We start from the raw sequence: 115,343 nt of genomic DNA, 5'->3' as shown, positions 1-115,343 counted from the left end.
ATGACTTTTCCAGTCTAAATTTGAAATCTTATTTTCATGAAAGAATAAATAATGTTTTTGATCCACGATTATGCTTTTTTCATCGTGAGATACTGCAAAAGGCAAAACACCATGAATACTGTCATATTTTACCAAATGCGACATCGTTTTATTATCTGCAATATCATTGATTGCAACAACTTCAATTTCAGGATGGTTTATAAGTAATCGAAATAAATTTCTGCCGATTCTTCCAAAACCATTTATAGCAATTCTAGTTTTCAAATTTTATTCTGTGATTTGTTTAATCGGTCAAAACAAATTAGGTATTAACCCGATAAACTTTTTACAATATATGTTTTTGTGCTTTATAAGAGGATCGAACAAGAGGACCGCTCTCTACATGGCGGAACCCTAGTTCAAGTCCAAATTTTTCATATCGGGCAAATTGCTCGGGAGTAATAAACTCTTTTACCGGTAAATGTTTTTTGCTTGGCTGTAAATATTGGCCAATAGTTACGACATCAACATTTGCATTGCGTAAATCAGTCATGGTTTGAAAAACTTCTTCTTCAGTTTCACCAAGCCCTAACATAATTCCTGATTTTGTTCTGTTGATTCCCTTTTCTTTTAAGTAGCGTAATACTTCTAAACTACGGTCATATTTGGCCTGAATACGTACTTCGCGGGTTAAACGCCTAACAGTTTCCATGTTGTGAGAAACCACCTCAGGATTTGCTTCTACAATTCGGTCCAGATTTCTTTCAATTCCCTGAAAATCCGGAATTAAAGTTTCAAGGGTTGTGTTTGGGTTCATACGGCGAATTGCTTTTACGGTTTCAATCCAGATAATAGAACCGCCATCTTTTAAATCATCCCTGTCCACACTTGTGATTACAGCATGTTTAATGTTCATTATTTTGATAGAGCGTGCCACTTTTTCCGGTTCATCCCAGTCTACTGTTTCAGGTCTTCCTGTTTTTACACCACAAAAACCGCAAGAACGTGTACAAACATTTCCTAAAATCATAAAAGTTGCTGTTCCTTCGCCCCAGCATTCTCCCATGTTAGGACAGCTTCCTGAAGTACAGATCGTATTTAAGCTATATTTATCTACCAAACCACGAAGTTCAGTGTATTTTTGACCAATCGGAAGTTTTACTTTTAACCATTTAGGTTTTCCGGCAGGTATATTTTCGGCAACAGTTTCCATACATTAAAATTGAAAGTACAAATATACGCAAAGTTGTATAAGTAAGTGATGTGACTAATTGTTATGTCATCGATTTTATTGGTTAATTACCGGTAATTTGTTAATTTTATGGGATATATTAAAGTTTAATTTTAATAAAGTAATGTATTTGTGATTGTTTAACGGTTAAAAGAAATAAATATAAACCATTTTATATTTTTAGTTCTAAGTATATTTGCTCTGTAATTAAATTAAAAAAGATGAAAAATAAATTTATAATTTTAGGAATTCTATTCGCTTCTTTGAGCTTTACAAAAGTACAGGCGCAGATTAATTTTGGTGAAAAAGCAATAGGGGCAGTTCAAAAAGGAGTGGCTAGTTTTAGTCTGACAAATGCAGATGCGGCTAAATTATCTAAAGAGGCCGTAGATAAATTAGATGCTGAAAATGAAGTTGCGGGACCAAATGATCCGTACACGCTAAGATTGAACAGACTTTTTGGAAAACATACTTCTGGTGAAGGTTATACTTTAAACTATAAGGTATATAAACTGAAAGAAGTAAATGCATTTGCAACAGCAGACGGCAGTGTACGTGTATATTCCGGACTAATGGATATTATGGATGATAATGAACTGCTGGCTGTAATTGGTCATGAAATTGGTCACGTTGCTAATAATGATTCAAGAGACGCTATGCGTGCAGCTTATCAGAAAGAAGCTTTAATTGATGGAGTTTCTTCGCAGTCTGCAACAATTTCAAGTATTACGGATAGTCAGCTGGGGAAAATTGGAAGTGCGATGATTGATAGCAAACATAGTCGTAAACAAGAAGCTGAAGCGGATTTGTTTGCTTATGATTTTATGAAAAAAAATGGTTATAATGTTAATGCTGAAGAGTCTGCATTCAGGATTTTGGCAAAAATGAGTGAAGGCAATGAAGCGTCATTTTTAGAAAAAATGATGAGCTCGCATCCGGACTCAAAACAGAGAGCAGAAGATGCTAAAAAAAGAGCTGAAAAAGATGGAGTATATAAAGCCTATGTACAGCAAAAAATAGACAATACTGCACCAGTTAAAAAAACAACTACTACAAAAAAGACAACCACAAAGAAGACAACTACTAAAAAGAAATAATTGTTTTTTGATTAAAAATAAAAACCCGACAGTTTAAAATTTGTCGGGTTTTTTTATTTGGAGATTAGCCTAAAACATGATGTGCCAATACTTTTTGAACATCATATACATTTACCGATTTATTGAATTGCTTCACAATACTCGGCTGTTGTTCACTTGAAACCCAGATTTTTAATTCGGCGTCAAGGTCAAAAGTTCCGGCAGTTTCTACACTAAATCGTGTAATGCTTTTATATGCAATTGATTTATATTCTGTTTTGCTGCCTGTGATTCCCTGTACGTCAACTAAAATTAATCTTTTGTTTGTAAAGATAAAAGTGTCACGGATTAATTTGAATCCTATTTCAAATTGCTCATTATCAGTCAAAAGCTGTCCGTATTTTTTAATTAAATCTTCCTGGCTTACAGAACTTGCGTTACCAAGGATAGCTGAAAATATTCCCATTTTTTAGTTTTTAATGTTATACAACTAATATGTTTTTTTAACAGTTGTAAAAGTAATTAAATATAAAAATGTTTTTTACAATTAAGAAATTAAGTTTAATTGTATTCCATTTGTTATGATAAAAATTTGCACAAAAAAAGCAGAATCTAAATTCTGCTTTTTATTGGTTGTTATTCCATTTCTGTTTTTATCGTGATCGGAAGATTATATGCTGTTCGCACCGGTTTTCCTTCCAATATTCCCGGAGTCCATTTTGTTTTTAATGATTTTAGAACACGTATAGCTTCTTTTCCTAAACCGTAGCCTGGATCGTTTTTAACTGTGATATCAGTCATTGAACCGTCTTTTTCGATAACAAAAGAAACATATACTCTCAATGTTCTTTCAGCGTCCAGTTCAGGTTTGTTGAAGTTGTTTCCAACGTAAGTGTAGAACTTAGCCATTCCGCCCGGGAATTCCGGCATTTTGTCTAAAATGGCTGTACTTACAACTGAATTTCCTGTGTCTCCTGTTGCTGGTTGAGTTCCTGTTCCTGCTCCATTTCCGCCTCCGGAGCCTGGCATCGCATTAACGGCTGTCCCTGTTCCGATAGAAGTATTATCTACTACTGTAGCATTGTCTTTGTTTGGCGCAATGTCTTGTACGGCATCCTTAGTAGCAGTGACAACAGGATTTACTAACTGACTAGCTTGTGTTACTTGTGTGACAGCTTGCTGTTGCTGTGCTGGCGGAGCAACTGCTTCTTCTGTTTTAGGTTGTATTATCTGATCTAGATCTACTGTCCTAATTACTTCATCTATGGGAGGAAGATTTTCAATTACAGTAGATGATGTTGTGAATTTACCAGCCAACATAGACAAACTTCCTAATGTAGCGATCAATAATAACGCCGTAAAAAGTGCAGTAACAGTTGTTTTGGTATTCTCCTGACGTAATTGGTACGCGCCGTACTCTTTGTTTTTGTTCTCGAAAACAAGATCAGTCCATTTGGTTTCGTAAAGGCTTAATTTAGACATAGTAATTAGATTTAAAAGGTTAAGTAACATTAAATCATAAGCATGACAGGTTTTTAGTTTGACTAATAACGAAAACAAAGAACGTTTGGTATGTGGAATGTGAGTTTTTTTAAGAATAAAACTGTTGATATCTTATTCTTTTATTAAAGATAATGAATTATCTGTTACGTTCGATAATTTCTGCCAATAATTTTTTAGCCCGAAGTAATTTTACTTTTACATTGCTTAAAGGCTCATTTATTTTGAGTGCAATCTCCTGATATGTCATTTCCTGAAAATATCGTAACTGAATGACTTCCTGATAATGGGGTTTTAATTCTTTGATGCATAAAAGCAGACGGGATAAATTTTGCTCCTTAATTAATGCATCCTCGGCAGATGGGGTAGGGTCGGCAATGTTGTATGCCTGCTGATCTTCGTTGTCAGTGATTTCTATAAAAAGACTGGATTTCTTTTTGCGAAGTAAATCAATGTAAACATTTTTTGCAATACTGATTAACCAGGTGTTGAATTGAAATTCGGGATTATAACTTGCGATTTTGTCGAAAGCTTTTGAAAAAGTTTCAATAGTAATATCTTCGGCAACAGTTTCATTTTCTGTACGTTTGAGCATAAAACCGTACACTTCATTCCAATAAAAATCTAATAAAAAAGTAAAGGCGATCTGATCGCCTTCTTTTGCTTTTTCTATTTTAGAATTTATTTCCAATTTACTGGTTTTGAAAAAAGATTAGTTATAAAGATATTGATTTGCGTGAATATAAGCACAATTTCAACAATAGGAAACCAAACTTTTAAGTCATTTTCTTTTAATTTTCCGGCTGAAAACCCAATTACAATCCAGGCGATCGTGTATCGGGTTGCCAATAATGCCAATACAGCAATCCATTGGAATTGGAAAGCCAATAAAATAATAACTAATAAAAAGAACAATAATTGTGAACTGTAAAAAAGACCTAATTGCATTTTGTCAAAAAACTTATAATAATTTGCTGTAGCGACATGTCTTCTTTTTTGGGTAAACCATTCTTTATAGGTTTCTTTTGCTTTAGAATAAGTGAAACTTTCAGGACTATATGCAATGGTAGTGTTTGCTTTGTTTGCTGCCTGGTTTACAAATAAATCATCATCACCGGAACGAATCTGGATGTGATCTATAAATCCATTTACATTAAAAAACTCTTCTTTTTTATAAGCTAAATTTCTTCCTACGCCCATGTATGGAAGTCCTGCTTTCGCCCATGAAAAATATTGCATTGCCGTAAGAACTGTTTCAAAACGAATAATTTTATTCAATAAAGAGCGTTCTTTTTTTTCATAACCTCCATATCCTAAAACGATTGTTTTGTTCATTGTAAATTGCGAACTCATAGCAGTAATCCAATCTTTTGAATTTGGATAGCAATCAGCGTCTGTAAACAATAAGTAGTCTTTTGTTGAGGCTTTGATACCTAATGTTAAAGCATATTTTTTATTTCCCCAAAATGCTTCGTTATTTTTTACTTTTACTAATCGGATGTTTGAATATTTTTCTTCAAATTCTTCAAAAACTTCTAGCGTCTCGTCACTTGAAGCATCATCAATTAAAACAATTTCAAAATCAGGATAATTCTGTTCTGCTAAAAGCGGAATGTATTTTTTTACATTTTCTTCTTCGTTTTTTGCACAGACAATTACAGAAACCGGAAGTTTTTTGGGCGTAATGGTTTGAGGTTTACCGAAAGCGAACTTTCCAAAGATCCCTAAGTAGTAAAAAATTTGTATGAATACAACAGCAATAAAGAAGTAAAGTAAAAATATAAGCATATGATTTTATGGTCTTTTAATTTCTGAATCTTGCGAGTGCAAATGTACTTATGAATTCCTAATTTTCAATGGTAAAACCGATTTACTTTCGGCATTTTGACATTTCTTTTGCAACTGCAATAGACTGAGCGTTTTTAGTTTTCTCTAATTCTGAAATGATGTTTTTATAATTAAGATCATCGCGGTTCTGAGAAAGTTTTTTGGCAGCCTGAATTTCTTCAATTTCTATTTCAAATCCAAAGATTCCTTTGGCTTCACGCATTGTTTTGGCAGATAAATCTTCAACCCGAACCGGATTTTCCGAATTCACTTCGTATTTATCAACCAGCTTTTTCAATTGTTCTACAGCAGTTTCATAATCTACAATCTTAATTTTTCCATAAACATGAACGGCTATATAATTCCATGTTGGTACATTTTCATGATCGTACCAAGAGGAAGAAATGTAAGAATGTGGACCGGTAAATACCGCCAAAACCTGATCATTTTCTGCAAAGCCTTCTGCCTGCGGATTCAGTTTTGAAATGTGCCCCTGCAAGATTTCTTTCCCTTCAGAATTCAATTCCAATTCTATCGGAATATGAGTTGCACATAACTTTCCTTTAGTCTGATTGATCAGGATTCCAAAACTGTTTTCTTTTAAAAAAGCCCTGATTTCTTCCTGATTTTCATTTTTGTAGATCTGTGGTGTGTACATTTTATAACTAGCTTTTACTACTATTTTTTCTAAAATTAAATAAATTTTGATAAGCACTTACATATAAAATGACGGAACCAATAAAAGTGAATATAATTGCTTCAATAAAAAATTGTATTGCAAGATCATCAGATAAAGTTACTGTGAAAGGATGGAACACATCGGATAGAATTCCTCTTCTGAAAAATTTAAGTCTTAGAACGATATATAGACACAATGCGATTATAATATTATTCAGTGCCGAAAGTTTGTTTTTCCAATTTATATAAGAAATCAGACAGATTCCTAGTAACATGCCTAGAAATATCCACACATAAATGCTTGACCAAAAATCAAAAATATCTGTTTCAGCAGGAAATAAAGGGTCATGACCTCGTGTTTGTGAGCTTTTAAAGTGTTTTCTGATATAAATGATTTTTTCTGCTGCGGTATAAAATCTAAGCTGCAGAAGACCGTTGATTAAAAATATTATTCCTATGAATTGGATAAGAATAATTTTGAAATTTAGTTTTTTCATTTATAAGACTGAAAATAATTGAGATAGCCGTATTAGATAATATTTACTTCTGCCTCAATATGAATGCCGAAAGTTTCAAAAACCGTTTTTTGAACTTCTTTTGAGACGGACAGAATTTCCTGCCCTGTTGCATTGCCGTAATTTACTAAAACCAAAGCCTGATTTTTGTGCACTCCGGCTTCTCCAAAACGTTTTCCTTTTAAACCAGCTTGTTCAATTAGCCATCCAGCAGGAACTTTTACTTCAGTTTCTGAAACTTCATAATATTTCATTTCCGGAAATTTCTGTTGAATTTTTTCAAAATCGGACTTCAGTAAAATCGGATTTTTAAAGAAGCTGCCACTGTTTCCAAGCTCTTTCGGATCTGGTAATTTACTTTTTCTGATGGCAATTACAGCATTACTAACGTCTTTTAATGTAGGTTCTGTAATGTTATTTTTTGACAATTCAGTTAAAATATCCCCATATGAAGTATTGATTTTATGATTACGCTTCGTTAATTTAAAAATAACTGAAGTAATAATATATTGGTCTTTTACTTCATTTTTGAAGATGCTTTCGCGGTAGCCAAAATTACATTCGGCATTATTGAAAGTTTTTATTTCCTGAGTAGTGATATTCATGGCTTCGCAGGAAACAAAAGTATTTTTGATTTCGGCTCCGTACGCACCAATATTCTGAACAGGAGTGGTGCCTACATTTCCGGGAATCAGTGACATGTTTTCTAATCCTCCAAAATTATTGTCAATTGTATAAAGTACGAAATCATGCCAAACTTCGCCGGCCTGACTTTCAACCCAGACAAAATCATCATCTTCTTTAATTACTTTTTTACCTTTTAAATCGATATGGATAACCAGAGCATCAATATCTTTGGTTAAAAGCATATTGCTTCCGCCTCCTAAAATGATTTTTTTTCGTTTTTGTTTGCTGATAAAACCCTTTTCAATTCCTCAACAGAATGAACGGCAACAAATTGTCTGGCTTTGGCTTCAATGCCAAAAGTATTGTAGTTTTTTAAAGAAAAATTGGATTGGATTTCCATATGTAAAAGGCTTTTTAATCTGAATTCAAAAGTATGAATTATAAGTTTTGATTTAACTGCAACGACACAAAGTTTGTGCAAAGTTCACAAAGCCTTGTATTCATAGCGTAAACCCTTGCGAACTTTGTGGTTAACTATTTTGCAGGTTTAGTATGTCATGATATTTCTCCGCAATAACCTTCATATTAATATCATAACTCGCATTCTCTTCCACAAACTTTCTATTTCGAATAGTCGCCTGATTTCTCGATTCAGCATTTTCAAAAGACCAAATTAATTCTTCAGTCAGCATTTCAATATTATCAATTTCAATGAGCTGTCCATTTTCACGATGTGTGATCCAGCTTTGATTTCCGGGAATATCTGAAACTATGGGATAACAATTACAAGCCATTGCTTCAAATAAAGATGCCGAGACACCTTCGGTAATAGGCATGCTGATGTAAATATTAGATTGCTGCAACAGTTTTGGAAGTTCTGTGTTTGGGATTCTTCCTGTAAAAATCACTTTGTTTTCGATTTTTAAATCTTTCGCTAAATCTTTTAAAAATTGCAGTCTTGTTCCGTCGCCCACAATAGTCAAAGAAAAATCAATTCCTTTCTGGTTCAAAATTCCAAAAGCTTTTAAAATCGAATCATGTCGATATTCCGGTTGAAGCGAACGCGTTACAATCGCTTCAATTTTGTTCGAATTATTGGTTAAAGGAGTAAAAAGTGATAAATCAATTCCTTTAGGAAGAATTAAAACTTTGTTCATGTCAACGCCGGTTGTTTTCATGTGAACTGCCATCACTGGACCCCAGGCGTGAATTAAATTCGCTTTTTTGAAAGCATATTTCTGAATGAATTTTTTATAAGGATACAATTTAGATTCTTCAGGCCATAAATCGGTTCGTCCTTGTTGTGCAATTGCAATGGTTTTAGAGCCTGATAATGCAGCAAGAAAACCATAACTGGTTGTTCTTTCTGCAATAACCATGTCCGGTTTTTCTTTCCTGATTATTTTTCGAATTGAAACAGGAGATAAGAAATATTCTAGAATACGTTTGAATCTGGAACTGTTTGGTGTCTGAAGTTCCCAGGTAATGATTTCAAAATCACCAAATTCTTTCAGGCCTTTCATCCATGTGATGGCATCAGCGCGATATGATTCACCAAGAAAAAGTATTTTTCTTTTCATTTATAAAAGTTTTTCCGCCACTCCCGATAGCTATCGGGATCACGAATTTATATTGAGTAATATTATTTATATTGATTCGTGTATTTGTGGCGATTTATCTTTTTATTCCTCAGTTTCTAATGCACGATTGATAAATTCGTTTAGAGGCTTCAAAGCGATTAGTTTTTTACTCATTTTTGAAACGAAATCTTTCTGGGTTACTTCAGAGATATCGTATTTTTGAGTTGCCGTAAAACTTTTCAGTTTTAGAAATTCAATTGCCGGATGATCTTTTTCATAACCTCGAGGCATGCTTTTCAGAGAGTTGTTTTCATTTATGTCTAAACTCCCGAACTCTTTTTTGAAGTTTTTATCATTTAGGATTTCCTGTAAATCATCATAGAAAAAGGCAATTTCTTTGCGGACTTTTTTCAAATCTTCTGCTTCAGGTGAATAAAATCCGCCAGCGATAAAACTCGCTCCTTTTTCGATATGGACATAATATCCGGAACGATTGGCGCCTTTTGCGCCAGCTGACATCCAAACGCCTAAATGGGCTTTATAAGGCGATTTGTCTTTAGAAAATCGAATATCGCGATTGATTCTGAAAGTACAGTTTTTAACTTCTAATAATTCTAATGAAGGATCAAGAGGTTTCATTGCATCCAGAAAATCACTTACCAGTTGATGATAGTCTTTTTTGAATATTTCATAACGCTTTTTGTTATCCTGAAACCAGTCTCTGTTATTGTTCTTTTTTAAATCGTCTAAAAATTGCAATGATTCTTTTGTGAGCATAATCTAATTTTTTTTATTGCAGTTGTTTTTTAACTTCTGAATTCTTTATAAAATTACAAATTAAATATCTTATAACTCTGATGTGTAGATTTTACAATTGTTTCGGTTCTTTCCGGATGTGTATCCGAAATAAAAAGCTGCCCAAAAGTTTCGCTGTTTACCATTTCGATAATTTTAGAAACACGGGTTTCATCAAGTTTGTCAAAAATATCGTCAAAAAGTAAAATAGGTTTTACACCGCTTTGTTTCTTCAAAAATTCAAATTGAGCCAGTTTTAAGGCAATCAAAAATGATTTCTGCTGACCTTGTGAACCGAATTTTTTTATGGGATGCGAATCAATTTCAAAAGACAAATCATCTTTATGAATTCCGACAGTTGTATAATGTAAGGCACGATCTTTATTGATGTTTTCTTGTAAAAGTGTCAATAAGTTTTTTTCGGATAAATGACTTTCGTAAACTAATTGTACTGATTCTTCAGAACCTGTAATGACTTGATGGTGTACATTAAATATAGGTACAAATTGTTCCAGAAAATCTTTTCGTTTTTCAAAAATCGATTTTCCGTATTCATTTAATTGCTCATTATATATAGATAAGGTATCATTGTCAAAAGTATGGTTCAGCGCAAAATATTTTAAAAGAGCATTTCGCTGTACAATTACTTTCTGATACTGAATAAGCTGATGCAGATACGTGGAGTCTAATTGTGAAATCACGCTATCCATAAATTTACGGCGCGTTTCGCTTCCTTCCACAATTAAATCACGGTCTGCTGGCGAAATAATGACTAACGGAATAAATCCGATATGATCTGAAAATTTATCATAAGCTTTTCCATTTCTTTTTAAAACCTTTTTTTGTCCTTTTTTTAAACTGCAGACAATTTGCTCCTTTCTGTCATTCTTTTCTAATTCGGCGTCAATTACAAAAAACTCTTCTCCGTGTTTTATGTTTTGAACGGCAAGGGGATTGAAATAGCTTTTTCCGTAAGCCAGATGGTAAATGGCATCAAGCACATTGGTCTTGCCAATTCCGTTTTTGCCGACAAAACAATTGATTTTACGGTCAAAATCGAAACTGATTTCGGAGAAATTTTTGTAATTGAATAAGGAAATCTTGTTTAAATGCATTTTTTAGGCACCTTAATAGGTAAAATATGATGTTTAGAAATAGCAAATATTTAAGGGTGCAAATTATCGAAAATTATCGATATATTAGGCTTTTAGTGTGTTTTGGAATGAATTATTTTAGTGTCAATATGAAAGTAATTATCATTATCGAAAATATTTTTTTTAAAATAGTGATAAAATTGTTTTTTTTTACTTCAGTTTCAATAAAAATTTTATTTTTGCCGTTCACTAAATTAATTTTAAATGGCTACTTACAATAAAAGAGGATATAAAGCACCAAAGGAAAAGGAAGTTAAAGAAGTAACTGAAGAAACACAGGTAGTAATTGATGAAAAAGACAGTACAACTGCTGGTGTTTTTTCAAAATTAGATGAAACTGCTTCAAGAACTGAGGATTGGGTTGCTAAAAATCAAAAAATCATTATTGGTTTAGTTGCTGGTATTGCTGTATTAACTATTGGCTATTTGGCTTACCAAAAATTTATTGAAGCTCCTAAACAGGATGAAGCTGCTAACGAAATGTTTGTTGCACAGCAAAATTTCCAAAAAGCTACTGATGGTGTAGCAAGCGATTCATTATACAAATTGGCTTTGAATGGTTCTGAAGGTAAATTCGGATTTGTCAAAATTGCTGATGAATATTCAGGAACTGATGCAGGGAACTTAGCTAATTATTATGCTGGTATGGCTTATTTGAACACTGGTAAATTTGACGAGGCGATCAAATATTTAGGAGAGTTTAAATCAGATGACATGATTTTAAGCGCTTTGGCTAAAGGTGCAATTGGAGATGCTTATTCTCAAAAAAACAATCAAAAAGAAGCTCTTGATTATTATGTAAAAGCTGCTGAGTCTAATAAAAATGATTTCACAACACCTCGTTTTTTATTAAAAGCAGGTAAAACCGCTATAGCTTTAGGACAAAAAGAAGATGCTCTGAAATACCTTACAGATATTAAAGAGAACTTTGACGGAACTCCGGAAGCAGCTTCAGTTGATGCCTTGATTGGATTAGCGCAATAATTATACTTTTGAGTTCAGATTTTATATTTTAGATTCGTATTTTAGCAATCGTAAATTTAAATTCTAATATACTACAAATGGCTACCGAAAATAAAAATTTATCAGAATACGATAAAAACACAATCCCAAATGCGAAAGATTTTCGATTTGGGATTGTTGTTTCTGAGTGGAATGACACTATAACCGAAGGACTTTATAATGGTGCTTTTGAAGCACTAATTGACTGCGATGTTCCTGCACAGCAAATTATCCGCTGGAATGTTCCGGGAAGTTTTGAATTGATTTATGGTGCAAAAAAAATGTTGCAGACACAAAATGTAGATGCAGTTATTGTAATTGGTTGTGTGATTCAGGGACAGACAAAACATTTTGATTTTGTTTGTGAAGGTGTAACACAAGGAATTAAAGATCTGAATGTTCAGACGGATATCCCTGTAATATTTTGCGTCCTGACAGATAATACAATGCAACAGTCAATTGACAGAAGCGGAGGGATTCACGGGAACAAGGGGACAGAAGCCGCTATTGCTGCCATAAAAATGGCTTACATTCGTCAGCAGGCTTCTATTTCGCATCCTTTTAGTCAGCCATTGCTCTCTTCAGGGGCGATTCAGATTGAAGAGACTCCCAGAAAAATTGAGAACGAATAAAAACACATTTTTTTACTATTATAAACCTATACTGTGTAAAATAGTATAGGTTTTTTGTTTTTTTTATGACTTATGAAATTCTAAAAGCCAATAGAAATTCATTAAATTTGTACACCTTGGTTTAGATTTTATATCAAAAATCTTAAATCGTTAATCTACAATCTAAAATTTTCAATGTCGAGTATTATTCAATTACTTCCTGATCATGTTGCCAATCAAATTGCTGCCGGAGAGGTAGTACAAAGACCTGCTTCGGTTGTAAAAGAGCTTTTAGAAAATGCAGTTGATGCTAATGCGACTGATATTAAATTGATTATAAAAGATGCTGGAAAATCACTAGTTCAGGTGATTGATAATGGCAAAGGAATGAGTGTTACTGACGCGCGTTTGTGTTTTGAACGTCATGCGACCTCAAAAATTCGTCAGGCCGAAGATTTGTTTTCGTTGTGTACTAAAGGTTTCCGTGGAGAAGCTTTAGCTTCGATTGCGGCGATTGCTCATATGGAAATGAAAACCAGACAGGATCAGGAGGAATTAGGAACGCATATTGTTATTGAAGGAAGTAAATTTATTTCGCAGGAAGTAGCAGTTTTACCAAAAGGAACTTCTTTTGCGGTTAAAAATTTATTTTTTAATATTCCTGCCAGACGTAATTTTCTCAAATCGGATACGGTTGAATTTCGTCATGTTATGGATGAATTTCAACGTGTTGCTTTGGCGCATCCAAATATTCATTTTACTTTTTATCACAACGGAAGCGAGATGTATAATTTGCCGGCTTCAGGTTATCGCCAGCGTATAGTGGGTATAATGTCAGGAAAAACGAATGAAAAATTGGTTCCTGTTAATGAAGATACTGAAATTATAAACATTCAGGGGTTTGTATGTAAACCGGAATTTGCCAAGAAAAGCAGGGGCGAGCAGTTCTTTTTTGTAAACGATCGTTTTATAAAGAGTGGTTATTTGCATCATGCAGTTATGGCTGCTTACGAAGGGCTTTTAAAAGATGGCTCACAGCCAAGTTATTTCTTATACCTGCAAGTTCCGCCGAATACAATCGATATTAATATTCATCCAACAAAGACAGAGATAAAGTTTGATGATGAACAGGCTTTGTATGCTATTCTAAGGGCTTCGATTAAACATAGTTTAGGTCAGTTTAATGTAGCGCCGGTTCTTGATTTTGATCGGGATTCGAATTTGGATACACCTTATCACTATAAAGATTTAGAAGCCGAAACACCCACGATTCAGGTTGATGGAAATTTTAATCCTTTTACGGATGACAAAACAAATCAGCATTATTCAAAAGCCGGTTTGGGGTCGGGTTATAGTTCCGGATCATCATCTTCAGGGACCTTGCATTCAGGTTCATCTTATTCAGGTTATTCTAAAAGAGTTGAACCAACAGCAAGCTGGGAAAGTTTGTATGTTGGGCTGGATTTAGATAATGCAGAAAGCATTGAAAGTTCACCATTTACATTCGAAAATGAGGAAGTTACTTCTTCACTCTTTAATGATGATGAAGTAGAGCAGGCAAGCCAAAAAACATATCAGATACATAAAAAATATATCGTTTCGCCGATAAAATCAGGAATGGTAATTGTGGATCAGCAGCGGGCTCATCAGCGTATTTTATATGAACAATTTTTGCTGAACATGACGGTAAATCAGGCTTCAAGTCAGCAATTGTTGTTTCCATTGAATTTGTTTTATTCATCAGATGAAATGGCATTGATAGAAGAGCTTAAACCTTCATTAGAAACAACAGGCTTTGTTTTCGAAGAAACACAATCTGATCATGTTGTGATTTCAGGAATTCCTGTTAATATTACCGAAAGCGAAGTTTCTCTTGTAATCGAAGAATTATTAAGTGATTTACAAGACGGAATTCCAGCCAGCAGTTACAGTCAAAATGATACAATAGCCAAATCAATGGCCAAAAGTTTAGCGGTTAAAACCGGGTCTTATTTAACCGAAAAAGAGCAGGATAATTTAGTAAATGGATTATTTGCCTGTAAAGATCCTAATATTTCACCTTTTCAAAAACCTACTTTCATTACCATGCGTGTGGAAGATATAGATAAAAAGTTTGCCTTATGATGAATATGACTCCAGTTGTAAAACAATTGCTTATTATTAATATTATTTTTTTTATTGGTTCACAACTTGTACCCATTTCCTATGAGTACCTGGCTATGTTTTTTCCTGAAAATCCAGGTTTTCAGGTTTGGCAGCCTATTACACATATGTTTATGCATGGTGGAATCATGCATATTGCTTTCAATATGTTTGCAATGGTTTCCTTTGGTTCAGCTTTGGAGCATTTTTGGGGAGGCAAGAAATTTTTGTTTTTTTATATTTCATGTGGATTAGGATCGGCTTTGTTGCATACAGCTGTAAACTATTATTTTTTTCAGGATACTATTAATGTATTGACCAGTCATGGTTTTCAAAAGGAAGATATTTTAAAACTTTTAGGAGAAGGAAAAATAGATACAAGATGGCAGGATTTGGTTTCGGTAACACAATTTGATGGCTTTACAAATGCTTACATCGGGACAATTGTTGGGGCCTCAGGTGCTATTTATGGTTTGTTGACTGCTTTTGCTTTTATGTTTCCTAATGCAGAGCTTGCTTTAATGTTTGTACCAATACCAATCAAGGCAAAATATTTTGTTCCGGGAATTTTAGCTGTCGATTTATTCTTAGGTTTTAAAGGAGGGTCATTGTTTGGAAGCGGAGGCACAGGTATAGCCCATTTTGCTCATATAGGAGGCGCAATAACTGGTTTTTTAATGATGTTATACTGGAAAAAAATCAGTTTAATAACAATCGTTGGAATTAATTTTTAACTTTAATAATTAATAAAACGAAAAAGAAGCTTTTATGAATATTCTGGATGATTTAAAATTACAATATAAGATAGGAGGAGTTTCACTACGTTTGATCTATTGGAATATTGCTTGTTTTCTGATTTCATTAGTGTTTTTTTATCAATATTCAGGTGGCGGATTTGCATATCCAGACTGGTTGGCACTTTCTTCAGATCCAAATGTTTTTCTATTTAAGCCCTGGACATTTTTAACGTATGCATTTTTCCATTCTTCATTTTTGCATTTATTGTTTAATATGATGGTTTTGAATTTTGCAAGCCAGTTATTTTTGACCTTTTTTACTCAAAAACAATATCTGGGATTGTATATTTTAGGTGCTGTGTTTGCAGGAATTACCTTCGCATTAAGTTATTATTTTTTAAATATTTCGGCACCAATAGTCGGAGCTTCTGCTGCAATTATGGCAATTTTGGTTGCGGCAACAACATATCAGCCATTGATGGATGTTCGTTTATTGTTGATTGGAAATGTAAAATTATGGCATATCACAGGCGTAATCCTGATTTTAGATTTGATGCAATTAAGGTTGGATAATACAGGAGGACATATCTCACATTTGGCTGGTGCCTTCTTCGGATTTGCTTATATTAAATTACTCCAGAATGGTACAGATTTAAGTATCATCATTTCTAAAATATTAGATTTTTTTGCTAATCTTTTTAGAAAATCCCCTTCAACCCCATTTAAAAAAGTGCATAAAAATTATCAAAAACCTATAGAAAAAGCGACATCAAGGATTGTTACAAAAGACAAAACGCAACAGCAAATTGATGAAATTTTAGACAAAATCAGTCAGTCCGGTTATGATTGTCTTACTAAAGAAGAAAAAGAGTTTCTATTTAAAGCTGGAAAATAATCTTTAGCAAAATAATATGAAAAACCTTTCCTGGTTTAATAAAATAATGTTTTTTTTAAATATAGTACTGACTGTTCTTACATTTAGCATCTATATTTTGCCTTTTTTAGCACCTAAAAGTTTTCCGCTTTTATCGGTGCTCACATTGTTTATGCCGGCCTTTTTTGTTGCAAACGGGTTATTCTTTATTTATTGGGGAATTCAGTTTAAAAAACGTCTTATTTTGTCCGGATTGGTATTGTTGACAGGTATTACATTTATTAGTAAATTTTATAAAATATCAGGTAAAGAATATGTGAATGACGAAAAGGACTTCTCTGTAATGAGTTATAATGTTCGTCTCTTTAATGTTTTTAAATGGCTCGAACGTGATGATATTCCTGATAATATAAAAGTATTTATAGATGAGAAAGATCCTGATATTTTGTGTATTCAGGAGTATTCCAATTCTGCGCATCTGGATCTAAAAGTATATCCGCACCGTTATATTTTTATTGATGGGAAGAAAATCAAAACAGGACAGGCTATTTTTTCGAAGTTTCCTATTATAAATGAAGGCAATATTATTTTTCCGAATTCGGATAATAATGTAGTTTATGCTGATATAAAACGAGGTAAGGACATAATCAGGATTTACAATATGCACTTACAGTCTATTAAAATTTCGCCTGATGTAAATGAAATTTCGGATGATATTGATAATGTTAATCAAAAAAAATCACAGCGAATACTGGCCAGAATAAGTAAAGGATTTAGACAGCAGCAAGAGCAGGCGGAGATTTTTAAAGAAAATATCAAACAATGTAAATACCCGATTATTATTTGTGGGGACATGAATAACAGCCCTTTTTCTTATGTCTATCGAAATATAAAAGGAAAACTAAAAGACACTTTTGAAGAAGCAGGCGAAGGTTTTGGCGCTACTTATAAATTTAAATATTATCCTGCCAGAATCGACTATATTTTTACTGATCCTAAAATGAAGGTAAAACAGTTTGAAAGTTTTTCTGATTTTGAAAATTCAGATCATTATCCCATCATGGCAAGGCTTTCAATAGAATGATTTTTAACCAAAGGCGAAAGTGAAAGTTAATAGTGATATGAAAAGAAAACTAATAATTCACAACTTACAACCATAGTTAATTTTATATAATTTTCTGTGTTTTTAAATAATCCATTGCGAATTTTCCTTCATTGAAAAGTAAGTCCAAAACGCTTAAATTGTTTATAAAACCATGTTTGTCATCGAAAACCTGAGGATATTTTTCAAATGAATTCTGATCTTTTTTTCCATTAGCCAGATATCTGAAATCAGCAACATTTTCTGCGTCATGAAAATATTCAGTCGTTTTTCCAAATTCTAATTTCATTCGTAAACATTTGGTAACTGTTTCCAGGACTTCCATGTTTAAATCCATTAAAAAAGTATGTTTTTTTTCGAATACATGAAGAATGTCGTCTTCGAAAAATTCAAAAAAAGGAGAGCTTCTGTAAGCTGCTTCCAAAGATTTAAAATGCTGTTTTTGCCAGTCGAATTCATTTTCAATCAAAACATCTTTTGTTTTTTGATGTGCTGATTTAGAGTGTTTAATAGGGATGTTTAATAACTGAATTCCATTTGGACTATAGATATAGGTACGGTTTCTGTTAGTCTGTTTCTGAAAATTATCTTCCATTTCAAAAATGATATTTTCAGATTGAACCATAACTGCGAAATGGCTAATTGACGGAAAATAGGTGGGAAGTAATAAGGAATTCATGTTTTTGTTTTTTGTTTAAAAGTTTCAGGTTTCAGGTTTCAAGTTTTATACGAACCTGAAACTTGAAACCTGAAACTAAAATAACTATTTTTATTTATGCTTTATTTTCTTTTCTTTTTTTCCAAAAATATTCTCCAATAAAAAATACTGCTAATGCTATAAGGAAATATTTAAAATAGGATTGCGGCTGACCTTCGCCATCAACTGTTGTAAAAACCCTGTCCCAACGTACTTTATTAATGCCTTTTCCGTTGGTATCCCAGCTCATCCAGATGAAAACCGGTTTTCCTACAATGTGGTTTTCAGGAACATATCCCCAGTAGCGGCTGTCTTCAGAGTTATGACGGTTGTCACCCATCATCCAATAATAGTTTTGTTTGAAAGTATATGTGTTTGCCTGTTTGCCGTTTATTAAAAATTTTGAACCCTGCAACTCTAAAGTATTGCCTTCGTAAGTAGTGATGATGTCTTTGTAAAATGGCAATGATTCATTTGTTAAAGCAACTGTTTTTCCTGCTTCGGGAATATATATCGGACCAAAATTATCCTGATTCCATTTGTTGATATGAGGGAATATAGAATTATCATTTCCTTTAGAAATTTGCCTTTTTACATTCGTAATTCCGGGAGTGTTTTTTAAACGTTGAACACTTTCTTCTGTTAAAGCTGCAAAATATAAAGTATCTCTTTTTGCTTCATCCTTAAATCCCATAACGTCAACAAGATTGACCTTAAGTTCTTTTAAAAGAGATTCAAAATCAATAGGTGTCTTTCCGTCTAACGCTACAGCATACGAATATTGTGGTTTTGCCCTTTCAGGAAGGATTAGTTTTTTATTATTAATATAAACGAATCCATCCTTTATTGATAAGCTGTCGCCCGGAATTCCTACACAGCGTTTTACATAATTTGATTTTTTGTCAATTGGTTTTATAACACCCGGTTTTCCTTTTGGCTCAAAGAAGTAATGTACTGTATCGACCGGCCAGTTAAAAACGACAATGTCATTTCGCTTTATTTTTTCTAAAGCCGGAAGCCTAAAATAAGGTAATTGTGGCCAGCTTAAGTAAGATTTCTTTTTTGTTAAAGGAATAGAGTCGTGAACCATTGGTAACGCTACAGTGGTCATTGGAACACGAGGGCCGTAGTTTACCTTGCTCACAAATAGGAAATCACCAATTAATAATGATTTCTCTAATGAGGATGTTGGGATTGTAAACGGCTGTACAACATAAGTATGTACCAAAGTTGCTACAATTATAGCGAAAAGCAGAGAGCTAACGGTGTCGGCAGCTCTGTTCTCAGGGGTTAATTTCCTATCTGAATTGTACTCTAATTTTTGGGTATAATTGACATAATAAATATAAAACCCTAGAGTAAAAATGCCTAAAAAGGTATCTAATGTTGATTTTTTTCCAAATGTTCTCAAAGTTTCTACCCAAACTACAGGGAACATAATCAGATTGATTATGGGTATGAAAAGCAGGATTGTCCACCAGGTTGGGCGTCCGATAATTTTCATTAAAACAATTGAATTATAAACGGGAATTGCTGCTTCCCAAGACTTACGACCCGCAGCCTGATATAACTTCCAGGTACCCAGAAAATGGATTATTTGTACTGCTAAGAAAAAAACAAACCAAAGATAAAGTGTCATAGTTTTATGTTTTAGTTCTGAAATTTCAGAATATTATTTTTTGGATTTTATTTAGATTCCAGATTTAAAACGTCTTTCATCGTGTAGATGCCTTTTTTGCCAGCAAGCCATTCAGCGGCAATAACAGCTCCAAGGGCAAAGCCTTCACGATTATGGGCAGTATGTTTTAATTCGATGCTGTCAACGATAGAATCGTAAGTTACAGTATGCGTCCCTGGAACATCACCAATTCTTTTAGCTTCAATATGAATTTCATTTGACTTAGGATCTTCCATCGTCCAATTTGCATAAGCACTGTTTTCAATGACACCTTTTGCTAATGAAATAGCTGTTCCGCTTGGTGCATCTAACTTTTGAGTATGGTGGATTTCTTCCATTGATACTTTGTAAGAATCAAACTGACTCATGATTTTAGCCAGATATTCATTCAAACCGAAAAAAATATTAACGCCTAAACTAAAGTTTGAACTAGAGATGAAGCCGCCTTGTTTTTCGTTGCAAAGAGCTTCCACTTCATCATAATGATCTAACCAGCCTGTTGTTCCTGAAACTACCGGGACATTGGCATGAAAACAACTTGAAATATTAGCTACAGCGGCTGTGGGAACACTGAAATCTATGGCAACATCTGCTGTTGAAAGGCCGTCATATGTATTGAATTCATCTTTTTTCAGTACAATTTCATGCCCTCTTTCCAGAGCAATTCTTTCGATTACCTGACCCATTTTTCCGTATCCTAAAAGTGCAATTTTCATTTTCTTATATGTTTTTTTATTTAAATAGATAGTGAAAAAACTATTTAAAAGTTGTAATTAAAAGTTAGTCCTACATTTGGTTTAAAAGTTACATCTGTAGGGTAGATTTCCGGACGCACAGATAATCTTTCATTCACATTAAATTGTATCAGAGAAGCATCAACATTAGCATCAATGATATTTAAAGCATAAAAACCAACGACAAACAATGATGATAAATCGCGATTACGCTGATAAAACTTTTGGGCTGCAATAAGACGGGAGTCATCAAGCCTCGCAAATTTTTCGTTTGGTTCATAACCCTCCAGTCTTCTTTTGTATTCATTTCTTGCTTCTCGATATTTTTTTTGATTATCAAGATAAAAATACATACTTGTACCAATTGCGCCATATACCAAAGGGATTTTCCAGTATTTTTTATTGTATGCCTGTCCTAAGCCGGGTAAAATTGCTGAGTAAAAGGCAGCTTTTGCTGGTCTCAGTGGGTCTATTTCTTCTAATTTAGAAGTGTCTTTAGCGACTAAAACCGTTTCTTGTTTTACCTGAGCAAAAAAAGAGACGGTTCCTGAGAGAAAGAACAATAGGCTTATGGGGACAATTTTATTCACTATCCGTTTATTAATTTTATAATTCTGTTAAAGTCGGCTTCTGAGTTAAACGGGATTGTAATTTTTCCTTTTCCGTTTCCGGCAACTTTTATATCAACTTTTGAACCAAAATAGTCATTGAATGTGTTTTTTTGCGTTTCTTTAACTACAAATGAAGAAGCTGCTTTTGGTTTTCCTTCTGCTTTGGGCTGCAGGCTTTCGTGATAATTTTTAACTAAAGTCTCAGTTTCACGTACTGATAGGTTTTGGCTCACTATTTTTTGGTAAATATCGGTCTGGATGTCCAGATCTTCAATATTGATAATAGCTCTTCCATGCCCCATACTGATAAAGCCATCGCGGATACCTGTCTGAATGATTGGGTCTAATTTTAGAAGACGTAAATAATTGGCAATCGTAGAACGTTTTTTACCAACACGTTCACTCATTTGTTCCTGAGTTAACTGGATTTCATCCATCAGCCGTTGGTACGAAAGTGCAATTTCAATAGGGTCTAGATCATGACGCTGAATATTTTCAACCAAAGCCATTACCAATGATTCATTATCATTAGCAATACGGATGTAAGCAGGAATATGTGTTAAACCTATCAAAGTCGAAGCACGCAAACGACGCTCCCCCGAAATTAACTGGTATTTATTAAATTCTAATTTTCGAACAGTAATAGGTTGAATTACACCAAGTTCTTTGATAGAAGTGGCTAATTCACGTAAAGATTCCTCATTGAAATTACTTCTGGGCTGAAACGGATTTATTTCGATAGCACTTATTTCAAGCTCAATGATGTTTCCAACAACTTTGTCAGCATTTTTGTCTTCTACTGATGTAATGTCATTTTCCGGATCTTTTAATAATGCTGATAATCCTCTTCCTAAGGCTTGTTTTTTAATTGCTTTTGTCATAAAAACTATTTGCTGTTTTTCTTTATAATTTCCTGAGCTAAATTAATGTAATTTACTGCTCCTTTGCTTGTTGCGTCATAATTAATGATGCTTTCTCCAAAACTTGGGGCTTCACTTAATTTTACATTTCGCTGAATAACGGTTTCAAAAACCATATCGTTAAAGTGCTTTTGAACCTCTTCAACAACCTGATTTGACAAACGTAATCTTGAGTCATACATGGTTAGCAATAATCCTTCAATATCCAGGTCAGGATTATGTATTTTCTGAATACTTTTAATAGTGTTCAATAGCTTTCCTAATCCTTCAAGTGCAAAATATTCACACTGAATCGGAATAACTACAGAATCAGCAGCTGTTAAAGCATTTAAAGTTAATAATCCTAAAGAAGGTGCACAGTCGATTATAATAAAATCATACTCTTTCTTAGCTTCTTCTAATGCTTTTTTAAGCATGTATTCACGGTTTTCTTTATCAACCAGCTCAATTTCGATCGCAACAAGATCAATGTGAGCAGGTATCACGTCAACATTTGGAGCTGTACATTTTAGAATAGCTTCTTTTGGTGTTACAGTGTGTTCAAGAATCTGGTAAGTTCCGGTTTCAACTGTTTCCACATCAATTCCAAGACCAGATGTGGCATTGGCTTGAGGATCAGCATCGATCAATAACACTTTTTTCTCTAAAACACCTAATGAGGCAGCAAGATTTACTGATGTAGTAGTTTTTCCAACGCCTCCTTTTTGATTAGCAATAGCAATGATTTTGCCCATTTATTTTCTGAATTTTGAACCGTAAAAATACAATTATTTATGGTTTTTGAAAATCTATTTTGTTAACATTTGTGAAACCTTGCTTAGCCTTTGTTTGATGGGTGTTTGAAACGTTTTAAGCTAAATTCCCTAACTTGCTTTGCTTTACTATAAATTGTTGTTTAGTAAAAAATGTTCTGATTTCCGATTTAGCCGATTAATATTAAGGTGACTTTTGTGAATTTTAATTTAATTTTTTCTTATTTCTAAAATTGTTTTGGATAAGCCAAAAATAGTTATATATTTGCACCCGCTTACGGGGTGTAGCGTAGCCCGGTTATCGCGCCTGCTTTGGGAGCAGGAGGCCGCAGGTTCGAATCCTGCCACCCCGACACTAAACTCATAGTGTTATAAAAATCCCCCTTGAATCGTATGATTTAAGGGGATTTTTTTTGTAAAAACAGATTGATATTAATTGCAATCATCTTCACTAAGTTTAGAATTTAAAGTTATGTATTATAATCTCAATACATAACTTTAAATTCTAAAAATTGGATCCATTTACGGCTTAAGTTAATGTGCATTCTTAAAAGTTGACAGTTTTTCAGATGGAGATTGCAAAATTGTCAGTATTTTAAATTTTATACTGAGAACTATTTTTTATAAATATTTTAAAATATCTGAATAAAAATTTTGAAAAATCGCATCAGATTTTATAATAATTTGCTATAAATAAAATTGGCTTAGATAGTAAAAACTGAAAAAATGTCATTTTTTTTGATTGGCATAATTTTGGTTTTTAGACCTGATGCACTGCTACTCAGTGTATGTTCAAAAAAATATTGTTAAACAATTTTAAAGTAAAATGTTATGAATCTTATCAAGAGAAACGGAAGCCTTAATGGTTTGCCACGTACGTTTTTTGATGACGTTTTTGGCCGTGAGCTTTTCAATTGGGAAAGCAACAATTTTTCAACTACAAGCACTACGCTGCCATCAGTAAACATCAAAGAAACTTCAGAAAATTATGAAGTAGAAGTCGCTGCCCCTGGTCTGGACAAAAATGACTTCAAAGTAACACTTGACGGTAACCTGCTGACAATTTCATCAGAAAAACAAAATCAGCGTACTAGTGAACAGGAGAATTTTACACGCAGGGAATTCAGTTACCAGTCATTCCAGAGAAGTTTTGAACTTCCTAAAAACGTGGTAGACGAGGACAAAATCAGTGCCCGTTATGAAAATGGACTTCTCCATTTATCTATTCCAAAAAAAGAAGAAGCTAAGCAAAAACCTCCAAGAATGATCGAAATTGCTTAATTTCGTTTTTTTACCCTTGTGCAAAGCTGCCCTTTTTTAGGGTGGCTTTTATTGTTTTTTTATAAATCATCTTATACTATGTCCTCACAATTATTCTCAGGAATAGCTGTGCTTTCCTGTGTGGTTTTATTTCTGATTCTCTTACTGCGGCGTTTTAAACAGCCATACTTTATTGCTTATATAGTATCTGGGGTACTTCTAGGTCCTAATGTTTTAAATATAATTCACGCTCCTGAAGTAGTGGCAGATCTGGGAGAAATAGGAATTGTACTTTTGATGTTTTCCATAGGTGCTGATATAGATTTACGCCACTTTAGCCAAAATTTTTATAAACCCTTTCTTATTGCGTTTGTTCAGATTGTATTGAGTTTTATATGTATATATTTAATAGGAGGGAAGGCTGGATGGGCATTGAATACAATAGTGTTACAGTCGTTTGTAATAAGTCTTAGCAGTTCTGCAATAGTTTTTCAATATTTGGAAAGAACCGGAGAAATTAAAAGTCAGTTGGGGATTATAACCTGTGGAGTACTTTTAGTACAAGATGTACTGGTTATTCCTATGATTTTATCCCTGAATTTTATCTCGGGCACTAACATAACTATTTTCGAGCTTGTAAAAGTATGTATAGGTGGAGTATTAATACTACTTTTACTGAGAGCTGCAATTACGAAAAAGCTTTTTCAGATTCCTATGCGGAGAGAAATAATTGCCGATCATGATCTGCAAGTTTTTATTGGTTTTTGCATCTGTTTTGGAATGGCCTGGTTTAGTTCATGGTTTGGGCTTTCTCCAGCATTTGGGGCATTTGCAGGCGGAATTATAATTGGTCAGGATAAAGCAACACGATGGCTTGGAAAAGCATTAATTCCTTTTAGGGTTTTCTTTATGGCTTTCTTTTTTCTTGCCATTGGACTGCAGCTTGATATCAACTTTGTCAGTAATAATGCAGGTATAATTATCATGATTGCAATCAGTGTATTAGTGATTAACAGTTTTATTAATACCATACTTTTTAAGGTTACCGGAAATAATTTGCGAGACAGTCTTTATGGAGGAGGGCTTCTGTCACAAATTGGTGAATTCAGCTTTGTACTGGTAACTCTCGCTGCTTCCCTTGGACTTGTTGATAGCTATATCCATCAAATTACGCTTTCTGTGATAACTTTCACGATGCTGTTTTCAAGTATATGGCTGACAATTATACAGAGGCTAATCTACAAATTGCCTGTTATATCAGAGGAAAATCATTGAAAATTTAAAAAAGTTAGTTGCTTTTCAGGATAATTCTGTAATCTTGTCTCAGTTAATTTTCTTCTTAATTTGTCAAATGTGTTTTATATAACAGATTTACAGCTCTCTATTTTAGAATAATAAAAACTGATTAATCGTATTATTTTTTCCAACAATAAAAACTTATTTTTGCAACATAATTATTAACACAACCATAATATTATGTCAGATACAATCGAAAAAATTAAATGCCTTATTATTGGTTCTGGTCCGGCAGGCTACACTGCTGCTATTTATGCTGCCAGAGCAAATATGAACCCGGTTTTATATCAAGGAATGCAGCCAGGAGGTCAGTTGACAACGACAAATGAAGTTGAAAATTTTCCGGGTTATGTTGATGGGGTTACAGGACCGGAAATGATGATCCAGTTACAGGAACAGGCAAAACGTTTTGGGGCGGATATACGTGACGGATGGGCTACAAAGGTTGATTTTTCAGGAGATATTCATAAAGTTTGGATTAACGATAAGATAGAATTGCACTGTGAAACCGTAATTATTTCAACAGGTGCTTCAGCTAAATACCTTGGATTGCCATCAGAACAGCATTATCTGAATATGGGTGGGGGAGTTTCTGCCTGTGCGGTTTGTGATGGGTTCTTCTACCGTAATCAGGAAGTAGTAATTGTTGGAGCAGGAGATTCTGCCTGTGAAGAAGCACATTACTTATCAAAACTTTGTAAAAAAGTGACGATGCTGGTACGAAGCGAAAAATTCAGAGCTTCTAAAATTATGGAAGAACGCGTTCGTAAAACTGAAAATATTGAGATTTTAATGAATCATGACACAGTAGAAGTTTTAGGTGACGGAAATGTAGTACATGCGATTAAAGCTTTGAACAAAACTACCGCTGAAGTTATTGAAATTCCTGCTACAGGATTTTTCGTAGCTATTGGTCACAAACCAAATACAGATATATTTAAAGATTATATCACACTTGACGAAACTGGTTACATTATCAATGTTCCGGGAACATCTAAAACAAATGTTGAGGGTGTTTTCGTAGCAGGTGATGCTGCAGACCATGTATATCGTCAGGCGATTACTGCTGCGGGGACTGGATGTATGGCAGCACTTGATGCAGAAAGATATTTAGCAGCTAAAGAATAATTTAAAGAGTTTCTTCAGGTTTTCTATTTTTGAAATCATAAAGCTTATCTATAAAAAATCTTCGTCTAAATTTTAGACGAAGATTTTTTGTATTTATCTTATTTCCAATTTTCTTAATTTATCCGGCATTATTTCCCCGGTTGCAATTAAAATATCATGATGATTGATAGCAATTAACCATTTGTACTTCTTTGATACAATATAAAGTTCATCAAACCAACTTTTATCAATAATGGTTTGTATTGTTTTTATTTTACCTTCATAAAACCAAAACTTATCAGTTTCATTAATTGTTTCATTAACAATATATCAAACCTTTTCTTTTTCTTCAACTAATTTGTCTAAGTAAGTTTCGGGTCTATCAATAAAATTTGAAGTTGAAAATGTATCAAGTTTAAAGTTATTCCAAAGCCAGGGAGTTTTGTTAGGTGTATAAAGACAAAATGCTTCTATAATATTATTTTCAATTTGTTTCCAGTCTTCATTTACAGATAATGGACGAAAATCCTCTTTAGGAATTTTATTTTGAATAATTACTGCAGTTATTTCTGCTCTTAAATCAGGCCAGTTTTTGCGGAGTAAATTTCTTTCTTTCCTCATCTTTAAAATGAACGACTTATGAAATAAATCTAACTACTTAAGTTTCTTAATCAATTTGGCTTCTTCACTAAAACGAGTAAGTTCTATTTTTGGTTTTCCTAAAAGCGAAACCTCGGCTTTGTCTCCAATGGCAAGTGAAATCGAAATTTCTGCCATTAAAATTCCTGTTGCATTATTTTCAGCAGTAAAACTGGCTTCTTTTATATTAAACTTTGTTCCGGTAAAAACGGAATTGTTATCTATACGAACACTTCCTTTTTCAGCGACACCTTCAATTGCAGCGTTTGCTTTCTGGTATAAATCGCATTTGAATTTAATTGCAGAAACTAAAGATTTTATAGAGGAGATTTTGCTTAATTGTAAAGATCCTTCATCTGCTTTTAAATTTATTTCCGATTTAGATTTATCATCAGCAACTAAACTGAATTTCTTAGCATTGACATTCAGAAATAATTTAGAATAATCAAAACTGTTAAATGTAATATCATCTAACTGAAGTTCCTGAATAGCATAAACTATAGCGTCATTTTTAGTAATAACTTTTGATAATGATTTTGTATACGTAATGCGGACTGACAATTTTTTAAAAATCGTAGACTCTTTTGAAGTGTACAAACGAAGTGTTTTTTCTCTTAAATCCATTCCGATAATGTCGTGTAAATTATCATCGGCTTCGATTTTTATTTCGTTTTTTTCGCCTCTTTCAAGATACACTTCAATATTATCATCTACTTCAAGAGCATCAAAATCACCAACTTCTTTTATGGATGTGGTAACAATTTTAGAACCTTTTATTTTTTCCCTCTTTTGGGCAAAAGTTAAAGTTGTAACTAATAGTAGTAAGAACAAGACTGTATTTTTTTTCATTAATTCTAAATTTTGATTTTGACAAATATAAAAAAATCATCCACTTTTGATGAATGATTTCTTTTATATTTAACACTTAAATAGTGTTTATCCCTGACTGATACTTCCTCCTGAATTTTCTGATTTTTCTATTGTTTTAGGAGATGAATCATAATTAATGCTTGCTCCGCTTGATGCATCTGCTTTTAATCGTAAAATAGGATGCACACTTATGCTGGCTCCGCTTGACGCTTCTGCTTCAACTTCGTTAGCCAATAATTTCTCTGCATTAATGCTGGAGCCACTAGAAGCTGATGTTTTAATTTTTAATGCTTTTCCTTGTACATTTATGGTACTGCCACTTCCGGATTCAAAAGAGATATTGTCAGATTCAATATTAACATCTATTGTAGAAGCACTTGATGCATCCAGATGTATATTTTCTCCCTGAAGTACATTTTTGCTTTGTACCGATGAGGCGCTCGAAGCTTCGATTTTGTCAATAACCGGCATTTTTACAGTAACTTTTTTGGTTACATTGTTAAACGAACTGAATTTGCATGAAATGATCAAAGTTCCGTTTTCAACTTTTGTTGTAATTTCTTTTTGGATATTATCGTCTGCTTCAACGATAATTTCTGTAGAATCAGATTGTTCAATTACCAAATCTATGGCATTGCTGACAGATACATTTTTAAAATCACCCTGAACAATTCTTTTTTCGGTAGTAACATTTCCGCTGCCTTCAATTGAGTTTATATTAAAATTACATGAGGCAAACAATAATGCAGTGATAGTTGCAATAATGAATTTCGTAATATGAATGATTATTTTTATCATGGTTTTTTAGTTAATTTTGATAATAACTCCGTTTTTATCAGTGGTTAATTTTCCTTTGCCTTTTTTTGCATTTAAAACTTCTTGCCCGTTAATTTTAATTGAAACTTCTTTTACAGTATCATTTGCTATAGTATCTTCTTCAAAATCATTGTCTTCATCCTCATCAGCTGGACAGTTCAGGCATTTTATTTTAGAACCTTCTACTTTATAGTTGTAGTTACCGCTAAAGTGTAAGTTGAAAAAATCATTTTCAGAGTCATCATAATCCTGTATCGAAGCATCCGGTTTAAATAATTGACCTTCTGGTAAATACAAATATACGTCAACTTCCTGACCTCTGAATTTATTTTTAACGTCTGTAAGAAAATAATTATCCAAAATTAAATAATTTCCTTTAATATCAATGTTATAATTGATTTTTTCTGCTCTTTTTTTAGCACTTGCAAACGAGTTTCCTCTGGCGCTTTTTCTATTTGTAAATAAGGAGCAGCCTGGTCGGTATGCAATACGTGCAAACGAACATCATTTGAGTAAATTAAAGCATTATTGGCAGAATCCTGTACAAACTCAAACTCTTTATGATGATCTAAGTCTTTCGCATAGTAATCATTATATCTAAACTTTACATATAGTGTATCATTAGGAGCAATGTTGATTACTTTTTTCTCTACTGTTTTATTATCGTATGATATTTCAGTAGCCTGTTTGATTCCGATACTGATTGCAATGGCAACGGCAATAATCCAAATAGCTAACAGGGTATATTTTGCAATATTTCCGATAGTTTTTGTATTTGGTGACAATAATTTGAAACCCAAAAGCGTCAAAAAGAAAAACGGAATTCCAACGGCAAAGAACATTAATAAACCGAATGACCAGATTGGATAATCAGTAAAATTTCCGGCTTCAATAAAGTTTTCCCAAGGAAAATCCAGAAAGACATTTGTCCCTAAAGTGAAGACACCTATTAGTAATAATATTAAAACAGTAACTCCGGACATAATAAGAATAACCCCTAAAAATTTTGCGAAGATTTTAAAAACTGTCATAACAAAGTCTCCAAATGAACTACTTATTCTCTCAGCTCCAGACTTTACCTGATTTCCCATTTTGTCATAATCTGCATTTTTGAATTTCTCAGACAATGAGTCAATCTCTTCGCGAACTTTCTTTTCGATGTTAGAAATTGTTACCGGCTCTCCTGTCATTTCCAATTTTTCTGATGTTGTAACCGCCTCAGGAGTTACAACCCATAATACGAAATAAGCTAAAATTCCGGTTCCGAAACCTGCAAAAACAAATATTAAGAACACGATTTTAATCCATACAGCATCAACTCCAAAATAATGTCCTAACCCGGTAGCAACACCACCAATCATACCTTTTTCTTTATCGCGGTATAGTTTTTTGTGTTTTCTGTTATCATAATTAAAAGACTGATTAGCATTTTCTTCGTCTTCAAGTCTATAATCTTCAGGCTGTCCCATTACCGCAATCACCTCGTCAACATCTTTTAAGCCAACAACATGTTTTTCGCTTTTTTGTTTTTCTGTCAAAAGTTCAGAAACACGCATTTCAATGTCCTTAATAATTTCATCTTGTCCGGATGAGTTGTTCAATGATCTTTTTATAGCGTCAAAATAGCGTGTCAATTTTAAATATGCATCTTCATCGATGTGAAAAAACATACCGCCTAAGTTAATATTTACTGTTTTGTTCATGACTTATTGATTTTGATTGGTGATTAGTTTTACGGCATCTGATAATTCTGTCCAGGTTCCGCTTAATTCATTTAAAAATGTTTGTCCTATTTCGGTTAAACCATAATATTTTCTTGGTGGCCCAGAGGTCGATTCTTCCCAGCGATAATTCAGTAAACCGTCGTTTTTTAGTCTGGTAAGTAAAGGGTAAACAGTTCCCTCAACAACTAATAATTTTGCGTTTTTTAAAGTGTCTAATATTTCAGATGTATATGCGTCTTTTTCTTTTAATACTGATAAGATGCAAAACTCAAGAACACCTTTGCGCATCTGTGCTTTTGTGTTTTCAATGTTCATAATTTCATTTCATTTTTTTTTGATTGAACAATTCGTTTTTTGATTGATGATGATTTGATTGATTGATGATTTGATTGATTGATGATTTGATTGATGATTGATTTTTTCAGGAGCTGCTTCCTGCCATCCGCTTTATCTTTTACTGGCTAAAGGAGCCAGTAAAAGGATGCCGCTTCTGTCAGGGCTAGCGCACTTGGGATTCTATAACTTTTAATGGTTAGCAGATTATTTTATAAAAGGAATCGTTAGCGGATATTTGTATAATTCTCCGTTCGAAGCTTTTATCGAAGCATAAATCACTAAAAAGAATTCAACAAATTTTAAAACCCCAAAAAGTAAAACGGCTGTTGCACCAATACTTAAAAGACCAATATTTCCTTCAAAATTAAAATTTCTAATAACAAAATCTTCATCGTTAATAATTGCTTCGATTGGAAGATTTTGTAAAACCACAGTCACAAAAATCGGGATTGCAATAAGTGCTAAAATCAAAGTGTAAAGCAATAAGCTTAACTGAAAGTTCAAAGCCTGTTTTCCGTGGTGATCTGTAAATTCAGATTTATCTTTATAGCTTGTCCAGATGATAAGTGGAAAAATATAATTCCCAAACGGAATAATGTACTGACTTAAAGTACTCAAATGAGTAAATGCTGCTGTGTTCTTTTCTGGTGTTTTTTCCATGATGAGTGGTGTTGATGTTTCCATGATTAAAAGTATATAGTAATTTCTTATGCAAATATATATCTAAAAGACAGTATCTTGTTTTGCATAGTACCATATATTAACAAAATTTTAACAAAATTATAATTTGAATTTTAAGTTTTATTGACTTAAATTCTTTTTTAGATGCTGATTTTGTTGGGGATATTTGGAATTCAAAACAATTTATTGTGCATGCATAGTTTTTTTGTATTTTTACATGAAAAACATCTCATGGCAGTTTCAGTTTCTAAGTTCAATAAATTTGTGTTGTTTAAATTACCTTCGGCTTACTTTTGCGGGGTACGTGTTAAAGCTATTAATCAAAACAGCTGTACGGTAACGGTAAAACACAGGTGGATCAATCAAAATCCTTTTAACTCTATGTATTTTGCAGTTCAGGCAATGGCAGCAGAATTAACAACCGGAGCTTTGGTAATCTCACAAATTCAGGAAAGCGGAAGGAAAATTTCAATGCTAGTTGCCAACAATAAAGGAAACTTCACCAAAAAAGCCACTGGCAGAATTACATTTGTCTGCAACGACGGGCATTTAATTGCAGATGCTATCAGGAAAACCATCGAAACAGGAGAAGGGCAGACGTTCTGGATGAAATCCATAGGGACAAATGAAGAAGGTGTTCAGGTTTCTGAAATGGATTTTGAGTGGAGCGTTCGTTTGAAATGATTTTATAAATAAACCTAAATAAAAAAAGACCTTAATTGAGGTCTTTTTTGTTGAAATAGATTCTATTATTTTTTTACACAACAGGATTTTTTTTCTGTTGCAGTCTTTTTACAGCAAGATTCTTTTTTTGCTTTTTCTTTTGCTGGTTTGGTTTCCTGTGCCTGAAGACTAATGGTAAACAAGGCGATCGCTAATACGGTAAATAGTTTTTTCATTTTTTTTATAGTTTTAATTGTTTTGTTGCTATCGATATCCGGTCAAATATAATAAGATTTAGTTGGATGATTCTCAAGATTTAGTTAAATTATAGCAGCGAAATAAGCATTGCCAAACTCATCAAAATCATCAAACCATCTTCTATAATCGTTACAGTACTCATAGGTAAATTAAAAACAGCTCCCAAACAGGCACACTGAATCCTCTTTTTATTCAAAACCGATTGTAAAACACCAATAATACTAACACTCATAACAATAAATGTAACTGTATTTGTAAATATCGGGCTAAAATTCACCAGATAAGCAATTCCTAATCCAAGTTCTAACAAAGCATAAACGTATCCCCAGACCGGAATTCTTTTTGCCAGAACATCATACATGGCATAACTTTCTGCAAAGCCTTTTAGGTTCAGCAATTTAAAAAATGAGAAGACAATAAAGAAACCTGCCATAAAGTGCTGCATAGCCTGCATCAAATCAAAATGATGATTTGTGAACTGAATCAAAACTGTAACCAAACTGATATAAAAGAAAATCAATAAAATGGGTTTATAGGTTTGAAACCAGGTTCTTGTATCTTCAGTAATTTCGTGATGATTAATTTCTGCAATTTGATATTTACTATCTAAAGCTTTTTGGAGATTAGTTATTGGAACATGTTTTGCCATGGATAGAATTGCGGTTCCGTTATCTTTTGAAACTATCGCATTTGTAATGTTATCTTCGGCTTCTAATGCTTTCTTGACTTTTTCTTCGCAGCTGCTGCAAGTCATTCCGGTAATTTGATAGGTATGTGTCATAATATTTGTTTTAGAATTAAAAAAACAAATTTCCGAACTAAAAAACATGTATGATTGTAAAATTTTGGGAATGATTTGCAAGATTTACAAATTCTCGATCTGAATACGTTTCCTGTCTTTCAGCTGTTTAAAATAGGTAGGGGTAAAGCCGGTAACTTTCTTAAACTGATTGCTTAAATGCGCCACATTACTATAATTTAAAGTATCAGCTATTTCACTTAAAGAAAGTTCATTGTAAATAATTAGTTCTTTTACCTTTTCTATTTTTTGACTGATGAAATATTTCTCAATTGTGGTGTTTTCAACTTCAGAGAAAAGATTACTCAGTGAATTATAATCCTGATTAAGGTTTTCTGCCAGATAATCTGATAAGTTTGTTTTTAGTTCGCTGTTATTATGGTGAACCAAATCAATAATCAGTGTTTTGATTTTCTCGATTATTTTACTTTTTTTATCATCAATTAAATCAAAGCCTAAAGTGTGTAAATGATTTAAAAGCTCTTTTTTTGATTTTCGGTAATCGTATTCTGAAGCTCAACTTCACCAAGTTCAACTGAAACAGTTTGAAGTCCGAGTTTTTCAAATTCAGCTTTTACAACCATTTTGCATCTGCCGCAAACCATGTTTTTGATATATAATTTCATGTTTCTCGTTTGAATAAGATTGAAGTTTTTATAATCTGTTGTTAAGAAAAGTCATTTAAACTGATTTTAATTTACGCATATCTTGAATATACAGTTTTATATCACAAATTTACAATTTGTTTTACGTTATATGGTGGTAATTTTGCGATGTAAAATCTTTTCCTGATCTATAATATATCAAAATGAAAAAAAGTCTTATTGCACTCTCTTTAGGAGGTTTAACTATTGGAATTACAGAATTTGTGATAATGGGATTACTTCCTGACATTGCTTCAGATATGAGGGTTTCAATACCAGTTGCCGGGTACTTAATTTCGGCTTACGCACTTGGAGTTGTTATTGGTGCGCCTTTATTAGTCATCTTAGGTCGCAATTTTCCTCCCAAAAAAATGCTTTTAATTCTAGCTTTAATGTTAACGGTTTTTAATGCGCTTTCAATTATTGCACCCAATTATAACTTTTTATTTGCTTCCAGATTTCTTTCCGGATTGCCACATGGTGCTTTTTTTGGGGTTGGGGCGGTAGTCGCGAGCCGTTTGGCGGATAAAGGGAAAGAAGCTCAGGCTATTTCGATTATGTTTGCAGGACTAACACTCGCTAATTTAATTGGTGTGCCAATAGGTACTTATATAGGTCATCATTTTATATGGCGGTATACCTTTGTATTAATTGCCATAACAGGACTGCTGACTTTTTTGTTTATTTCTCTGTGGATGCCTGCTTTAGAAAAAAATGGAGATGTGAATATGAAGACTCAATTGAAGTTTTTAAAAAAACAGAAGCATGGTTAATTATTGGAATCACAGCAATTGGTTTTGGAGGCTTGTTTGCATGGATAAGTTATATTGCTCCTTTATTAATTAATGTTTCCGGGTTTTCACCTGAAGATGTGTCTTATATATTAATTTTGGCAGGCTTAGGGATGGTTGTTGGAAATTTTGCTGGAGGTAAATTAGCTGATAAATATTCGCCAGCACCAACTGTAATGGCTTTGTTGTGTCTAATGGTCGCTGATTTATTTATGGTTTACTTTTTCTCTTATAATCAATATCTGTCATTAATTTTTACTTTTTTAACAGGAGCCATTTCTTTTTCAGTTATAGCGCCAATTCAGATGTTAATGATTCAGATGGCTAAAGATGCTGAAATGATAGCTTCATCAGCACTTCAGGCAAGTTTTAACATTGGAAATGCTTTAGGAGCTTTTGTAGGTGGTCTGCCTTTAGCAGCTGGTTACAATTACACATCACCAAATCTTGTGGGTATTGGCATGGCATTTACAGGAATGATTATAACTTTTGCTTTAATAAAAAGGATAAAAAGGAGTGAGTTTTCATGAGATTTTAAAAAAAATTTAATCATTCAGTAAATATTAAATAATATTCAACAAGTTGTCAGAAAACTATTTATAATACTATTTTTAACTTAAATTGCTAAAAATTCACACAAATTGAAATCGATTGAATTTTGTTTAATAAATCCTTCTATTAGAAAATAATAAAACCTTCTTTAATGGTTTTTTGTTTTTAAAATTATGAATTTCATATTTTAAAACAGATAATTTTTCTATAAATAATTATTTTTAAGATTTTTTTAGGAAATATAATTTTTAATAGAAAAAAAATTTTTATGTTTGTGCAATCGATTACATGTTAATTTATTTATAATAAAAAAATAATGAATTTCTTTATTTTCAATAGTTTTAGAAGGATTAAAAAAATAGTATTATAAATAAATATGCTTCTAAATTTTTTGGTGATAAATGTAATTCATACACGATGAATGAACTTAATAAACAATTAATATTAAACTTAACTAAACAGTAAACTATGAATTTTAAAAAGTTATTTAATAAAAGAGCAAATTGCTATCTGGCATTTGCTTTATTATTGTGTTTACTTACCACTAACAAGGCAAGTGCACAGGACTTAACAGTTGAAGGTGTTGTAAAAGATGCATCAGGTTTAACGTTACCGGGTGTAAATGTATCAGAAAAAGGTGCGAAAAATGGAGTTTCAACAGATTTTGATGGTAAATACAAAATTAAATTATCGAATTCAAAAGCAGTTCTTGAATTTTCATTTATAGGCTTTACAACTCAGGCAGTTGCTGTGGCCGGTAAAAAAACGATTAATATTGTTTTAGCGGAAGAAGCAAATTCACTAAATGAAGTTGTTGTAGTCGGATATAGCTCTGTTAAGAAAACGGATTTAACTGGGGCTGTTGCTAGTATTTCAGGTAATGACTTGAAAAAAGTGCCGGTAGCAAACGTTGCAGAAGCTTTAACAGGTAGAATTGCGGGTGTACAGGTAGTATCATCAGAAGGTTCTCCTGATGCGGATATACAAATTAGAGTTCGTGGGGGAGGCTCTCTTACGCAGAGTAATCAGCCATTAATTATAGTTGACGGATTTCCTGTAAATAGTATGAATGATATTGCATCATCAAATATTGAATCGATGACGGTTTTAAAAGATGCTTCTTCTACTGCAATTTATGGGTCTCGTGGTGCAAATGGGGTAATTTTAATAACGACCAAAAGTGGTAAAGACGGGAAAATTGCTGTCAATTTCAATTCGTTTTATGGTTTGAAAACAATGGCTAATGAAATTGATGTTTTATCTCCGGATGATTATACCAAATGGCAATATGAATTTGCTTTGTTAGATCAAAGTGATAAAACGATTTTGACTAATCCTACTTCATATACAAAATATTTTGGTAACTGGCAGGATCAGGATATGTACAAAAATCTAAAAGGGAATGACTGGCAAAAACAGATTTTTGGGCGTAGAGGCGAGGTACAAAATTATGATTTAAGCGTTAGAGGAGGAAGTGATAAGATAAATTATAACTTTAATTATACTCGCTTTGATGAAAAAGCAATTATGATTGGTTCTAATTACAGAAGAAATAACTTGTCTTTAGCATTAAAAAGTAAAGTAAATGATAAGATAGATCTTTCTTTTACTATGCGTTATTCTGATACTCAGATTGATGGAGGTGGGGTAAATGAGCAAAATGAAAAATCTTCAACAGATTCTCGTTTGCGTACAATTGTTGGTTATTCACCAATTTCCGTATCTGGTCTGACTTCGTCTACCGATGATACAAATGAAGGCGATGTATTGGTAAATCCATTTACATCTGTTTATGATAATGATCGTACACAATTACGTAAAAACTACAACATGTTAGGAGGTTTTGGATGGGAACTGGTAGATAATTTGAAATTGAAAGTTGACTTAGGTTTGGATAATTTTAATAATCAGGATTATCGTTTCTATGGTACAAGTACTTATTATGTAAAAAACGCTCCATCCGCTACATTACAGGGTATGCCGGCTTTAATTATGATCGATACTAAAGATAAACGTTTTAGAAATGCCAATACATTAACTTACGATTTCAAAAAAATATTAGGAGAGGATCATCACTTGACTGCTCTTTTAGGACAAGAGAGTATTACGTATACATCTAATGCAGTTACAAGTACTATTCATGGTCTTCCTGTATTTTTCGATTTTAATAAGGCAAAAACTTTAACATCATTGGGCGTGCCTCAATCTGTAAATAATTATTATAGTCCAGATGATAAATTATTATCATTTTTTGGAAGTGCAAATTATGATTATAAAGGACGTTATTTATTAACTGCTACATTTCGTGCAGATGGTTCAAGTAAATTTATGCCACAAAACCGTTGGGGGTATTTTCCTGCAGCAGCAGCAGCATGGAAAATCTCAGAAGAGAGTTTCCTGAAAGATGTTTCCTGGATGGATCTTCTTAAAGTGAGAGCAAGTTATGGTGAAGCAGGTAATAATAATATTCCTGTTGGGCAGCAAGTGCAAACCTATGAGAGTTCAGGTACTACAGGAGCAACATGGATTAATGGGGTAACAAGTATAACTTCGACTTCAAAAATAATGGCAAATCCTGATTTGAAATGGGAAACTACTATTACACAAAACCTTGGATTGGATTTTGGTTTTTTCAAAAACCGCTTAAATGGTAATGTAGATGTTTACAGAAATATTACAAGTGATTTGTTAATCAATTTTTTAACTCCGGGTACAGGGTATGATTCTCAATACCGTAACATGGGAGAGACTAAGAATGAAGGTGTTGAAGCTACATTAAATGTTGTTGCTGTCGAAAGAGCTAAATATGGATTGAGTTTTTCATTCAATATGGGAATTAATAAAAACACTATTAATTCATTGGGTTTAATGAATAGTGGATTTACACAAAATTCAGGCTGGACTTCGCAAATAACAAGTGATTATTTGTTAGAGAAAGGTGGCTCATTAGGTGCTATGTACGGATATAAAAGTGATGGCAGATATGAAGTTTCGGACTTTGATTATATTGGAGGGAAATATGTCTTAAAAGCTGGAATAGCTAATGGTGGTAAGCTTGTTGGAACTGGTGACACTGTTAAGCCAGGGGATATGAAATTGAAAGATCTTACAGGGGATGGTCTTGTGACTGCAGAAGACCGAACAGTTATTGGAAATGTTAATCCTAAAAGTACAGGTGGTTTTGTTATCAATGGTAATGCTTATGGATTTGATTTAATGGCAGCTTTTAACTGGAGTATAGGTAATGAAGTATATAATGCTGATAAAATTGAATATAGTTCATCAGTACAGGGTTCAACAGGACAATATAAAAACTTAAGTACTGTTATGTCTGATGGTAACAGATGGACAAATTTAGATCCTGTTTCAGGTCAATTGGTAACCGATCCAGATGCTTTAACAGCTTTGAATGCTAATACAACAATGTGGTCACCTTATATGACTAGGGTTTTATTTACTGACTGGGCTGTTGAAGACGCATCTTTTTTAAGATTGAATACATTAACTTTAGGATACACAACTCCTGAATCTTTAATATCTAAAATTGGAGTTTCTAAATTGAGATTTTATTTGACTGCAAGTAATGTTTTTGTGTGGACAAAATACTCAGGCTCTGATCCGGAAGTTTCGACAAAAAGAAAAAACCCAATGACACCTGGGGTTGATTCTAGCCCTTATCCAAGAAGCAGACAAATGGTTTTTGGGCTGAATCTTAATTTCTAATTTTAAAATAGTACAAAATGAAATATAAAATAATAATAATAGCAGGATTGATTGTTTCGGGACTATTCAGCTCTTGTGACCAATTTGAAGATGATTATTTAGATGCAGAGGCGCCATCAACAACAGATGAAGCTTTGCTTTTTTCTAATGCAGGACTTGCTAAGGGAGCAATCGATGGAATAAAAGTACCATTTGGTGAAACTAATTCATACAGAGGACGTTTTTTACCCTATTACGGATTAAATACGGATGTCGAATGGCATAATACTTCACAAACTGCTGGGGATAAAGCTGATTTGTGTGTTTATGATGCTAAACCGAATAATTCAGAGATGAATACGACTAATAATGCCTATGCAATGATGTATCAGGGTATAGAACGTGCCAATATTTGTATCAGAGGTTTGCGTAAATACGGAAATCCTTTGCCAGGTACAGATCTTGGACAATTGTTAGGAGAGGCTTTAACCTTAAGAGCTATTTACTATGCTGATTTAGTAAAAACATGGGGAGATGTTCCTTACCGTTTTGATCCTATTACTCCGGAAACTTTGTATTTAGCTAAAGTAAATAGAGATGAAATTTATAAACAATTAATTGCAGATTTGGGTGAGGCATCAACATTGGTGGCATGGCCTAATGAAACAGCTTATACAAGTACTGTAGAACATGTAAATAAAGCTTTTGTAAAGGCATTTAGAGCCCGTTTAGCAATGGCAGCCAGTGGTTATCAGCAATATCCTGGTAATTTTGGTGGTGTTAGAAGAAGTACAGATCCGGATCTTTCAGTTGATAAGATGTATACATTGGCATTAAAAGAATGTCGTGAGGTTATTGCAAATGGTTCAGCAAAATTGGAGACAACTTTTGAAGGATTATGGAAAAAATACAATCAGGAAGTAGTTACTGCTGGTGGTGAATCTCTTTGGGAAATTCCTTTTTCTGACGGTAGAGGTAGAATGTTGTTTACTTTTGCTGTTCGCCATACTTCTGCTAGTGACCAATTTCAGGCTAACGGAGCTAATCGTGGAGGTGTTGCTGGTCCATTGCCTTTCGTATTTTATGATTATGATCAGGCTGATACACGTAGAGATGTAACTTGTGTTCCTTATAAATATGGAGCAGCAGTAAATAATATTGCTAAACAAGAGTTAAACACTCTGGACACCTGGTATTTTGGAAAATATCGTTATGAGTGGATGACACGTCGAGTTACTTCTACCAATGATGATGGTGTTAATAAAATATACATGCGTTATGCTGAAGTGCTTTTAATTGCTGCTGAAACTGCTAATGAATTGGAAGGTCCTACTGCTGCTGCCCCATACTTAAAAGAAATTAGAAGAAGAGCATTTCCAGCATCAACACACGCTGTTAAAGTAGACGCTTATGTAAATGCATTGACAGACAAACAATCAATGTTTAATGCTATTGTTGATGAACATAAGTATGAGTTTACCGGAGAAATGGAACGTAAACAAGCTTTGATCCGTTGGAATTTACTTAAAGTTAAACTGGATGAAGCTAAAGCAAAAATGGCCGATTTAAAAGCACGTACTGGAAGTTATGCAGATGTACCAAATACTTTGTATTATAAATATGCGGCTGATAATGTCTCATTAATTATCTATGGCTTGAATCGTGGTGAAAATACAAATCCGGGAGCTGATTACACATCTGCAACTTGGACTAAATTAGAAGATACTAAAATTGCTTCTCTTTATAAAGCAGGAGTTGATCCGGATCTTAGACAGTTTTGGCCAATTTGGCAAGTATTTATCGAGACTAGTAATAATATGTTGGAGAACGATTACGGATATTAATAGCTAATTAGAAAAAATATATAATTATGAAAAGAAAACATATAATTAAAAGTCTGGTTGCTGTTTTTTTGATGACGGTGATTGCAGTGGGTTGTGATAGCTACAACGACGCTGTGTTAGACGGTGTTGGGAATACAAGGGTATTTTCACCAGTAGGTGTAACTGCAAAAGTTAGAAACCAAACATCTGTTGAGTTGAATTGGACTGCAAATGCACAAGCTGATCATTATGTAATAGAATTTAGTGCAGATGATCCAAACTTTACAACTATTTTTAAAACAGTTGAAGTTACTTCTGCTCAATTACCAGTTACTGTAGCTTTAGAAGGTGAAACGCTTTATTCGATTAGGGTTAAAGCTGTTAGTGAAGGAAATTTGGAGGAATCTAAATGGACTGTTACTACTGCAAATACTTTATCAGAACAACTTTTCTTACCTGTTCAGGATACAGATATAGCTGCTAAAACTGCTATTTTAAGATGGGTAGCTAATAGTAATGTAACAAAGATTGTTCTTACTCCTGGAGATGTTACTCATACTATTACTGCTGAAGAAAAAGTAGCTGGTATTGCAACAATTACAGGATTGACCCCTGAAATTTCTTATCAGGCTAATTTATTTAATGGAACAAAAAAACGTGGTGCTACAACATTTACGACAGGAATTGATGTAGGAGATGGTATTTTGGTTAAAAATACGGATGATTTGATTCAGGTTGTTGAAAACGCAGCTTCTGGTGCAAAATTGTTTTTAGAGGAAGGAAATTATAAAAGTATTGCTGCTGATGGAGTTACACAAAGTACTGAACTTGTTTTAAAAAAATCAATTACTATTTCTGGAATATCAGGCCATCCAAGACCAGTTTTACATTATAAAATTACTGCAAATGCAGGAGTTAGCAATGTGTCTTTATTGAATTTAGAATTAGATGGTACAGGTTTAGCTACTGCAAGTACGCTTAATCTTGCAAGTACTACTGCTAATTATGGAGATATTTTGTTTAGTAATTGTAAAATCTATAATTATGATAAGTCATTAATTACGAGTCCTACTGCAACTTATACGCCTATTTCTAAAATAAATTCAATAACGATTGATAATTGTATTGTTACTAAAGTAAATACAACTGCAAGCGCTGACTTTATAGATTTTAGATTTACTCATGTTCAAGCTTTAACTCTTAAAAACAGTACTTTTGATACTTGTTCAGCAGGTCGTGATTTTATTAGGATTGATAAGGCAGGTTTAACAGGTACAGGTTTGACTACTACAGTACTTATAAGTAGTTGCACATTAAATAATGTTTCTGATATAACAACTGGTAGTTTTAGAAAAATTTTATTTGTTCGTTTTGCTAGTCAAGCTGTAAAGGTTGAAAATACTTTAATAACATCAACTTCTGCAGTATATACAAATTCAACAGATACAAGTGCACCGACATTTGTAAATAATAATTATTTTGTAACACCAAATTTAAACATTGTAGGTTCAAGTAATAGGCCAGATAGTTCTGGAACTACTTTAGACCCTGGATATACAAACGCTGCCACTGGTGATTTTACAATCAGTAATCAAACTTTAAAAGATAACAATGTAGGTGACCCACGTTGGATTAAATAACTAAGTTAATCTATTAATTAATAAAGAGACATGCTGAAATTTTATATTGATGCATGTCTTTTTTAGTAAATAGAAACCTTTTTAATGAGATTAATTTTAATAAATTGATATGAAAACAATTTTTAGGCTTCTGGTATTTTTCGCTTTGATTTCGTGTCAAAAGGATGATGATGCTAAAGAGGTTTCAATTCCTACAGCTAATTATGAGGTTTCAACAGTGGCTGAATTAAATACAGCGCTAGGCAAGGTTAAGGCAGGTGAAACGATCGTTTTAAATGGAGGGAATTATGCAATGACTTCAAAAATTACGATAACAACTTCAGGTACTTCAGACAAAATAATTACGCTTAAAGCGAAAGACGGTGCAGCAAGGCCAAAATTCGATTTTTCGGCTATGGCTGAAAGTTCTTCTAACCAGGGAATTGTTTTAAAAGCTGATTATTGGCACATTAAAGGAATTGATATTTATAATGCCGGCGATAACGGAATGCAGATCACAGGAAGTAATAATATAATTGAATTCATGACTTTCTCAGAATGTTCAGATTCAGGATTACAATTAGATAATGGTGCAGCAAACAATACAATCCTGAATTGCGACTCTTATTTCAATGCTGATGCGACTCTTGAAAATGCCGATGGTTTTGCATGTAAATTAAATGCCGGAACAGCGAATAAATTTATAGGATGTCGTGCATGGCAAAATCTGGATGATGGATGGGATGGTTATCTAAGAGGAACAGATAATATTTCTACAACTTACCAAAATTGCTGGGCGGTTAAAAATGGTTATCTGAAAGATGGAAGTAAAGGAGCCGGAGACGGAAACGGTTTCAAAACGGGAGGAAGTGATGATAAGTTGTTAAAACATAACGCTAAGTACACAAATTGTATAGCTGCAGGAAATGTCGCTGATGGTTTTGATCATAACAGTAACAGGGGAGAAGTTACGATTTATAACTGTTCTGCTTATGATAATGGTAGAAATTATTCTTTTAGCAACACTAATCCTTTAGCAAAACTGATTATTAAAAATAGTAATGTTTTAGGTGCTTACGGAACTACACTTGCAACTGCTACAGATATAACCAATAACAGCTGGCAAAACGGAATAACTGTTACGGCTGATGATTTTATAAGTATTGATTATGCTCAATTACTAGGAGCGAGAAAAGCAGATGGCAGTTTGCCGGATGTTACTTTCTTTCATTTAAAATCAGATAGTGATATGATTAACAAAGGAGTGAATGTTGGACTGCCTTTTAATGGAGCTTTGCCTGATTTAGGGGCTTTTGAATTCTAAATATTATACAACATGTAATTATTAAACCATTTTATAAACTAAACCTTAACTATTAACAAATTAAACTATGAAGAAAAACTATCTCTTTTTTTTGGTATTGATTCTGTTTGGTTCCATTGTACGGGGACAAATTACGAATGCAGTTACCTATGATTTTACCGACGGTACCATCATTGCCGCTAAGCAAAGCGCCGATGGTAAATTGACTTTAGGAGGTGCCTATACCTTTCATGGCACTAGCTATGGATTGGACTTAAAATTGAACCAGGAAATTAATATTTCTGTTTCGGGAAGTTGTACTATACGATTCCTTGGATCCAAATATTCAGGTCTAAAACTTACCGGTACTTCTTCTACAGCTGTAAATCTTGGAACGATGGACACTCAGGTAGTCAATGATAAAGTGGACACTTATGAATTTGTTTACTCAGGGCTTGCCGCTGTTTTAAACTTTAAGGCCATAGCGGGTACAGGTAATGATATTTACCTTCCTAAGATTGAAGTGATACCGGCTCAGCTCGGTAAAAACTTCACTTCGGCTGAAAAAAACATAACTTATTCATTTGATTTAAGAGATCAGAGTATTATTTCAGCGACCTATCCGGGAAATACTTATGAATTAGGATTGTTTAAGATAGATGCAGGTGCGTCTAATGCTTATGCCTACCACGGTACGCAACATGGAATTTATTTCAAAAATGGAAACAAAATTACCCTTAAGGTTGCAGGGAATAGTTACATTAGAGTAGCAACTGATCAGTATTCAGGTGGTACTATAAAAGCTACAAGTGCTACTGGTTCTTTTGATGTAACCACAGTTAATAATAATACTGGAACAACTTTTAGTAATGGAGCCCCAACTTATGTTAATATCTTATACGTAGGAACTGCCGGAACTGTTACACTTGAAAGTGTAGGAGGAACCAATTATTTACCTTACATTGAGGTATCTCCGGTACCTTATCCTGTTTCATTAAGTTCTTATGTACAAAAAACAGGTACTGTTGTTATAAACGGAACGACTATTAATCTTCAATCCGGAATTGATGCTGCATCTAATGCTACGGTTGGTGTTAGTGCTGGTACTGTAATCAGTGCTACTAGTGATAAAGCTTCAGTGCGAATTAATTTGAATGGAAGCGCGTTGTCTACTTTTACACCTGCTGTAACAGGAGATATTGCTTCAGTAAGTGTTAACGGCGATGTAATGACAGTTACTTATGCCAATAGCGCAACTGATCCAAAAACATATTCAATTACGATTAAAGACAATAGTATTGTTCCTGCACCGGAATTTGGAAAAACGTACACTTATAATTTTGCAAACGGCTCTGAAATGCCGCAGACAGCTTATACTTCATTGCGTTACAATACTTTTGTTACCAATGACGGTATGGTTACTATAAAAAGTAATACCACTACTGATGCTGTAAAATTTGGTTATCACGATGCTGCACACGGCGGTGTTTTTTATGCCGGAAATTCATTTGATGTAGCGGTAGCAGGTAATGCAACTATTACTGTTATAGCATGTACGTACGGATCTCCAGATGCCCTTTTAGAATTTAGAGATGCATCAAATAATCTTTTGGGAACTATCAGAGCACAAAATAATGGATTAGCAGATGCTCAGCCATACAGCTTTTCCTATACTGGTGCTAAAGGGATTATTACAGCAAAATTAACAAGCGCTGCAAACCCTACTGCCGAAATCTATATTCATGGAATGAGCGTTGAAAATGCTGCAGAAGTAATAGCTTCAAATGGTAAAACTGATGTTTGGGATTTTGGTGCTACACAGCTTGATGGTACTTTGTACAATAATAAACTGACTCAGTCAGCTATTAACAGCTGGTATTCATCTTCAGTTGTTGCCGGTAGTAATGGAAATGTATTGCCATCTTTTTCAGCTGGAGTATTAAGCTGGGTTGGAGGGTCAAATGACAGGTTAAGAACGCTTAATACAAATCTTACCCGTTACGATGAGAGTGCTGCAGGTACTGTAGATTATCAGGGAAGACTATATGTGAATGGAACAGCAGCTGTAGGAAGGTATTTAAGTCTGACATTAAGTGTTGATGATGAGGTTACAGTTGTAGCCAAAGTAGATGGGAATGATGGTGGAGTTCTAAATTTTGAATATGTTGGCAACCCGACAGAACAAACAGATAAAGTGGCACTATCGACTACTATAACAGAATTCAAATTTGTAGCTAAAAAAGCAGGGACTTATCATATTTTTGATACAAAAGATAAACCAAGCTACTATAGAATCTACAGAAAAGATGCTGATTATGTTAACCTGAACGGGACTATAGATGTAACTCAGGCTAATGGAATTCCAAACGGTTATAATGTCCAGTTTACAAATGCTGCTGGTAAAGTTTTTCCGGCAACCATTATTTCTGGTTCTTACACTGCAAAATTACCTGCAGGATATACCTATAATATAAGTTTATCAGGAGCTAATGGATATGTAATTAATAATGGAAGTTCGCTACAGGTATTGAAAACTACTACAAATCATGACGTAGTAATTGAAAAAGTACAATTGTATACAGTTAGTGGTACTATTACAGGTCTGGGAACTAAAATTTCTAACGTAGCATTAAAATATACAGCTCCTGCTGCAGCTAATAAGATTTATGTTCCTGTTCCGGTTATTAATACTACGGATGGTTCATATACAGTAAATTTAGAGCCAAATACAGCATATACAATTTCTGCTGAAAATATCAACGATTACGAATTACTCGCTAATACAATTACAATTACAGGTAACACTAATGCAAATGTTGCATTTACATTGAAACCGGCATATCCGATTACAATTAATACAACAGGTTTAAATGCTACCCAAATCAGTAGTTTGAAGTTAACTTTCACTAATTTAAATGAAAGTGGATACGTATATAACTTCAATTCTGTTTCGGGAATAACATTGCGTAATGGAACTTATAGTATTTCATCCAGCGGATTGGACAGCACTGTAAAGATGGCGTTGACCTCTAATCTGAATGTGGCTAATGCAGCGACTTCTAAAACACTGGATTTTGTGTCTACAGCTTCATCAGGAAGTATATCTTATGCACCTGTTTTGGCTGTTGGTTCGGATAAGCCATACAAAACTATTAATGCTGCACTCGCAGATGTTGCAAGAATGACACGTACAGCTACAGATCGTGTTACGGTTATGATTGACCCAGGTAATTACGAAGAGATGCTGGTAATTAATCAGGCAAATGTGACGCTTAAAAATGCGGCTTCTACTCCAAACATTAAGCTATTAAACAAAGGAGTTGATATCGATGCTGGCGCTGTTAGAATTACTTCTTACTATGGGCATGGTTATAATTATTATAGTATGTCATCTGACCAGAAATGGCATGCAGATGTTTTAAAAGTGAACAAAGAAAACGGTTATTTATCGTATGAAAATAAAGGTTCAGGAACAACAAACGGATCTTACTGGAATGCTACTGTAGTTGTTACGGCAAATGGTTTCGAAGCGAATGACATTATTTTTGAAAACTCATTTAACCAATACATTTCTAAAAAAGAATCTGAAGACGTTGTTGTAATGTGGTCTACAGGAAGTAAAGGTGCAAGACCTACGGATATTGGAAACACTGACGTTCAGAAAAGAAGCTTTGTAGAAAGAGCCGCAGCTATTGCAATTGCGAACAATATTGATAAAGTTGTCCTGAATAAATGTAGGGTAGTAGGCCGTCAGGATTCTTTCTATGGAGGAACAGGAACAAGGCTTGTGGCTTACAAAGGGGTGATGATGGGAGCTGTTGATTATATTTTTGGAGGAATGACTGCGGTTTTCTATAAAACTGATTTGTCTATGAATACAAGCGACACTGCAGGCGATCAGGCTTACATAACTGCCCCACAGCAAACAGGTGGCAGAGGCTACTTAATGTACCAGTGTAAAGTGACAACTGCTATTCCGGGTACAGAAACGGCTTCAGCATATCGTTCAAAACCAGGTTATTTTGGTCGTCCATGGCAAGCTACAACAAGTGAGGTCGTTTTTTACAACACGACTATTGAAACGTCTAATTTCCCAGGAAGTGAAAACCAGTCATTAATAGTACCTGCAGGGTGGAATGATAGTTTAGGTGGTCAGTCAGCTAAGATGTATGAATATGGTACAACTGAAAATTCGGGTGTAAATAATGCATCAGGACGTGTAGCGTGGTCAACTAAACTGGCTGCAGCTACATTAACAGATGGAACGGCTATTACAACTCTAAATTTCACAAAAGGAAGCGATGGATGGGATCCACTGCCACAATTAATTTCTAATGATAATTTAGGTGTAAAAGATAATACGCCAACTTCTGCAGTGAATGTTCTTGCTTATAAAAACAGAATTGCCATTTCAAATGTTACATCAGAAACGGCAGTAGCAATTTATACCATTACTGGGGCTAAAGTAAAAACATTCAAAACAGCTCAGGATATTGATTTTGAATTTCAAACCGGAGCCTGGATTGTAGTAATTAAAGCTGAAGATGGTCAAAAAGTTGTAAAAGTGATTACCAACTAAAAATAGTTTTAAATTTAATTTTAAAAAGCGGGTCTTTTGGTTTTCCAAAGACCCGCTTTTCTTATGATTATAGTTTTTTGAGGTAAGTGAAATTAATTTAAATCAGGAATGGATAAATTTTAAATGTTTTTTTAAAATAATAAAAAAAAATCTTAACTTAGATAATCGATTACACTGATTATTAAACTTATAAAATTAAATTATGAAAAGAAAATTACTTTATGTAACTACTGTTTTACTTTTTTCAGTAGGATTTATTAATGCTCAAACTACAGTTTGGAATTTTAGTGACAATACTGTTAGTGTTAATGGTTCCGTTACAATTGCAAGTCCAGCGTTTCCTGCTGCAGGGGTTCTTACAAGTGCTTCGGGTAGTACTGCAGGAACTTCACCAAATACAATAAAAGTTGGTGGTTTGAATTTATATGGAAATACTTCTGTTAATTCTTCAGCTTTTGCTGCTATATCAGATAATAGCCAAACTTTTTCTGATGGATTTGTTGGCGCTAATAGAGCAAGTACTGGAGGTTCAAGTGCGGCAGCAGCTAATACTTTCTTGCCTACTGTTCGTTATTTTAGTTTCAATGCAAGTGGTCCATGTACGGTTAAAGCTTGGATAAAACATACAACAGGGATACCTAGTAATGGATCAGCGCCTACTACACGTACTCTTTATGTATCAAATGGAACAGCTCTATATGGAAGCGGTTCAGTTACTAATGACGTAACTGCTAATTTATCTAATGTAGTTACCGTTAATATTACAAATTCTGGTTTGGTTTATATTTATGGGGATAGTTCTTTTGCAGTTTATAAGATTGAAGTTTCCGGAGCAACACTTTCAACTAATAATTTTCAAACAGATTCTAAAGTAACTATATTTGGTGCAGATGGTAAAATCAATGTCGCAAATGTAAATGCAGCTACTAAAGTTAGTGCGTATAGCGTAACAGGCGCATTGGTTAAATCTACTCAAACTAGTGAAGATATAACTTTATCTGTTAATAGTGGTGTTTATATTGTAAAAGCAGAATCTACAGAAGGAATAAAAACAGCAAAAGTATTGGTGAACTAATTTAGTTTAAAAATAGCAAAAGGGAATATTCATTAAATGGGTATTCCCTTTTTTTATGAAATGAATTATGTTTTTATTTTAAATCGTAATTTTAGAAAAAAAACTAATGAGTAACGATAAAAAAATTAAAGCCGTAGCCTTTGGAGAAATTCTCTGGGATGTTTTTGAAAACGAAAAAAAGATTGGAGGAGCTCCACTAAATGTGGCCATGCGAATGAAAAGCCTGGGTTGTGAAGTCTCCATGATTAGCGGTGTAGGAAATGATGAAGATGGACGTGCAATTCTTCATGAAGTGGAAAAGTTAGATATTGATACTAATACAATTTCACAATCAGAAACTTATCCTACAGGTCTGGTAAAGGTGACATTAGATAAAAATGGCTCTGCAACCTACGATATTCATTATCCATCTGCCTGGGATAAAATTGAAATGAACGATTATGCTCAAAAATTAGTAAGCAATGCAGATGTTCTAATTTACGGAAGTTTGGTCTGCAGGGATGAAGTATCTGGAAAATCCTTAGAATCATTATTACAAAATCAAGTTTACAAAGTATTTGATGTCAATTTAAGAAAGCCTCATTATTCATATGAAATTTTGGAGAAATTGATGCTGGCGGCTAGTTTCGTCAAATTCAATGATGATGAAATTCTTGAAATTTCGGCTGCATTGCAATCTCCTTTTACCTCGCTCGAAGAGAATATTCATTTCATAGCAGCTAAGACCAATACGCCTTCTATTTGCGTAACAAAAGGCAAACACGGAGCAGTATTGTTATGGGAAGGGGCATTGTATGAAAATACAGGTTACGCTGTCAAGGTAGTGGATACGGTAGGAGCAGGCGATTCGTTTTTAGCTTCATTAATTACCTGTTTACTTACAGGAAATACACCTCAAAAAGCGATTGACTTTGCTTGCGCAGTCGGTGCTTTGGTAGCAGCATCTCCTGGTGCAAACCCTAACATTTCTTTAGCAGAAATTGAAAAGATGATGGTAAGGGAATAAAGAAGTGGGTATAAACTCCATTTTTTGTAATTAATCTGATTTAATTTTTTGTTGTTTAAGATCAGAAAAAATAAAGTAATGTTCAAACTTTTATTTATTAATCCTGGTCTTCATCCACATTATTTTCGAAAGCTATATTGTAAAGGGAAAAAGATTTAGATTTTGTTTTTAATTGTACAAAAGAGCATATAAAAAAGACATGCGAAATAATTAAATTAATTTTATAACTTTAAATTAATTATTTAACTTAAATACAAAGAATATCATAACAATAAAAAAAATAGCAGAACTAGCCAATGTTTCGCCCGGAACAGTGGACAGGATTATTCATAAACGCGGTCAGGTATCGCAGGAGAATATAGATAAGGTAAATGCCATCATTAAAAAGCATGGATTTAAACGGAATATTTTTGCAAGTAATCTGGCTTCAAATAAGAAATGTAAAATAGCGGTTTTTTTACCAAAATCCGAAAAACTGGAATACTGGGGTAGCCAGTTAACCGGAATTGAAAAAGCGGCCGAAGAGTTTAAAAAGTTTGGGATCGAACTACAGTATTTTCTTTATGATTTTGATAGTGGTTTATTCCAGAAAATGGTAGCTGAAGTATTGGATTATGAATGCGACGGATTGCTCTTTTCGCCTATTTTTCATGAAGAATCAATTGCATTTCTTGATGAATACAAAAAGAAGAACAAGCCGGTAGTAATGATAGATTCCGATATTAAAGACAAAATAGATCATTATTATATTGGACAGGATGCTTTTAAAAGTGGCTATTTAGCAGGACGCCTTATTAGTTTTGCAGTAAAAAATGAGCGCAATGTACTAATAGTCAAAATAGCCAAAGAAATAGACAATACTTCTATTTATCTGCAGCGCATTAAAGGGTTTTATACTTTTTTCGAAGACAATCCTGAACTCACAAATTTTAGTTTTTCAGAAATTGCCATTAAAGAGCCGGATGTAAATCTGCTGAATCTGGAAATGTTTAAAAATGTTAGCAGTATATTTATTCCCAATTCCCGGGCTTATGTTGTTGCTCAGTTTTTAGAGAAACACAATATAAAAGGAATAAGAATAATAGGTTACGATCTTTTAAAAGAAAATATAACCTACTTAAATTCTGGAATAATTGATTTTTTAATCAACCAAAAACCGGAAGAGCAGGGATATATGGGGATAAATTACCTCTATAAAAAAATTATTTTACAGGAGAGTTTAGAGGCAGCACATTTTATACCGCTGGATATAATTGTAAAAGAAAATTATATGTAAATGTTGTATATAATAACACATCATTTTTTAATTTTCCCTCACCTAAGTCTTGCTTTTACCTGATCCAATGTTATTTCTCCTGTTCTAAATTATCAGCAGCAGAAATCTGGTCTAATATATTGGTTTGGTTTGGCGAAATGTAGTTTTTTGTTTCGCTTGGTGTTTCTTTCCTGAAAAGAATGTCTAAGGCATTATATAGTTTTAATAAAACATCCCGGTCTTCTTTTGCAATGTCCAAAGCCGTATTAAAATTAAAAACATAATTATTCGAATTGCGTACTTCTACTTTTATCGTTTTTGATGTGATTTTAAATTTGACTATATCCATAATTGTTTAAAAAATACTTAGTTGCCAAAATGTTATTGTTAACGACATTTATCGGCATCAAAGATAGGAAATTTGTCTGAACTCAACGGCTGTATTAAAGCTGCTAATACATATTAACTCCATAATAGCAAATAAATCCTTTGATGAAGATTTATAAAACAAAAAAACTACAACTTTTGAGGTTGTAGTTTATTTTTGGCTAAGTCATCCAATTACTTTGAAGTCATAACTGCCTCTAATTTTTTTATACGGGCTTCCTGCTCAATTATATAAAGTGTCAGTTCCTCAATTTTCTGAAGAAGCTTGGCATTCATCTCTCCTAACAAAATGCCGTTTTGGGATACTTCACCTGCTGATGGAATGTCTTTTAGGTGTCCTTTTTCTTTAATATGCTGCTCTACTTCACTTAATGGTGGCAGATGATACTTTTTATCAAATACATAGTCCGGCCAGCTGGCATACAATTGTACTTTGAGTTCTTCTGCTATCATTTTTCCTTTTACGGCCATGGTATAGCCTATAGGGATTACTTTGGTATTAATACCCAGTTGGTCCGTATCAAATTTTCCGTAAATCAATGGGGTCGTTGCTGTAGTGGCATCTATTAGTGTAGTCGATGTATTTTTATCAGGATTATTATCTATATATAGACGATTACTTCCATTCTCCCAATATCCTGCATTCTGACCTATAAAAATATTACTTGATCCATTGCTGTAATACCCGGCTTGTTGGCCAATATAAATATTTGTATTTCCTGAAATATTTTTATATCCTGAAGTACCACCAAAAAATATGTTAAATGAACCAGATTGATTTCCATGTCCTGATTTAGTACCTGCAAATATATTACTAGATCCACTTAGATTATTATATCCAACTTCAAATCCTGAAAACATATTATAACTTCCGTAAGTATTAGAATATCCTGATTCATGTCCTGTAATTATATTGTAACTTCCTGATTTATTGTTTTTTCCGGATCTAAATCCTGTAAATACATTATAATTCCCAATGTCGTTATTGTACCCAGTTTCATAACCTGAAAAAACATTGTTCCTACCTAAAGTATTACTGTGACCTGCTTTATAACCCGAAAAGACATTTCCTTCTCCGCTGGAATTACTATATCCGGATTCATAGCCTGTAAAAACGTTATTATTTCCACTACTGTTGAGAAACCCGGATTCACGACCAATGAATACGTTTCTGGATCCTCCTGCATTTGTAAATCCTGATTTGAAGCCTGAGAAAACATTATCCTTTCCGGCAACGTTATTAACACCGCTACTAGCTCCAAAGAAGGAGTTGTATTCTCCTGTAGTGGTAGCCTTACCTGCAAAATAGCCTACAAATGAATTATTATTCCCGGTAACGAGATTTCCTGCATAATAGCCAAAAGCACTGTTGTAGGTTCCGGCATTACCCGCGTCTGTTCCTGTATTGGTATTGGTTTGCGCTGTAACTGTGCTCATATTGATTACAAGCAGGCTCGCCAGTGTAAGTAATTTTAATTTCATTGGTTTGTTTTGGTTTTTGGTTAGTTGATTATTTTTTGACTTTGAAATTTTATTTTTTTAAAATAGAAGTAAAACTTAATTACTGCTGTTTGGGAATGACTTTGTTGCAAACACTATGTTTTGTATTCTAATCTATGTAAACATCTTTATAAACAAAAGAGAGTAAAAAAGCAATTCTTTTACGAATTGCTTTTTTGATTATGTTTGTGACTCATCGTTGCGGGCACGGAAAACATTTCTGCGCTATCGTTGTGTTGATATATCTGCGCCATAGGGTTTAATTACACGCGTTGCAAACGCTACCTTTTATATCCTAATTTAAGTAGGTACTCGATACAATCGAGCACCACAATAATTGACAAACGAGCGCCAGTGGGAAACCTATGTTAGGATTAAGTATAAATATGTAAACTTATTTTAGGATGAGACACACCGGCACCTGTATTATCTAATGCTCGGACTAGCTGGGCGATCGGGTTTATTTTTTCTGCTTTTTATAAATTAGAATTTCATTTATTTTAATGTAATTATCATTACTATTCTTAATCCATTGCGTTGGTTTTTGAATTTTTAAATTAATTTCATTAATTTCAATAACGTCTAAGTTTTCGCATTCTTGGAAAATAGTATCATTCTCACTGATTATTTTATTAGGAATTAATGATATTGTAATTCCTATTCTATCTTCATTTCTATTAAGATAAAACTTTCCACTTGAGCTTACTCTAAGATCATCTCTGCTATAATTTTTAGTGTAATTTCCATCCTTAAAAATAATATCTTCATTATAATTTTGTTCTTGTAAAATCCATTTTCCGTTATATTTATTTTCTTCAGTGGTTTGATTACAACTAAAAACAAAAAATAAGAGTAGAGAACTGAATGATGTAGCAAACACATTATTTAAATTAATTGGAAGTCTTCTTTTTATCATAATCAATTCTACCTGTATTGCCTTTTGAATCTGTAACATTAATATAAAATTTAGTATCTACAATATTTCCTTTATCATCCAATTTGAACTCTTGTTGTATTAAACTTAATTTAAACTCCTTACTCTTACTATTGTAACTATTTATTAAATCAGTAGAATTTGCATCTGGTTCTTTTCTGTCAGCACTCAAAACATATTGAGCAAACGAATTAGCATGTCCTTCTTTTTTATCAATTGTTGTTTTATAGAAACCGTTATCCATCTGAGCCAAATAAACTTTTGCATGCTCTTCAAAAGTTATTGTTCTAAAACCATGTCCCTTTTTTTATGGTCTTTTTCATGAATTAGTGTACTCTTTAAATTATTGAAATCATTGAATTGAGGATTCACACCACCTTTAGATGTCAGATAAATCTCGTCACGGCTAGTAAAACCTAATTTCTCTACTGACTCTGTATTTGGGCTAACTCCTACAGTACCAGTAATACCTACTTGTCCAGCATAATGAGCAACAATTTTAGCAGAAGCTTGACTATTTGTTCTAGTTGCACTAAATTTTGAAAAAGATTGAGTTGTTTTACCAGTAATGATTACGATTTTTGATCCTGTTTTTGTACTTCTCTCTTTATTATAAGAACCGTCAGAATTAAAATAATCATCATCTCCATCTGGGTCTATTCTCCAAATAGGATTGTCACTAAGAGTAGCGTATCCGCTAATGAAGCCTTTTGGTACTGGGTCTAAATTCCATCTTCTACCTAAGCGAGTATCGTACTCCCAAAACTTTGCAGTATTATGATTTCCTTCGCCTGAAATTTCGTCTACTTTTTCTTGAGCATTAAACCCATAACGGTATCCATTAGGTTCACTAGTTCCGTGCCTATTAGGTACCAACATTCCAAAAGGATAATAATCAGAATAACTAAGAACGTCAGGGTTAAACACCCCTGCTGTAGCGGTCGGGATTTTTTTGTCGCTTATTACCGCCAGTACATTGCCTAAATGGTTGGATAATTCAAAATGTTTATCACCAATCAAAGATACAAAATTTGTTGGAACCGGATCAGGTGTTCCGCTGGTAGTGGCGCTGTTATATACCACCAAGTTTTTGGTTTCCATACCCAGTCGGCTGCTGCCAAAAATATGGTGTTCCTTAAGCGTCAATACAGACTCGTTGTTATTGGCTTGCACAGGTGTAATTTGTGCCACAAAAGTACTGCCCTGAACCGCTGTGAAATTTTTAAGTGTAATAGAATTCCCTGCCTGCAGCTTTAAATTTCCGTTTGCACTTACGCTTGCAGTACTGCCGTCACTGGTCATAAATATGTTATTGATAGCGCGTTTTAGGGCAACGCTATTGACATTGTAGCTGTTTAAAAGCAGGTCGTTTTGCAGGTCGGTTTCTTTAGGTTTAAATTTTTCTTCATATACGCCAAGCACATTGCCCTGGGCATCATGAGCATAATAAGTGGTGGTAATAAGACCTGGTTTAATTTCCTTTTTGGCGATTCGGTTTCCTAAACCATTATATTCAAAAGCATAGGTTACAGTTCCTTTTACGACACTTTTTACTTTTCCGTCAACACGCCAGTTTATGACTATCCCTTCAGTTTTATCTTCAATAAGCTGTCCTATATCGTCATAAATATAATTATGCGTTTCAGGATTATTGATATTATACGTTATGGCAGGGGTTAAGGCAGCCAGTTTGGTCACCTGATCTTCTAAATCGCCGGCAAATGTTGCTGCCGGTATCGGAGCCGCATCTTTAACCAGGGCCAGTTTATTGCTATTTCGGTAGGGCTTGTCGGCTTCGTTAGGATACTCATAGGTTAGTTTATCCATGTCGGTTGGTACTCCGTTGCTGTTTGGCGCTTTCCTGTTTAGAGTCTGGAGGTTTCCATTTTTGTCATACGAATAACTCGAATCGTAGCTGGTATTTCCGGAAGTCGCGTTAGGTACAATCGCACTGGAAGTCATTTTTGTTATACGATTTAGCTGGTCATACGTATAAGTGTTCTTTTGGATGTTAAGCAAACTGCCATCGGTTTTGCGTATTGCAGTAGTCATTTGCTTGATGTTGCCATTAAACAAATCTTTTGAATTGGGTTGAATCGTGCTATTTCGGCTGTACATCAAAGGTTTGAAGCCCGAAGTTTCATCGGTACTGCCAATAGACTTATAATCCTGGTCGTAATAGTTTAAGGAATACCCAAAAGCATCAAATGTTTTGGTGGTTCCTGAAGCGAGTCCGTCTTGTCCCATATCATTGGCAGCAGCGGTCAGGTTTTCACCATTTACGGCTTTAAGCCATCCTTGCAGTGTATAGGCATAATCGATACCCTGTACTTTTTTATTCCCTAGCTCAACTCGTGCCAGAGGACCGTGGAGATAGTATTTATAATTCGCTTCTTTTTCCCATAGCACATTGTCTGATGAGGTCTGTACATCGACAATTCGGTTATCTGCATCATAATTGTACTTATGGATGAACATATCTGGTTTGTCAGGCTGAAAAGTGACAGTATTGACATTCCCGCTGATAAGGTCATAATCATAAACGACTCTTTTGATATGTTTTTCGCAATCATTTTTGGTAGGGGAATAACAATTAGGATCCCTAAGTGCCGAATAATAATTGACTACTTCTTTTACATTGCCATGAATATCGTAATTATATAAAATGGCATTGTTGAAATTCAGCGGAGACGCCGCTATATACGTGTCATAATAAAAAACAGCCGTTACCCTGTTTATATTATTAAGGGCAGGAGTAGTGGATTTATCCGAAAAGAAAAAGGATGCGCTTCGGGTAATTAAAGGGGGTGTTCCTCCTCCGGGAGGAGAGTACGGACTCCATTTTTCTACATCAGGATCGTCAGAATATACGGTTCGGGTGACTTCGCCCTTGCTGGCAATGTTATCGGTAAAGCCATTCACTATCGCAGCACCTCCATAAACTAATTTTCCCTCATCATTGATCGTATAAGTCGTTGCTGCAGTTGTATTTGGATTCTGCACTTCGCCGGCTTCCACAATACGGCCTAATCCATCGTAGGCAGTATAACTGAATCTTACCGATCCAGATCCCGGCTTCGCTTGATTTGCATTTTGGGAAGCAATAATTCTGCCTAATTTGTCGTAAGCGAAACGGGTTTCACCACCATCAGGCGTTTTTTGCCACACCAATTGATTTAATGTGTTGTATTTATATTGGGTTTTAAAGGTGTGGGCAGGCTGCAAAGCTGTATTTTCTGCAGGATCATTGCGTGTTCGGTATGCATTTATGTTGTCGTTTGCTGCCTTGTCCAATGTCATACGCTGTACTCCTTCAGGCGCCACAGTCTGGGTAAGGTTTCCAGCCTGGTCATAGTAGTATAAGGTATATTGATATTCCTTACCGGTGTAATTCATATCAAAAGTCTCTGTTGCGGTCATTGCCAGAGTAATATAATCTTTTATGAATTTTTGTTTTTTGGCTTCTATGACACTGTTGTAAATATCATTGCCAAATGCACCATCTATATTAATACTAAAATGATCGCACGTTTCTGCCTGAACCGATGGCAGTGGCATAGTGTAGGTATTGGATAGCGGTGCCGGAGGACACAGACCGTTAATTTTTCTATAAACGGTATTTACCCAGTCATTCCAGTTCAATAAATTAGGATCATTTGCATTAGCCACATAATAGGCTGAATATTGTGTGATGGTATTTCCAATATCTGAAAAACCATAATTAAGATAGGTATTTCCAAATTCTGAAATAGTCCTGAAACGAATATCGTGTGCAGATGTCATGCCGATAGTTTTCATCTGATTGATATAAGCCTTGTAACTATCAAAGATATATTGGTAATTATTTTCGCAAAACTGCACTTTGGAAGCATCTACACTATAATTGGAGAGGGCAGGAGGAACCCCGCTCTTGCCATTTATAAATTCGATGTATTCTGTTTTTTTAGCATTGTCACAGGCGACGGGTGCTACAGTTTGCGGAATACATTTTTGGGCTGCAACAGGACAGTCAAAGTTGTTGTAAGGTAATTCTATCTCTCCTTCGATAGAACCACTGAGCCCTGTAGTGTTATAATTAAATCGAAAATGACTTGGTGAATTATTGCTGGTCGTAAATGAAGTAAAAAGGGTTATGTTATTTGGAAGAGCACTGTCAAAATAAAAGCTTGCAACGATTACATTTCCTTTTTTTATATAATAATAAGGTTCTGAACTACCTTGATTTCTAGTGAAAATTAAAGTTTCAGAACCAAAAAAATTGTATAAATAACTCTGATTATTATTTGCTATAGTATAAGTAAGATAGGTGTTATTTAAGCTTCCTCTGAGTTCAGTAAACAAGTTAGTGATACTTGTTTCAAATTGGGTTTGTTTGTTGCATACATTTGGTCCGGACATATCCGCATTTGGATATAATGTTTCTCCGGCACCGCCGCTTATCCCGCATTCTCCAATTGCGGCTGTAGTGGTTCCCGTTAGGAGAATCTCACCTGTTTTTGTTGTATTCGATCCGTTACTGATTTCAGCAATTACTTTGAATTTGAAAATACCGCTTCCGGGAGTAGAAGCAGCTTTATCATAGAAAAATTGTTTTAGATTGATAATTTTCCAGGTCGAGCCATAACCAGACCAGTTGTAAGTAGATGATGGTGTAGTCAAACTTGTAATGCCGCTGGTGATGCTGGGTGTAGTACTGCTAAAACGGATGTCTAATTTTGTTCCCGAAGAAGTCGAGTTGATAGTAAGTGTAGCAGTAGGTATTGCAACGCCCGGGGATAATGCTTTTAATAAATTAGTACTTAAATATTGCTTATTAAATGTTGAATAAGTAGCATTTGTAGTAGTAAACGTAATAGGAAGAATTGGATCTTTAAAAAAGTTATTTAAAAAAAGATCTAAATCTGACAAAAGAGGGCAATTCCCTGTTTGGGCATAGACCTGATAATGGTTTACAGCTTTCGCATTAGTGACTACTGTATTAGGATCTGCTGAAGAATCATAACTATAATCTGTCGGAATAAAACGTCTTTCCAGTTTTGCATATAGAGGTGCACTGCTGCTGGCGCATAATGTGCCTGAAGTAGTGATGGATTGAATGGCATTGTTGATCGCTGTTTTTTGGGTCGCAAAACTGCTGCTCAGCACATTGGCTACATTTTTAGACTTTTCCGGACCAATACAGCCATTGTATGTTTTTTTCTCTAAAGCATAAAGATTTAGGTAAATGTGCTTTATATTGGCCTTGAGCCCCAGATATAAAGATTTATAGATGTTCCATATCGCATCTTTTTGTTCTGGTGTTGCTGAACTAAATGCTGAGTTGCAATTAGTAGTTAAAGGCGAACACAAGACAGTCTTAACCGCATTTTGAAACATTGTCAAACTGACATTATTGGCATCCTTGGCATAATTGGTTTTTAGTGCCTGATACATGATACTGGTATTGCCAGAGGTATTTGGGTTATATCTTAGAGCAGGCTGGTTAGTGGTTTCAATACCAGCACTTGTAAAACTTTGAAAATAGGGGTCGTTGGTGTAAATGAAGTCAAAATTTCCTGAGGAATCAATGAACCCATTTGATTGTGCCTGTAGAAAAGTAGTGGTGTTTTGGACACGGTTGTCATAATCGTCTGAATTTAAGGTAACAGAAACACCGTTAATTGTAACAGTTTTTGTGATTCCGCATAGTGCTTTGCTGTACACCAGATAATTATATTCCGGATGATATTTTACCAATGAAGCAGCCCAGCCATCATCCCATTTGACAATAAAATCTTTATTGTGTTTCAGGTATTGTGGTCTGACCTTGTAGGTAATTGAACCATCAGGGTTTGTGATTTGAAGTTTACCTGCTGGTGGAATATCACTGTATGTGTCAATTTCAGGGTCAAATGTAATTTCTCCATTTGCAGCAGTTGTAGTTTCTAACTCAATCCATGCAATGGATTCATCCTCATTTACGTAGGATGTTGTGGGTTTTTTCCAGTTATTTCCAGAAGTTGAATTATCAGCATAATAAAATAATTGGTTTCCTGTTATGCTTTCCGGACTTGTATTATTAAAGACACTTACTTTATAGGCAGGATTTGGTGTAACCGGAAGATTTTCATCATTAACATACGTATTCGATGTAGCTCCGTATTGGCCATTTGGGCTCACATCCGCCAGCAGCATTCCTTCATTTACATCGCATGAAGGTGCAAATACAACATCAGGGTCGCAATATTTCTTACATTCACTGCTTAACAAATCCCATTCTTTAGAAAAACGGGTCGTTAAGCCTGATTTTTCTTCTGCGTCAATAGCAGTACCATTAGTATTTGTAGCACCATTAAGCTGAACATTAATGGTTGTACCAGCAATCGATACAGTAATTAAAGTACTGGAATAATAGGCGTTAAATGAGTTTTGGATATATGCTGGTTTTTCTCCTAATTTATCCTCGCAGGTTTTACAGCTAAATTTACAATTTTCAATTAACAGTGATGCATCTGCCTTATAAGCATTAGGGTTTATATAACAGGACGAACCAGGGGTGGTCAGTTTTTTTACATAGTGGGCTGCATAAGATTTTAATGCACTTTCATTTACTTTCAGCTCTTTTGATAAACTATATTTTCCCGCTGTGAGTTGAGGGGTACTAAGGCCACTTTTGTTTATTGTAACTCCTGTCGGTATTCCGTCTGTTTTTTTATCCCTACTGGCTGGTGTACCGGAGTTGTCAATTGTTCTTCTCCACAATTGTTTTTAAGGGAGATATCCAGATCATAAACAAAAGGATATGAAAAAGCAGGGGTCTGACATTCGAGCTGAAAAGAACTGCTTTGATCTAAAGTATAATTAAAATGATAGGGAATAACGTCTGAAACTAAAATTTCCTTTGTTATTGTTTTTTTATCCAGACTAGCTTTAAATGCACCGCTTTCCGCTAATGTATTAAGGGCAGTTAAATCATCATTAACTGTACTGCCTGTAATGGTTTCTTCATGAAGACTCTCTAAGTTGGTAGAATTGGCACCGGCAAGTGCAGTCGCAATTGTTCTTCCCTGCGGATCTAAATAACTTACAGAAATTTGACCATTAGGATCAATTACGGTGTTTTTTTTGTAGTGGGAAATATTTCCTGCTTTATATCCAAAAAGTCTGTTTAATTCCATGCTAGAGGGAACTCCGTAAAAATATTTCATCTCGTGACCGGAGCCCAGTTGGTGTTTGTCACCAACGCCTCCTTTACGCGAAATTCTTCCGGTGTTGTCAGGAGTATATTCTGTCTGGGAAAAAGGGTACAGTTTGGCATCCGGAATAAAGTTTCGATTTACAGAAGTAGTAAAATCATTATTTGCCGAGTAGTACTTGCTTGATCCTGAAACAGTATTGATCATGGGAGCTGTAGTCGTTGTACAGCTATTTGGCCCGTAATCAAAATTTTTATTGGAATACGGGGTATTGGCATTAAACAAATTGTAATTTTGGAAATAATGAATTGTATTATCTTGAGTGGGTGTTGGCAATACCTCAATAGCAGGTCTTCCCTGTGTGTCGTATATAACTTCCCCTACAACGGCAACATTGTCAGAGTTTATTTTGGTAACGGTTTGTCGATTTCGGAGTGATCCGTCAAAATAACTAACGATTTCTTTTTTCTTCCCATCCTCGGCATAACTGGCCTGAAACTGCCAGTTTTTATTGTTTTCATGCTCGGATATGGTAATTTGATTAGGCCAGTCTGCAACAGTTATTTTTGCTCCGGCTCCGGAACTCCAGGGACCATATGTTTTAGCATTTTCATTACTGGCATTTCGGCCTATTCCTCTTACTCTGTAAAGTATATAACCTTTACTGTAGATTTGGGGGATTTCATAATTATTTGCAGATCCATTTGCTTTGATTACAATTCGGGTATTATTTAAATCGAAATTTCGGTCTGTAAACGGAATATTTTGGGGAGGGGTAACTGCAGTACTGCTTGCATCACTGTAATTATCAACCCATGTCCATTCTAGTTCATATTCAACGGCGCCTGTTAAAGCGCCCCAGGAAATTTTAACCGCTGTTGCATTAGTATTTGTTGTTGCTGTTGGACTAATTAAAGTAGTAGCCAAAGGATAATATCTTCGGGCTTTGAATCCCATATTTATTGTCACGTTATTCAATTGGGCTGTAGCAGAAGCAGTTGGAATAACAGTATTCGAAAGATCTTTTACTACGATGCTGTTAGAAACGAGGGCAACTCTAAGACCAAATTTATTTTTGATTTTATAATAGTTTAAGTCGCTAAAAGCAGGGCTGACCGTACTAAAGTTAGGATTGTAGTTGACAGTCATCGTTTTGGTAACCATTTCGGCTGGAAGTACATTTCCGGACTGGTCATAAGGGGTAATCTCAAAAGCAGCCGTAACACTGTATCCGGTATAAGGCGCTTTTTCATTGTCTATCGCTAAGGAGAAATAGCAATAAGCATCAATGTTTTTTTGATTGGGGATATTATACTCAGAGTCCAGAACAGTCCCGGCAGTAAAGTAGCGTAATGCAGTTGGCGTAAAACTGCCATATTCCACTTCCTGTACCTGGGCATGAGTGAACAGTGAACAGCAAAGTGCAACAAGAAAATAAATTTTTTTGATCCAATTTTTGAATATAATGTTCATATATTTTTAATATTGATTGGGAATTAAGAGTTGGTTGCTGAAACAGAAAATTATTTTATGGTGTAATTTTAGCCGTACTGCTTCTGGTTTCCTGTATGGTGTAAATTCCTTTTTCGGTTTCTTTTTTTACCCGGATAAGCCCTCCTTCTAAGTCATATTCATAAAAAGTAGCATAATTATTTTCATCTAATTCTGCCATTAACCTTTGTGTGTCTTCATCATAAACAAAGCTTTTAAGACTTCCATCGTAAGGATAAAATCTAATATCATCAAAATAACAGCTTGGTGCATTTCCGCTGCAGTTCAAATCGATTTTGATAGTTGCATTATAATAATCTAATGTTATAGGAGGGATTTCCAGAATACCAATAATACGCTGCCATCCATCGATAATTGAACCGGAAGGAACGCAGGTTATGGTCTTGATGACGGCGGGATTGTTTACTGAGACAACTATTGAAGAATTGGCATAAGTTACGGGCAATACTGTTTGCGTTTCTTTTACCCACCCGCTTACAATATATTTTGTTGATGCAGTGGTCGAGGTAAGAGGAATGAAAGATCCCTCACTATCAATTTGAGCAAAAGTGGACAAAGTGATGATCAGAAACAGAATGAAGGTATATATTGTTTTTTTCATTTTTTATATTTTATCAATTAGCTGTTGGACATTGAGTACTTAAGTTGTACTCTCCATACTTTATTCCCACCCGGGTACGGACTATAAAAGTCCCATCTATTAAATGATAATCAATATTGGTGTGAAAAGGTTGTGCTTGTAAAGGTCCTCCAAGTCTATGTTTGTAAACTTCTTCACTATTAAAACCAATATACACTACATTACCAATAATTTCAACCCTGTATAAGCTTTCCGGGAAATTTCCATAATCGTAATCTGAATAATGTCTGATATCTGGAATAATTCCATTTATATTGCTGGGATATGTAAGCTGAAATACAATCATACCCGACATCGGAGGATAGTTTACATTTGATACAACTGGACAAAATAGGTTAGGGTCAATCGGACAACTTACACTTGAGTAACTTTTATAAGTCTTCAACAGATTTCGGGTCAATGATTTAGTCTGACCAGTCATTATCTTTAAACTGCTTTTACCTGTGTGTGATTCTGTCGAAACTAAATCGGCTGGAACTACATTAAATCCGAAATGCTTATTGGTTTTACCGGTTTTAACTTCTTCGAATCCTTCAAAACCCATTTGTTCATATCTGGAGTTAGAAGCCACGGCCATTGGTAGCTTATAACCATACCCATATTGGGCGGCACTGTAGCGGTCTAAGGCATCCTTGTTTTCCAGTTCTGCCCCATACGGGCTTATTTTTGTCACGCTGCTGGCATACGTCCAGTTATCCGTTTTTGCAGTCCAGGTACCATTAAGCAGTTGGTAAAAAGGAGAAAAATTATTAAAAAAACCTTCATTTCGGGGATTATTGGCATTAGTGGAAGCAGCTGAATTTCTTCCGGCTAAATACGCGTATGACTTTTCCGCTTTCCAGTTTCCTTTTATATTCCATAAATAAGGATTCGCTTTAATATTGATTGGATAATTCGGGTTTCCATTTTCATCCGTATAAAGATCCCCGTCATATCGTATATATGGTGAGCCTTGAGCATCAATATATGTATGATATTTTGCTGGATCTCTCTCCGGGTAAGATGGTAAATCGGATTCTTTTTGTGGGCTCCAGAAATCTTTGTATGCAACAGCACTTGCGTTTATAATCCTCGGATTGATGCCTGAAGAACCTGAATACATAAAACTATTTGCATTTAAATTGCCATTCGCAATTGGGTTGGTCATTGATGTTATGGTTGACATAGCTGCCGATTGCAGGTTTCGGTATCCTGAACGCATAATTTTGAAATTAATATTCCCATGGTCAGCACATGGATTGACATAATTTCCCTTACGATCCATTAAGGTGATAGCATTATTGTTCACACCAATGACCCATAGTTTATATTCGGGTGTGGTGTTTACTGGTAAAAGTAATCCGTCTTTTATATAAAGTTCATCACCAACATGAAATAGACTTGTCAAAGGTCCGGTATAATCTTTTAACGTATATCCGGCATCTAAAGGAACCGGAGACATACCGATTGGTGCAACGGATGTTTTTGGGATCAATTCTCCTTCAATACCAATGTTTATACTGGCCATTCCCATACCGTCATACATCCAATAGGCGGGATATGTAAAAGAATAATAACTATCGTCGAATTCATTTTCAGTCTGGGTCAAAATAACTTCGCCGCTATCAGCATCCCAGGCTATATTTTTAGTATTTATTGTAGAACCTAAATCATAAGCTGTTTTTTCAAGGAGAATACCCGATTTGTGAACATGTTTTGTCGTTACCGCAGTACGCAGTAAATTTTCATGATAAGACAATTTCGGAATAACTTTAGGTACAAATACAGGGAAAATACCAAACAAAACAGTGGCGACATTCGCATCAAATCCTACAAGGTTGGTTTCAGAATGGCTTTCATTAAAATCATTCACTAAATCATAATCAACCCCTATTAATTTCGTTTCAACCTCTCCTGCCGAATTGATTGTTGTTAAATTGTTAACTAAATTTTGATCTGCATCAACATTGTATTTATATTTTACATACGAAGTTGGGACAGCTGGACTAGCAGGATTTGGCTGTAACAGTAAATCAGCCTGATCCTCAGAATATACGTGTTGCGATTTCATTTTACCATTCATGTCATTGGTTTCAATCGAATAGCCTTGTGACATCGTTAAATGGTTTCTTACTCTTACGTTTCCTGTTTTAATTATAGATCCTAACAGGGTATTTGGCACTATATCCGGTCTGGTATCCAGCTTTGTATAACTAACTTTTGTAGGGAAATCGTAACTTGTATAATGTTCTGTGACCACAATACCTGTGGCGTGTTTTTTTACCATAAGCTGTCTTGCCTCATCTTTACGCTCGAGGTTTTTTACTATCACGCGCGAATAAGTAATTCTTGGCGCAGGAAAAAAGTCTTTACCAAATGGTTTTTCAACGTAATTGTTTTCTTTTGGTGCAGCAATATTTTCGGCATAATTTCCCTGATTATTATAAAAAGGTTCTACGAGAGGATTTTCAGGACAGGAATTAGGTTCAAAAGTGGCAACCCCGGATGATTTTCCAGATTCATCAAGATAAGAATACGTCTGTCCATATTGCATCGTATCAGGATCTGAATTTTCATTACCTGTATTGCCAAGCATTTTGCCCCAGCTGTCACTTATTTTTATTGAGGTTACTCTTAACCCGCCGCCTAATTTGCTTCCTGTAGGGTTTTCAAGTCGTATCCAGGATTTATTGGGGTCAAAAGTACTGGCGCATCCTTTATCTTTTAATGCTTTATTAGGACCATTAAAGATTTCAGAAATACCCTGAATACTTTTTGCCAAATCTTTTACAATTGAAGTAAAATCATCATTTACACTGTCTCCTCCTAAGCTATAAACAACCCTGTTCAGGTAAGTCCGGCCAAAACCCCAGCCTGCTTTTGCGATTGGGTTAACATCTCCGTTTGGGTTAGTACCGCCGTCAAGCTTTAAAAATTCTAAAGGTAATGCAACTATAGGTCCTCCTGATCTGTCTGTGATGGTTATAGGGCTGTTGCCGCCATCTTCATTAATTTTAAAATATCCTGAAACATATTCTTTTTGCCAGCTATTGCTTGTCATGTTTAATAAAAAGCGAAACTGAATAGGTTTGTCTAAATTTTCTTTTAGGTATTTATCTACAAATGTCGGCCTGTCTAAGTCCGAAGATTCATTTTTTAACTGTACATACAAATATTTACTGGCTCTTATATTGTCGTATAATTTACTGGTAAAGACAGAAGGAGGAATTGAGTCATTTCCGCATCCTGCAACAATAAACATCTGCATTGCCTTTTTGTTCTGGACATATTGATAATCATCACTTTCAGTTTCGATAGAAATTTTCCCGCCAGAAGGTAATTTGACATTTTTTAAGGTCCATGCACCGGTATATAAATCTGCCTTTTCCAAATCTTGCTCTACAAAAGGAAATTCTGCTGTTGATAACGAATCCGAAGGCACTTCGCTGTTGCCACTTTGAAGAGGGTTTTTTTATAATTCCCCCAGACATCAAACCCTTTTGAATTATAATCAGGATTGTTAGTTCCGTAATCAAAAACATAAGGAGTGTATTTTCCCATTTTGGATCCTCTGTAGGTAAAATAAACACGTTCCAGCGTTAGCTTTCCTTTTGCATTAACTTCTCCAGTGGTATCAGCTGTTCCGTCATTATTTGGCATTCCTTTGCATAAATTATAATTGTAAACAAAATGAGCCGTTTTTATAGGTTTTATTGCGCCATCTTCACCCGGATCCGTAATAGCACCTGCTGAATTGGATACTTCAGGCAGTGAATACAGTCTTATGGATTTAATTTTATACATTTTTCCGGAACCTGAACCTATACCACCAGTTTCTCCCAGAGCACCTCTGGCATCTTTCCTTTCCTCCAGATCAAAGAAGGCCACATGTGTTTTAGTGACAATTCGGGTTAAATATTTTAATTCTTTTTCGCCATACAAATAGGTCCCTTTTTCATCTTCTTTTTTAGAAATAAGCCCTCTGTTATAAGTGGCCATGTTTTCTTCGTACGGAATTCTCCATTTATAATTAGAATTTCTGCTTTCATACTCAAATTTAGTATAACTTCCAAGGTCATTTATAGATGGGCCATTGTTATCCGTATCCTGATAGTCTGAAGACAAAACAGAGGTTAGTAAATAAGTGTGCGCGTAGGGGGCTGTAGTGATTCTATTTAGATACTGGTCACTGTTGTTACCGTAGTTTTTAGGTAAGTCCTGATCATAAGGGACTAATCCAGAGGTGTTATTTCCGTTTTTGCCAGACACATCAAAAGTCGCTTCTACTTTTCGGGTATTATAAACGGTATTTCCGTACACATAGGTGGTGCCATCATTTTGTACTACTTTTATACCGGCTGTATGATGTAGTTTGGCATTGGTGTTTCTTATAATGAAATTAGAGTCTCTGATTGCTTCTTCGTCTGTGATTTTGTGGACCAGTTGATTTCTCAGAACGCGTTTAGTTCTTTGATTTGGAATATTACTCGTAAGGGAAGTTTCGTTAAAATATTTAGGTGTTAGGGTTCTGCTTTTGGATGGTCCGTCAAGTCCAAATCGCAACGGATTTGTATTTTGAATTCCGTCGTAAATATTAATTTCGGGATCTGCTGACATGCTTCCAACCAGCCTAAAACTTACAGGTTCATAACCGGGAGCTTTTTTATCTGTATTTTTTTCTTCTAAATGTTTTATCGTGTTGTTATTCTCAAACCAGCCATCGGTAGAACTAACTGTAGTTGTTTTTTTAAAGTCAAAACCCCAATGCAGCAATTCGCCAATCCCAAATTCTGCTCCTGTACTAATTCCTGTTCCTCTGTCTACAACGGCGTCGTTGTAAACATAACTTACTTTTGAACGATAGGGTCTAAACATCCCGGAGACACCTTGTCCTTCAATATTATAGGTGTCGTAGGTGTAATTTGTGACAGGAAGTGCCGTGGTGTTTTCAGAAACATTTCTTTCATATTCTCTGTTAAAGTCCAATATTCCGGATTGCTTCTTTTTATATTCAGTATATTCATAACCAAAGGCTTTTTCTGGACGATATTTATACTCCGGTGCAATTTCCTGATAAGATCCGTATCCGGTCATTTGAAACTGTGGCTCTAAAAACCATGCTTCAATACCCACGGCGCCATTGAAACTAAAACTGTAATTTTGAAATCCAATTCGTTTACTTGGTGTAAAACTCTGGTTGTTAAAAGAAATGCTACCTCCAATATTCCCTTTTGATTGTATTTGTACATCCTGGGTAGATTCACAATTTGCCACATAAGCTTTGTTCTTTACTGATGCAGATAAATTAAGATTCTCTATTCCTTTTCTGCTATTGAGTCCTAGTCCTATTGTACCTGTACCATCAATGTAGTTAACCGCGCCATTTGCTTTGGTAGTCATTTTTTTAGAAATACTCACTGAAGGGGTTACACTTGCCCCCTCGGTTACTGAACTTGTAAAATTTAATCCAACACCCACTTCATCGCTTAAATTAAATCCTACACCAAATGAAGGCCGAAAAGAAACACCTTCATAATTGTTATATTCAACTCCAATACCCGCACCTGCAGTAAACAATTTGCTGTCAGTTCCAGCAAATGCCAGATTGATACCTAGATTGGTTCCTACAGTTATATTCTTTTTCAGATTGTTTTCATAAAGCATTTCATCACCATTAAAATCATCCGGTAATCCGCGAACCTGGCGTTCAATCTGGCCTACATTCAGATTCCATCCCAAGCCCACCCAGGAAGCTTCCTGATCCATGGTAATTCCTGACTTATAGGAAAGGTTCAGTGGATATCCGCCTACATCCATGATTGGGATATTGTAATTAAAATCGCCATTGGTTAAATCTACCATATCAGATGTACCAATAGGGGTAAAGGCATTAAACTCGGGTTGTGTCGGACCGCTTGTTAAGGCATACATCTGTACAGGCTGTAACGTTTCCAACAGAATCATCATGGCTAAATAAATAGCGAGTGTTTTTTTAAATTTACTTGTTTTTCTTTGCATAATTATGGAGCTAATGGAATAGGGAACTTGAAATTTTATGTTTTCTTTTTAAAAGAAGATATTACTGTTCAATTGCATTTTTTTCACCGGAATCAATATAAATCGCTTTATAAATATTAAATAAGATACTACTAGTAAAGTAATAATACTAATGCAGGATTATTTCAAAGATATCTCTGCTTCTAATTTTTTCAGGCGTGCTTCCTGATCATTAAATCGTTTTTCCTGTTGAATAATGTAAAGGGTGAGTTCTTCAATTTTTTGAAGTAGTTTGGCATTCATTTCACCTAATAAAATTCCGTTTTCAGAAACCTCACTGGCTGATGGAATATTTGGTAAATGTCCTTTTTCTTTAATATGCTTTTCTACTTCATTTATAGAAGGCAGAGGGTACTCTTTTTTAAATACAAAGTCCGGCCAGTTAGCATAAGTCTGAACTTTTATTTCTTCCGTAATAAATTTTCCTTTTACGGCCATGGCATAGCCTGCTGGGATTACATTGGTGTTTATTCCTACTTGATCGGTATCAAATTTTCCGTAAATAAGAGGTGTTGAAGTTCCTGTATTATCAATGTAAAGGCGATTGCTTCCTAATTCAGATTCACCAGCATTATATCCTAAAAAAATATTATTAGAACCTGAAATATTAGTATATCCGGCTTTGTATCCCAAATATAAATTATAACTGCCGGCAGAGTTATGGTATCCGGATTGTCGTCCCATAAATGTATTTCCGTATCCATCAAGATTAGCTTGGCCAGATTCATCACCTGTAAAAATGTTATAGTTTCCAATAGTGTTGTTGTATCCGGCTTCACGCCCTGTAAATATATTATTATTACCAGAATTATTATTAAAGCCAGATTCATGTCCAATGAAGATATTTTGATTTCCTTTATTGTTATATCCAGATTCATATCCCGCAAAAACATTATAGGATCCCACTGAATTAGTTGTTCCAGATTTGGCTCCTAAAAATACATTTCGCTGTCCACTCAAATTATATTGACCTGCATCATGGCCTATAAATAAATTTTGTGAACCTCCATTATTTACTCCTGTCCTGTATCCTGTAAATACGTTGTAATTTCCAGTATTTGTTTTACCGGAATCTCTGCCTATAAATGTGTTATTAATACCTGTTGATCCCGCATTTTGGCCTAAAAAAGTATTACTGTTTTGTGCTTTACACAAAGAGTTTATTATGAAAATAATTATCAATAGTAATTTTAATTTCATTTATAGTTTTTTAAAAGAATTATGTTGTCAGTTATAGCTATAATTTTAATTAACATAATTAAATGTTAATACTTGTTAAAAGAAATACGAATTAATGAAAAAAAACTGATAGTTTTTTTAAAAATAGTTGTAAAAAGTTAAATTGTTTATTTTTTTATGTAAGTATTTGTAAGATAAAGGTTTGCGTTTTTGTGATTCATAAGTGTTAAAAAATAATCTGTATAGTTATTTTAGGACTACACAGTATGCCAGATGATCTCAATCGAAGAATTTTTAGAATATTCAGGACTTAAGATAGAAACATCTGGTATGTTGAATACTGTAATAAAGGGGTAAGAGAACGTCTGGTAAGTTTTTGGAAGTAATTAGCAGGTTCATTTATTGAATTTCAGCCTCGCTAAAATTAAGCCGTAAGAGTTAATGATTTTTAATATGCAAGTTATATTTTGTCACTTTAAAATAGTACCTCGGGAGTTGATTTACAATCTCGAAAGCTTTCGCTGCTAACTTTGATGCATCTGGCTTGTCTAAAAAAAAATTGAATTAATAGGATCCGAAACAGTGTTGAATATAAAAAAGCAATAAAAAAACCCTTAAACATTTACTGTTTAAGGGTTTATCTTTGTAGCGAGGACGGGACTATAATTGCTTTATTTCACTTTTTTAAACTTTTCAAATCGTACATTTTAATTTAGGTAAACCCTTTATATTATTGGGTTTAATGAAAGGTTAAACAAAGTTTAATAAAATATAATAAAGTATTTTGACGGGAATATGTCGGGAAAGTTGTATTTTTGTAGTAGAGAAAATCTACAGCTATGGCTACTTTAAAATTTTATATTAAAACAAAAGGAAATCCTTCTAATATCTATGTTAGATTTATTCAAGGACGTGAAATAGATTGTTACGCTAGAACAAATATTTTGATTGATCCAAAACTATGGAGTGATAAGAAGAATGATTTAAAACCATTGGTTGATAATGAAACTAAAGAATTATATAGATCACGAATTGATGAGCTAAAGAATGTTATTATCAAAAGCTTTAATAAAGATTTTAGTGATGGAAATCTAATTAATTCAAAGTGGTTAAGTAGTTTGATTGATAGCCATTATAAAAGACCTACTAATGAGAATGATTACAGAATTTTCTTTGTTCCGTTTATAGAAAAATTTGCAGACGAATCTGAAAATAGAATAAATCTAAAAACAGGAAAAAAAATATCATACAGAACAATTCAAAAATATAGAACAACAGTAAAACAGATAAAAGAATTTGAGGAAAAGCAAAATATGAAATTTAAGCTTACTGATATAAATTTGGAATTTCATAAAAATTATACAGCTTATTTAAAGTTAGAATTGAAATATTCTAACACAATGATTGAAAAAATAATAAGCCAGATTAAAGGATTTGTTTTAGAAGCAAAAGAAAGGGGATATGAAGTTAATAATGATATTGAAAGCAAAAAGTTTAGTTTTGCTAGAGATGAACCTATTGATACGTTTCTTAATGAGAATGAAATTGATTTAATTTTTAATTTAGATTTATCGGGTAATGAATCTTTAAGCAATGCACGAGACTGGATAATCTTTGGTGTCTGGACTGGTTTAAGAGTTTCCGATCTTAATCGAATTCATCAATTTCAATTTTCAAAAGATACGATTATAATATCCGAGACAGAGAAAAATTCTGCTAACGTTGAAATTCCATTACATAGTCAGGTTAAAGCTACTCTTGAAAAAAGGGAGGGGAACTTCCAAAAGCGATTTCAATCCAGAAGTTAAATGATTATATAAAAATTGTTTGTCAAAAGGCAGGAATTACTGAAGTAATTTTAGGGAACTTAAAAAATCCGGATACAAATCGAAAAGAAAAAGGTTATTATCCAAAATATAAATTAATCGCATCGCACTGCTTTAGAAGATCATTTGCCAGCAATCATTATGGTAAAATCGACGATAGAACAATTATGGCAATTACGACCCACAAAAGTCACTCCCAGTTTATGAAATACATAAAAACTACTCAAAAAGAGTACGTTGATAAGCTCTCGAAATATTGGGAAGAGAGAGAAGAGATAAAAAAATCTAAAAATAAAATGAAAATTATTTCTTAATTTATTATTCAATTTTAGAAGTAACGAGTTTAGCCGAACTCTATACATACAATGCTTAAACTTTTAAATGAGTACTTTATTTAATTTTATTAAAATTAAATAAAGTACTCATTTTCAAATAATTGAAAAATATTTTTTTATAAATAATTTGGATGTTTGCTAAATTGTATTTTACTTTGCTACTATAAAACAAATAATCACATTGCAAAAGCGAATACGTTTAGTCTTTAATAATGTAATTTATTTGAATTAATTAAGTAACAGCTTTACTCCGTAACACACCCTTTGAATCACAAAGCTGTTTGAAAACTAATATTATAATTTTCAAACAAAATCTACCAAAAGTAGTGATTCAGTTATGTCAATTTTTTTACAAGGAATAACGGAAGACGAATTCAAAAGTATTATTTCTGATTGTTTTAAACAGGAAATACAAACGCTAATTAAGGAGCAAAAGGAAAATCCAACTCAAAAGTCTAGCATTTTATTATCGAGAAAAGAAACGGCTCAAAAGCTAGGAGTTTCCTTAGTCACTCTCCATGCTTGGAGTAATTCTGAAAAAAAGATACTCCCAAGTTATCTTATAGGAACACGTGTAAGATATAAGCTTGAAGATATAGAAAATTTGTTGTCAAGTCCTAGGTATAAATCTTTTCAAAATGTTAAATAGTGTTGAGGTTGGTATTTTTATCAAGGATGAGAATATCAGAGGTGTATATATTCCTTTACAACCTCAACAATTTTTATTTCCATTTTTACGAGTTTCGCCATCTAGTAGTGATATGCTTTTAGATAAAGGAATTAAATACGTTGTACAATCATTTGTGAAATTACATCCGGAAGATAAATTAAAAACTAAAATTCTTCATTCAGGATTAAAAATGGTCAAAGAGATCGAGGAATGTTTCTTTGGAGATAATATAAATTTAAAGACGGACAGGAAAGATTTTTTTATACTGCAACTTACTGGCAAGGTCTTAAAAATGTATTATTTCAAGAATAGAAACCCGAGAAATAAAACAAAGTTTGTAATAGCTTTTTTGCAAGGTATTGCAAATATGTAATGAGTAATAGTAATGAAAAAATGCAATCAAAAAATAGAATATGTAAACATACAGCACTGTTTAATTCGAACCAAAACTTTTAAATTACTTGAAGCGGTCATATTAGAAATAATATGGAAACGAGTAGGAAATTTAAAAGATGCATTTCCGGAATCAATATTATATTTAGAAAAAGTATCTGGCATTTCACGTCACACAATAAAAGTGTATATGAAAAAATTTGAAACTCTCAATATCATCTATTTCAAAGACGGGAAATATTTTTTTAAATGTGATTATAATGTTTTTAAGGAAAGACTGCATGATATGGAAAGGAAAAATCAATCCAATGTAAATTCTAAAAAGGAATACTTTCAAACCTACACGTGTTATCATTTTGAAGTAGCTCAACAATTAGAAATTACTGAAATGCAATTTTTTTTTCTTGACATTCATATTGGAGTATTTAGAAGACTTGGATATGGCACTTCGCCAAGAGAGTACATTATGGATATTCTAAACATACAAAAAAGCTATTATTTTAAGCTAAAGAATGAACTTTTTGAAAAAGGTTATCTTGAATTTTATCGATATCCAGATCTAATAATGGTTAACGATTCAGTGATTCGAAGTATAGGGAAAGTTAGAAATTAGTTTAAAATTCAACTTGTAATTTTGTATAAATTGTGGATTGACATTGTATAATTAGTGAATCAAAGATTGTATAATTAGTGGACTTTAATTGTCAAATTTGTGGATATATATAAAAGTAAATATAATCTATTAAAGTATTTCTATAACCCGACGCTCTTCGAGCTCGGTATAAATCGAGATTGAGAAATTTATGATTTTAAAATAATTTAAGTTATGAGCAATCAAAAAAACGCAGGAAGAAAAGTCGGCTCCAAAAATATAATCCGTACTGATTTGAGAAAGGAATTAACATCAATCTTTTTAGAAAAATTTTCAAAAGAAGTTAGAAACTTTCCAGTAATGGATTATGAAAAAAGAATGAGGTTATTAATTGGTATTTTACCATATATTTTACCAAAAGCAAATTTAACTAAAGAAGAAAGTGAAATACAGAATTTAATTTATGAAAAGATTCAACCAGAATTTAGAAAGTTAAATTCGTATCTAAATGTGATACCGAGTGACAAAAAACCTGCTATTTTATTATCGTTTATTAAACAACTTAATTTAACCTCAACCCAACAAGATGATTTGCTGTTTTCTTTAAAGAATAAAGGGAGGAACATTAAAATTAATTAGGATTTTAGGCAGGGACAAGCGTAAAAAAAGGGATTTGCATTAAACAATTCCCTTTTTTGCTTTTTGTTGTATTTGCTAGGCTTGACGGGGGATAAGTACCCCCACCTTTAAATATCAGACACATATTTGACATGTAAACTAGGCTAGACATACCACCTGCATTTTTTTGGAAATTAAAAACTAATATTTAATTAATTATTAAGCTTATTGCTAATTTCACTTAAAAACATTTTGTGATTCCATTTGCATTGTTATAATTGGAATCATTTTTTCTAATCCAATAGTAAGATCTAAATTCATATTCTACAATATCAATGCTACTACCATTGCTTTTTAAAATGACATAATAAGTATTTCCATCATTTTTATTCTTGAACTTGCAACTTAGGGTTCCTATAAGATCTTTTGAATATTCATTTCCACTATAAATTTTAAGACCTCTATTCATTAATACCGGATGAGTCCATTCATTGCTATTGTTGCTTTTTGCAAGTTCCTTATTAGGGATAAAATCAATTACGGTTTTAACTGAATCATAGAGATTGCCGAATTTATTATTTAAAGATTTCCTATAATTACTTTCATACATTGGTAAATTTTGACTTCTATTTGAATTATATGATTTTGTAGCTCCTTTACTTAATTCAAAATAAATTGTGTCAGGTGCTAGTAATTTACTCCTAATTATAAAAGAGCCTTCCCAACTGTTTACAATACTGTCAGACCATTTTTTTTGAAATTCTTTGAGATTGGTTAAATCAATTTTTGTTGTCTCCTTTGTAGGTGCCGTCTTAATTTTAAAGCCTGACTTGTTTTCTTTCTCTTTGGTTATGCTATCTATAATAGGCTTTATTTCATTTATTTTAAGAATTGCATCATTATAGTTGGGATCATCAGAGTTAACCATTTTTAGCTGTTTATATGCTTTAATATAATCATGTTTATTATAATAATCAATTCCGTCCTTATATGGATTCATGAATATTGCTGTAACAACAACTAAGATGCTAAAGAAAGTCAAAAGCGTAGCCGGAATAATGTAAAGCGCAGTTTTCCATCCGGTGGATTTACGCTTAATAATTCCGTAAATACCTAAAGGAGGTAAAATAAAAAAGAGAACAATTAGTAAAGTTTTGTTTTTGTACCACTTTGGTTTAGTCAAATCTGCCATTTAATAATAGAATTAGTTTATTACTTCTTAATGTTTAATTGCTTGTGAATTAAATAACAGTACTGTGGAAGTGAAAAGTGGGAAAGAGTAGAAACAATCAGCGTGTCACATCTTAAACACATTGATTATAGAGGCTCGGGAAAAGCCCGTCAATACAACGGAAAAAGAGGACACGCCTAACCAGCGTGCGTCTTGTCCGTACTGTATTGATTTTTGAAATTTTCCCGATTTCTATAATCAGCACTACAAAAGCACTATATTTTGTATTCTCAGTTTTTGAGAACTATTTTGTCTAATTGCGAAATTATATAAAAAATAGAAAGATTCGTTACATTTGAGAAAATTATTACTATTGCGATAGAGAAATGATCTTAAATTACTAAAATTATATTATGCAATACCTTTACAATAACACTGTTTCCAATACCAATTTTGCTCCATATATTGAAGAGATAAATGCGATGGAGTTTGAAAATCATCAAGACGTTATTAATGATGAAATTTTTATTGTTACACTAGCTGATGCAAGAGCTAGATTAATTAATAGGTTTAATCCTGTAATAAATAATACATCAGGACATACACAATCCTTAAGATTAGGAGAAAGGGATATATATTTGATAATTATTAACGAAGACTTGTGTGTTAATATGGATATTAGTGCGGTGATTCTTCATGAAATGGGGCATATTGTAAATGAATTTGGAACTGAGATTACAACTCTGCAAGCGTGGAAAGAAAAGATTCTTGATAGCGTTGATAGAAACAAAGAAATTAAATTGAGAAATGAATTTGGGGCAGATTTTTTTGCTAAAAAATGTGGCTATGCTGAAAATATTATTCAAAATTTAAGAAATTCTTTAAGACAAAATTACGATGATGAGGAATTAAATTCGAGAATATTAGCTTTGGAAAGTGATGAAATTTTTGATTTTAATAATTTACGAGCGCATCGTTATTGATCATTAATATTATGGAATTTAACTTTATAGAGTTTAAAAAAATTTAGAATCTGATTTTGATATTGCAACCAAGTGTGTCAATAGAATTCATGATTTGAGATGGGAGAGTAGTTATGGGGGGCTAAAAGAGCCTTTTTTGTCTTTCAATAACAATGAAGATGCTCATCTATTAGAACAATTAGAATTCAGGATTAAGTCAATTGAATTAAAGATAATTTTTGCATTTGATTTCTTGAAATTGGATTATTTAAAACATGAATTTAAAAGTGATCTAGGGAAGGAGAAAATTTCAGATCTAATTGATTATTATTCTTACGCCGACATTTTTTATTCTCCAAAAATAAGTTTGCTTACTCAATATTTTGAAGCAATAATAAGTATTTTAAATGTTACCGAAGAAGAAAAGGCAGAGAAACAGTTAATTGTTCTTGAGAGAATATTGAAAGGGACACCTAAAATTCTACTAGATAATAAAATAGAGCCACAAAATGAAACACAAGTTCAAAAACACTTATATAATTACTTGATTCATATATTTCCAGATACTGTGCGGGAAATACCAATTCCGAAAATAGCTAAAACATATAAACCTGATTTCGGGATAAGGTCACTAAAAGTTGCAATTGAATATAAATTTGTCGATTCAGAAAATGAAGCAAAAAAATTTTGTGGAGAAATATTTGAAGACATACTAGCATACGAAGGTTCAAATGATTGGAATCTATTTTATGCAGTTATATATATGACTAATGCATATATGACACAAGATCAATTGGAAATGGAGTTTCAGATTTCTAAAATACCTAGTAGTTGGAAGCCTTTAATAGTGTACGGCAATGGAGGAAGGATAAAAAAATGAAATAAATTAATATTATTAATAATGGATTTAAATCTTTTAACAATTGCCAGACGAGCAGGACTAAGTTCTATAATAGAAATGTCATTTAATGATGCTAATACTAAAATATTGCAAATTAAAAATATAAATGATAAAATTAATAACTCGCATGAATTTACTAATCAAGAGAGATCTCAGAATTGTGATTTTACAATTATTGGTCTAGTAAGTATTTTTGAACATCAAATAAATGAAATCCTTAGGCAAATTTTGATTTCTTATCCTAAAAAATTTGGTACGAAAAAATTTGAAATTGATGAATTGCTAGAGGAAGGATCTATCTTGGAATTATTTCATAAAAAGGCTAATCAAAAAATATTAGATCTTGCATACGGGAAATTTGATGGATTTATAAAATCATTTTCAGATACTTTAGAATTGAGTTCTCCGCTGAATGCAGAACTTATCAATGAAATAAATGAGATAAAATGTACTAGAGATTGTATAATTCATTCACAAGGTAAAGCTACTAATTTATATTTTAGTAAAACAGGTTCAAGCGCAAGGCGAAATGATAATAAAAATAGGTTAACGGTTGATTATATTTATGTGGAAAATGCAATTGTTAAAATAAAGCAACTTTTAAATGATATTCATGAAAGAATGCCAGATAAATACAAATCATCAAATAGAAGTTATGTTTTTAAACAGATGTGGGAAGCTACTTGTTTAAATGAAAGGGTTAAATTTGATACTGTCTGGACTATTGAAAGCCCTAGTATGATTAGACCGGTGGATATTGAACGTAGTTTTGGTTTTTCTAGTTCAGAAATGGAAGTTTATAATTTGTTTAGGTATATATATTCTGGTTTTGGAAGTGGTTTGTATAAAGTTGACTTTAGTTTCTATTTTTCTCGATGGAAACCAAAATCAAATGAATATCAAATTGCAGTTTCTTGGTTAGATTATCAGTTTTATTTTTAAAGTAAATTATTTTAATTGACTATGGTAAGAACAATTGAATTTGTGTTAAATAAAGACGATGGTTCAACAATTTATGCTGATCATTTTTTTTCAAAAGAAGAAAATGAAGTATTTAAATATAGAAATGAATTGCAAAAAGCAATCAAAGGGATAAGAGAACCTTTGTTTGTATGTTACTTTTGTGGTCAAAAGATAAAAATTAATGGAGGTGGTCAAACCAAAAAAGTTCTCCATTTTGCTCATAGAAAAGACAGTGATATTTGTCATCTTAAAACAGATACCAATCATTCGTCATTAGAAATTAATAGGCTTAAATACAATGGTGCAAAAGAAAGTCCCCTACACTTTGAAACGAAAAATTTAATTAAGCAGTTTATTGACCTAAATAGTGATTTTTCAAATATTAAGGTTGAAAGTGTTGTAAAGAGCAATACGAATTACCTAGAATGGAAAAAACCTGATATTTCGGCAATTTATAGAGGGATTAATGTTGTTTTTGAAATACAGCTATCTACCACTTTTTTAAGTGTTATTGTAGATAGAGAGCATTTTTATAAAGAAAATCAAAGATACATATTATGGGTTTTTAAAAACTTTGAACTTGATGAATTTAAACAGCGATTTACTGAGAAAGATGTTTTTTATTCCAATAATCGGAATGCTTTTGTTTTAGATAATGAATCTATTAATTTATCTCTAAAAAATAATGATTTATACCTACTATGTTATTATCAAAAACCAATTATTGAAGACTTAAAAATAAAATATAATTGGGAATCCGAATACGTTTGTTTCAATCAACTAATTTTCGATGATTTAAATTATAAGATTTTTTATTTTGACGTTGAATTAGAAGAAAATAAAATAACCATTGAATTGCAAAAGATTGAAGAGGAGCAAAGGATATTTGTAGCTGAAAAAAAGAGAAAACAACGAGAAAAAGCAAGAGAATTATCGGAAGAAAGATTTCAAATTGCAAAAGAGTATATTGAGGTAAGAAATGAAAGAGTTAATTTTCTTAGAAAAAAAGAGTTGTATTCAGCTGAAAGACAAATAGCGATTAATGAAAGACATAATCTCTTTAGAGAAATTAATGAAGATTTTTTTATTAGATTAAAAGAAAATTACCAGATACGTTCTGACTTCAAGGATGTATTTTATACACCAGAATATGAACTGTCTAATGAACTAAATAGGCTTTTTATAAATGGATATCGTTTATCTGAAACTGATAGAATGTTTTTGAGAGTTGAATTTAATTTTGAATTAAATAAAAAGTCAAAGTTAAGGGAAATGGAAATTCTCTACTATCTTTCTTTGTCAACCTTTTATATAAAACTAAAAAATCCAAAATATATGTTTTTACTTCCAAAAGTTGAACGTCTTTTGTGTAGTATTTTGTCTTTCAAAACTGGAAAAATTATTGGTTATAGTTTTGATAATTTAATTCAAGTTGCTCATCATACTTTTTCTAAAAAAGAACATATTCAAATATTTTTAAACGCAATCGAGGCATACTATGGATTGGGTTTGCTCCTTAGTCAAGATAAAAATAAGAAGTTTAGAAATAAGCTTTTGGAATATCAAAATAATAAACCCGAGCAAAGTACCCAATATGATGAAATGATTAAAATGATTTTTCCAGAGGCGATAAATAATATAGTAAATGTTGAAAAATATGTATAACAAGTTAAAAATTATGAAAGGTTGAAGTCTTTAGTGATTGCAAACGATAGTTTTAATCTTAAAATGAGGTCTATGGAGAATCCGATGTTTTTTAATATAGATGCCTTTAATTTTATTAGAGATTTGAAAAAAGGTAAAAAAGGAACTTTTTTTAAAAAAAATCTCATCTGAATGGAATAGAGGATGTAGAATTAAATTATATAGAAAAAAGTTTTAATGCCAGTTTTGACTTTGATGTATTTTTAAAAAATGGAGGAGATTTAGATGTAGGAAAGCAAATAAAAAAGTTGGATTTTAATTTAGGTAATCAAATTTTTACGTTAGAAAATTTTTTTATTTATAAAATTTCGCCTCCAGAAATGAAAGGAGAAATATATGGTTTTTATTCAAAAGGTTATTCTAAAATAAAAAAGCAATATTATAAGTCAGTTATACCATTGTCAAAAGAAATTAATTTTCATTTTACAATTAAAGAATTTGTTTTTTCTAGTGATACATCCAAATGGTCTAGAATTGGTACAAAAATTATAATGAATGGTGAAGATATTATTATTGTTCAGGAAAAAGATGAAAACAAAAACTGGTTTTTAATAATACAGTCGAAAAAGAAACAATCGTATGAAGAATTTAGTGATAAGGTTTTTTCTATTAGGATTGCATTAGGATATGTGACTGGACATCTTGCAGGAGATGAGGGTTATTTTTTTTCGTATTCTAGAAAGGAAATGAAAAATTTTAAGCATTTTTATTATCGATCTTTAAGAAGTGAAATTATTACCTTAATGAATCCCCTTAATTCAAATCCATTTGCGTGGATAAGAAACAATAAAAAAGTCGCTAATAAGTATTATAATGAAAAGTGTTTAGAAACTATGTCAATCGAAAACTTTTCTAATTTGTGTAATCTGTTAGTAAGTAATGATGATTTTACTGCAACTTTATTATTAATAATAGAATCAAGCAAAGCTAGTTTGATTTTTAGACCGAGTGGTTATTCTATTGCACTCGAAACATTATCTGATATAGTAATAGGAGATGAAAATTATAAACTGTCGCCCATAACTTCAAAACCTGATAATAAAAAATTTAGAAAAGAATTAAATGAAGTTTTAGATAAACATTCCGTAAAAGAATCTTTTAAAGATATAAAGACACTAAAGGGTAGAATTGAGCATATAAATCAGATGACAAATGGAGAACGTTTGAAAGCTCCTTTCTCTGTTTTAGGGATTAATCTTCTTCAGGAAGATTTAAATGTAATATCATCAAGAAATGATTTTTTACATGGAAGAGTTCCAGATTTTAAAAATCTAGGTGTTTCTCGTTCAATAAATTTAAAGGATAATGATTTATATTATGCGTCAGTGCGATTATATACATTAATTAATTTATTGATATTTAAGATGGTAGGATATAAAGGATATGTGTTAAATTTTCCGAAAATTTATGAGTTAGACACTAAGTACAAAGTTAAAGAAGATTACTATAGAAAAATTGAATAAACAAACATAATCGGGAAATTGTCGGGAATATTTTAAACTAAAAATCCGTAACTACTTGTTTAAAAGTATGTTACGGATTTTATTTGTAGCGAGGACGGGAGTTGAACCCGTGACCTCAGGGTTATGAATCCTGCGCTCTAACCAACTGAGCTACCTCGCCTGGACTGCAATCCGAATGTGTTCCTTATTGCGGGTGCAAAGATAGAAATAATATTAAAGCTTACAAGTATAAAATCAAGAAAAAAAAATATTTTTAAAAATGCATTGTTTTTGGACAGATATTCTTATATTTCCAAAAAATTAAATGTATCACATGGATTCAAAAATACGTTACGAAATAGAGTTTCCAATCAATTCGTCGCCACAGTTATTATACCAATATATATCAACGCCGTCAGGCTTATCAGAATGGTTTGCTGACAATGTAAACTCAAGAGGTGAGTTTTTTACTTTTATATGGAATGATTCGCAGGAAAAAGCGCGTCTTGCGTCTAAAAAAACCGGTGAAAAAGTAAAGTTTAAATGGGTCGATGAGGCCAGTAAAGACACAGATTATTTCTTTGAATTGCATATTTTGGTAGATGAATTAACCAAAGATGTTTCATTAATGGTAATTGATTTTGCGGAAAAAGAAGAAATAGGAGAGGCTAAACAATTGTGGGAGAATCAGATTTCAGATCTGAAACATCTTATAGGTTCTGTTTAGTAAAAGTCTATTTTATGCCTTATATTTGCCCTGAACAAAATTCAGGGTTTTTTTATGATCAATTTTAACGGAAACATTGCACACGAAGAAAATACACTAACTCAAAATCGTGCATTCTTGTATGGCGATGGTGTTTTTGAAACCCTGAAAATAGTAAATAGCAGGGTTTTGTTTCTGGAAGATCATTATTTCAGGTTAATGGCCTCTATGCGTGTGGTGAGAATGGAAATCCCAATGGATTTCACTATGGAATATTTTGAAGAACAGGTTTTAAATCTTGTTAATGAAATGGGTATCGCTGCATCGGCAAGAGCAAGAATAACGGTTTTTAGAAATGACGGAGGATTGTATTTGCCAAAAACAAATTTAGTTTCTTATTTAATTCATGCAACACCTCTTGAGAGTATCACTTATTCTTTAAATAAGGCTTCATATGAAGTTGATTTATACAAAGACTTTTATTTAACCAAGCAATTATTATCGTCAATTAAAACAACTAATAAACTGATCAATGTTACCGCAAGTATTTTTGCTCATGAGAATGCTTTGGATAACTGTATTTTGCTGAATGATGCTAAGAATGTTGTTGAGGTACTACAGGGAAATTTATTTATGCTTACGGGTAAAAAACTGATTACTCCGCCCGTTTCAGAGGGTTGTTTGAATGGTGTTATGCGTAAACAAATTTTAGCATTAGCGAAAAAAATAGAAGGCATAGAGGTACTTGAAGAAATAATTTCACCATTCGATCTCCAGAAAGCAGATGAATTATTTCTGACAAATGTAATTGTCGGGATTCAATCGATAACAAAATATCGAAAAAAAGAGTTTGCAAATGATTTTGCTCATGTATTGGTGCAAAAACTGAATGAATCCATTTCTGAAAATTAATTCAGATATGGATTCTCTGGTGCATTTGACCAGATGAGGTAATCGCCTCCAAGCTCCATAATTTGCTCTTTCCAAAAATGAGTGGCAGATTTTCCGATAATTTTGTTTTTATAAGTGTTATCGGTTATGATCCACGAATTCCCCTGCATTTCATTCTCAAGCTGATTTTCATCCCAACCCGTATAACCTAAGAAAAAACGAATGTTGTTTTTGTGAATGGATCCGTCGTTTATTAAGTCTTTAGTTGATTCAAAATCACCACCCCAATAAATTCCATTAGAGATTTCGACACTGTTTGGGATTAATTCAGGGATATTGTGAATAAAATATAGGTTATCCTGCTCTACAGGTCCCCCATTGTATATTTTGAAATTCGCATCAATTTCTGGTATTAAGTCATTAATAGTGTATTTTAACGGCTTATTAATGATAAAACCTATTGATCCTTCTTTGTTATGGTCTGCTAATAAAATTACCGATCTGTTAAATGATAAATCTCCAATTATTGAAGGCTCGGCAATAAGCAGGTGTCCTTTTTTTAATTTTTCTGAAATCATACGGCTACAATTTTTATTAAATTTACTCATAAAATATTTAAAAAACCAATAAAATCGTTAAATCGTAAAAAAAACCCTCAAAAATGAGGGTTTTAATTATATTATAAGTGTAAGGAACTTTCTACTTAGTTCACTGCTCCTTCTAATTCAGCTCCAGCTTTGAACTTTACAACATTCTTAGCAGCAATTTTGATAGTTTTTCCAGTTTGTGGGTTTCTACCATCTCTTGCAGCTCTTGCAGATACTGACCAAGATCCAAATCCTACTAATGAAATTCTTCCACCTTTTTTCAAAGTAGTACCTACATTACCTAAAAAAGACTCTAAAGCTAATTTCGCCGCAGCTTTTGTAATTCCTGCATCAGCAGCGATAGCATCGATTAATTCTGATTTGTTCATAATAATTAGTTATTAATTGTTGGTTAAAAAAATTGTTAATACACAAATTTAGTAGGAAATCCGTTCCTTGCAAGTGATTTCTTTAAATTTAGTAAAAATTGTTAATAACTTGTTTTTTTTGTTCATAAAACAAGTATTTTAGTAGCTAAATATAAGTATATACCCCTGTTTTATTGACTTTAATAGACTTTTGCATCATTAGAAAAAGTGATGCCATTCAATAAATCAGCTATCTGCATTCTCTTTTTCCCGGGTAATTGTAAACTTAATAGTGATAAATAGCCATCCTGGAGTGCTACTTTAAGTTCTTTTTTATCAAAAATAAGCTTTCCAATTTCTTCGGAATGTGGCTGTGAAATCAGCTTTGCTTCATATATTTTGATGTTTAATTCCTCATTTTTGTCTTTCAGAAAACACCACGAAGCAGGATATGGGCTTAACCCGCGTATCAGATTGTTTATTTCGATTCCGGACTTTGTCCAGTCTATTTTGCAGTTTTCTTTATTTAGTTTATAGGCTGTTTTAATATGATCACTATCTTCCTGAACGGTGGTGCTTACATTTCCGTTTTCAATCACTTTTAAGGTATCAATGACAGTTTTGCTTCCTAAATGCATTAATCGGTCATGTAATTGTCCTGCATTTTCTTCTGGCTCAATTGCAATCTCCGAATTTAAAATCATTGCTCCTGTATCAATTTTATCGTCTATAAAGAAAGTAGTAACACCTGTTTTTGTCTCTCCGTTAATGATGGCCCAGTTTATTGGTGCAGCGCCACGGTAATTTGGTAATAGGGATGCATGAAGATTAAAAGTCCCAAATTGTGGCATTTCCCAAACTACTTTTGGAAGCATTCTGAAAGCAACTACTATTTGCAAATTGGCATTCAGCGCTTTTAACTCGGCTAAAAAATCTTCGTCTTTTAAATTGGTTGGCTGTAATAATGTAAGGTTGTGGGCTAGCGCATATTCTTTTACTGCTGAATATTTTATTTTTTGTCCGCGTCCAGCTGGTTTGTCGGCTGCTGTAATAACGCCTACAACTTCATAATCGTTTTTAAGAATGGTGTCCAGAATGCCAACAGCAAATTCCGGTGTTCCCATAAATATAATTCGTAATTTTTCCATTAGGTTTTTAAAGTGTATTTATTGTTCGCTAAAATAACGATATGATTGTTTTCTAATAATTGCTGGATTGCTGATAAAACATCTTTTGTATCCAGTTTTATCTTATTTTGAATTTCCCGCGAAGTTAATGCAGTTGTTTTCAATAAATGCAGGATTTTATCAGCAATTGAATCGGCTTCTGTGATTTTTCCTTTTTGAGTAATGCAATAGGAGCACACCCCGCAATTTTCCATCGTTTCTTCTCCAAAATAATCTAAAACCAATCTGTTTTTGCAGGTTTTATTTTCTTTTATATAATGCAGGACAGACAGTAATTGTTCTTTTTTTAGCTGATTCTGTTTTTCCAGATATTTTGAAACCCTGTTTATAGTAAGATCATCTTCCCGGACTTCATTGAATAAAATGGTAGCATCATTATTTTTTGATTTGTACTCGATGATTTCTTTTTCTTTCAGCTTTTCTAAAACAGCCAAAACCTGTTCTTCTGTGTGATGTGATTTTTTTGCAATCAATGAAAGATTAAAGGGTGTTTTCATTTCGTAAATTCCGGGATATGTTCTCAAAATAGCCAGAATAATTTCTTCTTCATTTGGATTCAGGCTCATATACCGGATCACTTCTTTCGATTCGATTAAAAACTGCATCGTAATCTTCTCTGAAAACTCCTGAGAAAGCGTAATGATTCCCTGTTGATTCAAAAACTGTAGTGAGTTGTATGTTTTTAATGTAGGGAAATCATATTTATCGCAAAAATGATTTAATTTAAAAGAAAAAGAATCATCTAGTCCTTCACCATAAGCAATCTGAAAATAATTGCAAAGCTTTATATACATCGTTTTTAAGAACTTTTTGTCTGGCAAAATACTTAAAAACTGCTGTTCTGTCTGATTCGCATCTGAATTGTTGTAAAGTAAAATAGAGAAAGCTTTTTCTCCATTTCGTCCCGCTCTTCCGGATTCCTGGTAATAATTTTCTAAGTTTTCAGGCAGCTGTGTGTGAATGACCGTTTTTACGTTGTCTTTGTCGATCCCCATTCCAAAAGCATTTGTGGCAACAATAACCTGCGCCTGTTCAGACATCCATAATTGCATGTTTTTGTCTTTTTCTTTGGCTGAAAGTCCACCGTGATAATAAGTGGCCCGAAATCCTAATGATTGTAATTGGGTTGATATGTTTAAACATGATTTCCTGTTTCGGACATATATTATGGACGGTTGTGGGTTTTTCTTTAAAATTTGTTCAACCCGGTATAATTTGTCTTCGATTTCGAAAACCATGTATGCTATATTTTTTCTTTCAAATGATTGTTGGAAAAAATTAGGCTCCTTCAAGCCTAATTCTGTTTTAATATCTTCAATGACCCTTGGGGTTGCTGTAGCAGTTAAAGCAAGAAAGGGAATTTTCGGAAAGTGTTTTTTAAGCTCTGAAATTTTCAGGTAAGCAGGACGAAAATCATGTCCCCACTGCGAAACACAATGTGCCTCATCGATTGCGATTAAATTTACCGGAAGGTTTTTAATGCGTTCCAAAATCCAGTCAGACTGCAAACGCTCAGGAGAGAGGTATAAAAATTTATAATTTCCATATTGGCAGTTGTCAAGAAGATCGATAATTTCTTCAGCATGAATTCCGCCTGTAAGTGCTATCGCTTTAATATCCCGCTTTTGTAAATTCGCTACCTGATCTTTCATTAGTGCAATCAAAGGCGAAACAACAAGACAAATACCTGGCTGCATCATTGCGGGAACCTGAAAACAAATCGATTTCCCTCCACCTGTGGGAAGCAGTGCAAAAGTATCGTGGCCTTCTAAAACCGAATCAATAATTTCTTTTTGCAGCGGTCGGAAACTGGTATGTTTCCAGTATTTTAAAAGAATATCCTGTGCTTCCTGCATGACCAAAGTATTAAAGTTAAAAATTTAGAAATCAGTTTCTAGTTTTGCAACTTTAAATCTGGTCGCTAAATTTTGTCTAATATATAAAGAATTCTGTTTTCAACTGTGTCTTTCGGGACTTCAATTAAATCATAACCATACCTTTTGTAAGTCTCAATAAGATGATTTTGTATTTTTAGCGCCTGTTCGAAATTCTCGTAACGTTCTGTGTCGCTTTCGTAAATTTCTTCCCAGGGTGGTAAAATAAATGTTTTGGAGTATTTGAAATCCTCGCAGGCTTTAGTGAAGTGTTCGGGATATGAATCACCGATATAATCCATGTAAGCAACAACGTCAGGAATTCCGCGGTCAATAAAAACTACATCGTCTGGTTCTTTTAATGCACTTTTGAATTGCTCAATACGGCCTTCAAGCAGCATTTTGCTAAACAATAAAGGCTGTTCCAGAAATAATTGGTCAATACCCCGCTGTTGTGCTTCAAGAGTAACTTGTCTTGAGATTTCAGGGTAACAGCAATAACCACGAGCAACTAATTCGTTTATTAGTGTAGATTTTCCTGTGCCAGGACCACCAAGGAGAACTATGATTTCTTTTTGCACTATTCTAAAAATAAAGCGCAAATTTACCTAAAGTTATTTATAATTAAAAAGATTATTTGTCGAAACCGAAAGATTTGGTATTTTTTTAAACTTGCGGTAATTATTTTGGCTATTTATCTTTGTATGTTGAAGCCCGCAATAAAATAATAATACATAGGGATAAATATAGAATGGTGATTTTCTATTTTAAAAAACTTTAAAAATTAAGTATTCTAAATAGTGTATTTCATTTCAAAAATATACAACGCTTTAATATCTTTTTCCAATTTAAAATATCTAAAACCAAAACCGTATATTTGCGTTTATTTTTAATTACGAATGGAGAACGATAAAGAAAAAAACACCGCCGAATTTTACGAAAGATTAAAGATTGAGCTGGACAATTCAAACACCTGGCCTGCAGAATATTTGTATAAATTTATAGTACCTTCTGTAGCTGATAATGTGGAGCGCGTTGAAAAAGCTTTTGACAGAATGGGTGCGGTTATCAAAACAACAAAATCTAAAACAGGTAAATTTACCAGTGTTTCTATAGATGTTACGATGAATAGTGCTGATGAAGTAATTGGCAAATACAAAGAAGTTTCTACGATAGAAGGTATAGTTTCATTATAAATTATGGTCGAAAAATATAAAAAAGAAAACGCAAACGACGTTGTTTTTAATTTAGAATACAATTCTGAAAGACAGCGTTTACTTATTCCCGAATATGGTCGTCATTTGCAAAAACTGATTGATCAGGCGACTATGATTGAAGATGATGAAACACGTAATAAAGCGGCAAAATACATTATTCAGGTAATGGGAAGCCTGAATCCTCATTTGCGTGATGTGCCGGATTTTCAACATAAATTATGGGATCAGCTTTTTATTATGTCTGATTTTAAATTAAATGTTGAGTCACCATATCCAATTCCTTCACGTGATGTATTACAGTTAAAACCTGATGTTTTGCAATATCCGCAAAACTTTCCTAAGTACAGGTTTTACGGCAATAACATTAAGTACATGATTGATGTTGCTAATAAGTGGGAGGAGGGCGAAATGAAAAATGCTTTGGTGATGGTGATTGCCAATCACATGAAAAAATCTTTTTTAAGCTGGAACAAAGACACGGTAAAAGACGATGTAATCTTTGAACATTTATACGAACTTTCCGGTGGAAAAATCAATTTATTGCAAAGTACAGAGGAACTTTTAAATACGACTGATTTGATGCGTACCAACAAACGTATGTCGAATAAAATTTCTCAGCCTGGACAGCCAAAAATTCAAAATAATAAAAACAATAAAGGCGGTAAAAAACCTTTTCAGAAAAATAACAATCAGAAATAAAAAGAGGGCTAAGATGCTAAGGTACTAACATGCTAATATTTTTAGCTCTGAACCTCAGAATCTCATAACCTTAGAACCTAAAAGAAATCTATGGGAATTTTTAAAATCGAAGGAGGAACTCCTCTAAAAGGAGAAATCACTCCGCAAGGAGCAAAAAATGAGGCATTACAAATTTTATGTGCTGTGCTTTTAACAGGAGAGAAGGTAAAAATTAATAACATTCCTGATATTATAGACATCAATAAATTAATTACTTTGCTGGGTAATTTAGGGGTGAAAATTCAACGTAATGAGCCAGGTTCGATAACATTTCAGGCAGATGAGGTTAATGTTGGGTATTTAGAAACAGAAGCTTTCAAAAAAGAAGGTGGAGCGCTTCGTGGTTCTATTATGATTGTAGGTCCGCTTTTGGCTCGTTTTGGAAAAGGATATATTCCAAAACCTGGAGGAGATAAAATTGGACGTCGCAGATTAGATACACATTTTGAAGGTTTTATTAACCTTGGAGCAAAATTCAGATATAACAGAGAAGATCACTTTTACGGAGTAGAAACTCCGGAAGAAGGCCTTCAGGGTACAGATATGCTTTTAGACGAAGCGTCTGTAACGGGTACAGCAAACATCGTTATGGCGGCTGTTCTGGCTAAAGGAAAAACGACTGTTTATAATGCTGCTTGTGAGCCTTACTTACAGCAGTTATGTAAAATGTTGAATTCTATGGGGGCTAAAATCACAGGATTGGGTTCAAATTTACTGACTATCGAGGGTGTTGAAAGCCTTGGTGGATGCGAGCACAGAATTCTTCCTGATATGATTGAAATTGGTTCCTGGATTGGTCTTGCAGCTATGACAAAAAGTGAAATCACTATCAAAAATGTAAGCTGGGAAAATTTAGGTTTGATTCCAAATACTTTTAGAAAGTTGGGTATTACCATTGAAAAACGTAATGACGATATTTATATTCCTGCTCACAAAGACGGATATGAAGTAAAAACAGATATCGATGGTTCTATCTTAACTATTGCGGATGCGCCATGGCCAGGATTTACACCTGACTTATTAAGTATTGTTTTGGTTGTAGCTACACAGGCAAAAGGAGATGTTTTAATTCACCAAAAAATGTTTGAAAGCCGTTTATTCTTCGTGGATAAACTAATTGATATGGGAGCAAAAATCATGTTATGTGATCCGCATAGAGCTGTGGTTATGGGACATAATTTCGAATCTCAATTGAAAGCAACTACAATGTCTTCTCCGGATATTCGTGCGGGAATTTCATTATTGATTGCTGCGCTTTCTGCAAAAGGAACCAGTACAATTCAAAATATTGAGCAAATTGACCGCGGTTATGAGCGTATCGATGAACGCTTGAGAGCAATTGGAGCAAAAATTGTGAGAGCATAAATAATTCTCGTTAATGACAAACGAACAAAAAGCTATAAAAGCTACATACTTTAGTATAGCCGGAAACACCTGCTTGGCCCTGATAAAAGGCTTGGCAGGTTTTTTTGGCAATTCCTATGCCCTGATTGCAGATGCCATAGAATCGACTACGGATATATTTTCTTCTTTTTTGGTTTTATTCGGAATCAAATATTCTAATAAACCAGCTGATGAAAATCATCCTTATGGGCATGGGCGTGCCGAACCCCTCATTACCTTTTTGGTGGTTGGGTTTTTAATTACATCAGCAACAATTATTGGTTATGAAAGTATAGCCAATATCCAGACTTCGCATGATTTGCCAAAGTCCTGGACATTGTATGTTTTGGGTGCGATTATTATCTGGAAAGAATACTCTTTTAGGTTAGTAATGAAACGCAGTAAACAAACCAATAGCACTGCTTTAGCAGCCGATGCCTGGCATCATCGAAGCGATGCGATAACTTCTGTTGCGGCATTTATCGGAATTTCATTTGCGTTGTTTATGGGAAAAGGATATGAATCTGCAGATGACTGGGCTGCTCTTTTTGCAGCATTTTTTATTTTGTATAACAGTTACAAAATTTTCAGACCTGCTCTTGGTGAAATTATGGACGAGCATTTGAACGATGATTTAGTAGAAATGATTCGTGTTACGGCTTTAACAGTCAAAGGGATTTTAGGTACCGAAAAATGTTTTATTCGTAAAGCCGGTATGAAATATCACGTTGATTTGCATGCTATAGTTTCGGCAAAAATTTCAGTAAAAGAGGGGCATGATCTGGCGCATAAATTAAAAGATACCTTAAGAGAACAAATGCCTGAATTAGGACATGTTTTGATTCATGTAGAACCAGATGATTATAATTAAAACTATTAAGTCACTAATATTGTTTAGTTTTCTATAGTTTTTTACGTTGAGGCAGGATTGAATCCAGTAAATGTTATATAATAAAAATCCGTTTTTAAGTTCCTTTTTAAAAACGGATTTTTATTTGTTTTAGATATTAAAATAGTATTACAATATTTGAATTTACAATATGCGTTAGGGATGGTAGCGGCATCCTTTTTGTTTTTTCTTTAAAAATAAAAAGATACAGCGGACAGCCCGGCCGTAGGTAACGCCCACCCCAATCTGCTAAAAAAAGCTTAATTCAACACATTCAAAATTTTCAACCCAAATACAACGCCATTTTGCTGAACACCGCCCTGATAAGAATGTATATAATCAATCCTGAATAATTTAAATTTTCCAAATCCCAGATTATCTAAACCAATGGTAAACTCAGAATACGGCTTTCTATCCGGAATTGCCAAAGAGTGAAATCCGATATTCATTGTTGATTTTAAGAGATTGATCAGAGGAATTTTATTGGTTACAAATCCCATGTCATTGTGTTCCAGATGCATTTCAAAATAACGGTTGTTTGTACTGTTTGAATAGTAAGGCATCAGATTGAAAACATTCAAATAGCGGTCTGTTGTGCCGATATGAGTCTGGTTTCCGTTAAAATGCCTGTAATCTATAAAAGAAATATTTTCAGCATTGAAGAATTTTCCGGCCCTGAAATTTGTTCCCAGAACTCCTTTATTTCCCAATGTCAAATCATATTGAATAGAAGCGCCGATCCTTTCAAATTCATATTTTTTTTCGCTGGCTGCAAAGGCTTTTTCAAATGCTAAATAAACTGTTGGATACTTGTCATTTTTGAAATTATACCTTCCGTCTGGTCTTGAAATGTATTTATTTCCGAAATTAATTCTGGTTGTGATAAGTGTTTTAAATAAATGATGGGTCTCAAAAGCAGGTGTTGTGTAATCATTTGGTGCTAAAGGATTATTGGAGCTATAAAAATCATCTTTTTTGAAAAAAGAATAATCAGTAGTGTTGAACAATGGCTTTCGCTGTTCGTAGCCAATTTGCCCTGTCACATTAACTCCGTTCGCAATATCCTGGCCATAATTGATTTGTGCAAATTCTAAATTGTACAATTTCATATAATTGTCTTTAAAGAATAAAGAACTTATGGAATTGACAAGTTTAGTGATGGGTAGAGAATTATTAAACTGCATTGTTTTTACACCTCCCGAACCCCAAATTGTGGCATAATTGATAGCGTTGAAACGATGGCTGAATTCTCCTGTAACCCGAAAACGCTCTTCTGAAAAACCGTAATTAAATGTTGTGCTTATCGAGGTGCTTTTTCCTTCTTCTTCGTTCCATTTTCTGAAAGAAAATCCAGAATCAAAATTAAATCCCTGAACAGTATTGAAGCTTAAAGACGCAATATTCAACAGGCCTTTATAATTAAACGAATATTTTTTGAATGTGTTTTTGTAATCATAACCCGTTAAAATGTCCCAAATTTTGAATTTGTTGTTTTTGGCATCAATAGAATCAGTGTATTTTCTGGATTTACGAATTGTAAGTAAACTATCTTTTTTTATATAATCAGTACTTTCTTCTATAGTCAAAGGAATTGGACGTATTTCATTCCAAAACGCGTCATTCTTTTTGTTGGCATTGGCTTCAAAAGCTACAATTTCATTTCCGAAAGTTTTCTTTTTAAAAGTATCCGGAAACTCATAATTAGAATAAACGTAATTGAATTTTCCAGAGAATTTAGTTCCAAAAAAACCAGCGTTAAACGAAAGTGTCTGTGCATTTTTTGCCCAGATTTTATGTGCGACATTATAACTGAAGCTTTGTTTTAAACTCATGACTTCGGTAAATTCATTTTTCATTCGATAGCCTTTGATGTCCAGGTCTATCGCATAAATGGCGAAACTATCGTCAACTATATAAATGTAACCTTCAAAAACAGGTTCTTTATCACGTTTAGGAATTACTTTGATTTTGTTAATCTGGTGGTTGTTATCATCCAAAAAAGTACCTTCGAGCTTGTATTTGTAATAACTAAAAGCATTGTCTGCAATTGGCGAGATGAGTTTTACGCTAAAATCTAATGTATTGTCATAAAAATCATAAGTTGATAAAGCTGCGGTATTGTAGCTGTATCCTCTATTGTTTCCCGAAACTTTGGAAGCAATTATTTTTTCTTTTAGCTTATCCGGTTTTTCAAAAGTGACTTTAGAAAGGGTTTCAGAGAGATATAAAATCCCTGTTCCTGTTGAATCTAAATTAGATGCCATATCTTCGCCAAGATCGACTTTCTGTCCCAGGATTTTTTTAGGAAGATCTTTTACTTTAAACATTCCTTTCGAATAAAAGTCAGCTGTATATCTCGAAATTTTTTCTGAGTTTTCCTTTTTGCTTGCAATAGCACTTCTGATAATTGCGTTTGCAGGATTGTTTTTTGGATCAATAATGACTTCATTCAAAGTAAAGCTTTCTTCAGCCATTTTTACATCCAGAATTACGGTTTTTGAATCTGAAGGCACAGAAAGTTTTTGGGTTTTGAAACCCAGATACTGAAAAATGATTTTGTTTTTTCCGGGTTCTTTTACATTTAATTGATAGTTTCCCTGCTCGTTTGATGTCGTTCCGAAATACGTATTCTCTTCAAAAACAGAAACAAAGGGGAGTGGATTCCCTTTGTCATCAGTTATGGTTCCTTTTATCTGTGCGAAATTGGAAATCGAAAAAAATAAGAAGGCAAATAAAGTATAATTTTTCATGTAAAAAGTTTCTCTTACAAAAATAAAATAAGTCGAAAATGAGCTTATTAATTATTTGTTAAATAACTGTTTACAGGAATGACTGAATAGCGAGTTCGTAACTTTTTAATCCGAAACCCAGAATAACCCCTTTTGCATTTCCGGATAAATACGATTGATGTCTAAAGCTTTCCCGGGCATAAGTATTAGAGATATGAACTTCAATAACCGGAGTGGTTACAGCTTTCATCGCATCGCCCAGGCCAATTGAAGTATGGGTATAAGCACCGGCATTTAAAATAATTCCATCAAATGTAAAGCCCACTTCCTGAATTTTTCCAATCAGTTCGCCTTCAATATTGCTTTGATAGTAGGAAAGTTCAATGTTTGGGAATTTTTGTTTCAGTGTGTCAAAATAATCTTCAAATGTCTGGCTTCCGTAAACTTCAGGTTCACGTTTTCCTAACAGATTTAAATTTGGACCGTTGATGATAGCAATTTTCATATAAGATTTTAATATTGATATTAAATTTGACATCGTCATTGTAATTGACTTTTGATATTGTCATTGCAATTGAACTCTGTAAAAATAAAAAAACCGTCCTAATTAACAGAACGGTTTTTATAAAAGTATGTGATATTATTTAGAACATAAATCCAGCAGACAATTGTATGGTTGTATTTTTAACATCTGCATTTTTTGTAGCATCCGTTAATCCTAAACCATAACGACCCTGAATAAAGAAATTTTCAGTTATCTTAAATCCTAATCCGGCATTCACACCAAATTCAAAAGTTTCTGCGTCCTCAAAATCTACATTATCCTTCTCACTCAATAAAAATGAAGCTTGTGGTCCTACTTCAAGACTGAAAGAATCTGTTAAATAAAATTTGGCCATAACAGGTATAGATAAATAACCTAGTTCATTTTTAAATTCGTCAACAGCATTTTTGTATGTAGCTCCCTGAGTTGAATATAAAAGCTCTGGCTGAACAGCAAATCTGTCTAGCAATTTAATCTCGGCTACTAAACCTGCATGGTAGCTTGTTATTCCTTCTTTGTCAATTCCAGGTGCATCAGTGGCATCCCCTGTTTGATTTGCAAAGTTAACCCCTGCTTTAACCCCTATTTTTAATAACTGTGCCTGAATGGATGCAGCTGTTCCAAGAAACAAAATGACTGCTAAAAGTACTTTTTTCATAATGTTAATTTTAAGATTTTAGATGTACAAAGTAACGTTAATATAAACTCAGAATATTTATAATTATTGCTGTCTTTAGTTTCAATATTTCCATTTTTTCATTCAGCATTATAACCTGCTAAGGTAATTAATTGTGTTAATGAAAGAATTTTACTAACAATTAATGTTTTTTTCTCTCACTATTTTTAGTGATTTTTAAAAATGTAATTATTTGATAGTTAGTTTTTTGTTTGTTTTAATAGGAATTTTTATAACATATTGAAGTGTTTTTTTTAGAATAATGTTTGGTTCGTTAGAGTCAAATGATATAGATTTGCCGTCATAATTAACTTAATTAATTTAAAAAAAATGAAAAAAATTGTTTTATCAATGGTTGCTGTTTTAGCATTTGGATTTGCTAATGCACAAGATTCTACAGGAAAAGGATTTTCTAAAGGTAATGTTTTTATTTCTGGATCTGTAGGGATTTCTTCAGATAAAACTGGAGATGTTAAAGAATCAGGATTTGAAATTGCTCCAAAAGTTGGTTTCTTTGTTACTGATAATATTGCTATCGGTGGTAGATTAGGATACAGATCTGACAAAGCTGAAAATGCAGTTACAGATACTAGAGACGAGGCAAGATTATCAGTTGGTGCTTTCGGTAGATACTATTTTACACCATCTTCTGATTTCTCTTTATTTGGTGAATTAGGAGTTGACTACAGTAGTGTTGATGATAAATTAGCTGATGCTAAAGCTAATGAAATTGGTGCAAACTTAGGATTAGGTTTAAGCTATTTCGTATCTAGCAATTTCGCTATTGAGGCTACATGGGCTGGATTAGGCTTTACTTCAAATGATAATGGTGGAGATGGAGCAGAAAAAACTAATTCTTTTGGTTTAGGAGCTAATCTTGATTCAATCAACTTAGGTGTTGTTTACAAATTCTAATTTGTAATTAAACTTATATTTTAAAACCTTCCCTAACCGGAAGGTTTTTTTATGCCCAAAAAGATGTTACTTTGTGAATATGAATTGGAAAACGTACATAAAAGATTATCAGTCGTATTTACGGATTGAGCGTGGTTTGTCCAAAAACACAATTGAAAATTATAGTTTTGATATTGAAAGGCTCCATCTTTTTTTAGAAGAAGGTAAAATAGAGGTTTCTCCAATAAAAATTTCAGATGAAACAGTGCAGCAGTTTATCTATTCGGTTTCAAAAGAAGTGAATCCACGTTCGCAGGCCAGGATTATTTCGGGCTTAAAGAGTTTTTTTAATTATTTGGTTTTTGAGGATTATCGTAACGATAATCCCATGGAACTGATCGAGACCCCAAAAACAGGGCGTAAGCTTCCGGATACGTTATCAGTAGAAGAAATTGATAAATTGATAGCCGTAATAGATTTAAGTTCAAATGAAGGCGAAAGGAATAGGGCGATGCTTGAAACTTTATACGGTTGCGGGCTTCGTGTTTCTGAATTGATTTCTTTAAAAATTTCAGACCTTTTTTTGAAGAAGGATTTATTAAAATTACAGGAAAGGGCAATAAAGAACGTTTTGTCCCGATTGGTGATTTAACGCAGAAATATATTACTATTTATCAAAAAGAAATAAGGAGTCATTTAAATATCAAAAAAGGCTATGAAGACACCTTGTTTTTGAATCGTAGAGGCAGTCAATTAACCCGGGCTATGATTTTTACTATTATAAAAGATTTGGCGGTAAAAACGGGTTTAAATAAAAATATCAGTCCACATACTTTGAGGCATTCATTTGCTACGCATTTACTTGAAAATGGAGCTGATTTGCGTTCGATACAATTAATGCTTGGCCACGAGTCTATAACTACCACAGAAATCTATGTCCATTTAGACAGAAGTTTTCTAAAAGAAGTAATGCATACTTTTCATCCCAGAAGATAATTTGTCTTGTTTTGAGGTCTAGTTTAAAATCAGAAATATAAAAAAAAACTTCTCGGTATGAGAAGTTTTTTTATAAAGATATTTTTGTGAATTTATTTGGCAATATTTACTGCTCTTGTTTCGCGGATCACGGTCACTTTTACCTGACCCGGATAAGTCATTTCAGTTTGAATTTTTTGTGAAATTTCGAAAGATAAATTAGCTGCATTATCATCAGAAACTTTTTCGCTTTCTACAATTACACGAAGTTCTCTACCCGCCTGAATTGCATAAGCGTTTTTAACACCGCTGAAGCCATAAGCTACATCTTCAAGATCTTTCAGACGCTGGATATAGGAATCCAAAACCTGGCGTCTTGCGCCTGGTCTTGCGCCTGAAATCGCATCACAAACCTGAATAATTGGTGATAATAGTGATTTCATTTCAATCTCGTCGTGGTGAGCTCCAATAGCATTGCATACTTCTTCTTTCTCACCATATTTCTCAGCCCATTGCATACCTAATAAAGCGTGAGGTAAATCGCTTTCAGTGTCCGGCACTTTACCAATATCGTGAAGTAAACCTGCTCTTTTGGCTAATTTTACGTTTAGACCTAATTCTGCAGCCATGATACCACAAAGTTTAGAAACTTCTCTGGAGTGCTGTAATAAATTTTGCCCGTAAGAAGAACGGTATTTCATTCTACCTACAACTTTGATCAATTCAGGGTGTAATCCGTGAATTCCTAAGTCTATAACGGTACGTTTTCCAACTTCGATAATTTCGTCATCAATTTGTTTAGCCGTTTTAGCAACAACTTCTTCAATTCTTGCCGGGTGAATACGTCCGTCAGTCACCAACTTGTGTAATGATAAACGAGCAATTTCCCTGCGGACCGGGTCGAAACAGGATAGGATAATCGCTTCAGGTGTGTCGTCAACAATGATTTCTACTCCTGTAGCAGCTTCTAAAGCTCTAATGTTACGTCCTTCACGACCGATAATTCTACCTTTAACATCATCAGATTCAATATTAAATACAGAAACACAATTCTCTACTGCTTCTTCAGTTCCAACTCTTTGAATTGTGTTGATGATGATTTTTTTAGCTTCTTGCTGAGCTGTAAGTTTTGCCTCTTCAATAGTTTCCTGAATGTGAGACATAGCTTTACTTTTGGCTTCAGCTTTTAACCCTTCTACTAATTGTTCTTTTGCTTCTTCAGCAGAAAGTCCTGAAATTACTTCCAGTTGCTGTAACTGACTTTTGTGTAGTTTTTCAACTTCAGCCTGTTTTTTGTCTAGAAGCTCAATTTTGTTGTTATACTCCTGAGTTTTTGCTTCGAAATCGTCGTTTATTTTTTTAGCTTTAGATAATTCATTTGAAATTTGTGACTCTTTATCGCGAACTCTTTTTTCAACTTCTGCAACTTTTTTATCACGTGCCAAAATTACTTGTTCGTGTTCAGCTTTTAACTCAATAAATTTTTCTTTTGCCTGAAGGATTTTATCTTTTTTAATGTTTTCTGCCTCTAAATTAGCATCTTTTAAAATTGAAGCTGCTTCTTTTTTAGCGTTTTTGATTAGGTTAGAAATATTACTTTTCTCGATAATTTTAGCTATTGCAAAACCTGCTGCAATACCTACAATACCTGAAATAATGATTGTTATTATGTCCATGTTTGTTAAAGTTTATATATAAAAAAAGCCTACATTAATTGCTTGAATAAACTCGTAAAGACAAGTTTTGAGCTAACTCACTGTTCAAGTTTCCAAGCCGGGGCATGGCATACTATAGTAGCGACGATTTGCTCATTCTAATTTGTTAGTGTTGAGTTTACCAATTGTGAACTAATGTAGGCAGTATCTTAGTTTATGTAAAGAACGTTTAATTTTCGAGATATTGATCCAATAGCGAATTTAATCTTTTAATTCTTTCGATGGTTTCAAGTCCGTCATTAGTATTATCAATTTGCTTTTGTTCTACTTGTGATGCAAATTGCAGGGCACACATAGCCAATACATCTTGTTTGTCACGAACTGCGTAATTTTCTTCGAATTGCTTAATCATAGCGTCAATTTTTCTTGAAGCACTTCTAAGTCCTTCTTCCTGAGCAGGCTCCACCGTTAACGGATAAACCCGGTCTGCAACTGATACTTTAATTTTAAGCTTCCCGTCCATATTTACTAGTCTGATAGTTGTGCAATACAGTAATCAATTTCGCGAATTAATGAATTTATTTTAAGCTTTGTCTCTCTCTTGTTATTGTCGCTGCCGAGCAACGAATTGGCTATCTTAAGTGTTTCATATTGCTTCTTCAAAGCTTCAATTTCTTCAGATTGTTTCTGGATAATTTGCGCTGCCTTGTTTAATTCTAATCGTAGATCCTGATTGTTTTTTTCTAAAGCTTTTGATTTCGTAAAAAGCTTTTCAACTTTATATTCAAGAGTATCAATTATTTCAGCAATTACACTCATTGTAAATCCTATTCATTACTTAATCCTACAAAGTTAATATTCCTTTTTATTAATGCAATTTTTTATCGATTTTTTTACATTAAAAATAATCAAATTGATGAAATTCAGTGATTTGTATTTTTGGGGTTTATCCTTCGGTTTTTCCCTCCTTAATTTTTATCTTAGCAAAAATGTTACCTATGAAATTTTATTCGGTTTTTTTATTTTTTTACAGTTTTGTTTTTGCACAGGTTCAGTATCCAAAAGATTATTTTCGCCCGCCACTTGATATTCCGATGCAGCTATCGGGTAATTTTGGAGAGTTAAGGCCCAATCATTTTCATGCCGGATTCGATCTGAAAACCAATCAAAGAGAAGGTTTGAATGTTTACGCAGTTGCTGATGGTTATGTATCCAGAATAAAAATTTCAACTTTTGGAAATGGAAAGTGTATCTATATCACGCATCCAAACGGTTTTACTACGGTTTATGGGCATTTGCAGACAGCAGTGGGAACAATACAGGAATATATTCACAAAACACATTATCAGGAAAAGGCCTTTGAAATTGAAATGTTTCCGAAACCGGATGAACTCCCGGTTACCAAAGGTCAAATAATTGCGCTTTCAGGAAATACAGGCTCTTCTGAAGGGCCGCATCTGCACTTTGAGTTTCGTGATACAAAAACAGAGTTCGTTATAAATCCTATGTTTTTTGGATTTGATCAGCATATAGCTGATAATAAAAAACCAACTATTTCAAGTGTGTTTGTTTATCCAATGGATAATGTAACAGTAAATCAGTCTAAACAGCCTTTATTGTTGAATCTTTCGCTTCAAAAAGATGGGACATACCTGGCGGGCAAAGTAAAAGCTAATGGGAAAATTGGTTTCGGAATTAATGCTGTCGATTTTGACGATGTCTCAAAAAACAAAAATGGAGTTTTTAATGTGACAGGTTTTTTAAATGGTGATCCTAAATATAATTATCAGTTTAATACTTATTCTTTCGATGAGATGCGTTTTATTAATGCCTTTATCGATTACCCAAGATATAAAAGAACAGGTCAGCGTGTGCAAAAGTTATTTATGAAAACGCCTTTTGCACTCAGTATTATAAAAACAGATTCGCTTCGTGGAATTATTCCGGTTGAACCTAATCTGACTTCAACTTACAGAATTGAGGTTTCGGACTATTTTGGTAATATGAATTCAGTCACGGTTCCAGTCGAATATGATTCAGAAGTACCGGTTGTAGATGAAGAGCCCATCACATCAAAATATCGCATCCAATACAATAAAGACTCAAATTTTGAAAAAGATAATATGTCTGTTTTTTTCCTGCCGGAACTTTTTATGAAGATTTTAATTTGAATTTTGATGTAAAAAACAATCGGATTTATATTCACGAAGATGTTGTTCCGGTACATTCAAATTTTACTGTTACTATAAAGGACAGTACGTATTCTGAAGCTTTAAGGGATAAACTTTTTATTGCAAGAATAAGCGGTAACAGTAAAAGTTATAATGCTACTACCAGAAAAAATGATGTTTTTACTGCGAAATCAAAAATACTGGGGCAGTATGCTTTGGTTTTAGATACAATTGCGCCAGTAATACAAATTACAAAACCTATTCAGGATAAATGGATTAGTGATGTTAAAACTATTCAGTTTGTAATTAGCGATAATTTATCCGGGATTAAATCTTATAATGGTTATTTAAATGGGAATTGGATTTTATTTGAATATGATAATAAAACAAAAAAAATAACCCATCGTTTTGATGATAATATAGTGGCTGAAGGGGGTAACGATTTAAAAATCGAAGTAGTTGATAATGTAGGGAATTCTGCTATCTTTGAAACTCACTTTTTTAGAAGTCAACAAAAGTAAAATCTAAACGTTTGAATAATTTTAAATTAATAATTGTTTTCCTTTTTTTGTGGATTGGTTTTAATTCATCTGCTCAAAGTGCACGTGTAAAGGGGATTATTTTAGACAATGAGAACCATCCGGTTGCAGATGTAAATATTACCTTAGGAGATAAAGCTGCAAAATCGAATGCTAAAGGTCATTTTGATATTTTTGTGCCTTCAAATAAAAAAGGTAGTTCTGGTTTTTACACATATTTCTTTGAAAATGGTGACGTTAACGGTGAACTTAAAACCTTACGAAACATTTGTTTTTAACCCCGTTATGAATAACTCCCAAGAGCAAATGGGAGAAGTTTTTGTATCTTCAAAAAATAAAAAACGTGTCCAGGGTATCGCAGTCATTGATCCATCTACGATAAAAAAAGTGCCGGGAGCAAATGCCGGAATCGAAAATATACTGAAAACATTACCCGGTGTAAACTCCAACAATGAACTGAGTACACAATATGCTGTTCGTGGAGGTAATTATGATGAAAATCTGGTCTATGTAAACGAAATAGAAGTCTATCGCCCATTTTTAATTCGGTCTGGTCAGCAGGAAGGATTGAGCTTTACAAATACTGATTTGGTACAAAATGTAGATTTTTCAGCGGGAGGTTTTCAGGCAAAATTTGGAGATAAATTATCTTCTGTTTTAGATATAACTTATAGAAAACCAATTCAGTTTGGAGCATCAGTCGAAGCGAGTTTTCTCGGTGGAAGCATTTCTGTTGATGCGGTTTCAAAAAATAAAAAATGGTCTGCAGTTACTGGTGTACGTTATCGCAACAATAGCCTGTTGGTTAACAGTCAGGATACCCAGACAAACTATACGCCAACATTTGCAGATATTCAGACAAATATTAATTATGATGTTTCTCAAAAATGGCAGCTAATTTTTTTGGGAAATATTTCACAAAATAAGTATTTATATCAGCCCTTAACGCGTGAAACAAAATTTGGTACTATTGATCAGCCAATGGCACTGTCTGTTTTTTATCAAGGTCAGGAAAGGGATCAGTACGATACTTATTTTGGAGCTGTAAAAACAACTTATAAGGCTTCTCCAACTCTTACTTTTAAATTAATCGGATCTCTATTTCATACTATTGAAAAGGAACATTTTGATATTTTGGCACAATACCGATTGGGAAATATTGATGAAAACGGAACTATCAATTCTGATGATGTCGATTTTACTAGAGGAATCGGTACGCAGCTCAATCACGCCCGAAATGATCTGGATGCTTTGATTGCTAATATTGAATTCAAAGGTTTTAAAGAATGGAAAGATAATAACCAGTTAGAATTTGGATTGAAATTTACAAGAGAATCAATACGTGACAGAGTAGTGGAGTGGGAAGTGATTGATTCGGCAGGATTTTCGATAAACCGGCCTAATTTAAATTTTCCTAAAAACAACCAGCCGTATGAACCCTACGCCGGGCCGCTTTTACCCTACCAAAATATTCGTGCTGTCAATTTTAATGATATAAACAGATTTTCAGGTTATGCACAATGGAGTAATAAAATGGAGTTCGGATCAAGTCAATTCTGGTATACTGTTGGGGCACGTTTTCAAAGCTGGCAGGTTTCAGGCGCAGCTGTAGAAGGTAATAATCAGACTGTTTTTAGTCCAAGGGTGCAATTTGCTTTAAAACCGGACTGGAACAGTGATATGATTTTCAGGCTTTCGGGAGGTTTGTACCATCAGCCGCCATTTTATCGTGAACTTCGTGATTTTAACGGAGAGGTTAATCCAAATATAAAAGCCCAACAGTCTGTGCATTTTGTTTTGAGTAACGATTACAATTTCAAAATGTGGAATCGTCCTTTTAAGTGGGTTACAGAAGTGTATTACAAATCGCTTTCAGATGTAAATACCTATTCAATTGACAATGTCCGAATTCGCTATGTAGCAGACAATAATGCCAAAGCGTATGCTCAGGGGCTTGATTTCAGGCTGAACGGGGAGTTTGTTCCGGGAACTGAATCTTGGGTAAGTTTTGGTTATCTTAAAACGGAAGAAAATTATGAAGATAAAGGTTTTATAGCCAGGCCCACTGATCAAAGGCTGAAATTTGCAATGCTTTTTCAGGATTATATGCCAAATATCCCAAGTATTAAATTGTATCTTAATTTAGTTTATAATACCGGTTTACCGGGAGGTTCACCATCATATTCAGATCCTTATGTATATCAGAACAGGCTTAACGATTACAGAAGGGCAGATGTTGGTTTTTCAAAAGTTTTTATTGATGATAATAACATATCCAAAAACCGCTGGTTAAAGAATTTTAAAGAGTTAGCATTAGGAGTAGAAATATTCAACCTTTTCAATAATCAAAATGCCATAACCAATACCTGGGTGCGGGATGCTTATTCTAAAAATCAGTATGCCATTCCAAATTATATGACTTCTAGGGTATTTAATATAAAGCTGAATGCGAGGTTATGATCGAAAAACGTGAAAAAAGAAAAAGATTTTTTACGTTCCGGGAATGATTTCTTTGGTTCTTATTCCTTTGTTTTGTTTGTGTCATTTTTATAAGGTTGAGGCTTTTAAAACTTATGTAGCTTTAGATTTTTCACTTCCAGATAAAGAAGATTTTGAAAAGTATAAAGTGGGGAATTTAAGAAAATATAAGGTGTTTTATTTTAATGGTGAAAAATCGAAAGAACTACGACAGTTAAAAGAATTGAGAGTTTTTGCTAGAAACATGATAGAAAAATATGATACTATAAATGGAGCTAAAATTCGCTTTGGATCTAAAACGGACTATGATACTTTTATTAGTGTAATTAATATTATGAGTGAAGAAAAGATGCCTACATGGGCATTATTTTCAGATAATCTGTATGCATTGGCAAATTCTAAGCCAAAGTCGACAAAAAGGCATAGTTTTGTTTGTGGGACGAATGCTTATTCGGTAAAAAGAACACTTCAAATGCAGGAAGAAAATCGGAAAAAAGAACTTGATATTTTTCAGGCTTCTTTTTTTAAACAACAATGGATTTTGTTTTTAGCTTACTTCATACTAGTGCTTTTAAATATCTTCGCACTAGTAAAATTCAATAAAAACCAAAATTACAATCAAAAATAGTATATTTGATAATCGAATATAATTTGCAGATGAAAAAGTACCTTAAATATACAGCCTTAGCAATTGCAGCAACATTTATCAGTTGCCGTGAGGAAGTTCAAAAGCCAAAAGTGAGTTACGATGTTTCAAACAAAGTAAGTGTCAGTAAAACAGATTCCACACAAATTGAAGTGGCAGATTTGCCAATTCAGATGGAAGGAACAGATTATTTGATCCATCCAGTTGGAGATTTACGTGTATTCGAAAAAGGGTCAAAAGCACGTTACGGATCATCAACTGTAAATGATGTAAGTTTTACTATTTCTAATCTGGGAGAGTATGAAATTACAGGTTATTTGCAAAATTTGAAATTCCAAAAAACAGATTCAGATTCTATCCGGCCGCTATCTGATAAACCAATTTTAATTTTAACAGCGACATATCTAAAAACAATTGCTGATAAAACACAAAATAAAATTATGGTTTATACCCTAACGGATTCGGATACGAATAAAGATGGTAAAATAGATACCGGAGATATCAAAACCCTTTATCTGAGCGATATTAGCGGAGAAAACTTTACCAAAGTTTCTACAGATTTAGAGGAACTCGTAGACTGGAATATTGTTGAATCAAAAAATCGTCTGTATTTCAGGACAATTCAAGATACCAATCAAAATGGTCAGTTTGATAAAAATGATGTTTTGCATTACAATTACATCGATTTGGCTTTGAAAAAATGGGAAGTGAAAAATTATAAACCTATTTAAGAAGCTAATATTTTAGAGCCAAAGAAAAACCCGTTAAAAATTAATTTATTTTAACGGGCTTTTTTTGTTTTGAAGTTACGTTTAAATATTCTGTATAATCAGGAGGTGAAAAACTCAGCTCCTTAGAATCTTAGTGCCTTAGTAACTAAAAAAAGTCAAATCAAAATATCACTTTCCAGATCTGATTTTTCTATTTCTAATCCAAATCCTAAACGATCTACCAATTCAATTACCAGTTTTTTATACCAGTTTTCTGATTTTGGATGAATGTAGATCTTTTCTATTAGTTGATTAACATCTACGTTTATTTTTAATCCTTCATTCAGTTTTAAATTGCTTTGTGAAGTGTCAGTAATAATGCGGACTTCCCGTTCGTACTGAAAGCTTTTTCTTTTAAACAAAAAAGGAAAAAAGAATCGTCAAACGGAATATATTCTTTTTTGTAGTCGATATAATTTACCTCACCAATATACTGATCAAAATTTTGTTCCGGATTCACTGCTTTCTGCAATCTTCCAATTGTGGACTGAATAGCTAATCCTTCGCTGTTTTGTGTAAAAATCTGCCACATTGCAAATGATTCATACTCGTTAATATGCCAGCTGCTGACAGCTACCTTTTCCCGATGCGTTTTGTAATAATTTAAAAATTCCGGATTGTCAATCGCGAGTTTTTTGATTTCTTCATATGTTGGTTCGCTAAAAGTCCCTTCATACTGATCCTCAAATTTGTCAGATCGTGACATGAATAGTTTTTTTGAAAGAAGTAAATCAAGAAATTTAGATAAATCGAGATATTTCCACACAACAGTATCAGGATCATCAGGCAGTTTTATGTTTGGGTTGTTAAGATACATTTTGAGAGCATTAAATGATTTATTCTTTAACGAACCTAAAGTTATAAAAATAAAAACAGATTAAGGAAGTTAAAAATCAGTTTTAATGTTTCCTTAATCTGTGTGAATTATGTGGTAGTGGAGAGTTGTGTCTTAAGATTCAAAAGACTGCATTGTTACCAGTTTGTTGTAAGTGCCGTTTTGTGCAATTAATTCTTCATGGGTTCCCTGTTCTACAATTCGACCTTTTTGCATTACAACAATTACGTCAGCTTTTTGAATCGTAGAGAGGCGGTGAGCAATAACAATTGAAGTTCTGTTCTGCATCATATTTTCAAGTGCCACCTGAACAAATTTTTCGCTTTCGGTATCCAGCGCTGATGTTGCTTCATCCAGAATCATAATAGGCGGGTTCTTAAGTACCGCACGTGCAATAGACAAACGTTGCTTTTGCCCGCCGGATAATTTGTTTCCGCTGTCGCCAATGTTGGTGTAAATTCCTAGAGGCAATTCTTTTACGAATTCAAAAGCGTTGGCTATTTTTAAAGCTTCAATGATTTCGTCATCGGTAGCATCTAATTTTCCTAAGGCAATATTAGCTTTGATAGTATCATTAAATAAAATGCTGTCCTGGGTAACCAAGCCCATTAAACTTCTTAGGGACTGGAGATTAATTTCTTTTATGTTTACCCCGTCAATAGAAATAGATCCGTCGTTAACATCATAAAAGCGGGTCAGCAGGTTTGCGATTGTACTCTTTCCGCTTCCTGATTGTCCAACCAGGGCAACGGTCTGGCCTTTTTTGATTTCAAGTGAAAAGTCTTTTAAAACCGTCTCATTTTCATATTTAAAATTGATGTTTTGAACACTGATATTATGGTCAAAACTTGTTTTTTCCAGTGCTTTAGGTTGGGTAGCAATTGTATTTTCCTGTTCTAAAATTTCTAATACCCTATCAGCAGCAGCATTTCCTCTTTTTACAGCATAAGAAGCTTTTGAGATTGATTTTGCAGGGGTAAGGATGTTGTAAGCAAGCCCCATATAAGCAATAAATGATGCGCCATCCAGTGTTTTTTCAATCAAAACCATTTGTCCTCCGTACCATAATAAAATAGTAATAACCATGATGCCCATAAATTCACTCGCTGGAGAAGCTAAATTCTGGCGATGTCCAATGCTGTTTGATAATTTAAAAAATCGTTCAGTTGAATTTTTAAACATAGTATTGAAATAATTCTCAGCATTATATCCCTTTACTACTTTTAATCCTCCAATAGTTTCTTCAATAGTTGATAAAAAAGTTCCTTGTTCCTGTTGTGCTTTACTGGATTTCTTTTTAAGCTGTTTTCCAATTAATGAAATTATATACCCTGAAACCGGAATGAACACAAAAACAAATAAAGTTAGTTTAGTGCTTATGATTAACATAGCAATGATAGTGAAAATAATGGTTAAAGGTTCTTTCACAATAAGCTCCAATATGGCTAAAAAAGAAGTCTGAACCTCATTTACGTCTGCAGAAATTCTCGAAATAACATCTCCTTTTCGTTTTTCAGAAAAAAAAGCCAATGGCAATTCAAGTGTTTTTTCATACATCGCATTTCGGATATCTTTCAATACGCCATTTCGTAAATAAGTAACAAAAAACATAGCCAGGTAATCAGCCAGGTTTTTTAATAAAAAAATAGAAATAATGATGGCTACCATAACAGAAAGTACAAAACCGGGATTGTTTTGGTCAGTATTCATTGTGATATAATAGCTTAAGTAGTTTTCCCCATATTCTTTTATATGCGAAATACCTTCGTAAGTAGGCATGACAGTGTTTCTTTTTGTTTTGTCAAATAAAACCTGAATCATAGGAATTAATGCCATGAAAGAAAGGGTGCTGAAAAGCGCATATAAAACATTAAAAAAAATGTTCAGATAGGCATATTTTTTATAGGGGTAGATAAAAGGTAGTATTTTTTTGAAATTACTCATTTATTATTTTGATATTGATTTCTTTATACAGCCATAACATTGAAGTTTTTTGGCAGGGATTTTTTTACCGCACAAAATTAGTCGAATTAGCACGTTTTTAATTTCTTTTTGCTTTTTTTTATAAAAAAAAAGCTCTGATTTGCATTGATAAAATACAAATCAGAGCTTATGAAAATCTATTCTTAGTTTGTTGTGTTAACTTAATTGCATATCTGCAATGATATTCTGTATTTTTTGGTCTAAGAATTTTTCAGCTTCATCAAAGTCCAGAACCGATTCGATTTCAGCATTCACGCTGATGTAGAATTTGATTTTCGGTTCTGTTCCGCTTGGTCTTGCGCAAATTTTTGAGCCGTCTTCTGTGTAATAAATCAAAACATTTGATTTTGGCATATCCATTACAGATTCCTCACCTGTCAGTAAATTCAAAGCAACAGACGACTGGTAATCCTCGACCATAATTACTCTTTGATTATTAATTTCTTTCAATGGGTTTTCTCTTAAATTAATCATCATCTGATTAATTTCTTCAAGGCCTTCAATCCCTTTTTTGGTTAAAGAAACCAAATATTCTTTGTAGAAACCATTCTCCACATAAAGCTGTAAAAGTTCTTTGTAAACAGAGCTTCCGGCTGCTTTTGCCTGAGCAGCAACTTCGCAGATTAATAAGGTTGCAGCAACAGCATCTTTATCACGAACAGCATCACCAACCATAAAACCAAAGCTTTCCTCGCCGCCACCAATAAATTCCAGTTCAGGGAAATCCTTGATCATTTTGGCAATCCATTTAAAGCCAGTCAGACCCACTTTACATTCAACACCATAGCTAGTTGCCAGTTCCATAATCATTGGAGTTGAAACAATAGTAGAACCAACAAATTGTTTTCCGTTGATTTTGCCTGCTTTTTCCATTGTTTCAAAAGGAAAGAAGTCATCAAAACCATGGTTTGATTCCCGTTTAGCAAAATCATTTTGCCATCGTTATTACGAACAGCAACTCCTAGACGGTCACAGTCAGGATCCGTTCCTACGACAATATCGGAGTTTGTTTTGTCTGCCAAAGCCAAAGCCATAGTCAGTGCTTCCGGTTCTTCAGGATTTGGAGATTTAACAGTAGGGAAATTTCCATCAGGAACAGCCTGCTCGGGAACAATATGGACATTTTTATAGCCAGCCTCAGATAAAGTGTCAGGAATTGATTTTATAGAAGTCCCGTGCAATGAAGTGAAAACAATGTGCAGATTGTCTTTGGCTTCAGCCGGAGTATTAAAACTTGCGTTTTCGATAGATGATTTTACGAAAGCTTTGTCAATTTCGGTATCAATATACTGAATCAGACTTTCATCAGCATTAAATTTGATCTTATCATAAGTAAGGCTTTCAATTACTTTAATGATAGCAGCATCTTCAGGAGGAACAATCTGGCCTCCGTCCTGCCAGTACACTTTATAGCCATTATATTCTGGTGGGTTGTGAGAAGCAGTCAATACAATTCCGCATTGGCAGCTTAAATATTTAAGTGCAAAAGATAATTCAGGCGTTGGACGCAAATCAGAAAACAAATAAACCTGAATTCCGTTTGCAGAAAAGACATCGGCCACTACTTTTGCCAGCGTGTTACTGTTGTGACGACAGTCGTAAGCAATAACTACTTTTATGGGCTGATTAGGGAAAACTTCATGCAGGTAATCAGAAAGTCCCTGCGTGTTTTTTCCAAGTGTGTATTTGTTGATGCGATTGTTTCCAATTCCCATAACACCGCGCATTCCCCCGGTTCCAAACTCCAGGTTTTTATAAAAACTTTCCTCAAGTTCTTTTGGCGATGTGGTCATTAATTCCTTAACTGCATCTTGTGTTTCTTTGTCAAATGTTGGCGTAAGCCACTCGTTTACGGCGTCTAAAATATTAGGTGCTATATTCATGTAACTAATTTTTTTTAAATGTTTAATTAAAGATAGGAATTTTTCAGGAGCTAATCCTGCTGTTCACTATATCTTTTGTGTCCCGATAGCTATCGGGACCACCACAAAAGGATGCCGTTCCCATCAGGGCTAGGGCATTACGTTAAAAATTAACCTCTCGGGCAACTTTATATCGGGCTTCATTGCTTTTAGTGCGCAAAATAATTTCACCTAAAAATCCAGCCAAAAATAACTGAGTTCCCAGAATCATTGTAGTCAGGGCAATATAAAACCATGGGTTGTTTGTAACAAGGCTGTATTTCATTCCGTTATACATATGGTATAGTTTAGAAATACCAATGTATCCCGCTGCTAAAAATCCGATGATGAACATTAAAGAACCCATAGCACCAAATAAGTGCATTGGCCTTTTTCCGAATCTTGATAAAAACCAAATTGTAATTAAATCAAGGAATCCGTTTATAAAACGTTCCATTCCAAATTTGGTTTCGCCGTATTTTCTGGCTTGGTGTATTACTACTTTTTCACCGATTTTTCCAAATCCGGCATTTTTAGCCAAAACCGGAATATACCGGTGCATTTCGCCTGAAACTTCTATGTTTTTTACAACAACATTTTTGTAGGCTTTCAGGCCACAATTAAAATCGTTTAGTTCAACACCTGAGGTTTTTCTGGCAGCCCAGTTAAATAATTTCGAAGGCAGGTTTTTTGCCACAACCGAGTCGTATCTTTTTTCTTCCAGCCTGAAACTAAATCGTACTTTTGAGCGGTAATCATTTCGTACAATCCCGGAATTTCATCAGGACTATCCTGTAAATCTGCATCCATGGTAATAATTACGTCACCCTGAGCTTTTGCAAAACCGGCATGCAATGCCTGCGATTTTCCGAAATTTTTCATAAAACGAATCCCTTTTACATTCGGGTTTTCATTAGAGAAACTTTCGATAATATTCCACGAATTATCTGTACTACCGTCATCCACAAAAATGATTTCATAAGAGTAATTGTTGGATTGCATCACTTTAATAATCCATGAGTAGAGTTCTTTTAGTGATTCCTCTTCGTTTAGAAGCGGTATAAGTATAGATAAATTCATTTATTTTTTATTCTTGTGTAGTTTTGCTTTTAAAAATGCAGCTAAAATCAGGCCTAAAATAGAGTAAAGCGCAATACTGAAACCTAATCCTTTAAGCTGCTCTAAAGTGGAAAAAGGGCTGGTTTCTTTCATCTTTGCTAGTGTTTCGTTTATAGCAGAAGCAGGTGTTCCGAATTTTTGAAGCGTTTCAGCCATGTATTTTATAAGATGTTCACTTATAACTTCTTTTGCATCAGGGTCAATTACATTAAATAAAATAACACTAAATGTTGTTGAGATTAAAAGAGCAATCAGAATGGTGATAAAATAGGTTGTAAATGCATCTTTGAAAGAAAATAATCCATTTATTTCTTTTTTTGTTTTTGTTAGTAATACAATGCCGGTTACTACAAAAATGATAAATGTTGAGGCTCCAATCCAGCCAGAAACAAATAATTTTAGATCAATTGCATAAATTGTAGCTGTAATTAATGCTGAAATAATGCCTAAAATAATTCCATAAGTAATCCCATTCTTCTTTATAACTTCATTAATCATATTTTCTATATGTTTAAAATTAATCCACAAATATAGCAATTCCCCCTATAATCGAATATAAAAAAAGCTTTTTGAATTTAACTAAAAAAAGCAGGCTAAGTATTTGTTTATTAAAAAAGAATTGTAAATTTGCACACTCAAAAATAATTAAATTTTTAAACAAAAAAGAGTATTCATTATTTACACCTTTTTCTAACCATGAAAAAGCTTCAAAATAAAAATGCTCTAAACAATAAATAAAAAGAAAGATGAAAAAAGGAATCCACCCGGAAAATTACAGATTAGTAGCATTTAAAGACATGTCAAACGATGACGTTTTTATCACTAAATCTACTGCAGATACAAAAGAGACAATTGAAGTTGACGGAGTTGAGTATCCAGTTGTAAAAATGGAGATTTCAAGAACATCTCACCCTTTTTATACTGGTAAATCTAAACTTATCGATACTGCAGGACGTATTGACAAGTTCAAAACTAAATATGCAAAACACGCTAAAAAATAATAGCTGTTTAAAATTATACAGAAGCCTTCCGTCCGGAAGGCTTTTTTTATGCTTTTTTCTTAAGTGGAATGCCTGATAAGATGATTTTGACTAAATAATTAATCTTTATCTTTGGAATAGAATTTATCTTAATCAAAAGTAATGGAGTTTCTAAAAGATATTTTTATTGATAAACTGGGACTGGAAATGCTTCATTTAGAAAAGTTTATTAGTTTAACCAGGACAAAGAAATTAAAGAAAAAAGATTTTCTGATTAAGGAAGGGGCTGTTTGCGAATTCATAGGATTTGTCGTTTCTGGAAAACTTAGGTCTTATGTTCAAAATGAGGAACAGGAATTTAATAATGATTTTTATCTTCAAAATAGTCTCGTAACGGCTTACACCAGTTATCTGACACAAAACCCAACGAATTGCAATATCGAAGCTTTGGCTGATACGGAAATTTTATATATTACGAATAAGCAATTTAATGCGTTGATTGAAGAAGATGTTCTTTTTTTGAAATTAGCAAAATATATTTCAGATGTTTTCTTCATTAAAAAATGCAAACGCGAAACTTCATTTCTGAAAAACTCTGCAACAGAAAGATTTGTGCAACTTTGTAAAGCCTATCCCGGAATCGAACAGGAAATTTCGCAATACCATATTGCATCTTATTTAGGAATAAAACCGGAATCATTAAGTCGCATTAAACTCTTAACATACATCAATAAATAAGTGTAGTTTTAAATTGAATTTTGTACTTCAATAATCAATAAAATATTTGAAGTATGCCAGCAATTCATCTTAAAGTCAGTGGTAAGGAAAACCCTGCGTTAGCAAAAGAACTTGTAAAAACTATTAGCGGCCTCACAAATGAAATTCTCCACAAAAGGCCTGAAATTACAGTTGTAACTGTATCCTTTATTCCGGATTATCTATGGTTTGTAAATTCAGAATCTTTAGCTGAATTAAAAAAGAACAGCTTCTTTTTGACGATCAAGATTTCAGATTCTACAAATCTAAAAGACGACAAAGCAAAATATATAGAAGCTTTACACAAATCACTGTCAGATGTAATTGGGAATATTCATCCGGTGAGTTATACTGCTATTGAGGAAATGAAGGCAGATGCTTATGGTTATGAAGGACTAACCATAGAGTATAAAATCATCAATAATAAGATTTCAAATTTTAGAAAAGAAAAATAAACAGGGATGGGAAAAATAAAAATGATGTTGATCTTACTTTTAATGGTGTTTCCTTTTTACGGTCAGGAAAAAGAGGATGATAAGAAAATAATAGCCTCAATTATTGATACCTATTCGAAAAGTGTTATAGTAAAAGATTCTATTTCGTTTTACAGTTTATTTAATGATAAAAACGTAACCTGGTGCGCAGGATATAAAGACCGGACTCAGGCCAAAGAAATTGAAGTAAAAGGAGAAGTAAAAGCGGGCAGCAATTATTTTTCGGGATCATACAAAGGATTTTTGAGAGGTCTGTTCAGATATAAGTCTGCTGAAGATAAGTTTGATAATATTAAAATCGTTGAAGACGGAACTGTAGCTTCAGTCACAATGGATTATAGCTTTTGGGTAGATGGTAAAATGAAAAATTGGGGCAGTAAGTATTTGAATATTATCAAAAGAGATGGAAAATGGAAGATTGTAAGTGTGATTTATTCCTTAGAACTGATAGAATATTTTAAACAACCGACACTTAAAGAGCGACAAAGAAAATAAGTTGTGTTGTAAATTTTGAATACTTGTTTCTTTCAGCAAAAAACATATTTATTGTTACAAATAAAATATTGTAACTTTGAATCTGATAACCAAATCAAGATTTTAACAAGTACCAAATTTATTGTTTATGAACTACATTCTTTTTGACGGTCCCGTTCGGAATGCTTTATTACCTTTTACTTTTACAAGACCTGTGGCTGATATTCTAATCGGAATTATGACGATTCGTCAAAAATGGGAAGCTCGTTTGGGGTCAACTATTACTACAATTACAGAAGAATATTTATCTGATAAATTTCCAAT

The 115,343-nt window shown here is 33.5% G+C and carries 89 protein-coding genes, 2 tRNA genes and 12 pseudogenes (2 of these 103 only partly in view); 48 read left to right on the top strand and 55 right to left on the bottom strand.

Going from position 1 to position 115,343, the window contains the following annotated elements; translation table 11 throughout:
• Positions 1–264: the 5' portion of a type I glyceraldehyde-3-phosphate dehydrogenase gene (gene gap, locus P5P89_RS05190; protein ID WP_278011032.1), read on the bottom strand. 735 nt of this gene lie to the left of the window's left edge; only the first 264 of its 999 coding nucleotides appear in the window; its start codon is at positions 262–264; its stop codon lies off the left edge, out of view.
• 61 nt (positions 265–325) lie between these two features.
• Positions 326–1,192, bottom strand: coding sequence for a lipoyl synthase (gene lipA, locus P5P89_RS05185; RefSeq protein WP_278011031.1), 867 nt, complete (start codon positions 1,190–1,192; stop codon positions 326–328).
• Between the two features lie 239 nt (positions 1,193–1,431).
• Here lipA and P5P89_RS05180 point away from each other — a divergent pair, with 239 nt between their 5' ends.
• Positions 1,432–2,307 (top strand): M48 family metalloprotease, encoded by an 876-nt coding sequence (locus P5P89_RS05180; protein WP_278011030.1) that lies wholly within the window; start codon positions 1,432–1,434, stop codon positions 2,305–2,307.
• A gap of 64 nt (positions 2,308–2,371) precedes the next feature.
• On the opposite strand, the gene P5P89_RS05175 is transcribed toward P5P89_RS05180, so the two are convergent.
• The 10 genes and pseudogenes from P5P89_RS05175 to recF form a co-directional block, all read right to left on the bottom strand.
• Complete coding sequence (locus P5P89_RS05175) at positions 2,372–2,752, bottom strand: PH domain-containing protein (RefSeq protein ID WP_278011029.1); 381 nt, start codon at positions 2,750–2,752, stop codon at positions 2,372–2,374.
• 170 nt (positions 2,753–2,922) lie between these two features.
• A complete protein-coding gene (locus P5P89_RS05170) occupies positions 2,923–3,768 on the bottom strand; it encodes an energy transducer TonB (protein WP_278011028.1) in 846 nt (281 codons plus the stop codon).
• Positions 3,769–3,925: 157 nt separating this feature from the next.
• On the bottom strand, positions 3,926–4,477 hold the full coding sequence (locus P5P89_RS05165) for an RNA polymerase sigma factor (RefSeq protein ID WP_278011027.1): 552 nt from the start codon (positions 4,475–4,477) through the stop codon (positions 3,926–3,928).
• Positions 4,468–5,574 carry a glycosyltransferase gene (locus tag P5P89_RS05160; protein ID WP_278011026.1) on the bottom strand — a complete coding sequence of 369 codons (1,107 nt, stop codon included), beginning with the start codon at positions 5,572–5,574 and terminating at the stop codon, positions 4,468–4,470. Before P5P89_RS05160 ends, P5P89_RS05165 begins: the two co-directional genes overlap by 10 nt.
• Before the next feature lie 82 nt (positions 5,575–5,656).
• On the bottom strand, positions 5,657–6,271 hold the full coding sequence (locus tag P5P89_RS05155) for an FMN-binding negative transcriptional regulator (RefSeq protein WP_278011025.1): 615 nt from the start codon (positions 6,269–6,271) through the stop codon (positions 5,657–5,659).
• 7 nt (positions 6,272–6,278) lie between these two features.
• Positions 6,279–6,788, bottom strand: coding sequence for a hypothetical protein (locus P5P89_RS05150; protein ID WP_278011024.1), 510 nt, complete (start codon positions 6,786–6,788; stop codon positions 6,279–6,281).
• Between the two features lie 32 nt (positions 6,789–6,820).
• Positions 6,821–7,833, bottom strand: a pseudogene (gene murB / locus P5P89_RS05145) (UDP-N-acetylmuramate dehydrogenase).
• A gap of 130 nt (positions 7,834–7,963) precedes the next feature.
• Complete coding sequence (locus P5P89_RS05140; RefSeq protein WP_278011023.1) at positions 7,964–9,013, bottom strand: glycosyltransferase; 1,050 nt, start codon at positions 9,011–9,013, stop codon at positions 7,964–7,966.
• Between the two features lie 102 nt (positions 9,014–9,115).
• Positions 9,116–9,790 carry a DUF2461 domain-containing protein gene (locus tag P5P89_RS05135; protein ID WP_278011022.1) on the bottom strand — a complete coding sequence of 225 codons (675 nt, stop codon included), beginning with the start codon at positions 9,788–9,790 and terminating at the stop codon, positions 9,116–9,118.
• 53 nt (positions 9,791–9,843) lie between these two features.
• A complete protein-coding gene (recF, locus tag P5P89_RS05130; RefSeq protein WP_278011021.1) occupies positions 9,844–10,923 on the bottom strand; it encodes a DNA replication/repair protein RecF in 1,080 nt (359 codons plus the stop codon).
• 243 nt (positions 10,924–11,166) lie between these two features.
• Here recF and P5P89_RS05125 point away from each other — a divergent pair, with 243 nt between their 5' ends.
• From P5P89_RS05125 to P5P89_RS05100, 6 genes and pseudogenes are all read left to right on the top strand, one after another.
• On the top strand, positions 11,167–11,946 hold the full coding sequence (locus tag P5P89_RS05125; protein WP_269237396.1) for a tetratricopeptide repeat protein: 780 nt from the start codon (positions 11,167–11,169) through the stop codon (positions 11,944–11,946).
• A 77-nt stretch (positions 11,947–12,023) separates the two neighbouring features.
• Complete coding sequence (gene ribH / locus P5P89_RS05120; protein ID WP_278011020.1) at positions 12,024–12,596, top strand: 6,7-dimethyl-8-ribityllumazine synthase; 573 nt, start codon at positions 12,024–12,026, stop codon at positions 12,594–12,596.
• A gap of 174 nt (positions 12,597–12,770) precedes the next feature.
• Positions 12,771–14,699, top strand: coding sequence for a DNA mismatch repair endonuclease MutL (gene mutL, locus P5P89_RS05115; protein ID WP_278011019.1), 1,929 nt, complete (start codon positions 12,771–12,773; stop codon positions 14,697–14,699).
• Positions 14,696–15,444 (top strand): annotated as a pseudogene (locus P5P89_RS05110) (rhomboid family intramembrane serine protease). The gene mutL and the pseudogene P5P89_RS05110 overlap by 4 nt, the downstream one beginning before the upstream one ends.
• 41 nt (positions 15,445–15,485) lie before the next feature.
• The gene (locus P5P89_RS05105; protein ID WP_278011018.1) at positions 15,486–16,349 is read left to right on the top strand and encodes a rhomboid family intramembrane serine protease; all 864 of its coding nucleotides are present in this window, start codon (positions 15,486–15,488) and stop codon (positions 16,347–16,349) included.
• Between the two features lie 16 nt (positions 16,350–16,365).
• On the top strand, positions 16,366–17,412 hold the full coding sequence (locus P5P89_RS05100; RefSeq protein ID WP_278011017.1) for an endonuclease/exonuclease/phosphatase family protein: 1,047 nt from the start codon (positions 16,366–16,368) through the stop codon (positions 17,410–17,412).
• A gap of 82 nt (positions 17,413–17,494) precedes the next feature.
• Here P5P89_RS05100 and P5P89_RS05095 read toward each other — a convergent pair whose 3' ends face one another.
• From P5P89_RS05095 to P5P89_RS05070, 6 genes are all read right to left on the bottom strand, one after another.
• On the bottom strand, positions 17,495–18,109 hold the full coding sequence (locus P5P89_RS05095; RefSeq protein ID WP_278011016.1) for a WbqC family protein: 615 nt from the start codon (positions 18,107–18,109) through the stop codon (positions 17,495–17,497).
• A gap of 94 nt (positions 18,110–18,203) precedes the next feature.
• Positions 18,204–19,766, bottom strand: coding sequence for a signal peptidase I (gene lepB / locus P5P89_RS05090; protein ID WP_278011015.1), 1,563 nt, complete (start codon positions 19,764–19,766; stop codon positions 18,204–18,206).
• A gap of 47 nt (positions 19,767–19,813) precedes the next feature.
• On the bottom strand, positions 19,814–20,521 hold the full coding sequence (dapB, locus tag P5P89_RS05085) for a 4-hydroxy-tetrahydrodipicolinate reductase (protein ID WP_278011014.1): 708 nt from the start codon (positions 20,519–20,521) through the stop codon (positions 19,814–19,816).
• Positions 20,522–20,565: 44 nt separating this feature from the next.
• Positions 20,566–21,129 (bottom strand): DUF5683 domain-containing protein, encoded by a 564-nt coding sequence (locus tag P5P89_RS05080; protein ID WP_278011013.1) that lies wholly within the window; start codon positions 21,127–21,129, stop codon positions 20,566–20,568.
• The gene (locus P5P89_RS05075) at positions 21,129–22,031 is read right to left on the bottom strand and encodes a ParB/RepB/Spo0J family partition protein (protein WP_025571957.1); all 903 of its coding nucleotides are present in this window, start codon (positions 22,029–22,031) and stop codon (positions 21,129–21,131) included. The genes P5P89_RS05080 and P5P89_RS05075 overlap by 1 nt, the downstream gene beginning before the upstream one ends.
• Before the next feature lie 5 nt (positions 22,032–22,036).
• Entirely contained in the window at positions 22,037–22,804 is a 768-nt protein-coding gene (locus tag P5P89_RS05070; RefSeq protein WP_025571958.1) for a ParA family protein, read from the bottom strand.
• 296 nt (positions 22,805–23,100) lie between these two features.
• Between P5P89_RS05070 and P5P89_RS05065 the strand changes: the two genes are divergently transcribed.
• The 4 genes from P5P89_RS05065 (at position 23,101) to trxB (ending at position 26,506) form a co-directional block, all read left to right on the top strand.
• Positions 23,101–23,175, top strand: a tRNA-Pro gene (locus tag P5P89_RS05065).
• A 478-nt stretch (positions 23,176–23,653) separates the two neighbouring features.
• Positions 23,654–24,103, top strand: coding sequence for an Hsp20/alpha crystallin family protein (locus P5P89_RS05060; RefSeq protein WP_278011012.1), 450 nt, complete (start codon positions 23,654–23,656; stop codon positions 24,101–24,103).
• 78 nt (positions 24,104–24,181) lie between these two features.
• Positions 24,182–25,357: a cation:proton antiporter gene (locus tag P5P89_RS05055; protein WP_278011011.1), complete on the top strand. Its 1,176-nt coding sequence runs from the start codon at positions 24,182–24,184 to the stop codon at positions 25,355–25,357.
• A 201-nt stretch (positions 25,358–25,558) separates the two neighbouring features.
• Positions 25,559–26,506, top strand: a complete 948-nt coding sequence (gene trxB / locus P5P89_RS05050) for a thioredoxin-disulfide reductase (protein ID WP_025571964.1) — start codon at positions 25,559–25,561, stop codon at positions 26,504–26,506.
• Between the two features lie 93 nt (positions 26,507–26,599).
• Here trxB and P5P89_RS21640 read toward each other — a convergent pair.
• The 6 genes and pseudogenes from P5P89_RS21640 to P5P89_RS05020 all read right to left on the bottom strand — a co-directional run bounded on the left by P5P89_RS21640 (position 26,600) and on the right by P5P89_RS05020 (position 31,530).
• Positions 26,600–27,106, bottom strand: a pseudogene (locus tag P5P89_RS21640) (DUF6756 family protein).
• A gap of 33 nt (positions 27,107–27,139) precedes the next feature.
• Positions 27,140–27,973, bottom strand: a complete 834-nt coding sequence (locus P5P89_RS05040; protein ID WP_278011009.1) for a GIN domain-containing protein — start codon at positions 27,971–27,973, stop codon at positions 27,140–27,142.
• Positions 27,974–28,060: 87 nt separating this feature from the next.
• Positions 28,061–28,792, bottom strand: coding sequence for a head GIN domain-containing protein (locus P5P89_RS05035; RefSeq protein WP_278011008.1), 732 nt, complete (start codon positions 28,790–28,792; stop codon positions 28,061–28,063).
• A 6-nt stretch (positions 28,793–28,798) separates the two neighbouring features.
• A pseudogene (locus tag P5P89_RS05030) lies at positions 28,799–30,513 on the bottom strand (PspC domain-containing protein).
• 3 nt (positions 30,514–30,516) lie between these two features.
• Positions 30,517–30,849 carry a PadR family transcriptional regulator gene (locus P5P89_RS05025; protein WP_017498072.1) on the bottom strand — a complete coding sequence of 111 codons (333 nt, stop codon included), beginning with the start codon at positions 30,847–30,849 and terminating at the stop codon, positions 30,517–30,519.
• A gap of 225 nt (positions 30,850–31,074) precedes the next feature.
• A complete protein-coding gene (locus P5P89_RS05020) occupies positions 31,075–31,530 on the bottom strand; it encodes a DUF4870 domain-containing protein (protein ID WP_278011007.1) in 456 nt (151 codons plus the stop codon).
• Positions 31,531–31,782: 252 nt separating this feature from the next.
• On the opposite strand from P5P89_RS05020, the gene P5P89_RS05015 reads away from it, so the two are divergent.
• Complete coding sequence (locus tag P5P89_RS05015) at positions 31,783–32,235, top strand: DUF4442 domain-containing protein (protein WP_278011006.1); 453 nt, start codon at positions 31,783–31,785, stop codon at positions 32,233–32,235.
• Positions 32,236–32,300: 65 nt separating this feature from the next.
• On the opposite strand, the gene P5P89_RS05010 is transcribed toward P5P89_RS05015, so the two are convergent.
• The 3 genes and pseudogenes from P5P89_RS05010 to P5P89_RS05000 all read right to left on the bottom strand — a co-directional run bounded on the left by P5P89_RS05010 (position 32,301) and on the right by P5P89_RS05000 (position 33,897).
• Positions 32,301–32,450, bottom strand: coding sequence for a hypothetical protein (locus tag P5P89_RS05010; protein ID WP_223679732.1), 150 nt, complete (start codon positions 32,448–32,450; stop codon positions 32,301–32,303).
• Positions 32,451–32,539: 89 nt separating this feature from the next.
• Complete coding sequence (locus tag P5P89_RS05005) at positions 32,540–33,253, bottom strand: heavy-metal-associated domain-containing protein (protein ID WP_278011005.1); 714 nt, start codon at positions 33,251–33,253, stop codon at positions 32,540–32,542.
• 84 nt (positions 33,254–33,337) lie between these two features.
• Positions 33,338–33,897, bottom strand: a pseudogene (locus tag P5P89_RS05000) (helix-turn-helix domain-containing protein).
• A gap of 182 nt (positions 33,898–34,079) precedes the next feature.
• Here P5P89_RS05000 and P5P89_RS04995 point away from each other — a divergent pair.
• From P5P89_RS04995 to P5P89_RS04955, 9 genes and pseudogenes are all read left to right on the top strand, one after another.
• Positions 34,080–35,236: pseudogene (locus P5P89_RS04995) on the top strand (MFS transporter).
• A 490-nt stretch (positions 35,237–35,726) separates the two neighbouring features.
• Positions 35,727–38,981, top strand: coding sequence for a SusC/RagA family TonB-linked outer membrane protein (locus tag P5P89_RS04990; RefSeq protein ID WP_278011004.1), 3,255 nt, complete (start codon positions 35,727–35,729; stop codon positions 38,979–38,981).
• A gap of 17 nt (positions 38,982–38,998) precedes the next feature.
• The gene (locus tag P5P89_RS04985; RefSeq protein WP_278011003.1) at positions 38,999–40,804 is read left to right on the top strand and encodes a RagB/SusD family nutrient uptake outer membrane protein; all 1,806 of its coding nucleotides are present in this window, start codon (positions 38,999–39,001) and stop codon (positions 40,802–40,804) included.
• 26 nt (positions 40,805–40,830) lie between these two features.
• Complete coding sequence (locus P5P89_RS04980; RefSeq protein WP_278011002.1) at positions 40,831–42,423, top strand: DUF5123 domain-containing protein; 1,593 nt, start codon at positions 40,831–40,833, stop codon at positions 42,421–42,423.
• A gap of 109 nt (positions 42,424–42,532) precedes the next feature.
• The gene (locus P5P89_RS04975) at positions 42,533–43,726 is read left to right on the top strand and encodes a right-handed parallel beta-helix repeat-containing protein (protein WP_278011001.1); all 1,194 of its coding nucleotides are present in this window, start codon (positions 42,533–42,535) and stop codon (positions 43,724–43,726) included.
• A gap of 67 nt (positions 43,727–43,793) precedes the next feature.
• Positions 43,794–48,284 carry a hypothetical protein gene (locus P5P89_RS04970; RefSeq protein ID WP_278011000.1) on the top strand — a complete coding sequence of 1,497 codons (4,491 nt, stop codon included), beginning with the start codon at positions 43,794–43,796 and terminating at the stop codon, positions 48,282–48,284.
• Between the two features lie 202 nt (positions 48,285–48,486).
• Positions 48,487–49,359, top strand: a complete 873-nt coding sequence (locus P5P89_RS04965; protein WP_278010999.1) for a T9SS type A sorting domain-containing protein — start codon at positions 48,487–48,489, stop codon at positions 49,357–49,359.
• A 106-nt stretch (positions 49,360–49,465) separates the two neighbouring features.
• Positions 49,466–50,365 carry a carbohydrate kinase family protein gene (locus P5P89_RS04960; RefSeq protein WP_278010998.1) on the top strand — a complete coding sequence of 300 codons (900 nt, stop codon included), beginning with the start codon at positions 49,466–49,468 and terminating at the stop codon, positions 50,363–50,365.
• Positions 50,366–50,678: 313 nt separating this feature from the next.
• Complete coding sequence (locus tag P5P89_RS04955; RefSeq protein ID WP_278010997.1) at positions 50,679–51,641, top strand: substrate-binding domain-containing protein; 963 nt, start codon at positions 50,679–50,681, stop codon at positions 51,639–51,641.
• Positions 51,642–51,711: 70 nt separating this feature from the next.
• Here the strand turns inward: P5P89_RS04955 and P5P89_RS04950 are convergent, their stop codons facing one another.
• The 10 genes from P5P89_RS04950 to P5P89_RS04905 all read right to left on the bottom strand — a co-directional run bounded on the left by P5P89_RS04950 (position 51,712) and on the right by P5P89_RS04905 (position 71,004).
• Positions 51,712–51,969, bottom strand: coding sequence for a hypothetical protein (locus tag P5P89_RS04950; RefSeq protein WP_269237369.1), 258 nt, complete (start codon positions 51,967–51,969; stop codon positions 51,712–51,714).
• Positions 51,970–52,181: 212 nt separating this feature from the next.
• Positions 52,182–53,489, bottom strand: a complete 1,308-nt coding sequence (locus P5P89_RS04945) for an autotransporter outer membrane beta-barrel domain-containing protein (protein WP_278010996.1) — start codon at positions 53,487–53,489, stop codon at positions 52,182–52,184.
• A 478-nt stretch (positions 53,490–53,967) separates the two neighbouring features.
• Positions 53,968–54,462: a hypothetical protein gene (locus P5P89_RS04940; RefSeq protein ID WP_278010995.1), complete on the bottom strand. Its 495-nt coding sequence runs from the start codon at positions 54,460–54,462 to the stop codon at positions 53,968–53,970.
• Positions 54,398–54,685: a hypothetical protein gene (locus tag P5P89_RS04935; RefSeq protein ID WP_278010994.1), complete on the bottom strand. Its 288-nt coding sequence runs from the start codon at positions 54,683–54,685 to the stop codon at positions 54,398–54,400. The genes P5P89_RS04940 and P5P89_RS04935 overlap by 65 nt, the downstream gene beginning before the upstream one ends.
• Positions 54,686–54,720: 35 nt before the next feature.
• Complete coding sequence (locus P5P89_RS04930; protein WP_278010993.1) at positions 54,721–61,182, bottom strand: hypothetical protein; 6,462 nt, start codon at positions 61,180–61,182, stop codon at positions 54,721–54,723.
• Positions 61,098–63,089, bottom strand: a complete 1,992-nt coding sequence (locus tag P5P89_RS04925) for a DUF6443 domain-containing protein (RefSeq protein ID WP_278010992.1) — start codon at positions 63,087–63,089, stop codon at positions 61,098–61,100. The genes P5P89_RS04930 and P5P89_RS04925 overlap by 85 nt, the downstream gene beginning before the upstream one ends.
• Positions 63,090–63,144: 55 nt before the next feature.
• A complete protein-coding gene (locus tag P5P89_RS04920) occupies positions 63,145–63,729 on the bottom strand; it encodes a hypothetical protein (protein WP_278010991.1) in 585 nt (194 codons plus the stop codon).
• A 13-nt stretch (positions 63,730–63,742) separates the two neighbouring features.
• Complete coding sequence (locus tag P5P89_RS04915) at positions 63,743–67,189, bottom strand: hypothetical protein (protein ID WP_278010990.1); 3,447 nt, start codon at positions 67,187–67,189, stop codon at positions 63,743–63,745.
• On the bottom strand, positions 67,147–69,765 hold the full coding sequence (locus P5P89_RS04910) for a hypothetical protein (RefSeq protein ID WP_278010989.1): 2,619 nt from the start codon (positions 69,763–69,765) through the stop codon (positions 67,147–67,149). Before P5P89_RS04910 ends, P5P89_RS04915 begins: the two co-directional genes overlap by 43 nt.
• Before the next feature lie 159 nt (positions 69,766–69,924).
• Positions 69,925–71,004, bottom strand: a complete 1,080-nt coding sequence (locus P5P89_RS04905) for a hypothetical protein (protein ID WP_278010988.1) — start codon at positions 71,002–71,004, stop codon at positions 69,925–69,927.
• 818 nt (positions 71,005–71,822) lie between these two features.
• Between P5P89_RS04905 and P5P89_RS04900 the strand changes: the two genes are divergently transcribed.
• From P5P89_RS04900 to P5P89_RS04880, 5 genes are all read left to right on the top strand, one after another.
• Complete coding sequence (locus P5P89_RS04900) at positions 71,823–72,791, top strand: phage integrase SAM-like domain-containing protein (protein ID WP_278010987.1); 969 nt, start codon at positions 71,823–71,825, stop codon at positions 72,789–72,791.
• A 690-nt stretch (positions 72,792–73,481) separates the two neighbouring features.
• Positions 73,482–73,793 carry a helix-turn-helix domain-containing protein gene (locus P5P89_RS04895; RefSeq protein ID WP_278010986.1) on the top strand — a complete coding sequence of 104 codons (312 nt, stop codon included), beginning with the start codon at positions 73,482–73,484 and terminating at the stop codon, positions 73,791–73,793.
• Entirely contained in the window at positions 73,783–74,187 is a 405-nt protein-coding gene (locus P5P89_RS04890) for a hypothetical protein (protein WP_278010985.1), read from the top strand. Before P5P89_RS04895 ends, P5P89_RS04890 begins: the two co-directional genes overlap by 11 nt.
• A gap of 12 nt (positions 74,188–74,199) precedes the next feature.
• Complete coding sequence (locus P5P89_RS04885; RefSeq protein ID WP_278010984.1) at positions 74,200–74,820, top strand: hypothetical protein; 621 nt, start codon at positions 74,200–74,202, stop codon at positions 74,818–74,820.
• Between the two features lie 213 nt (positions 74,821–75,033).
• Complete coding sequence (locus P5P89_RS04880) at positions 75,034–75,438, top strand: hypothetical protein (protein ID WP_278010983.1); 405 nt, start codon at positions 75,034–75,036, stop codon at positions 75,436–75,438.
• 220 nt (positions 75,439–75,658) lie between these two features.
• Here the strand turns inward: P5P89_RS04880 and P5P89_RS04875 are convergent, their stop codons facing one another.
• Positions 75,659–76,609 carry a hypothetical protein gene (locus tag P5P89_RS04875; protein ID WP_278010982.1) on the bottom strand — a complete coding sequence of 317 codons (951 nt, stop codon included), beginning with the start codon at positions 76,607–76,609 and terminating at the stop codon, positions 75,659–75,661.
• 392 nt (positions 76,610–77,001) lie between these two features.
• On the opposite strand from P5P89_RS04875, the gene P5P89_RS04870 reads away from it, so the two are divergent.
• The 5 genes from P5P89_RS04870 (at position 77,002) to P5P89_RS04850 (ending at position 82,581) form a co-directional block, all read left to right on the top strand.
• Positions 77,002–77,571 carry a hypothetical protein gene (locus P5P89_RS04870; protein ID WP_278010981.1) on the top strand — a complete coding sequence of 190 codons (570 nt, stop codon included), beginning with the start codon at positions 77,002–77,004 and terminating at the stop codon, positions 77,569–77,571.
• A gap of 136 nt (positions 77,572–77,707) precedes the next feature.
• Complete coding sequence (locus P5P89_RS04865; protein WP_278010980.1) at positions 77,708–78,430, top strand: PD-(D/E)XK nuclease domain-containing protein; 723 nt, start codon at positions 77,708–77,710, stop codon at positions 78,428–78,430.
• A gap of 21 nt (positions 78,431–78,451) precedes the next feature.
• The gene (locus tag P5P89_RS04860; RefSeq protein ID WP_278010979.1) at positions 78,452–79,393 is read left to right on the top strand and encodes a hypothetical protein; all 942 of its coding nucleotides are present in this window, start codon (positions 78,452–78,454) and stop codon (positions 79,391–79,393) included.
• 21 nt (positions 79,394–79,414) lie between these two features.
• The gene (locus P5P89_RS04855) at positions 79,415–81,079 is read left to right on the top strand and encodes a DUF6035 family protein (RefSeq protein WP_278010978.1); all 1,665 of its coding nucleotides are present in this window, start codon (positions 79,415–79,417) and stop codon (positions 81,077–81,079) included.
• 287 nt (positions 81,080–81,366) lie between these two features.
• Complete coding sequence (locus P5P89_RS04850; protein ID WP_278010977.1) at positions 81,367–82,581, top strand: hypothetical protein; 1,215 nt, start codon at positions 81,367–81,369, stop codon at positions 82,579–82,581.
• An 86-nt stretch (positions 82,582–82,667) separates the two neighbouring features.
• Here the strand turns inward: P5P89_RS04850 and P5P89_RS04845 are convergent.
• Positions 82,668–82,741 (bottom strand) — tRNA-Met (locus P5P89_RS04845).
• A gap of 153 nt (positions 82,742–82,894) precedes the next feature.
• Here P5P89_RS04845 and P5P89_RS04840 point away from each other — a divergent pair.
• On the top strand, positions 82,895–83,287 hold the full coding sequence (locus tag P5P89_RS04840; protein WP_163393817.1) for an START-like domain-containing protein: 393 nt from the start codon (positions 82,895–82,897) through the stop codon (positions 83,285–83,287).
• A gap of 54 nt (positions 83,288–83,341) precedes the next feature.
• Positions 83,342–84,178 (top strand): aminotransferase class IV, encoded by an 837-nt coding sequence (locus tag P5P89_RS04835; RefSeq protein WP_278010976.1) that lies wholly within the window; start codon positions 83,342–83,344, stop codon positions 84,176–84,178.
• On the opposite strand, the gene P5P89_RS04830 is transcribed toward P5P89_RS04835, so the two are convergent.
• From P5P89_RS04830 to P5P89_RS04810, 5 genes are all read right to left on the bottom strand, one after another.
• Positions 84,175–84,735, bottom strand: coding sequence for a YqgE/AlgH family protein (locus tag P5P89_RS04830; protein ID WP_223681871.1), 561 nt, complete (start codon positions 84,733–84,735; stop codon positions 84,175–84,177). The two genes, P5P89_RS04835 and P5P89_RS04830, sit on opposite strands and share 4 nt — an antisense overlap.
• A gap of 125 nt (positions 84,736–84,860) precedes the next feature.
• Positions 84,861–85,133 carry an HU family DNA-binding protein gene (locus P5P89_RS04825; RefSeq protein WP_012022249.1) on the bottom strand — a complete coding sequence of 91 codons (273 nt, stop codon included), beginning with the start codon at positions 85,131–85,133 and terminating at the stop codon, positions 84,861–84,863.
• Positions 85,134–85,312: 179 nt separating this feature from the next.
• The gene (gene fmt, locus P5P89_RS04820; RefSeq protein ID WP_278010975.1) at positions 85,313–86,260 is read right to left on the bottom strand and encodes a methionyl-tRNA formyltransferase; all 948 of its coding nucleotides are present in this window, start codon (positions 86,258–86,260) and stop codon (positions 85,313–85,315) included.
• Positions 86,260–88,155, bottom strand: coding sequence for a RecQ family ATP-dependent DNA helicase (locus P5P89_RS04815; protein ID WP_278010974.1), 1,896 nt, complete (start codon positions 88,153–88,155; stop codon positions 86,260–86,262). Before P5P89_RS04815 ends, fmt begins: the two co-directional genes overlap by 1 nt.
• A gap of 65 nt (positions 88,156–88,220) precedes the next feature.
• Positions 88,221–88,754: an AAA family ATPase gene (locus P5P89_RS04810; protein WP_278010973.1), complete on the bottom strand. Its 534-nt coding sequence runs from the start codon at positions 88,752–88,754 to the stop codon at positions 88,221–88,223.
• A 318-nt stretch (positions 88,755–89,072) separates the two neighbouring features.
• Here P5P89_RS04810 and P5P89_RS04805 point away from each other — a divergent pair, with 318 nt between their 5' ends.
• From P5P89_RS04805 to P5P89_RS04790, 4 genes are all read left to right on the top strand, one after another.
• Positions 89,073–89,369, top strand: coding sequence for a DUF493 family protein (locus tag P5P89_RS04805; protein WP_278010972.1), 297 nt, complete (start codon positions 89,073–89,075; stop codon positions 89,367–89,369).
• Positions 89,370–89,372: 3 nt separating this feature from the next.
• Positions 89,373–90,089, top strand: coding sequence for a DUF4290 domain-containing protein (locus P5P89_RS04800; RefSeq protein WP_269237332.1), 717 nt, complete (start codon positions 89,373–89,375; stop codon positions 90,087–90,089).
• A gap of 90 nt (positions 90,090–90,179) precedes the next feature.
• Positions 90,180–91,493 (top strand): UDP-N-acetylglucosamine 1-carboxyvinyltransferase, encoded by a 1,314-nt coding sequence (gene murA, locus P5P89_RS04795; RefSeq protein WP_223681881.1) that lies wholly within the window; start codon positions 90,180–90,182, stop codon positions 91,491–91,493.
• Positions 91,494–91,506: 13 nt separating this feature from the next.
• Entirely contained in the window at positions 91,507–92,382 is an 876-nt protein-coding gene (locus P5P89_RS04790; protein WP_278010971.1) for a cation diffusion facilitator family transporter, read from the top strand.
• A gap of 278 nt (positions 92,383–92,660) precedes the next feature.
• Here the strand turns inward: P5P89_RS04790 and P5P89_RS04785 are convergent, their stop codons facing one another.
• The 3 genes from P5P89_RS04785 to P5P89_RS04775 form a co-directional block, all read right to left on the bottom strand.
• Positions 92,661–95,150 (bottom strand): DUF5686 and carboxypeptidase regulatory-like domain-containing protein, encoded by a 2,490-nt coding sequence (locus P5P89_RS04785; RefSeq protein ID WP_278010970.1) that lies wholly within the window; start codon positions 95,148–95,150, stop codon positions 92,661–92,663.
• 70 nt (positions 95,151–95,220) lie between these two features.
• Positions 95,221–95,634 (bottom strand): type II 3-dehydroquinate dehydratase, encoded by a 414-nt coding sequence (aroQ, locus tag P5P89_RS04780; protein ID WP_278010969.1) that lies wholly within the window; start codon positions 95,632–95,634, stop codon positions 95,221–95,223.
• 139 nt (positions 95,635–95,773) lie between these two features.
• Positions 95,774–96,331, bottom strand: coding sequence for a porin family protein (locus P5P89_RS04775; protein WP_278010968.1), 558 nt, complete (start codon positions 96,329–96,331; stop codon positions 95,774–95,776).
• Positions 96,332–96,679: 348 nt separating this feature from the next.
• Here P5P89_RS04775 and P5P89_RS04770 point away from each other — a divergent pair, with 348 nt between their 5' ends.
• Both P5P89_RS04770 and P5P89_RS21630 read left to right on the top strand, forming a co-directional pair.
• Positions 96,680–97,264, top strand: coding sequence for an outer membrane beta-barrel protein (locus tag P5P89_RS04770; RefSeq protein ID WP_278010967.1), 585 nt, complete (start codon positions 96,680–96,682; stop codon positions 97,262–97,264).
• Between the two features lie 79 nt (positions 97,265–97,343).
• Positions 97,344–98,239 (top strand): annotated as a pseudogene (locus P5P89_RS21630) (tyrosine recombinase).
• A 92-nt stretch (positions 98,240–98,331) separates the two neighbouring features.
• On the opposite strand, the gene rny reads toward P5P89_RS21630, so the two are convergent.
• The 3 genes from rny to P5P89_RS04745 form a co-directional block, all read right to left on the bottom strand.
• The gene (gene rny, locus P5P89_RS04755) at positions 98,332–99,894 is read right to left on the bottom strand and encodes a ribonuclease Y (RefSeq protein ID WP_278010965.1); all 1,563 of its coding nucleotides are present in this window, start codon (positions 99,892–99,894) and stop codon (positions 98,332–98,334) included.
• A 208-nt stretch (positions 99,895–100,102) separates the two neighbouring features.
• The gene (locus P5P89_RS04750) at positions 100,103–100,396 is read right to left on the bottom strand and encodes a cell division protein ZapA (protein WP_278010964.1); all 294 of its coding nucleotides are present in this window, start codon (positions 100,394–100,396) and stop codon (positions 100,103–100,105) included.
• 5 nt (positions 100,397–100,401) lie between these two features.
• Entirely contained in the window at positions 100,402–100,692 is a 291-nt protein-coding gene (locus P5P89_RS04745; protein WP_278010963.1) for a hypothetical protein, read from the bottom strand.
• Positions 100,693–100,871: 179 nt separating this feature from the next.
• Here P5P89_RS04745 and P5P89_RS04740 point away from each other — a divergent pair.
• The 4 genes and pseudogenes from P5P89_RS04740 (at position 100,872) to P5P89_RS04725 (ending at position 106,438) form a co-directional block, all read left to right on the top strand.
• Positions 100,872–102,565: pseudogene (locus P5P89_RS04740) on the top strand (M23 family metallopeptidase).
• A gap of 11 nt (positions 102,566–102,576) precedes the next feature.
• Positions 102,577–105,043 (top strand): annotated as a pseudogene (locus tag P5P89_RS04735) (TonB-dependent receptor).
• A 43-nt stretch (positions 105,044–105,086) separates the two neighbouring features.
• Positions 105,087–105,689 (top strand): hypothetical protein, encoded by a 603-nt coding sequence (locus P5P89_RS04730; protein WP_278010962.1) that lies wholly within the window; start codon positions 105,087–105,089, stop codon positions 105,687–105,689.
• Between the two features lie 29 nt (positions 105,690–105,718).
• Complete coding sequence (locus P5P89_RS04725; protein ID WP_278010961.1) at positions 105,719–106,438, top strand: CREC-EF hand family protein; 720 nt, start codon at positions 105,719–105,721, stop codon at positions 106,436–106,438.
• A 155-nt stretch (positions 106,439–106,593) separates the two neighbouring features.
• Here the strand turns inward: P5P89_RS04725 and P5P89_RS04720 are convergent.
• The 5 genes and pseudogenes from P5P89_RS04720 to P5P89_RS04700 all read right to left on the bottom strand — a co-directional run bounded on the left by P5P89_RS04720 (position 106,594) and on the right by P5P89_RS04700 (position 112,813).
• Positions 106,594–107,294: pseudogene (locus P5P89_RS04720) on the bottom strand (hypothetical protein).
• Positions 107,295–107,426: 132 nt separating this feature from the next.
• On the bottom strand, positions 107,427–109,256 hold the full coding sequence (locus tag P5P89_RS04715) for an ABC transporter ATP-binding protein (RefSeq protein WP_278010959.1): 1,830 nt from the start codon (positions 109,254–109,256) through the stop codon (positions 107,427–107,429).
• Positions 109,257–109,451: 195 nt separating this feature from the next.
• Positions 109,452–111,178 (bottom strand): annotated as a pseudogene (locus P5P89_RS04710) (phospho-sugar mutase).
• 142 nt (positions 111,179–111,320) lie between these two features.
• Positions 111,321–112,276 (bottom strand): annotated as a pseudogene (locus P5P89_RS04705) (glycosyltransferase family 2 protein).
• Positions 112,277–112,813 carry a DUF4199 domain-containing protein gene (locus P5P89_RS04700; protein ID WP_278010958.1) on the bottom strand — a complete coding sequence of 179 codons (537 nt, stop codon included), beginning with the start codon at positions 112,811–112,813 and terminating at the stop codon, positions 112,277–112,279.
• 248 nt (positions 112,814–113,061) lie between these two features.
• Here P5P89_RS04700 and P5P89_RS04695 point away from each other — a divergent pair, with 248 nt between their 5' ends.
• The 5 genes from P5P89_RS04695 to P5P89_RS04675 form a co-directional block, all read left to right on the top strand.
• Positions 113,062–113,316 (top strand): type B 50S ribosomal protein L31, encoded by a 255-nt coding sequence (locus P5P89_RS04695; RefSeq protein ID WP_011921626.1) that lies wholly within the window; start codon positions 113,062–113,064, stop codon positions 113,314–113,316.
• A 141-nt stretch (positions 113,317–113,457) separates the two neighbouring features.
• Positions 113,458–114,033: a Crp/Fnr family transcriptional regulator gene (locus P5P89_RS04690; protein WP_278010957.1), complete on the top strand. Its 576-nt coding sequence runs from the start codon at positions 113,458–113,460 to the stop codon at positions 114,031–114,033.
• A gap of 53 nt (positions 114,034–114,086) precedes the next feature.
• On the top strand, positions 114,087–114,506 hold the full coding sequence (locus P5P89_RS04685) for a tautomerase family protein (RefSeq protein ID WP_278010956.1): 420 nt from the start codon (positions 114,087–114,089) through the stop codon (positions 114,504–114,506).
• Between the two features lie 6 nt (positions 114,507–114,512).
• Complete coding sequence (locus P5P89_RS04680) at positions 114,513–115,040, top strand: Cif family virulence factor (RefSeq protein WP_278010955.1); 528 nt, start codon at positions 114,513–114,515, stop codon at positions 115,038–115,040.
• 127 nt (positions 115,041–115,167) lie between these two features.
• Positions 115,168–115,343 carry the 5' portion of a GlmU family protein gene (locus P5P89_RS04675; protein WP_278010954.1) on the top strand. The gene runs 1,000 nt beyond the window's last position, so the window shows 176 of its 1,176 coding nt (coding positions 1–176); it begins with the start codon at positions 115,168–115,170; its stop codon lies beyond the right edge, outside the window.

It is taken from the genome of Flavobacterium gyeonganense (assembly GCF_029625295.1).
Taxonomy (GTDB): Bacteria; Bacteroidota; Bacteroidia; order Flavobacteriales; family Flavobacteriaceae; genus Flavobacterium; species Flavobacterium gyeonganense.
Note: the sequence above shows the minus strand (reverse complement) of the source record. Positions and strands in the feature narration are given on the sequence as shown.

Coding starts and splice junctions, on each gene's coding strand:
- lipA (WP_278011031.1), bottom strand. CDS start 1,192: ATGGAAACTGTTGCCGAAAATATACCTGCCGGAAAACCTAAATGGTTA.
- P5P89_RS05180 (WP_278011030.1), top strand. CDS start 1,432: ATGAAAAATAAATTTATAATTTTAGGAATTCTATTCGCTTCTTTGAGC.
- P5P89_RS05175 (WP_278011029.1), bottom strand. CDS start 2,752: ATGGGAATATTTTCAGCTATCCTTGGTAACGCAAGTTCTGTAAGCCAG.
- P5P89_RS05170 (WP_278011028.1), bottom strand. CDS start 3,768: ATGTCTAAATTAAGCCTTTACGAAACCAAATGGACTGATCTTGTTTTC.
- P5P89_RS05160 (WP_278011026.1), bottom strand. CDS start 5,574: ATGCTTATATTTTTACTTTACTTCTTTATTGCTGTTGTATTCATACAA.
- P5P89_RS05155 (WP_278011025.1), bottom strand. CDS start 6,271: ATGTACACACCACAGATCTACAAAAATGAAAATCAGGAAGAAATCAGG.
- P5P89_RS05150 (WP_278011024.1), bottom strand. CDS start 6,788: ATGAAAAAACTAAATTTCAAAATTATTCTTATCCAATTCATAGGAATA.
- P5P89_RS05140 (WP_278011023.1), bottom strand. CDS start 9,013: ATGAAAAGAAAAATACTTTTTCTTGGTGAATCATATCGCGCTGATGCC.
- P5P89_RS05135 (WP_278011022.1), bottom strand. CDS start 9,790: ATGCTCACAAAAGAATCATTGCAATTTTTAGACGATTTAAAAAAGAAC.
- recF (WP_278011021.1), bottom strand. CDS start 10,923: ATGCATTTAAACAAGATTTCCTTATTCAATTACAAAAATTTCTCCGAA.
- P5P89_RS05125 (WP_269237396.1), top strand. CDS start 11,167: ATGGCTACTTACAATAAAAGAGGATATAAAGCACCAAAGGAAAAGGAA.
- ribH (WP_278011020.1), top strand. CDS start 12,024: ATGGCTACCGAAAATAAAAATTTATCAGAATACGATAAAAACACAATC.
- mutL (WP_278011019.1), top strand. CDS start 12,771: ATGTCGAGTATTATTCAATTACTTCCTGATCATGTTGCCAATCAAATT.
- P5P89_RS05105 (WP_278011018.1), top strand. CDS start 15,486: ATGAATATTCTGGATGATTTAAAATTACAATATAAGATAGGAGGAGTT.
- P5P89_RS05100 (WP_278011017.1), top strand. CDS start 16,366: ATGAAAAACCTTTCCTGGTTTAATAAAATAATGTTTTTTTTAAATATA.
- P5P89_RS05095 (WP_278011016.1), bottom strand. CDS start 18,109: ATGAATTCCTTATTACTTCCCACCTATTTTCCGTCAATTAGCCATTTC.
- lepB (WP_278011015.1), bottom strand. CDS start 19,766: ATGACACTTTATCTTTGGTTTGTTTTTTTCTTAGCAGTACAAATAATC.
- dapB (WP_278011014.1), bottom strand. CDS start 20,521: ATGAAAATTGCACTTTTAGGATACGGAAAAATGGGTCAGGTAATCGAA.
- P5P89_RS05075 (WP_025571957.1), bottom strand. CDS start 22,031: ATGACAAAAGCAATTAAAAAACAAGCCTTAGGAAGAGGATTATCAGCA.
- P5P89_RS05070 (WP_025571958.1), bottom strand. CDS start 22,804: ATGGGCAAAATCATTGCTATTGCTAATCAAAAAGGAGGCGTTGGAAAA.
- P5P89_RS05060 (WP_278011012.1), top strand. CDS start 23,654: ATGAATCTTATCAAGAGAAACGGAAGCCTTAATGGTTTGCCACGTACG.
- P5P89_RS05055 (WP_278011011.1), top strand. CDS start 24,182: ATGTCCTCACAATTATTCTCAGGAATAGCTGTGCTTTCCTGTGTGGTT.
- trxB (WP_025571964.1), top strand. CDS start 25,559: ATGTCAGATACAATCGAAAAAATTAAATGCCTTATTATTGGTTCTGGT.
- P5P89_RS05040 (WP_278011009.1), bottom strand. CDS start 27,973: ATGAAAAAAAATACAGTCTTGTTCTTACTACTATTAGTTACAACTTTA.
- P5P89_RS05035 (WP_278011008.1), bottom strand. CDS start 28,792: ATGATAAAAATAATCATTCATATTACGAAATTCATTATTGCAACTATC.
- P5P89_RS05025 (WP_017498072.1), bottom strand. CDS start 30,849: ATGAACATTGAAAACACAAAAGCACAGATGCGCAAAGGTGTTCTTGAG.
- P5P89_RS05020 (WP_278011007.1), bottom strand. CDS start 31,530: ATGGAAAAAACACCAGAAAAGAACACAGCAGCATTTACTCATTTGAGT.
- P5P89_RS05015 (WP_278011006.1), top strand. CDS start 31,783: ATGGCAGTTTCAGTTTCTAAGTTCAATAAATTTGTGTTGTTTAAATTA.
- P5P89_RS05010 (WP_223679732.1), bottom strand. CDS start 32,450: ATGAAAAAACTATTTACCGTATTAGCGATCGCCTTGTTTACCATTAGT.
- P5P89_RS05005 (WP_278011005.1), bottom strand. CDS start 33,253: ATGACACATACCTATCAAATTACCGGAATGACTTGCAGCAGCTGCGAA.
- P5P89_RS04990 (WP_278011004.1), top strand. CDS start 35,727: ATGAATTTTAAAAAGTTATTTAATAAAAGAGCAAATTGCTATCTGGCA.
- P5P89_RS04985 (WP_278011003.1), top strand. CDS start 38,999: ATGAAATATAAAATAATAATAATAGCAGGATTGATTGTTTCGGGACTA.
- P5P89_RS04980 (WP_278011002.1), top strand. CDS start 40,831: ATGAAAAGAAAACATATAATTAAAAGTCTGGTTGCTGTTTTTTTGATG.
- P5P89_RS04975 (WP_278011001.1), top strand. CDS start 42,533: ATGAAAACAATTTTTAGGCTTCTGGTATTTTTCGCTTTGATTTCGTGT.
- P5P89_RS04970 (WP_278011000.1), top strand. CDS start 43,794: ATGAAGAAAAACTATCTCTTTTTTTTGGTATTGATTCTGTTTGGTTCC.
- P5P89_RS04965 (WP_278010999.1), top strand. CDS start 48,487: ATGAAAAGAAAATTACTTTATGTAACTACTGTTTTACTTTTTTCAGTA.
- P5P89_RS04960 (WP_278010998.1), top strand. CDS start 49,466: ATGAGTAACGATAAAAAAATTAAAGCCGTAGCCTTTGGAGAAATTCTC.
- P5P89_RS04950 (WP_269237369.1), bottom strand. CDS start 51,969: ATGGATATAGTCAAATTTAAAATCACATCAAAAACGATAAAAGTAGAA.
- P5P89_RS04945 (WP_278010996.1), bottom strand. CDS start 53,489: ATGAAATTAAAATTACTTACACTGGCGAGCCTGCTTGTAATCAATATG.
- P5P89_RS04940 (WP_278010995.1), bottom strand. CDS start 54,462: ATGTTACAGATTCAAAAGGCAATACAGGTAGAATTGATTATGATAAAA.
- P5P89_RS04935 (WP_278010994.1), bottom strand. CDS start 54,685: ATGGATAACGGTTTCTATAAAACAACAATTGATAAAAAAGAAGGACAT.
- P5P89_RS04925 (WP_278010992.1), bottom strand. CDS start 63,089: ATGAACATTATATTCAAAAATTGGATCAAAAAAATTTATTTTCTTGTT.
- P5P89_RS04920 (WP_278010991.1), bottom strand. CDS start 63,729: ATGAAAAAAACAATATATACCTTCATTCTGTTTCTGATCATCACTTTG.
- P5P89_RS04910 (WP_278010989.1), bottom strand. CDS start 69,765: ATGCAAAGAAAAACAAGTAAATTTAAAAAAACACTCGCTATTTATTTA.
- P5P89_RS04905 (WP_278010988.1), bottom strand. CDS start 71,004: ATGAAATTAAAATTACTATTGATAATTATTTTCATAATAAACTCTTTG.
- P5P89_RS04900 (WP_278010987.1), top strand. CDS start 71,823: ATGGCTACTTTAAAATTTTATATTAAAACAAAAGGAAATCCTTCTAAT.
- P5P89_RS04895 (WP_278010986.1), top strand. CDS start 73,482: ATGTCAATTTTTTTACAAGGAATAACGGAAGACGAATTCAAAAGTATT.
- P5P89_RS04890 (WP_278010985.1), top strand. CDS start 73,783: ATGTTAAATAGTGTTGAGGTTGGTATTTTTATCAAGGATGAGAATATC.
- P5P89_RS04885 (WP_278010984.1), top strand. CDS start 74,200: ATGAAAAAATGCAATCAAAAAATAGAATATGTAAACATACAGCACTGT.
- P5P89_RS04880 (WP_278010983.1), top strand. CDS start 75,034: ATGAGCAATCAAAAAAACGCAGGAAGAAAAGTCGGCTCCAAAAATATA.
- P5P89_RS04875 (WP_278010982.1), bottom strand. CDS start 76,609: ATGGCAGATTTGACTAAACCAAAGTGGTACAAAAACAAAACTTTACTA.
- P5P89_RS04870 (WP_278010981.1), top strand. CDS start 77,002: ATGCAATACCTTTACAATAACACTGTTTCCAATACCAATTTTGCTCCA.
- P5P89_RS04860 (WP_278010979.1), top strand. CDS start 78,452: ATGGATTTAAATCTTTTAACAATTGCCAGACGAGCAGGACTAAGTTCT.
- P5P89_RS04855 (WP_278010978.1), top strand. CDS start 79,415: ATGGTAAGAACAATTGAATTTGTGTTAAATAAAGACGATGGTTCAACA.
- P5P89_RS04840 (WP_163393817.1), top strand. CDS start 82,895: ATGGATTCAAAAATACGTTACGAAATAGAGTTTCCAATCAATTCGTCG.
- P5P89_RS04835 (WP_278010976.1), top strand. CDS start 83,342: ATGATCAATTTTAACGGAAACATTGCACACGAAGAAAATACACTAACT.
- P5P89_RS04830 (WP_223681871.1), bottom strand. CDS start 84,735: ATGATTTCAGAAAAATTAAAAAAAGGACACCTGCTTATTGCCGAGCCT.
- P5P89_RS04825 (WP_012022249.1), bottom strand. CDS start 85,133: ATGAACAAATCAGAATTAATCGATGCTATCGCTGCTGATGCAGGAATT.
- fmt (WP_278010975.1), bottom strand. CDS start 86,260: ATGGAAAAATTACGAATTATATTTATGGGAACACCGGAATTTGCTGTT.
- P5P89_RS04815 (WP_278010974.1), bottom strand. CDS start 88,155: ATGCAGGAAGCACAGGATATTCTTTTAAAATACTGGAAACATACCAGT.
- P5P89_RS04805 (WP_278010972.1), top strand. CDS start 89,073: ATGGAGAACGATAAAGAAAAAAACACCGCCGAATTTTACGAAAGATTA.
- P5P89_RS04800 (WP_269237332.1), top strand. CDS start 89,373: ATGGTCGAAAAATATAAAAAAGAAAACGCAAACGACGTTGTTTTTAAT.
- murA (WP_223681881.1), top strand. CDS start 90,180: ATGGGAATTTTTAAAATCGAAGGAGGAACTCCTCTAAAAGGAGAAATC.
- P5P89_RS04790 (WP_278010971.1), top strand. CDS start 91,507: ATGACAAACGAACAAAAAGCTATAAAAGCTACATACTTTAGTATAGCC.
- P5P89_RS04785 (WP_278010970.1), bottom strand. CDS start 95,150: ATGAAAAATTATACTTTATTTGCCTTCTTATTTTTTTCGATTTCCAAT.
- aroQ (WP_278010969.1), bottom strand. CDS start 95,634: ATGAAAATTGCTATCATCAACGGTCCAAATTTAAATCTGTTAGGAAAA.
- P5P89_RS04775 (WP_278010968.1), bottom strand. CDS start 96,331: ATGAAAAAAGTACTTTTAGCAGTCATTTTGTTTCTTGGAACAGCTGCA.
- P5P89_RS04770 (WP_278010967.1), top strand. CDS start 96,680: ATGAAAAAAATTGTTTTATCAATGGTTGCTGTTTTAGCATTTGGATTT.
- rny (WP_278010965.1), bottom strand. CDS start 99,894: ATGGACATAATAACAATCATTATTTCAGGTATTGTAGGTATTGCAGCA.
- P5P89_RS04750 (WP_278010964.1), bottom strand. CDS start 100,396: ATGGACGGGAAGCTTAAAATTAAAGTATCAGTTGCAGACCGGGTTTAT.
- P5P89_RS04745 (WP_278010963.1), bottom strand. CDS start 100,692: ATGAGTGTAATTGCTGAAATAATTGATACTCTTGAATATAAAGTTGAA.
- P5P89_RS04730 (WP_278010962.1), top strand. CDS start 105,087: ATGATTTCTTTGGTTCTTATTCCTTTGTTTTGTTTGTGTCATTTTTAT.
- P5P89_RS04725 (WP_278010961.1), top strand. CDS start 105,719: ATGAAAAAGTACCTTAAATATACAGCCTTAGCAATTGCAGCAACATTT.
- P5P89_RS04715 (WP_278010959.1), bottom strand. CDS start 109,256: ATGAGTAATTTCAAAAAAATACTACCTTTTATCTACCCCTATAAAAAA.
- P5P89_RS04700 (WP_278010958.1), bottom strand. CDS start 112,813: ATGATTAATGAAGTTATAAAGAAGAATGGGATTACTTATGGAATTATT.
- P5P89_RS04695 (WP_011921626.1), top strand. CDS start 113,062: ATGAAAAAAGGAATCCACCCGGAAAATTACAGATTAGTAGCATTTAAA.
- P5P89_RS04690 (WP_278010957.1), top strand. CDS start 113,458: ATGGAGTTTCTAAAAGATATTTTTATTGATAAACTGGGACTGGAAATG.
- P5P89_RS04685 (WP_278010956.1), top strand. CDS start 114,087: ATGCCAGCAATTCATCTTAAAGTCAGTGGTAAGGAAAACCCTGCGTTA.
- P5P89_RS04680 (WP_278010955.1), top strand. CDS start 114,513: ATGGGAAAAATAAAAATGATGTTGATCTTACTTTTAATGGTGTTTCCT.